This window comes from Pedobacter namyangjuensis (assembly GCF_003313325.1).
Lineage (GTDB): Bacteria > Bacteroidota > Bacteroidia > Sphingobacteriales > Sphingobacteriaceae > Pedobacter > Pedobacter namyangjuensis.
Map to the genome: position 1 here is coordinate 115,343 of NZ_QMHQ01000004.1, position 115,343 is coordinate 230,685.

Consider the following 115,343-nt stretch of genomic DNA (forward strand, 5'->3'; position numbering starts at 1 on the left):
CCGGCCGTTAAGAAACCAAGTGCTACAACCAAAAAAGTTACGCCTGCAGTTAAACCGCCAGCTACCAAAACAAATGTTGCCCCAAAAACAGCAGTTAAAACTGTAGAAACTAAAACTACCAAACCTCTAGACAGCGCAGTGCTTTTAAAACCAGCAATTAAAGCAGATACGGTTAAGAAAACAGTAAGCGGTAATTAAGCTTCTTGCAGAAAAGCGATTAATTTTTGCATCGCGATGGCTCTATGGCTAATGCGGTTTTTCTCGGCACTATCCATCTCGGCGAAAGTTATATCGTAACCGTCCGGTACAAAAATCGGGTCGTAGCCAAAGCCGTTCTGCCCCCTTGGTTCGGTTACTAACTTGCCAAAAATCACTCCTTCGAAAAGGTAGTTTGCACCGTTTTTTATAAGTGAAATTACGGTCTTAAATCTAGCATTTCGGTTGTTTTCACCTTCCATTTTTTGCAAAAGATAATGCATGTTTGCCTCGTCGCCTCTTTGCCCGCTATATCTTGCAGAATAAATGCCGGGTTCGTTATTTAAGGCATCAACCTCTAAACCACTATCGTCTGCAAAACAATCCATTTTAAAATGGCTAACCACGTAAGAACTTTTTAGCGTTGCATTTTCGGCAAATGTATTTCCCGTTTCCGGTATATCAACGTCGCAACCAATATCTTTTAAATTCAGCACCTTATATTTCGGGCTCAAAATAGCGCTAACTTCTTTAGTTTTATGTTCGTTATTTGTGGCAAATACCAATTGATTTTCCATTATTTAAGCTTTTGTAAACTGGTCCACAAGATTTTTTTGGTCTCCTTGTCGGCACTCAAGTCGTGAAGATTTGAAGTAAAAACCATTTTAGCATCAGCCGTTAAACTAAGCTGATTTAACGGATAATCGACGCCCAACTGTTGCGGCGAAACCCCAAACGAAAGCAAAATATCAAACTTAAAAAACGCTTTAAGTTCATCAAGTTTTGCATCGCTGTAATTTGTATAATTTAAAACAGCAAAATCATCATTTTTAAACTGTATTGCATCAACCAAATTACGTAGCAACAAATTGCCTTCGGCAGTGCTTACTTTATTTGCTTTATCATTAACCAAAATCAAAACCCCTTTTAAGTATTTTCCTATGTAGGCAAACTTGCGTGGTTCTGCAATTGGAGCATTGGTTTTCTCCACTAGTGGAATGCTTGATATTGGCTCGGCAACAACACTTGGCGTAGCCACCGATTGGGTGTAAGAAACTGGCGTAACCGGCTTTGCATCTGCATTTTTAGTTTCATCTTTTACCAAATAAACATCATCTGTAAAAAATAAACGCAAAGCTTCGGCGTTACTAGTAAGTTGGTTAGCCATCCCGTTGGATTTTAATGAAATAATTTTCTGTTAAAATTAGTTAAATATCTTATTATAGCGCCTTAATTTGTTACTTTTATCCATTAAAAATTATAGCTGTTGTCTTTTGTGAGAAAAGTCTGTTGCATTTTTATTTCATGTTTTATTGCCCACGTTGCTTTTGCGCAAAATGTTGCCTCCGTTAATGGTAAATCTATTAGTAGCAAAGAGTTTATGTGGGTGTATAAGAAAAACCACGGCGGTTTAACCAATGCAACTTACCAAGAACTGAGCAATTACCTAGACCTTTACATCAATTTTAAATTAAAAGTTATAGACGCCAAAGCGGTAAATTTAGATGCCGATACCGCCTATAAAAAAGAGATTAATGGTTATGAAAGTGCGTTAAAAAAGCAGAAAAAAACTTCTCCGAAAAACGTTGATTATGATTTTATAATGAATGAGTACCGCGAAGGTGTTTTAATGTTTAACATTTCTGAAAGAAAAATCTGGAGCAAATCTCAAGAGAACGAATCGGAATTACATAACCTTTATACCAAAAACAAGAGCCAATACGCTGGCAAAAGTTATGAAGAAGCCAGAGGCGATGTAATTGCATCTTATCAAGATGAGCTGGAAACGGCGTGGATTAAAACTTTAAGAAACAAATACAGCGTAAAGATAAACCAAGATGAGCTTAGAAAGCTAGCCAAGCCATAAGCCTTTGGGATAATAATATTAACTTTGCAAACGAAAATTTAAGTGAACAAGAATACAATGAAGAAATTTTTATGGATGGCAAGCGCATTAATTTGCTTGTTTCTAAATGTAAACGCTCAAAAAGCCAACTTAGATAAAGTGGTTGCCGTAGTTGGAAGTAATATTATTCTACTTTCTGACTTGAATCAGCAATATGCTATTTACTTAAATCAAGGAAATCCGGCAGACGAAAAAGCTAAATGCTATTTTTTACAGCAAATGCTTGTTCAAAAATTGCTTAAGCAACAAGCAGAAATCGATTCGATTATGGTTGAGGAAACCCAAGTTGATGATGCTTTAGATAAACGTATGCGTTACCAAATACAACGTATGGGCGGGCAAGAGCGTTTAGAGCAATTTCTTCAAAAATCTGTATTGCAATATAAAGACGAAATGAGACCAGAAATTAAAGAAGGTCTTATTGCTGAAAAAATGCAACAGAAAATTACCGAAAATACAAACGTTACGCCTTTAGATGTTAAAAAATACTTTGAAACCTACCACAAAGACAGTTTGCCAGATATTGGTACTGAAGTTGAAGTTGGTGAAATTGCATTGTATCCAAAACTTACTAAAGCCGAAAAACAAAAATATTACGATAAACTAGATGCTATACGTTTACGTGTTAAAAGTGGCGAAGACTTTGCTTTCTTAGCTAAAACCTATTCAGAAGATCCGGGTTCTGCATCAGAAGGTGGCGATTACGGTTTTATCGACAGAACAACCATGGTAAAAGAATTTACAGCTTGGGCGTTTAAACTTAAAGCCGGAGAAATGTCGCCAGTATTCGAAACAGATTATGGTTACCACATTGTTCAGGTTTTAGAGCGTAGAGGCGAGCAAGCACACGTTAGGCACATTTTAATTAAACCGCAAACTACACCAGCGAGTTTAGAGCGTGTTAAAATGAAAGCAGATAGTATTTTTAAAGATATTCAAGATAAAAAATTGCCGTTCTTTACTGCCGCATCACTTTATTCGGACAACAAAGAGACACAGTATAATGGTGGTATGATGTTATATTCAGACAATCAGACTTCTAGAACAACATTTATCCCGGTTGAGAAATTAGACCCATCGGTATTTGTGGTAATAGACACCATGAAAGTTGGAACAGTTTCTAAACCTGTTTCTTTCAGCAGTGAAAAAGATGGAAAAGAAGGTTATAAAATTTTCTTATTAAAATCTAAAATTCCACCTCATAAAGGAAACTTAGAACAAGATTATCCTAAATTTAAAGAAATAGCGCAAAGCGAAAAACAAGCTAAAGTAATGAGCGAGTGGTTTCAAAAAAGAAGAGAAACTACGTATATTAGAATCGACGAAGAGTTTGAAACCTGCGATGAGATGAAGCTTTGGGTTAATAAGGATAAAGAGAAAAAATAGTAAATGCAGTTTAACAACGAGGTAGAAGCCGTAGACGCCCTGCACCAATCTTTCAACAAAATACAAGCCGAAATTGGCAAAGTTGTAATTGGCCAGGATGAAATTATTAAATCGGTACTGATTGCTATTTTTAGCAACGGACACTGTTTATTAGTCGGCGTGCCGGGATTGGCAAAAACCTTGTTGGTACAAACCGTAGCTAGTGTATTGGATCTGAATTTCAACCGTATACAGTTTACGCCAGATTTAATGCCTAGCGATATTATAGGTGCAGAAATTTTAGGAGAAGACCGCCATTTTAAATTTATAAAAGGACCAATTTTCTCTAACATTATTTTGGCCGATGAGATTAATCGTACACCGCCGAAAACGCAAGCTGCCTTGTTAGAGGCCATGCAAGAGAAAGCGGTTACTGCGGCAGGTTACACGCATCAACTTCCACAGCCATTTTTTGTGTTGGCTACGCAAAACCCTATCGAGCAAGAGGGAACTTACCCCCTACCAGAAGCGCAACTAGATCGTTTCATGTTCAACATCAAGTTGGATTATCCAACTTTTGCAGATGAACTAACCATTGTAAAAAATACTACGAGCAACCAAAAACCTACGCTCGAGAAAATAATTTCGGCTTCTGAAATACAATATTTTCAGACTTTGGTTAGAAATATTCCGGTTACAGACAATGTATTGGAATACGCCGTAAAACTAGCTGCTAAAACCCGTCCGAATACCGCTTACGCTTCTGAAGCTATCAACAACTACATTTCCTGGGGCGCTGGTCCTAGAGCATCTCAATTTTTGGTTTTAGGTGCAAAATGCCATGCTGCCATTTCCGGTAAGTATTCGCCAGATATTGAAGATGTACAAGCCGTTGCCGAAGCAATTTTACGCCATCGTATTGTGCGTAACTACAGAGCAGAAGCCGAAGGTTTGTCTGTAGAGGATATTATTAGAGGGTTGTTTTAGCGAATATAAATAATTGTAATTAATTATCTGGTCTGGCATTCTCTAAAACTAATACAGTTCGCTTATCAAGAATTATATTTCCAAATGCATCAAAAAGGTCTAATGATAAACTATTCTGAAACTTACATTTATAGTGAACAACCGACGACTTGTCCCAGGTGCGGTACGAGGTCTGAAATTATATTGAACCTTGCTCATACGACTGATAAAACTGACATTCATCTTTGCCCTCAATTAAATTGCAACTATGAATTCGTTATGCAATATGATCGAGATTTTGATAACGGCTCGCTATTATGAAAGCAGGCCAAAAATTATGGACAAGAGACGAATTAATATTGACTGTAAATTTATACTGTAAATTACCGTTTGGTAGATTACACAGCTCAAATCCAGAAGTAATTCATCTGGCAAACCTTATAGGACGAACGCCAAATTCAGTAGCATACAAACTTGTCAATTTTGCAAGTCTTGACCCAAGTTTAAAAGCAAGAGGAATTAAGGGAGCTTCAAATGCAAGTAAATTAGATGCTGAAATTTGGAATGAATTTTTTAACAACTGGGATCTTCTACCTTTTGAAAGCGAGAAATTATTAGCAAATTTTGAACATACTACCATTGAGCAACTAAATCATATTCCTGAATTTGAATTACCAAAAGAAGGTGTAATGAGAGAACAAATTGTAAAAGTTAGAGTTAATCAATCTTTTTTTAGAAGTTCAATATTAGCTTCTTACAATAATACTTGTTGTATTACCGGAATACAGCAACCCGAATTTTTGATTGCAGGACATATTAAACCTTGGAGCATTGATGAAAAGAATAGATTAAATCCTCAAAATGGAATTGCAATTAATGCACTTCATGATAAAGCTTTTGAAACGGGTTTGATGACAATAACAACTGATTTTAAAATTAAAATTTCGCCTGTATTATTCAAGCAAAGTAAATCAAAATCTATTGATGAATATTTTTTAAAGTTGGATAGTCAAGATATTATTTTACCATCAAGATTTCTACCAGATATAGAATTTTTAAAATATCATAACGAATTTCGTTTTAAACACTGATCCTGCATCGAGAATACAAACCAAAAGACCGAGCTTAGTTTAAATTACAAAGCATTTATATCGATTAGCGAACACCTTTAGTTCATAATTGAAATCTTCTACAAAAGACAATAAAACATCAAGTTTAACTATTTTACAGCTTTGATGTTTTTAAAGATTTATGACATCAAATAAGAGGCGAAAATTAAAAGCTTGAATTAGCCAACGAATGAACCAAAACGATATCACCAGACTTTCTCGGTTAAGCGCTATTTTAATTCAACTACAAACAAAGCGATTAATTACCGCTACCGACTTATCGAGTAAATTTAACGTAAGTACAAGGACAATTTATCGAGATATTAAGGCTTTAGAACAAGCTGGCGTACCTGTTTTAACAGAAGAAGGCAAAGGTTATACTTTAATGGAAGGCTACAGAATACCGCCAATCATGTTTTCAGAAAGTGAAGCGAACGCTTTAATTCTGGCAGAGCAATTGGTATTGAAGAACAAAGACGCTTCTTTCGTTAAAAGTTATAGCGAAGCAATTGACAAAATAAAAGCTGTTTTAAGGCAATCTGAAAAAGACAAAGCCAACTTACTAGTAGAAAGAACACGTTTTGAACAAAACATAAATAGGGAGAGAAATAGCAATAACATCAGCCAGATACAACAAGCCATAACAAATCTCAATTTGCTAAACATAAATTATACAAATGAGAGTAGCCAATCGTCGAATAGATTAATTGAACCATTCGCATTAATGAGCACTACCGAAAACTGGCTTCTTATCGCATGGTGTCGTCTACGCGGAGAGTTTAGGTTTTTCCGTTTAGATAGGATTGAGAAAATTGAAATGATGGCTGAAAAATTTAAACAGCACGATATGACTTTGCAAGAATATTTCGATAAATTTCACAAACCCAAAACACCCTTGACATAGGGCTGTCGCAAGTGCATTATACTTTTGTTATTCAACAATTAAACATAAGTAAAATGCAAAAAACATCATTCGACCCTTGGGCTTGGGGAAAGCACACAAATTCGGTGCAAGCTGTAGAAGTAAAAGAGCCAAATGGCACATTGTACTGTTCTGGTCAAGCAGCTATTGATGCTAACGGTAATCCGAGCAATGCTGATATGCGAAGCCAATTAATCCAAACTATTGCAAATTTAGAAGAGTTGATAATGACCTCCAATTATAAGTGTAGTGGCATCGTTCGACTGAATGTTTACACTACTTCAACTCAAGAATTTTTTACAACTTGCATGGATGTATATGTACCTTTCATTCAGAAACATGGAATTGAACAAGCTACTACCCTAATTGAAGTTAAAGGTCTTTTTGCGACCTTGACAGTTGAGCTTGAAGCTACCTTTGTAAAATAAAAAAAATCAGAAACCTTAAGTCTTATAGAATTGGCTTCCCAAACTATAAGACTTAATGCAAAATAAAACCACATGAATAACTTAAAAATAATCGGAATTTCAGTCGAAACAACTAACCAAAACGGTAAAGCCATTGAAGATTTAGGAAAACTTTGGGGACGATTTTATGCCGAAAATGTAATTGAGAAAATCCCGAATAAAATCAATGAAGAAGTTTACGCTGTTTATACCGATTACGAAAATGACTATAGAGGGAAATATACAACGATAATTGGTATGGCAGTTTCTTCGTTAGATAAAATCCCGGATGGTTTAGTGGGAAGAGCATTTAAAGCGCAGAACTTTAAAAAATTTATTGCCAAAGGCGAAATGCCAAACGCTGTAGGCAAAACTTGGAAAGAGATTTGGGACAAAGACGCAGAGCTGAACAGAAGTTATATTTACGATTATGAAGTTTACGGTTCACGATCTCAAAATGGTGCTAATGCAGAAGTTGATATCTATATTGGAATAATAAATTAGGGTAACTTCATGCCAGCCTGAAAAAGCTTACCTATATCGCGAAACAAACGCTTTTAGATTTAGCTGAATTAGCAGGGAATTGGCATAAAAATAGCATATTGACAAACAGATAAATAAATCAGATAGTATGCAAGTTCTTAATAAATATAAATTTATAGCTTTTGCCATCATCGCAATGGTGTTTGTTATTTCGTCTAGCAACAAAATAATGGCTCAAGAAAAAACGCAAATGGTACGTATTGCAAAAATAAAGGTTGATCCTTTGCAGTTAGAAAAATATAATACAGCTTTAAAAGAACAAATGACTACAGCAGTGAAGCTTGAACCTGGCGTTATAACTTATTATGCGGTTAGCGATCAAAAAGATCCTTCCGTAATTACGATTTTAGAAATTTACGCTAGCAAGGAAGCTTACAACACGCACATAGAAACTGCTCATTTTAAAAAATATAAAGAAACCGTTAAAGATATGGTTAAGTCTTTAGAGCTTGTAGATGTTGACCTATTAGGTTTTGCTACCAAGCCAAACTAAGAAATTCTATTACGAAGGGTAATTGTTAATCAATTACCCTTTTTTATCTGCCCCATTAAGTTAGGATAATCTGTGATGATTCCATCAACCCCCAGGCCAATTAGATATTCTAAATCTTTAACAGAATTAACCGTCCACGGAATAATTTTTATGCCTGCTTTATGGCATTTATCAACCAAATTTTTGCCCACCAAAACCGAATAAGGACTATAAATTGTTGGTTTAAAACCTAAGTCTCTAATATTATTCTCAAAATCCTCTTTTTCATCAATTGCTAAAGCGGTTCTAATTTTAGGATATTTCTGATGTAGATATTGCAAACTCCTAATGTCAAACGATTGGATAATAACCCTTTTTTCCAGCTTTTTTTGTTTCACCACATCCATAATCAGTTCCACAAATTCCTCCGGACTAGGCTGAAATTCTCCATCTCCTTTTCTAATCAATTTTGTTTCGATGTTATAATCTGGCTTGTTTAATTTATTGGCTTTAACGTACAGCTCTACAGAATCTATCAACTCGCCCAACAAAGGCTTGTAAGCCTTAAATTTCTGTTGTCCTGGAAAACGAGCATGCACTTTACTACCCACATCGTATTTCCTTACTTCAGTATAATCCATTTTAAAAATGTTGTGCTTTTTCTCGTCTTTTAAAAGAATTGGTTTACCTGCCGGTGTTAAACTAAACTCGTGATTAAAATAAGGTTCTTGAGAAACAACGGCTTGTTTGTCCTTAGAAACAACAATATTCATCTGCAAAGTAGTTGCGCCTAAATCTAACGCCCTAAGCATGGCAGGAATTGTGTTTTCGGGCATAATGCCCCTGGCACCACGATTAGCCTGCACATCGAACTTTTTCTGTGCGAAAATTGGGGAAGTGATTGAAATAAAGGCTATGGCTAAGATAAAAGTGGGGACTGAGATTGAACGTAGATATTTTTTCATATTTTAAATTCTCTAATAATAACGCTTATTTTAAGGCTTTAGCATTACATTTTATCGCTAATTTATGTTTTTCGGCATAAAAAAAGGGATTTCAACTATGTCAAAATCCCTTCCGTTTATATTTGGTTATTGGTTTATCTTTCTGCCAAGGTAAATATTTGGCTCATTATGTTCCAGTTACCGTCTGCCTGGCGTTCCCAAACAAAAATATAATGGAAAGTCTCACGCAAATCTGTTTTATAATCTATAGTAGCTAAACCATATGTGTAAGCAAAATCAGCGCCTAATGCTTTATCAAAAGCTGTAGTTTTAAGGTTAATTTTATCAATCATCCTGTTGTTAAAAGCCGTAATGTTTTCTTTGCCCACAATTGCCTCTGTACCTGGAAAAAGTAAACGAGCATCTTTATTTAGGAAACCAGCAAATGCACTTGGTCCGTAAGATTTTAACGTAGTGTTTAATGTTTTTTCTGTGGTATTGATAATTTCTCTGCTAACTTTAAGGTCTTTTTCGGTAGCAAGTTTTGGTGCATAATGATCTTTTGGTTCCACAAAACTAGTTGCCAATTTCTTTAACGGTTTGTTGGTATCGGCACCTAAATCAAGTATAAACTCCCAATTACCATTTTTGTTTTTACGCCAAACGGTTAAGTAATGTCCATAAGCTTTATTGGTATCATCAACCACAAAAGTTCCGCTTGTAAAACCCAAATCGCCGCTTCTACTTACTCTTGCAAAATCCGCACTCCAATCAATATTTTTCATATCAGGTTGCGATTCGTAGTATTTTCTTGCATTTACAGGATTTGGTCTAAATGCCAAAGCATCTGGTGCTGCAAACTTTGCGAAAGCTTCTTTTGTACCATCTTTAACTGCGCTAGTTGCAAAAGCCTTTTCGGCTGCAAGTAAAGATTTTGTACTTCCATCGGCCTTTTGTGCGTAGGCTCCAACTCCAACTGATGCGATTAGAACTGTAAATAAAATTTTCTTCATGTTTATGATTAAATAGAGTTACGAATATAAGATTTGAAAGGAAATATAGCCCAAAAAGTAATTAACAATTAAACATTAGCTGGCCGGTTGCTCTCTAAAAATAGTTTCAAGCACCGTTTGCCCAACCGCTTTTAATGTATTTCTATCGATATTATTTAGGTTATCTAGTTGCGTATGCCAATTCATGTAAAAACCGCTTGCATCAGAATAATGTATAACATCTATACATGGTATGCCAGCTTGATTTACCCAAAAATGGTCATCAACTAAGTTTCCGGAAGTTACATTTATAAAGTAGGCCGAATAACCTATTTCGTTACCGATATCCCACACTTTTTTTACTACCTGCGGTGCATATTTTCTAGAGATTTCGTCTTGGGTAAATTGGGCGTTACTGCCGCCAACCATATCCAAGTTTATTCCGTAAAGTGGCTTGTAGCCTTTTTTATGAGGATTTTTAGCCCAATATTGCGAGCCTATGCACCAAGTTGTTTCATTCTCAGATTCATCATTTGCCTTGCCATAATCTTCAATATCCCATAAAATGAAATCGACACCTACATTCGGTTGTTTCTTTTGCAACTGACGAGCCATTTCTAACATTACCGCTACCCCACTTGCGCCATCATTTGCTGCATCGAAAGGCTTGTTACGCATACTTTCATCCGGGTCCTGGTCAGAAAACGGACGAGCATCCCAATGGGCAGAAATTAAAACTCTTTGCGTTTTTTCTGGAGAAAAAGCGGCGATAATATTTTTTAAACGATGAGTCTTACCGTCGTAGGTTTTAGCTGGAGCTTCTTGCACAGTAACCTCACCGCCAAATGATTTAAACTTGGCCACCAAATAATTTAAGGTATTGGTATGTGCAACTGTTGATGGAATACGCGGTCCGAAATCTACTTGCGCTTTAGTATAAGCTAATGCGCTATCCGCATCAAATTCTGGCGATAGCAATTTTACAGTCGCATTTTCGTCTGTGTCCGTTTCTTTTTTATCATCAGATTTACATGCTTGTAAAAACAGTAATGTCAGTATAGGAAGTATTAAAAGTTTATTAATTTTCATTTCGAATGATGTTTTTAACTTAGCTTTTACTCCAAGTTGTACCCTCTTTGCTGTCCTTAAGTTGAATGCCAATATTTTGCAAACCGACTCTTATTTTATCAGACGTAGCGTAATCTTTATTTTCCTTAGCTTCTTTCCTTAGGTCGATAACCATATCTAACACTTCGTTTAATTCAGTGTTGCTAGTATCTTCATCTTTTAAACCAAATACCTCAAAAACAAAATCGTTCATTAAGGTTTTCAATTTATCCAACTCTGTTGCAGAAATTTTTAAAGTGCCGTCGTAAACAGTGTTAATAATACGTGAAGCCTCAAACAATTCGGCAATTACCACCGGACTGTTAAAATCATCGTTCATGGCATTTTCGCAGTTTACACGAAGTGGATCAATCTCTACATCGCTCTGCTCGCTTACAGAAAGTTTAGGCAATAGACTCACGGAGTTCATTAGTCTTCTAAAACCTTTTTCAGAGGCATCCAAAGCATCGTTAGAAAAATCTAATGTACTTCTGTAATGCGCTTGCAACATAAAAAACTTAACCGTCATTGGGCTGTAGCCTTTACGCAAAAGCGGATGATTTCCTGTAAAAAGTTCACCCGGTAAAAACCCGTTACCGGCAGACTTTGACATTCTTGTGCCGTTTACGGTAAGCATGTTGGTGTGCATCCAATATTTTGCTGGCTGGTGTTGGCTGCAAGCTTCAGACTGTGCAATTTCGTTAGTATGGTGCGTTGCCGCCAAATCCATTCCTCCGCCGTGTATATCAAACTCCTGACCTAAATATTTGGCACTCATTGCAGAACACTCTATGTGCCAACCCGGAAATCCCATTCCCCAAGGAGATTGCCATTGCATTAACGTTTCTGGTTTGGCTTTTATCCAAAGTGCAAAATCCAATCGGCCTTTTTTATCATCCTGCCCTCCTAATTCCCTAGTATTGGCCAACATATCTTCTAAATTTCTGTTGGTTAAAATGGTGTAGTTATATTTTTTGCTGTATTTATCTACATCAAAATAGATGGTTCCATCAACTTCGTAAGCATAACCATTTTCCATAATTACCTTAACCATTTCAATTTGTTCAATGATATGGCCGGTTGCGGTTGGTTCTATACTCGGCGGCAAGGTGTTAAACATCCTTAATACATCGTGAAAACCTAAGGTGTACTTTTGTACAATTTCCATAGGCTCCAGCTGTTCTAATTTTGCTCTTTTTGCGAATTTATCGTCACCTTCGTCCCTATCTCCCTCCAAGTGGCCAGCATCGGTAATATTTCTAACGTAGCGCACTTTGTAGCCGCTATATTTTAAGTACCTAAAAATTAAATCGAATGAAATAAATGTACGACAGTTACCTAAATGCACATCACTATAAACTGTTGGTCCGCAAACGTACATACCAACATTTGGTGCGTTTAAGGGTTCAAAAAGCTCTTTTTTTCGTGAAATTGTGTTGTACAACTGTATATTTTGTTTCATGATGCAAATGTAAATAAAAGCAATAGTAAACGGTAAGAATATTAGCTTACAAAGGTTTAATTGCCGAAAGATTACGTTTTATGGATTGTTTACAAGCAAGCGTAAATCGCTACGTACTGGAAAATGATCGGATAATTTGGCTTCCACAATGTGATAATTAACCACTTCTATATCTTTTGTGGCTGCAATATAATCGATTTGGAAGTTGGGAAATTTACCGTTATAAGTTCTGCCTAAACCGCTACCCTTTTTCAAAAAGGCGTTGTTAAGCGAATCGGTCATTTTTGTTACCGCGTAGGAAGCTGGCGTATCGTTAAAATCCCCAGCTATAACATAAGGAGTTTTGCAATCTGCCATGTGTTTTTTCATCAAATCAACTTGATCTGCACGTTTTTTAAAAGCGGTGCGTAACATTCGCAAAATTCTCTTCGATGAACTCTTTTCCACATTCATCTCCTTGGTTACCTTTTCGAGGTAGTTATAATCTTCTTTTTCGAAAGAAATAGATTGTAAATGAACGTTGTAAACTCTTAAATCCTGATTATTAATATTTAAATCGACATAAATACTGCCATTACCTGCACTATTCTGAAACATTATTTCGCCTTTGTCTTTTATAGGATATTTGGAAAATATAGCAAACCCCATAGCTTCCGACTGTGTTTTTTGCGTAGGTACAAAATAATAATATTTCGCATCCAACATTTTTTTTAAACTGTCAACCGTGTCATAAGGCCCTTTTGGCTTAGTAAAAAACTCCTGGAAACATACTACATCAGGATTTTGTCCCTTTACAACAGCAAGCATTTTCTCCTTAACTTCTATGGTATTGTCTTCGCCATAGGGTTTAAAATTATGCACGTTATAGGTCATAACCCTTAGCAAACCTTCTTCAGTTTTTTCGTTTTTTCCGGCGGTGCCGATTAAGCCAAACGTGGCAATTAGGCTATGCCAACCAACACAAATGACTAGTGCGGTTAAAGCAGAAAAAATCCATTTTTTACGCAATGCCCAATAAGCTAGCATAACTACATTGCCTAGTAATAAAAATGGATAAGCTAATCCAAAAAAAGCAATAATAACATTTTCCCTAGGATCGCTTTTACCTGCGTAAACGCCAAGCCACAAAAAAATGACCAAAAAAATAGCCACCAGCAACATTAGCTTATCAAAAAAAGTTAGCTTTTTCTTCATTAACTTTTACTCGCCTTAAATAGCGTTTCTTTTTCTTCTTTACTTAATTTATCGTAGCCAGATTGAGATATTTTATCTAAAATGGCATCAATTTCTTTTTGGTTAACGCTAGTATTGCTTGGTTTAAAAGCATCGTTTTTAACCACTTTTAATTTAGGTTTCTGCTTAAAAATGCTACTTAAATCGGTTCCATTTTGCAATAATTTTATATAGATGAAGCCGAAAAGTGCACCGCCTAAATGCGCTAAACTTCCGCCAGCATTTGTGCCTGTAGTTCCTAAAATATCCAACAAAATAAAAGCAAGCACCAAAAACTTAATTTTAACGTTACCTAAAAACATTAACCTGATGGTGTAATTTGGAACAAGCGTTGCACACGCTACCAAAATAGCAGAAACTGCCGCCGATGAACCTATTATAGTTGCATTCTGATTAGCGTAATACGGCACAAAATTATAGATTAACGCAAAGAATACTACACCTATAATGCCACCCAATAGATACACAAAGTGGAATTGGCGAGGTTTTACAAAATCCATAAAAAGCTGTCCCATCCAAAATAGCCAAATCATATTAAATAAGATATGAAATACATCAGCATGGAAAAACTGATAGGTAATTACCGTGTAGATGTGAGACAACCAAAGGTTTGGCGCCGATGGAAAAGCCAAATATTCGCTAACTAAACCTGATATTAGGCCTTTTTGCCCTGCAAAAGTGAAAATAACACCAAGTAATGCAGTCACGATAAACAGTGCCACGTTAATAGCAATGTATAAAAAAACCGGATTGCCGGATTTGAAAACCTTTTGCTTAATATCTTCTAAAACGTTAGTCATAATAGTCGTAATAAGTACTTTTGTTTCGCCATAGTTTTACTAAAATAAAACCAATTAAAGCACCGCCCAAGTGAGCAAAATGGGCAATTGAATCGCCTGGAATACGACTAAGGCCTAGTACCAATTCTAACACAATATATCCTGGAATGAAGTATTTAGCTTTTATTGGCACTGGTATAAACATCAGCATTAATTCTAGGTTTGGATATAAAACTGCAAAAGCTGTCATAATACCAAACACCGCTCCCGAGGCACCTACCATAGGATATAAGTATACAGATGCAACAGTTGATGCTTGAGAGTTGGTAAATTGTTGCGGATTAAATTGCCCTGCAGAAAGTTGTTCTAATGGTAGATTTGAAGCATTGAAAACAGACCCAGTAATTTGATAAATTTCAAATGCTTGCACGCCCCATTGCAAAGCTAAAGCTCCTAAACCCGTTATTAGATAAAAGTTTAAAAACCTCTTTGCTCCCCAATGCGCCTCTAAAATACTTCCGAACATAAAAAGACCAAACATATTAAAAAATATATGCATGATGTTCTGTTGAGAGTGCATAAACATGTAGGTAATCGGTTGCCAAATCTTAAATTTAGGCGAATCGAAATAATAGACTCCCAAAACTTGCGAAAGATCAATCTGTTCTCGTAGCAAAAAAGTGGCTACATAAAATATCACATTAATGATAAGCAGGTTTTTTACTACTGGTGTTATATTATTCATTTGCTATCTAAGCTTATTTATCAAATTTTTGTGCAATTTCTCCCAATGTAATTGTTTGGATTACCGGTTTGCCACTAATACTGAAATTCGGAGTTTTACAGGCAAACAACTCCTCAATTAAAGTATTCATTTCTTGCTGCCCTAAAACCGTACCACCTTTTATGGCGCTATTTTTTGCCATACTTCTCGCTAAGGCATCTCGCTTATCAAGTTTTAATTCCTGCTGCGAGTTTTTAAAACCTTCAATTAAATGCTCAAAAAGCTGGGTTTCATTAATATTCGAACTCCCTAAATCAACCGGAATACCTTCTATTACCAATGTGTTTTTTCCAAACTCACGCACTTCAAAACCTAAACTTTTAATATCCTCCAGCAAACTTTTTGCAAGTTCGTAATCATTTGGACTTAGTGTTACCGTTTGCGGGAACAAACTTTGTTGCGATGCGCCTTTTCTATCATCAAGATGGAGTAAAAAACGTTCGTACAAAATCCTTTCGTGGGCAGTTTGTTGGTCTATAATCATCATTCCAGACTTGATCTGCGAAACAATATAACGATTGTGCAACTGCATAAATTGCTTTTGCAAAGGTTCAAATTCGCGATCCTTGTGCTCGGGTTCAATTTCTAAAGTAGTTTGCTCTGGCACATCTTGGTTGGTAATTTCGTACAACGAGCCCCAATTTTTGCTTTGAGGCATACTTTGCCGAACACTGCCACCGCCACTGTACGATGGCCTTTCTGCATTTTTATCTGACGAGAAAGGATTAAAGTTAGGGTTAAAATTGATACTTGGTGGCACAATATCTTCAGGCGCCATCTGACTAATCATATTACTAAATCCAGTTTCTTGGTCGAAATCTATTGTTGGGCTAATGTTAAACCTACCCAAAGAGCGTTTTACAGCGGAGTGAATAATGGCGTAAATAGATTTCTCATCCAGATACTTAATTTCAGTTTTAGTTGGATGAACGTTTACATCAATATTTGCCGGATCTATCTCGATAAACAATACGTAAAGCGGAAAATTGTCGTCAGGCAACAACTCCTGATAAGCTTTGTTCACCGCATGATTTAGGTAGGCATCTTTAATAAACCTATCGTTAACAAAGAAAAACTGCTCACCTCTGGTTTTTTTAGCAAACTCTGGCTTGCCAATAAATCCCTTTAGGTTAATGATAGTAGTTTCCTCCTCAACCGGAATTAGTCGCTCGTTATAATTATTACCAAAAAGATGCACAATACGCTGTTTCATGCTAGCAGACGGCAATCGGTAAACTTCCACCCCATCATGGTGCAAGCTGAACGCAATATGTGGTTTTGCCAACGCTACACGTTGAAACTCATCTATAATGTGGCGCATTTCGGCCGGGTTGCTTTTTAAAAAGTTTCTACGAGCAGGCGTATTAAAAAATAAATTTTTAATGCAAATACTCGTTCCGTTTGCAGTACCTACAGGTTCTTGTTTAACAAATGTTGCTCCTTCAATTTCTATTAAAGTCCCTACTTCGTCTTCGTAACGTTTGGTTTTTAACTCTACCTGAGCAATAGCAGCAATAGAAGCCATGGCCTCTCCCCTAAATCCCATCGTTCTAATCGAAAATAAATCTTCCGCTTTGCGAACTTTAGACGTGGCATGTCTTTCAAAACACATCCTAGCATCTGTAATACTCATCCCACATCCGTTGTCAATCACTTGTATAAGAGCTTTTCCAGCATCCTTAACAATCAATTGTATTTTATCGGCACCCGCATCTATGGCATTTTCTAGCAGTTCTTTTACCGCTGATGCAGGTCTTTGCACCACCTCTCCAGCCGCAATTTGATTTGCGACACTATCGGGTAAAAGTTGTATAATATCAGACATTTATTCCTTTTTGTAAGGTCGCTAATTTAGTGAAAATAAGCCTATATTACTGTTATAAATTGATGGTTTAATTGTAAAAATGCCTAATCAGTTAGTATCAATTTAGTTAAGTGCCTGATATTATTTTATTGGATTTGAAAAACTGTAAACCGATTTTCTATCTTTAAAAAATGAAACAATTTGTCCTTTTAGTTTTGCTTGCTCTTACTTTTGGCGCCTGCACCAAAAAAAGTGCCGACCTGATTGTATATAACGCAAAAGTTTATACCGTTAATGATAATTTTGACATGGCCGAAGCCATTGCTATTAAAGACGGTAAAATTTTAAGCGTTGGCAATAGTGCTGATTTACGAAAAGAGTATAGTTCCAGTGAAGAATTAGATGCCCAAGGCAAGGCAATTTATCCTGGGTTTATCGACGCACATGCCCACTTTTTCGGCTACGGAGAAAGTTTGCAAAGCGCAAACTTAACAAACACTAAAAGCTGGGATGAAGTAATCGCCAAGGTAAAGGAATTTGCAAAAACACATCCAGATGGTTGGTTAACGGGCAGAGGTTGGGACCAAAATGATTGGCCCGACAAACAGTTTCCGAGCAAAGAGAAATTAGATCAATTGTTTCCTAATAGACCGGTTTTATTAACCCGAATAGACGGACATGCAGCGGTTGCAAATCAAGCTGCCCTAAACCAAGCCGGAATTAGTAAATCTTTTAGTTTAACCGGAGGTGATATTGTTGATGTAGATGGAAAATTAACGGGCTTGTTAATTGATAATGCCGTTGCTCTGGTAGCAAATAAAATTCCGTCAGCCGATGAGAAAAAAGCCAGAAAAATTCTAACTGATGCACAGCGAAATTGTTTCGCCGCTGGCCTAACTACCATAGACGACTGCGGTTTAGACTATGAGGCGATAGATCTTATCGAAAAAATGCATAAAGACAATACTTTAAAAATGCGTTTGTATGTGATGCTTTCTGACGCTGAAAAGAACTTCGAGTATTTATTTAGACGTGGCGCAGTTAAAACAGACAGGTTAAACGTAAGAGCATTTAAAGTTTATGCCGATGGCGCTTTAGGGTCGAGAGGTGCTTGCCTAAAACATCCTTACAGCGATATGCCAAGCAAATCTGGTTTCTTGCTAAGCGATATTAAGCACTTTGAAGAGGTTGCGGATAAGATAAACAAGCATAACTTTCAGATGTGTACGCACGCCATAGGCGACTCCGCAAATCGTAGCATTTTAAAAATCTACAATAAAGTTTTAGGTAGTAAAAACGACAAACGGTGGCGCATAGAGCACGCTCAAGTTGTGTCGCAAAGCGATTTTGATCTTTTTGGAAGCGCAAGTGTAATTCCAACTGTACAACCTACCCATGCAACTTCTGATATGTACTGGGCAACTGAGCGTTTAGGAACCGAAAGAGTTAAAGGTGCATATGCCTACAAACAATTGCTTGCGCAAAATGGTTGGATACCTTTAGGAACTGATTTCCCTGTTGAACAAATTAACCCGATGTTTACTTTTTATGCCGCAACAGCTAGAAAAGACAATAAAAACTATCCGGCAGGCGGTTATCAAATGGAAAACGCTTTAACTAAGCAAGAGGCACTAAGAGGCATGACTATTTGGGCTGCTAAATCCAATTTTGAAGAAAAGGAAAAAGGAAGTTTAGAAGTTGGAAAATTTGCCGACTTCGTAATCTGGGAAAATGATATAATGACAGGTTCTGATGAACAAATTTTAAAAAACAAGGCACTAAAAACCTTTTTGAATGGAGAGAAAGTATATGAAAAAAAATAGCCTGGCGGGCATTTTTACAGTAGGTTTGGCGGTTATTTTTACATTAAGCGCTTGTGCGCAAAGCCATAAACAAGCAGAAGACAGACTGAAAAACATAAATGCAATTATAAATAGTTCGGTTCTTTTGAATAACCAGCAAAACCAAATTCCACTAACCAAACTAGCTAGCCAAAAATTTGCTTCGGTTGATTTAGGCTTTGTTTATCAAAAATCTTTCGACAGCCTTTTAAACAAATATGCGGCGGTAAAAAGCCTGAGCGCTATTAAATACAAAGACTCTACTACGCTAAATGATTTAGAAGACGATTTGAAATTTTACAGCACCGTAATTGTTTCAGTAACAGATCAGCTGGCCAAAGAAGGAAAAATTTTAAATTTCATAAGCAACATTGCTAAACACAAACAAGTTGTTGTGGCTGCCTTCGGCGATGGAAAAAGCTTAAGCTCTTTTGACAATCTTACTAATCCAATTGTTTGGTCGCCAACAGTTTCTGAAGAAGCTGCCATGATTTTACCACAATTTATTTTTGGTGGGATTAGCGCTAACGGTACCCTAAGCAAAAATTATTCAGCCAAGTATACCGCAGCATCTGGCTATAAAACCACTGCAACCCGGTTCAAGTATACCGTACCGGAAGATGCTGGCGTAAATACAGAAGACTTGCTAGAAATAGATAAAATTGCTGCTGAAGCGATTGCGGGAAAAGCCTCCCCTGGAATTGTAGTTTTAGTAGCTAAAGATGGTAAAGTAATTTATAACAAAGCTTATGGTTACCACACCTACGATAATTTAGTGAAGGATCAGGTAACAGATATTTTTGATATGGCTTCGGTTACTAAAACTTCGGCAACTACGCCAACCATTATGCGTTTGGTAGAAGAGAAAAAGCTAAATCTTGATACCAACATTGGATTTTATATACCTAAAGCACGCAACACGCCAATGAACAACATTAAAGTTAGAGAAGTAATGTTGCATCAAGCTGGTTTTATCCCATACATTCCATTCCACAATTTTGTAAAAGAAGGCGATTATAGCAGAGACTCTTCGGCAGCATTCCCCACAAAAGTTGCTGATAATTACTTTATCAAAAAAGGGTTTTTCACGGATTTTATGTGGCCTAAAATGTTAAACTCACCTATCAAAACCCGTGGCAGTTATGTTTACAGTGATATCAGCATGTATGTAATGAAAGATATTGCCGAGCAAATTACTGAAGAACCAATGGCGCAATACATTTTGGATAATTTCTATACTCCATTGGGTATGCAAACTGCAGGTTATTTACCCAGAAATCGCTTTGCGAGAGAAAGAATCGTGCCAACGGAAGATGATAAAGCATTTAGAAAAACGCTATTGGAAGGCTACGTACACGATCAAGGCGCTGCATTAGCTGGTGGAGTTGCCGGACACGCAGGTTTATTTGCTAGCGCAAACGACATTGCCATTTACAACCAACTTTTATTAAATAGAGGTACTTATGGTGGAGAACAATATTTTAAACCAGAAACGGTTGATATGTTTACCAACAAACAATCTAATGTAAGCAGAAGAGGTTTAGGCTTTGACAGGCACGACGCCGATTTGACTAAAAAATATCCTTCGCAATTGGCTTCTTCTTCTACTTATGGGCATACTGGCTATACCGGTATCGGATCTTGGGTAGACCCTGCAAGAGGGTTGGTTTACATTTTTCTATCAAATCGTGTACACCCAAGTGTTAGCGAACAATTAGGCAAACTTAACATCAGACCTCGAATTCAGGATGCAATTAACAGAGCGATAGATAAAGGGAAGAAATAAAATTGAATTTAAACTAAGATAGGCCGGATGAATGTTTCTCATCCGGCTTAATTTTTATACACCAACCTTATAAATAACAGTTTCCAAACTATCACTATCACTGTCCTCGCAAAGCAGAAATTCTAGTTTTTCTTCTACTTGTCTTAGAAACGAAATTCCTTCGAATTTTTGATGAGCAGATATCTTTTTAGTAAAATCTAATTGGAAGTTTTTTAAATCAATTTTACCAAGATAACTTCCTAATATGTCTCCATCATCATAAGTAGAGGTTGTATTTTCCGCAGCTGCGATAAAATAAATCTGATTTTGATGCAAAACCGCATCTGTAAACGATACTAAAACATTGTTAGTTTTAAGCAAAGCGATTGGAATAAATGATATGGAGGAAGCTTTTGCTAAATCATTTCCTTTAATTTTGAAAATGCCATTTTTGTTGGCATCTCCATTACCACGATTAAACAAATACCAATCGCTTTCTGTTGCAACAGCTCCTTCAATATTTAAGTTCTCCTCATCAATGCCCGTTGATTTTCTGATGTTAGCGTATAAAAACGTTAAATCGTGACGTGTTACTTTTTTAGTCTCCAAATTGTAACAGGCCATTAAATTTCTGTTCGGCTTTGAACCAGAACCTAAAATAAAAAGCTGATTTTGATAATGGCAAAGTACTTCAAAGTCGGGCTTTAAATCTTTCGGAATATTTTCTGACGTATTGAAACCTTTTAGTAGTTCGACTTTGTTAAGTTGTTGCTGAGCTATATTATACTCGTACAAATAAGCGCTATTATCGCCAATAATATAAAGTAGATTCTCCTTTAAAAAAATTCCGGATGCTGCGCCAACTCCTTTTATTTTTACGAAAACTTCTAGCTCGTTTTTGTTCATTTTAAGCATGATATAAATAAAGCGCCAAAAAAATTAGCGCTTTATGTAGTTTTTGCGTTAGGGATAGAAGCGGAAATCCTTTTTGTAAATCCTGAGCCTGCGAACGGATACAAAAAAATTGTAGCGAATAGCCCGACCCCTTTTCGGGGTAACGCCCCAATTATTATAACCTTAACCTATCGGCAGGGAATTATCCTACTTTTTCAATCCTATTTCTCTTAGTCGTTCGTCCAGATACTCGCCGGCAGTCATATCGGTATAAACTTTTGGATGAGCTTCGTCGATTGTAGAAGGCAGGCTTGTTAAATCCATATTACTTCTGGGATGTAAGAAAAACGGTACCGAAAAACGAGAAGTTTTCATCAATTCTCTAGGCGGATTTACCACGCGATGTGTAGTAGATTTTAATTTGTTGTTTGTTAAACGTTGCAACATATCGCCAACGTTAACAACTATATCTGTATGCGCCGCTTTAATTGGCAACCACTCGTTACTACGCGTTAAAACTTCTAAACCATCGGCGCTAGCACCAATTAACAAGGTAATTAGGTTAATATCTTCATGTGCACCAGCTCTAACGGCATCACTTGGCAAAGCCTCCGGATTTTCAATTGGGAAATAATGAATTCCTCTTAAAATCGAATTGCCATTATGAACATGCTTATCAAAATAATCTACTGGAAGTTCAAGGTAAGTTGCAATTGCACGTAAAAGATGTTTACCATTTTCTTCAAGCTTTGTGTAGATCTCTCTGGTAACCGGATTAAATTCTGGCAGTTCTTCTAAAACTTCATTATCTGGATATTCGCTTTTTATGGCATCACCATCGGTAACTTCATTGCCAATTTGCCAAAATTCCTTTAAATCGGCTGTTTTTGCCCCTTTAGCAGTTTCTTTGCCTGCACTTGTGTAACCACGTTGACCCGCTAATTCTGGTTTTTCGTACTTACGTTTTACCTCTACCGGCAAAGCGAAAGCGGCTTTAATGTTCTCGTATAATTTATCAATCAATTCTTGACTTAAACCGTGGTTGGTTATGGTTACAAAACCAGAGTCGTTAAAGGCTCTTCCTAAATCATCAGAAAATTGTTTGCGTTGTTCTTCGTTGCCGTTGATGTAGTTCCCTAAATCAAGACATGGAATATAAGGTGTAGACATAGCTTATTTTTTAATGTTAGTTAAATTTAAAAAGATTTGTTAACAATTACGGAAATTGATAATTTAAGTAAAATAATAAACTAAATTCCAAACCTTTAAGTTATTAACAAAAATCCTGTTACGTTGAATTTAAAGATTAAGACTAAAATTTTTTCAACAAAAAAAGGAGCAAATTTGCTCCTTTCAACATAATTTTCGAGGTTACAGCCCTATTTTAATACCAACATTTAAGCCTAAGCCTCCAATGCTAATATAAGATCGCAAATCATCGCTTGGTTTGTTTGGGTCATAACCAGCATGACCAGCAACGTTAGACGATGCCGTAAGTCTTTTCTCATAATTAACTTCTCTAACTGCTGTTGGCAAATCGCTCAATCCTACATTTACCGTACTGCCGTTAGCTAATGTACCAACTGCATTAAAAGCTTTAATTTCTTTACTATCGCTATTTACAGATACGTTTCTATATTCAATTTCGCTAAAGAAACTAATGTTGTTTCCTATTGGATAATTAAAACCTGCAGCGCCTATAAAACCTAATGTTGGTTTGGGTTTTATTCTTTCTGTGCGTGTTGCCTGTACCGCTACAAAGTTTGGATTGATGGTAGAGGCAATAGCACCGGTTCTGTCATCAATCGTAGTATTGATTTCCATAAAACCATAAACCGGCAACACTGCACCCATTTTTAGGTAAGGTCTAAATTTATTCTCTGTTGGCAGATGAAAAACAAGCGTAGGTGTAACATCTAAAGCGGTAACCTGGCCCACAGCCTTTAAGCCTAAAACTTGGTTAGACGCTACGAACCCGGCTTGTTTAGCCATTGTATTTTTTTCGCTTCTGTAAAAATTAACGCCCATTTCAAAAGCAACTACGCTGTTAAATCTAAAACCACCGTTTAAACCGGCTCTCCAACCTTGCCCAAAAGAACCCGTTATTGCTTCTTCAGAAATTGTGGTTCTGGCTCCCGTATTCGGATTAATAGAAAATGAAATATCCCTTGGTTGTAACGGACCTACATTTGGAAATTCTACTGGCGTAACTTTTATAAAGTAACTCCCTGTTGGCTTAAGATAAAACCCTCTTCCCTCTTGTGCAAAAGAAGCAACTGACGTTCCTGCTAAAAGTATAGCAGCTAATAATAGCTTTTTCATAATACTGGTTTTTAATTTTGGCTAAACAACACCTATACTGGCATAGCATATTTTAAAAACACGAAGTAACAAACAAAAGTTTTAATTGTTGAAACATCTATCATTTTTCCGTCACAATCCTTAAAACGTTTTTAAGTAAATTTTTTGAGCATTACTTTTGCTAACACTGTTAACTTTAATAATGGTGTTAGCAAAAATATGGCTATAAGTTTAAGGCGAGAAGCCCAGAAGAAAGCAATTAGAGAAGCAATATTGGATGCTACCAGAAACATTGTAACCAATGAAGGCTGGCAAGCGGTTTCTATAAGAAAAATAGCCGATGCAATTGGCTATAGCCTCCCTGTTGTTTACGATTATTTTAAAAGCAAAGATGCTATTCTAGAGGAATTTGTAAAAAATGGATTTGCGATGCTAACGAAGGAAGTTACACAAGCAAAAAGCAAACTATCTGAACCAACTGCACAATTGGAAGCCATAGGCGATGCCTACTTTAACTTTGCCTTTAAACACAGAGAATATTACCAGATGATGTTTGGCTTAGGCATGCCCACCTGCGATAGAGTTAGAGAAGTGGAGGAGATTGGCAACTTTGGCTCTACCATTATTGGCATTATACAAGGGATGATGACACCACCCGTAATTAAGGAACAAACTATATTAAAATTTCATACTTTTTGGTCTATACTACATGGTTTAACATCAATTAACATGGTAAATATTGCAGCTACTCCAAATCAGTTGCAGCAGCAGGTTTTGCAAGATGCGATACAAGGATTTATAAAAAACATTAATAATTAAAAAAATAAATACAACAATAAAATGAGTTTAATACAAGCACTTAACTGGCGTTATGCCACTAAAAAAATGAATGGTAAAGCCGTTCCGCAAGATAAAGTAGATGCAATTATAGAGGCAGCGAGATTAGCACCAACATCGTCTGGTTTACAACCTTACAAAGTTATTGTAATCACCAACCCAGAATTAAAGCAACAACTATTGCCACACACTTTTAACCAGCAGCAAATTGTTGATGCATCGCATGTTTTGGTTTTTGCAGCTTGGGACAATTATACAGAAGAGAGAATTAACGAGGTGTTTGACAGAAATAATTCTGAACGTGGCCTACCTGCTGACACCGCCGCAGACTACAAAAACATGCTTTTAAGCACTTATCCTCCACGCCCAGCAGAAGTTAATTTTCAGCACACTGCCAGACAAGCCTATATTGGTTTTGGTGTAGCTATTGCAGAAGCGGCTTTACAACAAGTAGATGCTACGCCGATGGAAGGATTTGATAACGCTAAATATGATGAAATTTTAGGCTTAACCGAGAAAGGTCTAAAAAGCGTAACAGTTTTACCTTTAGGCTATCGCGATGAAGCTGGAGATTGGTTAGTAAACCTTAAAAAGGTTCGTCAGGCTACTAGCGATTTTGTAATAGAATTCAAATAAACTCAATCGATAGAACAAAAAGGGGTGCAAAGAAATTTGTATCCCTTTTTTATTTTGGTTCCTTTTGTAAAAATATGTTAAAGATTGGTCAATATGGCGTCGCATCAATGTATAATCAATATATTAGCAACATGAGAATTCTTTTTACCTTAATAACCCTCAGTTTTCTATTTACCTCATCTGCCAACGCACAAGAAGCAGATAGCGTAGTTTTAAATAATATTATTAATAAAACCAAAGCTCTATCAGACAATCAACCAGTTGAAAAAGTATACGTACATTTTGATAAACCCTACTATGCAGTTGCCGATACAATGTGGTTGAAAGCTTACGTAACGATTGAGCAAAACTTGCCATCGCCTTTAAGCAAAATTGTTTATGTAGAGGTATTTACAGATAAGGATTCCCTGGTACAAACACTAAAGCTACCTGTAAAAAATAGCGTCGCATACGGTAATATCCCGCTAGGGATGCAAAACTACAAACAAGGCAATTACTACGTTAGGGCCTATACGCTTTGGATGGTAAATTTTGGTGACGCTTATTTTTTTAAGAAAAACATTACCCTTGGTGAAGCTATAGACAAGCAATTAATTACCAATATAACCTACACCAACGAACCCACTGATAAAGGTGTAAAAACAACTGCCAAAATTCAGTTTAGAGACCTTGGCAAAAAGCCAATTGCTAATAAAGCCGTTAGCTGGAGAGTTTTATCCAACTACGACGAATTTTCTAAAGGCAAGGCAGTAACAGATCAAAATGGTGTAATTAGTATTGTAGTAACAAGCAAAGCTGGCGAACCAATTACCAAAGGTGATATTATTACCGATGTTAATATTGCTGAAAAAGAAACCGCTAGTGCTCGATTTAACTTAAAACAAACAGCAAGTACCATCGATCTACAATTTTTCCCGGAAGGCGGACAATTAATTGCTGGCATACCAAATCAGGTTGGGTTTAAAGCAGTAAAAGTTAATGGATTGGGTGCAGAGGCAAAAGGAAGTATAATTGACGACCAAAATAACGAGATAGCAACTTTCACATCGTCACATGCCGGAATGGGATCTTTCTTTTTAAGCCCAGAATTTGGCAAAACATACAAGGCGAAAGTTACTTTTAAAGACGGCTTATCTAAAACATACGACTTACCTAAATCGGTTGAAAGTGGCATTACGTTACAAGTAATAAACTCTAACGCCGAATTTATCAACCTAAAAATTATTGCAAACGAATCATACTTTAAAGCAAACACAGATAAGACATTTTTTATTGTAGGCCAAAACACTAACGTGATTTATTATGCTGCAAAAGCGAGTTTAAAAAGCCAGGTTATCATTACCAAAATTCCTAAAAAGAACTTTCCTTCGGGGATTGCCCAATTAACCCTATTTAACATGCAGAACGAAGCAATAAGTGAACGTTTAGCTTTTGTTTTACACACTAACGGTTTAAGTCTGGGTTTAAAATCTGATTTGCCAACGTATAAGCCTCGCCAAAAAGTAAAACTTACTTTAGACGCAAAAAGTGCTGGATTGCCTACTTCCGGAGATTTTTCTATCGCCGTTATCGATGAGCAGAAAGTACCCGTAGATGAGACTACAGAAACAACTATACTTTCGTCTCTGCTATTAACATCAGACTTAAAAGGTTACATTGAAAAGCCAAATTACTATTTTACAAAAACCGATGAGAAAAAACTCGCAGATTTAGACAAATTGATGTTAACGCAAGGCTACCGTAGATTTTCTTTTAAGGAGATTTTAGCTGGCCAATATCCAAAACTTTCTTTTTTACCAGAGCAAGGTATAAATATTACTGGTACACTTAGAGACAGAACGGGCATGCCAATTAAAAAAGGTGCAATGCGATTGATGGTTACAGGAAAACCAATATCTTCAGAAACGGTAACCAGCAATATGGGTTTATTTAACTTTCAGAATTTAAATTTCCCCGATTCTTCTGATGTTGTGGTTAGTGCAAAATATAATGCCAACGCTGCCAACCTAATGATTATGCTTGATGGTAGCCCGATGCCTGCAGCGGGAAAAAATATTAATGCCCCAGACGAAGTGGTTAACATAGATACTGTTTTATCATCTTATTTAAGCAACAGTCAGCGCCAATACCGCTATTTAAGAACTTTAAAAACGGTTGAAATTAAAGGTGCACCAATAAAAAAACCTAGCCACGCAGACCATAGTGCTTTATCTGGCTTGAGTATGATCCCTGATCATTTATTAAGTTCTGATAGATTTTCTGCAGGCTGTAACTTTCTTTTGCAGTGTTTACGAACAATGGCAACGGGTTTAACATTCGACGTTGAAGATTTCTATGTTACAAGAAGTTTTAACCAAGGAGATAGGACTAAAGTGCAAGCATTTATAAACGGAATGCCTGTAGACACACGCGATATTAATAATGTAAGCGCTACAGAAGTAGAATCAGTTGAAATATTTTTAACAGACCAGCTAGGTACTGTAGACAGGGTGTATGGCACAAAAGGTGTAATTGTAATTAACACCAAAAAACAACCTGTTGGCCAAAAAATAAGCAAACAGGAGCTTTTGGATATGTTGCCAAAAACCAACATTATCACGTTCAACCCGATGGGTTATAGTAAGGAACGAGAATTTTACAACCCAAAATATTTACCAAATGCACAAGTAACAAGTAACGATTTACGAACAACGATTTATTGGAATCCGAAGGTTGTTACAGATGAAAAAGGTAACGTAAGTTTCGAATTTTTTAATGCCGACGGAAGAGGAAGTTACAGAGCAGTTGTAGAAGGTATTGATAAAAATGGAAATGTTGGTAGAGCCATATATCGTTATACGGTTAAATAAAAAGATAAAGCCTCTCGTTTCTTGCGAGAGGCTTTATTATTCTACTTCAACTGCTCTTTTACCCCTGAGCAAAGCTTAACTAGCTCTTTGTAATTAGTCTCTGAATTTTCTTTTTTCCTGAATTCAATTTCTAGAAAACCTGGTGATGATTTGACGCGAAAGTTCTTGCCATCATTTAAAACAACAGCGCCAGACTTTTCTCCCTCGTCGCTAGCAAAAAAGCTATCGTCATTTAATACCTTTTCTATGTAGTTTACAACCCTTTCCGTTTTTTCTTTAGGATATTTTGCCTCAAAGACATAAGTTCCTTCAGTTACTACAACTTGTATAGATTGGTTTTCATTATTAAAACGACAACTCGTTGCCAGCATAATTGTTATAAAGCCAATAATGACATGTATTTTTTTCATTTTGATTGTTTTTGTGATTTGTAAATTTTTATCATTACAATTTATAAGGACCTGATGTTAACCTCCTGCCCTGCCTTTAATATCATCTGTAGCTGTTTTTCTGTTTCTGGCGGATTTAACATTTTGATTTCCGAAATTATAGCTGATATTTAAAGATGCCCTTCTGCTTGACGATCTATTCTTAATCCGAAGATCTAAATTTTGATAAATAATTTCGCCTTGCCATTGGTTGGTTAAAAAAACATCATCTATGGTAGCTCTTATTTTCATTTTTTTATTCATTAAACTTTTTTGCAAACCTAGATTTAGCGCATGGCGAAAAACAGTTGATCTCTCTTGGCCATTTATACTTGGAGAATTTAACCAATAATTCATTTCAACAGAATAATTATTTGGCAACCGGAATGAGCTAGAAGTGTTAAAATTGTAAGCTACATTAAATACGTCATAAACTCCGCCAGATAAATTTCCATCATCAACTTTGTTGTAATAAACACTTGCATTATTTTGCATATTCCACCATTTCGAAATAGTTAAAGGGAAGTAGATACCGGCGCTATAATTTTGCGATCTACCGATATTTCCCCTACCTACGGTTACAATGCGAGTTACATCATTTTGCTCTGTAATTTGCACGATCAGATTACGTGTATCTGAGTAATTAAGGGATAATGAAAACGCAGTTTTATAACCGTAAGATATTTCGAAATTATCGGTAAACATTGGTTTTAAATAAGGGTTACCTGTATCAAAAGCATACGGATCCATATAAAAAACAAAAGGATTAAGTTGCTGATAACTTGGCCTGTCTACCCTACGACTGTAAGCGTATCTTATGTTATTGTCTTTATTTAACTGCTGACTAACAAACAAAGTGGGGAAAAGCGACAGGTAGTTTCTATCGAATTTTTGGTTATCGGTTACCGAATGCCCATTTGCATTTGTATTTTCTGCTCGCAAACCTGCCTGAACTTCCCACTTATCCCATTTTTTTGAAATGTTTATATAAGCCGCATTAATGTTTTCTTTGTAAATAAACTTGTTCGATTTCCCTAAATCGTTCTCCCAAATATTACCAAGAAATTTTTCCGACAGAAAATCATTTTTTGTTGTTACGAAACTGCTCTTCAAACCTGCTTCAAAACCTATGGTTTTAGAGATGGGCAAGGTATAATCTGTTTTTAAAGCATATACGTCTATTTTAGTGTCGCTACTATTTCTAAGTAAGGTATTTCTAACGAACTGCTGGTTAGCATCCAGGTAATCGGCATCAAAAGTTTCGTCCCTTTCGTTGCTAAATCCCGAGTAATCGGCATCAAAAGTTAAGCTTTCCCCTGCTTTAGAGAAATCGTGTTTAACGTTAAAGTTTGCCGTAATGTTATTTGCTGGCGATTTAGAATCTGCTTGTTGATTAACGGAACTTAAAGTAGCAGAACCATTAAGTACCTCATTAATGTTTGTTTGGCTAAAATTACCAAGTTTTGTGTCTACTGTATTCGCATCTACCATTACCCCAAAAGTTGTTTTTTCGGAAGCGTAATAATCTGCACCAATTTTACCAGAATAGCCGATACCTTTATTAGACCTTCCGAAGTCTTGCAAAAACCTACTGGTTATATTATTAGAAACCGAAGTCCTGTTAACAGTAATCTGATTAAAATTCGATTTTCGGGCAAAACCTGCATTCCCGAAAACGTTCCATTTATCCACTCTGTGATTTAAGTTCAAATTTAAACCAGCTCGATATAAATCTGAGGGAAATCCACTTACAACACCCTGCCCCAGCGTTGAGGAAAGTGTACCATTTGTGCCAAAATTTTTGTTCTTTTTTAGTTTGATATTAATGATACCTGCATTACCGGCTGCATCATATCTAGATGATGGATTCGTAATAATTTCTATCGTGCCAATTTGATCGCTACTCATGTTGCTTAACATCGTGGTCAAATCTGCACCTGAGAGAATGTTTGGTCGGCCGTCAATCATTACAGTAATGCCCGATTTGTTGTTAAGCCTTATTTGGTCGTTTTGTTTGTCTACAATTACACCTGGAGCTTTTTCTAAAACTTCCAAGGCTGTTCCGCCACTGGCAACAATACTGTTTTCTACATTAATTACCGTTTTGTCAACCCGGCGCTCTATAAAAGGCTTCTTGCCTTCAATTGTAACTGCACTTAATTGTTTTGTTAAACTTTCCATCTTAAGAGTTGGCAATACCAAATCAGCATCTTTGATGGTAAAAACTGACGTTTTGATATCTTTAAATCCAACCATTTTAACGCTGATGGTATAATTTCCGCTTTTTACAGATTCGAAACCAAACTTACCATCAAAATCTGCCTTGGTTGTTTTTATTTCAACCGTATCCGGGTAGGCTAACAGTTTTACCAAAGCAAATGGTATAACTTCTTGCTTTTCGTCTACAATTTTACCGGTAATCTTACCTGTTTTTTGGGCAAAGGAAGTCCCCCATGCCAAAAGGCACGTTATTAAGAGTACAATATTTCTCATGATTTATTTTTTAAGATTTATCATTCAGCGCAAAGCGAAGAATGTGTTTGGAAGTTCCACTTTGAGATTTCTGGCCGATAAATCGCTACAATCTTCCTTTTAATAAAAAGTATTATTATGGGTTAATTTCTTCCTTTGGTTTGTCTAATTCCGCTTTGCATTTCAGGCCATCTTCCGTCATTACCCATTCTCTGTAATCACTTTTTTTCTCGTTATGGTCATCGCAAGAGTAATAATAGAAATGCAAATAATCATAAATGTTATCATTCAAAAATAAATGCGTACCTACCGGAACTTTTAGCGTTATAGTTACTTCTTGGTTGCGCCAAATACTCTCCTGCTTTAGTGCCAATCTCGGGCTAAGCGTAATTAACGAGTCTGTTTGTTTGTATTTATAGTTTATATTTTGTGCATTGCGCAAAGCGATGGGAAAGGTTTTGCCTTGAGATTGGTAGTTTTGAACGATGCTGGTTTTACCATTTTCGCTTTTCGAAATCTCTACCCTAACGTTTCTTGGCACTCTAAAAGGATGATTATCGTTATCATCATAAATCACTCTACCATCTAAGTTATTGTTCGCAATTTCAAGTGCTAAACTATCAGCTTTGCTAAAGGCAACACTTTTGTCTACATCTATAACATAAGTAGGATAAGACTTTAGCTCATCTGTTTTTACCATTTCTGCATGTTCCTTAAACTCGGAAGTAATTTTTGCGGTGTAGTAAACACTATAAGCAACGCCAATTAACCAAACTACAAGTAAAGCAAACGAAAGCGATTTATTAATTGCTTTTTTATTAAAAGCTACCCTAATAGCAAACAACACCAAAGCCAAAACCGGAATAAAGGCAGTAACAAAGGCTGCCAAAACGATACCATCTCTTAACTCTTCATTAATAACCGAAAGTGGCCAAGCTTCAAAAGTATTTGCATCTAAAAACCCTAAAAATGCCGCCAAGCAAACAATTAAACATACGAGCGTAGCAAAACCACATACTATAAAAGCGCCCGCAATAAATTTTAAAATTAGCTTTCCGGTAGTGCCTAATAACCTGCCAATTGCCTGTACAACTTCAGTTATAAAATTTCCAGAGCGTCTAGCTATTGGTCCAAACTCGGCATTAGCCGATTTCATTTTTTCTTTAAACATGGCCAACTCGTCTTCAAAGCTTTTATTGTAACCATATAAATTTGTCGCCTCACCTTTCATCTCCATTTTCTCAGATCTGCTTACCGCTCTAGGCATGGTAATCCATAAAATGATATAAGCTAGAATACCAGCTCCACCTAAAAAAATGGTTAACAAAGCCAACAACCTAACCCAACGTGCCTCTACGTTTAAGTAATGTCCTAAACCAGCGCAAACACCTGCAATAACACCATCATCAGTATCACGGTATAACTTCTTAACGCCAGCGTGGTTATAGGCAAAATCACTTTGTGGCATTTCCTCTTCTTCTTCAGAAGCGAAATCTTTTACGCTGCCCATTTGGGCAATTACACTTTGTACATCGGTAATTTCTATTACCTGTTTTTTATCAGCTGCCAAAATCTCGGCAAACATTTCCGCAATGCGATTTTCTATATCGGTTACAATTTCAAAATCATCAGCATTTTTGGCAAAATGTTGTTTAATTTCGTTTAGGTAGGCAGTTAATATTTCGTAGGCGTCTTCTTCAATATGAATAATTGAGTTACCTATATTTATAATCAATGTCTTTTTCATAGTCTTCGTTAATTTTGAGTTTTTTGTGCTGCACCGCTTTGCGATGTAGTAACCGCATAAGCCAATTCGTGCCAAGTACTATCTAATTGCTTTAAAATCTGTCGGCCGTCTTCCGTTAAAACATAATATTTTCTTGGTGGCCCGGAAGTAGACTCAACCCAATTGTAACCCAGCAAGCCATTATTTTTTAAGCGAGTTAAAAGTGGATATAGTGTTCCTTCTACTACAAGAAGTTTTGCCTGTTTAAGTTCTGCGATAATATCCGAGGCATAAATTTCTCCCCTCGAAATAATTAAAAGCACACAATATTCTATTATGCCTTTTCGCATTTGTGTTTGTGTATTCTCTGCTATCATATAACAAAGATATATGTTTTATAATGTACTATGCAATACATAGTACTATAATAATTATAATATATTTTTTAAAATACTGATTATCAGTAAAATAAATATTAATTATTTTTCATTTGAAAATGATTGATAGTGTTTCATGGCAAATTAGCCCCGCTCTTGTTACAAATCCAGCAGAAAAAGCGGGAGCTTTTCACGATGATCGGGTTTAGAATTTAAAGCTTATGCTAATAAATAAAAACTTCTCGATTCGAAAAACCTTTAGGAATTGCAAAACAAAATATCGTACAAGATTTAAATGGAGCATCATTTCAAAATAATATTTTAAGTCTACTATTTTAGTAGCATTAATTTGTATACCTTTGCGCTCTCAAAAAATACGTGATGCTGAAAAAATCTATCGCATTAATAAAACAAGAAGTAGCCGACCACGGCGGTATTTCGCTAAAAAGAACATTGGGCCCTTTTCAATTAATTTTAATTGGAGTAGGCTTAACATTAGGTGCTGGCCTATTTTCTATAACCGGACTGGCTGCCGCAAATTATGCCGGCCCAGCGGTAACCATATCTTTTATCATCGCAGCGGTGGGTTGTGGCTTTGCCGCACTCTGTTATGCAGAATTCGCATCAATGATACCGGTTGCCGGGAGCGCTTATACATATGCCTACGCCACCATGGGCGAATGGTTTGCATGGATTATCGGATGGGATTTAGTGCTAGAATATTCGGTTGGATGTGCTACGGTAGCCATTAGCTGGTCGCAATATTTAACCAAGTTTTTAGGATCTTACGGCTTACACTTGCCCCCACAACTAACCTTATCGCCTTTTGAAACCGCAAAACTTGCAGACGGAACCGTGGTAAACGGATGGATAAATATTCCAGGTGCGCTAATTGTTATTTTAATGACGTTGGTGGTTATCAGAGGAACGAAGGATCGGCAATTGTAAATGCGATAGTTGTATTTTTAAAGGTAGGCGTTGTTTTAGTTTTCATCGCTTTGGGATGGCAATACATCGATCCTGCAAATTATAAACCATATATCCCAACAAACACAGGCGAATTTGGACACTTTGGCTGGAGCGGAATTTTAAGGGCCGCAGCATTGGTATTTTTTGTATTTATAGGTTTTGATGCCGTAGCAGCTTCTGCACAAGAAACCAAAAACCCTAAAAGAGATTTACCTATCGGGATAATTGGTTCGCTATTGGTTTGTACCATTTTATTTGGGCTTTTTGGCCATGTGATGACAGGTTTAGCTAACTACACAGAATTTTCTGACAGCGGTGCGCCTGTTGCTATTGCAATTGAAAAAACACCCTTTGCATGGTTAAGCCAAGCGATAATTTTGGCAATTTTAATTGGCTATACTTCTGTTATTTTAATCGATTTAATGGCGCAATCGAGGATGTTTTATGCCATAAGTAAAGACGGACTTTTGCCAAAAGTATTTTCAGATCTTCATCCGAAATTTAAAACACCATACAAATCTAATGTGCTACTTTGCATTTTTATAGCATTGTTTGCGGCGTTTGTGCCCATTAGAGTAGTTGGCGAAATGACCAGCATCGGCACCTTATTGGCTTTCGTAATTGTTTGTGCAGGAATTTTAATTTTAAGAAAAACAGACCCAAATGCAGAGCGCCCATTTAAAGTTCCGTTAGTTCCGCTAATACCGATTTTGGGTATTTTAGTTTGTTTAGCAATGATGATTTTTATGCCTTGGGAAACTTGGTTACGCTTGTTTGTTTGGCTGGCTATCGGCTTTGCCATTTATTACTTTTACGGTAAAAAGAATAGTGTATTAAGAAAGCGTTTGGAAAAAGAAAAAATCAATGATCAAAAGCATTAACAGCGTCTTCGGTAATCGTATTTAAGTCGAGCAACTTCCTCGGCTTAATATTTTTCCAAGATGTTTTAGGCTTCCCGCCATCTTTAAACGCATTTGTACCACTGGTGTAATTCATTTTCATGGTAGAGAAATTCATTGTTGTAGCGGTTTCATCGCCAGACGAACGGTGTAAACTAGATTTGTTGTAACCTATTAACTCGAATTTCTGGTGCTGAAAACGGAAAATGTAATCGAAGTTATAAATCTCCCAAGCGCCACAGCTATAGAAATTTTGAAAATGTATTTGGAGCAATCCTTTTACAATTTCAATGCCTCCTTCTTGTCCGAATGGGTCGGTTAAACATGGGCTATCTTGTGAGTTTTCTGACGGAATAAACTTGGTGTTTTTTGCAACCAATTCATACAATCCATTTACCTTTTTAAATGCAACCAACAAATATCTAGGGTTTGTATTTAAGGTATCGCCCCCTAATCCACCAGCATTGCTGACAAAATTTTTGCGGTCCGTATTTTCAATTACCATCGCTACATCAACTAAACCATCTTTATTTAAGTCGCCTTTTGCTTCGGTAAGTAATTTCCATCCGGCAGGCACAAAGTCGCTTATTTTAGAAACTGTTTTTTTGAGAGTTGGTACATCGCCTTGCGCAAAAGAAAATTGGGCGCAAATGATTAGAAATATAGTTAAGATGAAATTTTTCATAGAAATAAATTAAAAATAGGTTTTAAAAGCATCATTTATAGTCAGCGTCATTGCGAGGAACGAAGCAATCTTTATACTATAGTTTAATGTCGTTCCTCGCAACGAAAGGCTAAAGCTCACTTTACGTTAAAACAATACTTGATACAAGCCCAAACTTGGAGCGTACAAATACGTTTTACCTTTTAACGTTAACGTCTTCGGCATTATCATGTCATCGCACTTAAATTTCTGCTTATTTAATTCATAATAAGCCAAATAAACCGGATTTGGCAAAAGTCCGTTATTCCAACCCGTTAAAACATCATCATCAAATTTCGAAAGCTCGAACTTTGGTTTAAAAATTTCTGTTTTAAAAAGCTCTGTTTGCCTAACAACTAAAGCTCCATTTCTAATCGTGAAAACATTACAGCTAGCAGTATTTACAATGGTATATTCACAAGGTTTTAAGCCGTAAGGTTTCAATAATTCTACTTCATACTTATCAATCGCTTTTAGCCTTAAACTGTCGTTGAGGTCTTTTAGTTGCTCAGATTTATTGCTCAGGCTATCTGCAAAAACAATGGTCTTAAACTCTTCTTGTTTTTTGTAATCTGGTTGATGAAATTTCTTTCGATTGAAATATAAATTACCTTGTTTATCCACGTAAAACGGAAGCTTCCAATCGTAAATAGACTGAAAAATTACGTTTTTTTCTACATCGATAATCTTAAATGGCAAATTGCTGTTATCTGGTTTAACAAGTATTCTATCATCACTTAAAAAAACAAGTTCGCTTACATCTTTCATGTCGGCAACTTTCCTAAATTTCGAAGTGTCCTTTAGCAGTTCCGATAATAAAGGCACATCAGGATGCGCATCCTTTTTGGGGATTGGATTGCAACCTAAAACAAATAACAAGGCAATAAAAAGGAGGTATTTCATAAACTATTCTTTTGTATAATTTGATTTGCCATTTACATCAACCGTTTCTCCAAGATATTTAGGTTTTCTATTCCTCATTACATCAAAAACAGACTTGGAGATGGATAGTTTCTCCCTAAACGAATAATATTTATAACCTGGATAAACCCCTCGATTTGCACTGTAACCATACGATTTCACGCCCAATTTATCGCCGATATAAACGCACCTGTTCAAATGGTATTTTTGCGAAACCAGAATGGCAGTATCAACCTTAAAAATATGCTTAGCTCGGTACATGGTCGAATAACTATCGAAACCTGCATAATCGATGTATATTTTTGTCGTGTCTACTCCATTTTCGTAGCAATATAATTTCATTACCGTAAGTTCATCGTGTTCATCTCTACCGTTATCTCCCGATAGTAGAATTTTATCAACTTTGTTGTTTTTAAAAAGTGCAATACCAGCGTCTAACCTGTCCTTCAAATACCTGCTTGGTTTATCTCCATTTATACCGGCACCAAAAATAATAGCAACTTTGGTTTTAGGCACATCATTTAAATTGGTATAAATAACACTTTCGGTTTTTGATTTTACGTTGCTATTTGTAACCCAAATAATTACAATAGTTATTAAGCATAAAATGATGGCAGGTATAATGAACTTATTTATCTTTTTCATTGATAGTGGTTAAAGCTAGACCGATGCTGAAATAAATTCAGCATGATGAATTCGGTTAAAAAATAGACTAATCTACAACGATTTATAAAAATCGGTTTCCATTACTTCTTTAGCAAAACTACTTTTGGTTTTAGTAAAAACGCTTAAAAAGAAAACCGTTTTGCCATTAAACATATAAGTGTAAGTACCATCGCCCCTTAAATTGCCTAGCGTTTCAAAAGATGCATCTAATTGCTTTTTCAAAGTTTTTTTATCTATTTTATATTGCTCAATGTAGGTATTTAGTAATGCTGCAGCTGAATTTATGCTGCCATTTCCATTTAACAATGGGATTAAATATCCAATCATTTCATCGGGTTTACCAATTTTTTCGTACACCTTACTTAAATCGTAGCTAATTCGGTTGGCGTCGTTTTGAAACGTTGTTCCTCCTGCAGCAATAAGTCTGTAACTCAACAGCGAACGTATAAAATTATTTTCAGCTAATTTAAAATCTCCGCTACCAAAATAAATATCAGCCAATGCATGTGCAGAAGTATGCTTTAAGTTCAGCACTTCATCGCTTTTGTATTTCCAAAACTTTTCATCAATCGTTAAATCCAAAAAATAATTTAATTCTGCCTTGTAATTTCTAATGTTCGTGCGGTCTAACTTCTTATTCATTCCTTTGGCATACTCCATCAATTTTTTATCGCTTTTGTAAGGTTCTTCGCGGAGCAAATAATATAACGCAGTGCGGATATCATCTATCCTAACATCATGATAAAGCGGAAAAACATCCCTTAATTTGCTTTCCTCTGCCCACTTTACCTTTCTGTTTTTCTCCATTTGGATGAGCAAATAATCGTCGTTTGGGATTACCTTCGTGTCGAATTTGTAAAAGATAAATTCATCGCTGGTTTTATTCATGCCGATGGCATAAATTAAGTTGTTTTTTGTAGTGAAATAAGTCGTGTAATTCTGGTCTTTCAGTAGTAAATCATCACCTATTTCCAATTTGGTTTCGTTAGTAAAAGTGTGATATTTAAATGCTCTAAAATATTCGTCTTTGGCAAGCGTTGAGGGATTTTTGGTGAATGCTGATAAATAGGCTAACTGTTTTGCAGTCAGTTCTGGTTTATCTAAATCTATCACGCCAACTGCAGATAGCCGTGTTTTTATATCGAAAGTATATTTTGCAGGCAGTAGTTTTGTGCTGTTATTTTTTGGATTAATAACGATACCAAAACCCACGTAATCTTTTATTAAATCTAGTTGTGTGATTTGTTCAGTCTCTTTATTCTCGGCGATAAAGCTTTTTATTAAATCGGCATGTTTGCTGGTTTTAGCAACTTTTAAAGCCTGGGCTTCAAATTTTTTAAAATCGATGTTTTGCGCAAAGCTGATTTGCGATGCAAAGAGTAATAGGTAAAGTAGGTTTTTCATTTGGTAGGTTGTTGATTTATTTTATTTAGACCTAATTTTTTCTCTTATGAGATACAATTTATTTCGATCTGAAGTGTAAAAAGCAAAGCTGTTTGGCACCTTATAAATCAGAGGTGTAAAAATGATTGCCGAGGCATTAGGTTCTGAAACAATATAAAATCTATTTTTATTTCCGTCAGATTGTTCATTTTCTACGGCAATATTTGGCTCAAAAAAATGAAAATCCCTATCGTTAACGCTCGTCTTAAAAAAGGCTTTACCTCGCCAATTGGTTACATCAAATCCTGGATTTCCACCCCCAATGTTGTGACTGTAAGATAATTTTTCTAGCCGATGGTGATGTAGGTATGTAATATTCTCTGCTAAATGAGGGTCTGTTTCACCAGTTCGTATCACTTCAACGCTATATCGGCCCGCACTTTCCTCGTCGCGAACGGTTTGAAAACCTTCAACCTTTTGCCATAAAATTTGCCATTGTTTGTTTTGATAATAGTAAAATTTCAGATAGCTGTTTTCGTTGTTGGTTATATATTTACAAAACCAATATTTTGAGTTTGCTTTGGCATTTTCAATATGCTGGTTTACTTTAACAGCGCTCCAATTTAAGTCGGCATTTAAAACTTTAAAATATCGTTTCGTCGTGTCACCGTTCAATGGCCAAGTTGTATAGTAGGCTTCTTCGTAATTCGTAAAAACCATAAAATCATCTATGAGCTCGGCCCAATATCCTTTGTAGGTTAAATACAAGGTATCTGTTATGTTGCCGGCTCCGTTAAGTTTATAGAAGATATAATCGCCCTGGGTTTCATCACTTTTTTCCGCATCAGCTTCTATAATCCACTGCTTGTTTATAGATGGAAAAACACGGATTGGATGAGGGTAACCTTGTGCTTCGCAAATTAATTTCACCTCAAAATGTGTAGAACGATAGTTTTCATTTAGTTCTTGAAAATTGGCGTAAGCTGATGCTAACGGCTCTTCGTTACGCTCCATAATACCATCACCTAAATTACAAGCCGATAAAAATATCGATGTAATAGAGGTAATTAAGAAGAGATATTTTCTAACTAACTTATTCATTCTCTTAATTTTTTTTATCTGGAAATTTCCCTTTATCCGACATCAGCATACTTTGTATTTTCGGATATAACTCCAAGTCGGCGTAAGCACCATTCAGTTTCCACACGCCATTTAATTTTTCGAAATCCAGATTTGCGATACTGTTTGATTTGGTATGCAAGGTCTGCTCTGCAAAAGCATCAGCTTTGCTAAAAATACTTCTAGAATACCAAGAAACCAGCTTGCCATTGTCCCGCATATCGTAGTTTTCTTGTTGCATTAAAAGTGGCCATATTTTAGCAAACTGTTGTTTGTTAACTTTTAAAACAGGCATATCATCGTGCTCGCCATTAATGGTAAATGGAAACTGAACCAAAGAGGCTAGTCGTTCTAGATTTGCATCTTTTGTAGTTAGCCTCAGTTTCTCCCAAAAGTCTAAAAGTCGTTTTTAAACTGATTGTCGTAATAATCGGCACTTTCAAAAGCCGTGATGTATTTGATATTTTCTTTCTCAACATGAGTTAAAAAAGGCGTTATATTTTTAAAATGGTTCCATCGGTAATCTGGTTTTTTATTGAAATGCTGATACCACTTCCCACCTTCCTTAAATGCATAATTGTAACGGGCATAAACAGTGTTTTTCATTTCTGCCAGCTGTTGCTTGTTGTACTTTTTTACATCTACTTGGGTAAAACTGCGGGTTGAAATTTCAGGGTAATCACCCTCCACTTCCCAATAAACTTTACGGTAAAATCTTTCTCTATCTGCATCGTGAATGCCAAACTTGGTTTCTTTATCGCATTTGTAAAATCTATAAAAATGCCTTTTGTCTACTCTGACATAATTTTCTCCAACAAAAAATTCTGAAGCTACAAATTGTTTGTTGATGGCATTTTTCGGTTCAAAAATGTTGTTGCCAACCCAACCGCCATCGTGTACATTCGGCAAGGTTTCGCAATTGGTTACTTGTTTGTTGATCAGCCTTGCCTTACTAAAACTAAGGTGCTGGTAATACACAAAAGTGCCATACGATTTTGGATCTACAATAATTTTTATTTGGTAAACCGTGTCTCGGTCTTCGGCAATGTAAATACCGTTAACGCTATAAGCAAAATTGTTAGCGATGCTTTTTTGGTCGTATCCCTTTTTCAGTTCTGGTGTCCAAGCGCTAATTTCTGTAGAGCTGGTGCAAGGGCAATTTTTAATAGCTGTTTTTTGTTGCGCAAAGCAATTAACGGCGCAACAAAAAATCAAAAACAGAAGCGAGAAATATTGTTTCATAACTATTAATATGTGGATGAATTGCCGTTTTTTTTAATTTTTTGCGGGTGGTGGAACTTTCATTTCTGCCGGTTTCAAATGTCTTTCGGTTAAGTTCTCCAGCTTAATACCCTTCATATCATCGCTTACTTCTTTCAAGCCCCATTTATCGGTAATGTACTTTGTGGTAATGCAGAAAGAACCCGTATAATCGTAGAAATTTTCGGTAACTATCAGCGTGTCATTTAACAGTTTATAACTTCCCTCGAGAATAATTTTTCCGTTTTTTGTGCCGTATTTTACAATCTCCAGGTGACTGAAATTGAATTTATCTCTTGTAATTTTGTACACCTGTAAAGTATCTCCCTTGCTCTGTTGGCGTATTTCACTAGGTTTTTGATAGCCCAGATAAACATTAAACTTTGTTTTTTTTATACTGAAATAGGCCAAACATTTATCAGTTTTCAAAATATCTGAAGTACCAGCAAGTCTTACCGTAGCAGGTGGTGGTCCTTTTTGTGCAAATGCGTTTAAGCTTATCGTGGCGATTATTAATGTGAGTATTTTTTTCATGATTTCTCTTTTTTTTGAAAAACAAGTTTCTGTTTCAATCGGTTCCGAAAGTCCCGCCATTCGCTTTACTTCTCCCGATGAAAAATCGGGATACGTGTTCGCTTCTGTCGGGTTTAAATTTGTAAAGGTAGTACACCTATGTTCGTACTACTTTGCCACTATTAATAGCAGTAAGCCTTATTGCCATAAACGGGATTGCAACGGAAATCCTTTTTGTGCACCACTGAACAATCGGGTTTGCTCAGTTTTATGGTACAAAAAGATTGCAGTGCAAAGCCCGACTACCGTTGAATAGCGCTTCGGAAATTGCTTTTCTAATAAATAATAGCTAACCATAAATTAGGGTTTAACTTTTTAAAGACTTGTTCATCACTTCGTTTTCTTTTGGTAATATTCGAACTTCGCTTAAATCCTTTTCATATTCATCAGGATTTGCAATTGCGGGGTAATCTTCAACTCCTCTCGAAAATTCTCTCGTTACTTTTCCTTGCTCATCATATTCGGTAACTAAATATTGTTGTTTACCTTTTACGCCGATTTCTTTTTTTGTCAATTTTCCATTTGTATAAATAAAATGATCGTCATTAATCCATTCATCTTTATAGTTTACTTTGCCGTCAGTCGCATAGCGTTCAATTAAGCCAGGTTTTTCAAATTCGGTGAGTTGGCCTTTGCTGTTATAATGTTCCAGCACCTTTTTTTCGAAGTCTTTTTTAATTACCGAAATACGAAATCTGGTAGTGGTTTTGGAAACAGGTTTACGATTACGGAAGACTGTAACCACTTCTTTATCGCCATTACTTGGGCTTTTAGTAGTTGTTTTAATGGTAATCAGATAATCATTTCCTTCTTTAACCACAGAGGGCGTAAAGCTTGTTGAGCCCAAAAGTTTACCATCTTTGTAAACAATCTCCGAAGTTAAAACGCCATGGTCGTAAGTTAATTTACTTTCTTTTGAGGGCGATTGGCTGTAATCTTCGGCATAATGATATTCGTAATCTCCGTGGAGCAAACTATCTTGGTCAAGCGTAAAAACTAAACTTTCAACAGCTGGAGCCATACTAGTTGCCCGATATTTTCCGGGCGCCAATTTTTCGTGATTTTTGGTGCGCATGTAGGCTAATCCATCTTTATTGGCAATGCAACTATCCAAATCTCCAATGGCCAAGCTGGTGTAATTCCCTTTTGGTTCTGGTGGTAGCGGTGGAGGTAAATTTGAAACATAGTTTTCGGTAACTGGAACCTGTACTTCAACCTCTTTTTTTCTATCGAGAAAAAGCTTTGCTCCTAATCTTTTCTGAAAATAGGCTACCATCTTATCAATGTTTTGTTCTGCATTTTTTGAGGAAACGCATTTCACAACAATTAGATAATTTTGAACTGTTAAAATTGCACCATAGAACCAACTGTTAAATTTTGGCAGTACCTTTTCTAATTCCGAAACCGACGCAAACTGCGCCACTTCGTACCCACAATCACTATTTTTTATTGTAGGGTCTTTCCAAACTTCTAAGTAAATGGCTTGTACGCCAGGCGTTTTGGCGGTAAAAAGTGCGCCCTTGGCTTTTGCAATATTGGTAACTAAACCTGGGTTTTTGTTAATACCATATTTGGTTTGAATGTCTTTGGGAATTTCGGAAATTGCCATTCCCTTAAAAAGCGAAGAGTTTGAGCGGAAACTTTCCGGAAATTTAAGTTCTTGCGCCTGCACTCTTATCGCCATGATGGCAATAAATAAAAAAGTAAATATCTTGAATAATCGTTTTTTCATGAGGTTTTATGTTAACTCTTCCTTACTGAAATAGCCATCCAGTTTTCGGTGGTTCATTAAAAAAGCAATGGTGGTGCATATAAAAATCGTTACCCAAATGCAAAAAATTCGAGTAAATTCCAGTTTAGTCAAATAAAATAAACAAATTAAAGGAAAGCTTAAGAATAGTACACTGAAACAAATTCCAGCTAAATGGGTGAAGAATAATTTGGCAAAACCATCCATTCGATTACCAATAACACTTAAAATTAAAGCTAAAATTGGCATGCCGAAAATCGCGAAGTAAGGAAAAACCTCACTTTCCACTATGTGGATTTTTATAGGTGCAAATAGAAAATAATTTACGCCAACGTACATTAAAATTAAATAAGGCAGTAGGTCTTTTAAAACTTTAAACGCTTTCCGTGTTTTGTCTTCTACAGCCGGCGTAGCAATTACCTGGGGGTTATCGCCTTGCTCACTTAACTCAAATTCTTGATGAGCATTTTTTATTGCATAACCCAAAACGCTTATCAAATCGCCGTTTTTTAGGGTTCTCTCAGTGTAACGGATATCATCAACTGCGTATTTAACGCTATGTAATGTGTCAGTTTTGGCAGGCAGAAGTGCCAGGTTTAATTTATCAATCATCACCTTTATTCTTCCTGTCGAGTTACTTAAATAAAAATCCTGAAATTCTTCTTTTTCAAGGGTGCTATTTACATGTTCCGAACCCGTATCACTATCGTAGGTAATGTTTCCTTCTTTATAAGTGTAGGCAATACATTGTTGTTTGAAATAGGGCGTTTCAAACGTTTTTGGAGCGCTAATTGTTCCCTCTATTTTAACTACACCTTCCTTTAATTCGTAAATTGCTGTAGCTTTTTTATTAATCAGCGTTCGCTGTGTTTTGGTAACTATAACAACAATAACTGCTAAAATTATAGGCACAGCAGGAACAATAAATCGGCTGGAAAAAACCAATAGTAAAACGGATGACAACGCCAGCATAATTACCCAAATTAATATGTTGGAGAAACAGCTTTTCAATTTATATCGTGTTAGTTAAACAAATCATTTTAAGTATTAGAAAGTGTAATCGTAACCATAGCGCCAAAAAAAACAATAAAGGACAAGATAATGAGGTTTGTTCTTGCCAGCTTATTTTGCTTTACGACAAACAAGCTGATGGCTTCAACGATTAAATATAAAATCCACGTTGCAGAAAAATAGGCGCTGATGTAAAATGAACCTAGCGTACCAGACCTGCCTTCAATGAGGTAAACGATTAAAAATGTAAGCGCAATAAAAGCAATCAACACGCCTAGTCTAATGATGACATGTTTATTGACATCCGCTTTTTGCTTTGCTTTTTTAATTGAATATACCAGCAAAAGGATAAATAAAATGATTGGAATTGGTAGAAGCATATTTTTTTTATTAAACCAATTTATCTATTTACATCTCTATAATACCACCCTGGTAAAATATCGTCTCCGCCTTTGTGATAGATTACCGATTGAAGGTTTTCTGCTGGATATAACCTGTAGAAAGTAGTGGTATAAAAGTGATTTCGGGTTAAATTGCTTACGAGCAAACATGGCTTTTTCACGTCGGTATCGTAAGCGAATTTGTAATTCAGCAACTCATGCATTCTCATCTCTGTTTCATACTCATCTCGCTCTGGCAACAGGTAGGCAATATTAGAATTATATCCATCAGCTATTTCAATTTTTGTGGTGTTAATCTGATAAGCATCTTTAATAACTACATTATAACTGATTTTATATTGTAATAACAGGCTATCGTTAACAAACGATTTTTTCAGTATCAATTGTTTCTGGTCATCATAAACCAAGCTATCGCTAATGATAAATTTTAAATTGTTGATATGTTTATAGCGGATAAACTTAACTTTTTGACCCTTTACATATAATGATTTTTCAAATGGTTCATTTGGTTCGGATGATGAATATCTTAATTGCCAACCATCGAGGTGATTTTTACTAAACGTAGCGGTTTTTTCAATTCGTCCGTGATCATAATCGGTTTCTAAGCCTTCCTGCAAACCATTTTCATACCTACTTCGTCGCCTAATGGAGCCATCTTCATTGTAATAAAGCCATTCGCCTTCACGTAAATTATTTTGGTAAGCACCCTTTTCTGCCAGTTTTTTGTTTCTAAAAACCTTGAATTCGCCGTTTTTTAAACCGTTTAAAAAAGTTTCGTAATTGGTTTGGTAACGATTAAATCTGATGGCATACTTACCATTTAAAGGCTGACCAGTTTTCTTTAAACAGGTTTTGTTGGTTGCATACACGTATGCGGTTTCCTCAAGATCAATATTAATCCAACCTTGTTGCGCAACGCAAAAGTTCGAAACAAAAAATAAAAGAAACGCAGTTAGTGTTTTCATCTGGTTTAGTTTTTCGCTCGCCTGTTCTTTTCTGCAGTTTTATGCTTTTCAACAATATCCTCTAATTGGGTTTGATAAGAAAAATAGCTTTCTTCACTAAATTGTTCCAGATAAATTTTGCTGAATTTCATCTTGGTTTTAATGGTGGGGATTTTAACCAATTCGCCTTTTTCGTTATTTGCCAAATGGTCGAAATAATTCCAATTGCCAATGTAATCGCCGATGAGTAAGTTTGCGCTCGCCTCGCCACTGCCATCGTTAGCGGCGTTGCCAAAAGCGTACTCGGTAATCCCAATCAAGCGGATGCGTTTCTCGCCTTTCTCGTACCTGAACTGGCAGGCATAACCTGCTCGCATCCAATTGTTTCTTAGTTCAAATCCGTTTCTGGTGGATTTGATGTATGTATTGTCGCTTGACATTTCGATTGTCTTGCTTCTTAGTTTTTTGAAGTTCTGGGTCGATAGCCTGCAAACAATTTGTAATGCCTTTTGGTCGATGTATATCGTATCTTTTTTGCCATCAAAGTCGAGGTCTTTTACGAGTTTTTCTTGTCCAAAAACTGAAATATACGCCCCCAGCATGATCATGAGCATGAGTAGTTTTTTCATCTTTTTTAGTATTTAACTTTTTTCAACAGATTTCCTTTGTCATCATAGTATAGCCACTCATTGATGCACTTTCCATTTTTATATTCGCCAACGGCATTCAACCTGCCATTTTTGTAGTAATATTTCCATTCACCGGTTTCAAAATTTTCCTTGTAGATCCCGAGGCTCATTAGTGTGCCGTCTTCGTAAAATCTTTTCCACTCGCCATCTTGTTGCCCGTTGATGAAAAAGCCAAAGGTTTCCAGCGCACCCTGTTCGTAATATTCAACCCATTTGCCAATTTGTTTTCCATCCTTATATCTACCCGTATTTTGCAGTTTCCCGTTTCTGTGGAAACGTTTCAATTTTCCTTCTCGTTTTCCATTCTTATACCGTACAACATCGGTTAGTAAAGCATTTTTATCTTCATAGTAAAATTTCCATTTACCCTTGGCTTTTCCATCTTTGAATTTTCCAGTTTTCCAGAAATTTCCATTGTTGTAAAAAGCAGTCCACCTTCCGTTTTCCTCGCCATTTAAAACATTTCCGTATTCGTATAGCAATCCATTTTCGTGGTAAACGATTACATCGCCCGATAATGTTCCATTTTCAAAACTTCCAATCCGCCATAGTTTACCGTTTTTATGATAGTATTTCCACTGGCCTGTTTCCTTTCCGTTTGCATTAAGTTGTCCAACTTCTTTTACGATACCGTTATCATAAAATAGTTTATGTTCTTTTTGTGCTTTGGTGAAAACATAAGTAAAAAGCATTGCGATGATTAAAACAACTTTCTTCATAAGTTATCCGTTTAAGCCGTCCTTCCAGCGTTCCCAATTTGTTCTTTCAAATTGCCTTTTAAGGGCAACATTTTTATGCGAACGATTATCATTCTATCACTCCAATCTCATAGTGATTTACTTCACGCTTCCACTTTAACTCACTGCTGTAAGTGATGCAATAAATTTGATCTCCAACTTTTAACAATAGCGGTACTTTTTGTTCATCGAAATTAATTTTCGTTTTACCTACTTTTCCACCTACGTTGAACTCATAATAAATCATCGGAACGGCATCATAAGTGTAGTCAATTCCGTTGTTTAAGCCTCCAGTGAAGTTTCCATCAGAACCAATTGTAATGCGGTCTAATTCTTTTACGAATGTGCTATCAAACGGTTTATAGTCTTCCGAGATTAACTTATTACTAAAATTCCAGGTGTAAGCCATCATGCTATCATTTACCAAATCATCATCGGTTTTATCAACTTTTGTAAAAGCTAATCGTGGTGCTTTCACCTCAAAAACCCGACTACCGACTATCAAAGTCTGGCCATCGTTGAAAATTGGCAAATCTTGATCACAGCTCTCTGTCCAAACTAATTTTTCGATTTTCTTGTTCCTCAACCTGGTTAGTATTATAAAATTTTTTGCCGGGAATTCCATCCCAGGTTTTATCGCTTCGCGATAGCCGGTGATTAGGAACAAAGAACTATCCGCAACTGCGTAAAAGAAATAATCTTTTGTGTGAATTACCAAATCATGCCCGTCTACTTTGGCAGATTTATACGCATTAAATGATACTGTGGCAACATCAAGTTTTTTGTAAAGCAATGCATTTTTTGCAAAGGCAGGAAAAGCTGGAATTTGTGGATATTTATCTTTTTCTCGCTGAATGTGATCTCCGCATGATGAAAACGCCGTTAAAAAAAGCAATCCAAAAACCAGACTAGTTTTGGTATTTCCTTTTAACTTATTTTTTGCCCAAAGGGATAAATAACAAATACCAAGCAACGCGATGAAAACCCAACCAATGAAGGATAAAAATTGGCCTAAATTGCTAAATTCCCAGCGCAACTCTTGCCAGTTTTTAGCCAATCGATTTATAAACATGTCGAAACTATAGGCGCCATTTTGGGCTGTTTTTACATAAAACCTAAAATAATGCGAAATAATATCGATTACAAAAACCTTTACAGTTAGAAACGCAAAAAAAGAAACTGTTGTAATAACTAAAGCATTGCCTTTAATTTTATCAAACATTAGCAACGCCGATACCAAAATATAAACTAATAAAATGCTAAAATCTGCGTAGCCATCATAAACAGTAAAATTTGCCAATCGCGTGTTTAAAATCAATTTGTTTACAATTAAGCTGGAAATTAGTGCCACTAAAACATGTACCGCAAAGCAGATGGCAATTACCATTGTAACTTTGATAAGTTTTGTTTTAGTTGAGTTCTTCATTTTTGCTTAAAAATTTACAGGTATAAATACTATTCCGGCAACATCGTAACCCTGAATTTTAGTTTCCCATTTGGGCATTTTGCTTAATTTCTCGCGTAGCTTATTTAATGTTTCAGAGCTTGCCTGTAGGTTTTTCACCTCGCTTAATGTCGCCGAACCGTCTATCGCAATATCAAGTACCATAACAGCATTGCCCTTTGCATCGCTTTTATGCTTTTGCGCTAAAATGGGGTACACATTACTTTCTACCCATTTATAAAGTGCCATACTTTCGCCTGGATAAATTGGATGAATGGGTTTGTTATTCTTGAATTTTGGCGGAAAATCTTTCGGATACGCGTCGAGGTTTTTGCTTTCTTTAATCAGCACCAATCTGCCTTCTTTATTTGGCGCATAAACTTTATGGTTTATTTTATCGCTTTGTAAGTCGAACTGCAAAAAGTGTATTTCCTGTCCATTTTTCCCGTAGATGCCTCGGTATAATTCCTTGTCAGCCTTTAAGTCTTTTATTAAAGCATCATGAAAAATAGTATCGGTTTGGTTAGGAATAACATAAACGGTTTTATCTTCAACAGCGCTCTTTGTCTGCTTCGTATAGATTTTATAGCCGAAACCTGACAGATTAATTTCTTCTCTCCCTTCGAGGTTTTGCGCATAACCGAAACTGGCGCTTGCGGTTACTAATAAAGTAACGATTAAGTTTTTCATTTGATTAGGTTAAGTCATAAACATACCAGCTTAAACCCACATCAAAATCCAGAATTATTATTCGCCGTTTATTTTTTATTATTCGTTAACAGACTGGCGTTTTTAGCAAAAAAATCAATCCTATTTCACCACACGTAGTTGCGAGGCACGAAGCAATCTTGAAGCAAATAACATGTTCATTTTAACGTTGGCGTGGAGGCCTACATAAGAATACTTCTGCGTTGGCGTCCCCGCCGACGCTTAACTTGGTAAATCGGGCTACAGCTTCCCTAATTGGTATTATTTCTTGTAGGTTTTAATAAACGAAGCAAAATCCATTGCCTGGCTTTTATCTTTTAAGCAGAATTTCAACTTTCCGTTTTTATCAAACTCTTCGCTCATGTGGCAGAAGATAAACGGCGTAACTTCTTTGCCTTTTTCGTCTATAATTCCGTACCAATAATTGCTCCCATCGGCAGTTCTAATTCCTGCCATAAAATAATTGTTGACACCATAGAAGGGATTGATAAATTCGTATTTAAACGGCGTTAACAAGTTGAGGTTTTTGTCAACCAGAGCTTTTTTCTTGTTCACATCTTCTGCCTCAAACAGCGTTGGATATTTAATATCAGAAGCGAAAAACTCATCTACCAGATGAATTTTTCGAATGCCTTTATTCGGAATTTTTTTGAAGTTTAAATCGTACAGTTCATCCAAATTGTGGGTTTTGCTGGCAATGATAAATTGCCCGTGTTTTTCAAAACGGTAATATTCAAATGGCAAAATAGTTTTTTCTCTATTCAGCATTACGCCAGATTTATCTTCGCTACCTACAGTTTTTTCAAAAACATCGTAACCTGGTTTTAAAGTCTGCACATAGCTCACAAATTGCGGTAGCGGAACCATCTTTTTGCCAGCTACATTTAGCCAGTACAATTTTTCATCGCCTACAAAATATTCATTTGCTACCTGTCTCAATTCATCAAATTTAGGCTCAATAATGGTTTCGCCATCCCGGTTTGAGATACCGAATTTTCTACCGTTCTCTTTACTGTAAAAAACGATGTTCGGTTTAGCTTCATCAAAATATTTTGGGTCTAAGTAATGGTTGCCATATTTTACCATCGCTTTATTTTGCAACGAAACAGATTTTGTCGCCACAAAAACATCAATGCTTTCAATATCATCCGGAAATTCTACGATAACAAATTGCGTTTGCACTCCAATTACTTTTTTGCCTGCGTTAGCAATTTCGTTGTACAAACCCACATCACCCAGTTCTTTTATTTTCTCCTTATCCTCAAATAGTTTGTTCAGGTAAGCATCAAATTCGGTCATGTTTTCTTTCGCATCAACCTGGTTCTGGCGGATTTTATCTAATTTTTCTTTTCCGTTTTTCTCCTCGTTTTCTTTCAATACTTCAGTGAAAATATCGAGCAGTTCTTTTAAACTTTCGCTTACCTTTTTATCAATACCTAACATGGGTGTAGCGCTTAATGCACTGCTATTCATCCTTAAATTTTGGTTATTATAAGCCTGATACCCGATAACTTCGGCATACAAATACATCGGAATTTTGAGCTGAGCCATATTTTCTTTTAGGCTTTCAACTTCTATTGTAGCATCTTTATAATCTTCCGTTTTGGCCGATTTATCGATAGAAAAACGCTCAAAATCGGTTGGGAATTTTAAACTGATTTCCGCTTGAATACTATCAATACGTTTTAACCCGATATCAGTTTTAGCTATTTTTTTACCTCTAAAAAAGTAAGCTTTTTCGTTTGTTACCACATTATCTTTAAACGGTTTAAACAAACTGTCCTTTTTCTCCAAGATGTGATTGTCATCCGTTAGGCTAAACCTACTTTCGTATGAAAACATATCCTGCCCGTAAAGACTAAAAGTGCTGTCGGCGTAGCCATCATTAAAGTTTTGTTCAAAGAGCAATTTTTTGCAGTAATCATCAAATAGTGCCTTAATTGTTGCTTCGTCATGGTTAATTCCAAATTCCGGAACCGATTTATCAACCTTAGTTTTCTCGCCCGATGAAAAATGTGAGGTTAACTGCAAGGTGAAAGTTGCCGTTTTGATCAATTTGTTCAGCAACGCAGTATCTTTTCTGAGCTGGTTTTTGAGCTCATCGTATTTCATCGCTTTCAAAGAGGCAATGTACATCTTTGCTTCAGGTGACTGAGAAGTTGGCGTTTGACTACAAGCATATAGAAACGTACTCGTGAGCAATAAAATTAAGATCCGTTTAAGTTTCATGTTTAACTTTAAATATTATTTATTTGAAGCGCAATTGAGGTGCTTTTTTTAACGCTACTCCCGCTTTCCGCTCTCATCGCCGATAAAATTCGGCGGATTTCCGCTACAATCGGGGCTAATTAACTTAAGGCAGATTAAAAGAAATCCTCGTAATAAAAATAATTGCTTTACAGCGCACTAAATGGGCAAATTATTATTTGCTGAGCATTATTTATTATTCGTTGGAAGGTGGGAGATTTTACTTATTCCGTTGTATCTAAAAATTCAGCCGGTGTGTAAGTAACCCTTGCGAAGTTTTTCATGATCAGTTCTGTGGCTACAATTTTACCACCTTCAAATTTTAATATTTTATCTCTCCAGATTTCATTTTTTCGGTAAAACTGATGATCTATTTTTAAAAACTGATGCTCTTTTTCGCTCACATGGTAGGCATAGTTAAGTTCGGTATCGATGCGTAATTCGCCTTCCAAACATTTGTCTGTAAACCAAAGGTTAATTTGAAAAGTATGCTCGGTATTATTGGTAAATTGATAATCGAGGTAATTGTAAAAAACGGTAGCGCCACTACCAAATGGCAAAACCCGTCCGTCATCTGGAAATGGATCAAACGAATGATGATATCGTTCTGTAACCGTTAGCGGACTGTGGATAACCAGCCAATGAATAAGGTTAGAAATTTGGCAAATGCCACCGCCAATACCTGCCTTTGCTTCGCCGAATGAAAGTTCCATTCCTAACAAATAGCCTTTCTTTTTGGTAGGCAAACCCACCAATTTGCAAAACGAAAACGTTTCGCCTGGTTTAATGATAATGCCGTTTATGTTTGCCGAAGCGATTTTGAGATTGGTTACTTTGTTAATTTGCAGTTGCTCATTGTTGTCGCCAAGTTTTTTAAGCAGAACCGATTGATGTTTTTTAATCCGGAAATCGAGTTTGTCATTAGCTTTGGTTATAGCATATTTTTTACCATCGAAAATCCATTCCAATTGTCTTTTCATCCGCCTTGCGTTTACTGCTAAAAAATATAAAAAAGGATGCCTTTGGCTGAGTAACTTTCTCTTTTTCACAGGTTAACTTTTCATTTTAAGATACTCCGAAATTTCAAAAATCCAATCGCCACCTTTGGCAAATAAAAACGACACTACGCCTAAAATGATCAGGTAGGAAACCAATCTTTTAAAGAACAGTTGGTAACGATTTTCATCTTTCAAAAGTCGGGCGTTTACGATTAGAAAAATTAACCCAGCAATTATCCCTGTTACGGTACCCATGTAAAGCTTTGCAAAATTCTCGAAGAAAGAAAAAATTGCGATTGTTAGCTCAAAAGCTTTGGAGTTAGATTTAGATAATCCGCTCTCTGGAAGAACGATGAACCAACAAATAATGCTAAAAATGCAACTGCAGAGAAGAAAAAGTAAACCCTTGTAAGTATTCCTACCCATAAAGGCGTACATTAAGATGAGCATAGCAATGCCCAAAGTAAAATAGGTAAATTTTAAATCGCTTACGAAGCTGGCCTTACTATATTCTATCGGAAAGATGACGCATAAACTGATGATTAAAATTACTGCTCCCGCGATTAATATTGGTTTTTTAGGTTTAATTTCTTGTATCATTTTATTTTGCAATTATTTTTTATCTTTTGTCTTTTTGCCAAAAGAATTTAACTCCGCTTCGTATCTCGCTATAATTAAAATCTCGCTTAATTTTAAAAACGTTGTTTGGGTTAGAGAACAGAAATCCATAAAACGACATCGTTAAAATTGCAATACTGTACAGTCCGAATTTTAAATATTTATGAACTATAATCGGTTTTAAATAGCTATCCACCAACCAAATTACAGTTAATAGAAACGTAAAGTAAACTAGGAAATTAAACACAAGTTCTGAAACAAATATTTGAAATGAAAGCGAGGTATGCCAACCTCTGCACATAAAAGCCAAAGGAAAACCATATAGAAATTCGTTTGTACCATCTTCAACACTAACGTATCGCCAGTGCGTAATCATACCCAAAAAAATAATTGTCAACGGCAATACAATTGACAAAACTAGTGCTATTACTCTTTTCGTTGTTTTTAATTTTGGCATCTATTATTCATTCGTTTCTTGCTTATATTTTTCTGTTAATTCCTTATCTAAAACAAACTTTAATCTCCGCCCTGCGTTCGCAGTGTATCAGCATTAATAAAAAAAGTATATGATGGCGAAGCTCCAGTTCTACCAGGCGTGGCGAAATCGTTCCAAGCTCTTTTAACCCGTGTGCCTTTTACTCTTTTAACCTTCATTTTTGTCGGCGATAAAATCTCAAACCAATCTTTAGGTTCATCTTTAAAAAGGTTCATTAAATCTGGTGCTTTGTCGCCACCTCTAAATGGAAAACCTTTATGCTGAATGGTTTTTTGATCCACATCTACTTTGTAGAAACCCCAGTAAATTTCGCTTTTATATTTCTTGTCCCACAATTCGGTAGTATCTCTAACACTATAGATTTTGAGGTTCTGAGCATGGGAAGTTAGTATGAAGATAAGCAACACAGAAAGCAACGGGATTGTATAAAAAATAATAAACTGGCTGAATTTTATCATGATTTCCTTCTGATGAGATAAAATCCCAGACCAAAAATCGCCAACGCAAAACCACCGATCGCATAGTAATTTAAATCCGAACTAGTCTTTTTTTTTATCGACCCTTTTACATCTTTAATTTTATATAATTCTTGCAAAGCTTCGTAATCATCTGCTTTATACTCTGACGGATCAGCAGTTTGTATAATTTGCAGTTGTTTCGTTTTTTCATTTAAATAATACACTGCATTTTTATCTTCAAAAAAATGATGGTACTTCACCTGAACCGGAGGTGTATTCGGCATATCGCCAGCACAAGAATTGATGACATCTACGAAAGAACCTAAAGCGCTTAAGGTTTCGTAATCTGCAATAATGGGGTAACTTTTTTCGCCATCAAATAAAGCGTTATTGAACAAATAAAACATACCCAGTTGTTTAACAACCTTACTGGTTAATTTCTTTTTGTTATCCATGTGGATGTTGAACCGATCGCCTATAAAATGGATGTAATCATCATCTACCAAAGCTTTCGATAAATAGGCTCTGTAGCTGTAAACACCAGGAAAAAATTTGGCATCAGCAGAAATTTTTGTGCTAATGATTTTATAATCGTCATCGGCTTCGAAATAGTAAAAATCATCGCCCTTAAATAATTTTCCTTCTATCGCTTCGAGTTTCGAAACATCAGTTCTTATATCATATGATTGGCTAAAATCGTCGTCCCAAATGGGATAGATTTTGTTTTGGAAACGAACATAACTGCTATTGCCAAACTTTGGTAGCAGAGGTGTAGACGCATAATAGCTAAAATAGACGTCTATGTCTTCGCCGGTTAAGGGGTCTCTGCCCGATACCGAATGACCCTCGCGTTTTTTGAGTACTTTATCGCTCCACCACATTACAGTAGGGTTATCGACCAGTTTTAGCTGATTGAATTTTCGGTTTACCTTTAATGCCCTAAATTGGGGTGTAATATCTTCAAAACTGCCATCATTTCTGATGGAAAAAATGTGCTGTTCATCCGCAATAAAATCTTCATTTTCTCGGGGATTACAAGCATAATAAACTAATTGCGCTGGGTTTAAGTTTGGGATAGTTTTTACAGTTGCCTTTTGGGTGTAGAAATCGATATAAACTGAAAACACCTGTTTATCGCTTTTTACATATAGGCCAGAACTGAAGCATTTAACATTTGTAATATTTTGGGGTAATTCATTCAGCATTATTTTTTTTGTATCCTTTCCCCATGCAATAATGTAGCTCCACTTTCCATCAATTAAAAACAAACGTCCGTTGATATGTTTTTGGTTTGGATTTGCGCCTAAAATCTTCGAATAAATGGCTGAGTGATCTTCATACTGACGTTCTTTTTCTAACTGATAAAAGCCATTTTTATCACTAAACATAAAAGTGCTTTCATCTTCGCCAATGGCTTTATAAGTTGCAAGGTCTATTCCCTTTATCGGTTTATTAATTTGTCGAACATAGCTAAAACCGTTCGGGTCTTTTTCTGTCAGCTGGTAGAATAAGCCACGCTCATTTTTGATAATGGCATGTTGTGTGGAAGTATGATAGTGATAACATTCGCTGGCATTTAGCGATTGACCAATAATTAAAACCAAAAGAAGAAAGATTAATTTTTTCATTTGATATTAAGATACCGCTTATTTAACAATCAAAATCAGCATTCTGTTATTCGTGTTTATATGGCCCATATTTGCGTAGTTAGACTGATTATTTGATTAATTGACATTGTGTTTGTAAAAAAGTTGTCAAACGACTTACGAACAGCCAGCCGAAAAAATATTTATTCTTCTTTTTTTTACCGCTAAAGTTTTAGTCCAGAATTTCATTTAATAATAAACTATTTTCCGTTTGATGATATAAGTTGGGTCAGGGATGTAATTTTTAATATTTGATGTTTTTGTCTCCGTCTTTTCAATCCAATTGCCATTAAAATCATATTTAATGTCATATTTTGTAATCACAATGGTTCCCTCGCTTTCATATTTATTTTCCGTTACATCGCCCTCTTTATTGTATTGATAAGTTACGGTAGATGGAAAGCGTTTTGATTGCGTATCTTTAATGAGCTTATTTTCAGAGTTATAGGTTAAATCGCTCTGCTCATAAATTTCGCCATGCTTGTCTTCCAGTTTTTCTTGGATCAGATTTTTTTTAGCATCGAAAAATTTATGCTGAACGTAAGCTAAAACGAAAGTTTTTTTCTCTTCGTCATATTCGTAAACTTTGCCTGTTTCTTTGTTAGGCTCGTAAGTATATTCAGAATAAAAACTGCCGTTTTTCTTGAGCACTTCTTTACCGTTTTCTATAGTTTTAACATCTTTTCTAAGCAATTTATTTTGTTGGTATTTGCACAAAATTTCTTCGTAAACCTCGCCAGTTCGGTAACCTATTTTTTCTTTTTTGGTCAGGTTTTTACCCTCATAAAAATAGCGTTCGTGTAAGTTGTAAGTGTTTTTGTTCTTCGCTTGATCGAACTCAATTACATATACTTTTTCTATATTTCCATCGGAGTTGTATTCCACCAATTCGTCCATTCCTGCTCCTTCTCGTCGGGTTCGGGTGCCACCTTCGTCTACTTTGTAAAAGATTACTTCTTCGGATTTTATTTTTGGTTGATTAACCGTTTTTTCTTGTGCGCAAGAAACTAATGTTGAAATTAAAATAAGGAATAAGATGTTAAGTTTTTTCATTTATTTTTATCTTTTTTGAAGCGCAGAACCTGTGCTAATTTTAAAGGTTGTTCCCGCCAATGCTACTTCCGATAAATCGGAATTCGCATATGTCGGGGCTATTTTACTTCTTTTTTATGCTTTTGGGTGGGTTTTACCTGCACAAACTCTGTACATAAACCCGATAGCGCCAAATAGCCCGGAGCGAGGCAAAGCCTCTCCCGATTTCTCGGGAAGCGAGGACTATTGGCAATAGCGGGACTGAAAACCGCCATCAACTCCTGCACTTTCATTTTCAAATTAATGCCCAACTTTTCTAAAGGCCTCAATCATAATCGCCCTCGGATCGGCATCTTTAAAAATTGCTTTTGGTATTTTATACTTTTTGGTGGTGGTTTCGCTAGGCATATCTTCTTTCATGGTATTGATGTCGGTTTGCTCGTAAATGCCTTTTAGCAAATCGAATTTTTGCTCGGTTTGGCCACCGGCGCCCATGTTAAAAGTGGTAATGTGAGTGAGCACCATTTCTTCGTTGATGTATTTGTAAATACCTTCTAAACTACCGTTAGGACCAGTTGCCTGCATAGTTGTTACCAGTTTTCCGCTATCGATGCTTACCTCTTCGAAATCATAATTTTTAAAGCCATCTTCACGATATTTTGGGTCGAAAGCGGTATAAGAAATGGCGATAACGCTATAAACCTCTCCTTTTTTGAGCAATACCAACGTTGGGCGAAGCGCTGTGGTGTCGGTAGTTTTTATTAATACGATTACCTTGTCTGCTACGCCATCATTATTCAAATCTCCATCGGCTTCTAAGTCAATTTCGTAATCGTTTGGGATGAAATTTTCGACTTTATATGCCATATTGGGGAATGCAGGCAATGGCGTTTCCAGTTTATTTGTGTTTAAGGTATCGGGTTGATGCACTATCGTATCAGCTGGTTTTGCCTTTGTTTTTTCTTCGTTTCGGCAGGCAGAAAATGAAACTAAAGCCACGCCTAAAATTACAATAACCTTTATTGGTGCTTTCATAGTTTATTAATAATTAAATGATGTTTTTTCTTTGAAAACGTGTATGGTTTCTACAGTGTCTTTCTCAAAAAAATACTTTATGGTAATGCTGGTATCGGTTTCATTAATCAACCTGACGTTTTTAGCATCTCTAATTTCTAACGTTTTTAGCTCTGGAGCTTTGATGATATTTTTCGGATCATTAACGTCCTTAACTTCGATCCAAGTGGTATCGTTTGTAAAAATCTCATCGCCATCTTCCAGTTTGATCTTATCAAACAGCAAACCATCCTTTACTATCTGCAAACGTGGTCTGCCCATTACACCATAACTAACAGTTTGTACGCGAATGTTATTCCCGAGGTTGAAATGATTTAATCTACCGCTACCAGAACCAGACAACAGAATGCCAAAAAAAGGCAATGCCATCGGTAGAATGGTTAAAATTAATCCGGCAATGAGCAACCAGAAATATATTTTAGTTGCTATCTTTTTCCAGAAAAGAAAAACCACAATTGGTGTTGCCAAAAGCCAAAGCCAAAAGATTACTCTATCGCTCCAATAACCGGTGAAACTCATTCTTGCGAAACTGTAAAGGCAAACGTTCAGGATAATTAAGACCGAAATGAAGAGGTAAAATCTGAGGAGGATTAGTTTATTTGCCATATTTAAACTGTTTAATGGTGCCAGAAATCAAGAAATAAATTGTTCCTAAATATAAAATGCCACAAATACTGGTGGCTAAAAAGTTATTGTCGCTCCAGTGTTTTTGGTTGATGAAATTATCATAAATAGCTTCTTCTACTACTAATTCTGCCGGATAACTTGCAGGCATATCTTGCATGCCTAAAGGCGATTTATAGTAAAACTGAAAACTTGGTCTGTATTTTAGAAAAGTACTGTGTTCGCCAAATTCATCATCGGCATAAATACCCGTTAATAGCCAGGTTGCAACGAGGAAAAGTATGCCGATTTTGAGTTTTTTATTCATTGTTTTAATGTTCGTCAATCTTAATGCGTATAGTTTTAAGATTGCCTTGTGCCTCGCAATGAGGTGTTATTTTTTTCAACCTGTAACCCAACCAAATACCTGTAAGCAAGGTTGGCAAACCACCAAATGCAAGAAAAACAAGTATTATCGAAATAACATCTTGCAGATCCACACGATCCCAGTTAGGAAGTAGTAACGTAGCCATTACGCCTATAACTACGGCAATTATTAGCAACACAAAAATGATTGCCACACCATGCCATATTTTAAAATTAAAGCTCTGCGAAAAGGAATTACCAATTAAAATACCAGCAAAACACATTGCTAAAAAACCAGCTAGAATTGGAAACCATAAAACCTCAAAAAACTCAATCGTTTCTGCAAAAGAAAAAAACAAGGCATAAAAAACCGTAGCTAAAAGGAATGCTCCAATACCAACAATTAAAACTGCTTGTGTAATATTTTTGGCTACGATTTTCAATTTAGTTGAGCTACTTCTTATTCAAATATTTTACCTGAAAATAATCATGGTATTCTTTTTTAAAGGTCTGTTTTAAAAGCATAGCAAACTTTTTGGTTTTAACATCATATTTTACAATCCCTTGTTCTGTAGCGTAAATCAAATCTTCGTTTTTATCAATTTCGATGTTTGAGATTGGCGCAAATTGTTTTTCTGTTTTAATGGTAGAAACAATTTTTCCGTCGGTGTTTAACAAATAGATTAACTCGCCATCAGTCGCCGTAATTTTATCGCCTACCAAGCGCCATTCTTCGATACCTTTTAGTTCGGTTTTCCATTTCAATTTTCCGTTACTTTTATCAATTGCAATAATGGCGGGCTGGGTTTTATCTTTTTGATTTACACAGGCCAGAATATAATTGTCGTAGATGTAGGTGTTGCCGTCTTCCTGTATTGAGCTAATACTTGCATCTTCAAATACCCAGTCGAATAGCTTTGGATTTTTAGCAAATGTATTGTTCGGATCTGTTATATCAGAAACTGGAAGACTATTTTTGCTGTCAAAATGCAAGGCATAAAATTTACCATTTTCATCGCCAACGTATAGCTTTTTTCCATCGCTTTGCATTTGCACGTAAATAGGATTTACAAATTGGCTTTTCTCTGCATTTGGTAATTCGTCTGCACCGTCAAAAACACCATAGCTTGTATTTGTGCCTTCATTTTTACTGTACATATTTAGGTAAACCGCCGAATTAACAAATACAAAATCGTTATGTAAAACAGGTTTAAAAAGATTAAAAACCGTAGGTAAATTTTCTACCCACATCTTTTCGCCAGTTTTTTTGTTGAAGTTATACAAAGCTGGCACATCTGAACTTTGCGGTTGATTGGTAGAGGAAATGTAAACACTGTTACCAGCGATTAAGGGCTGGGTCATAAACAATGGTTTCTTTGAATTGACAAAAGCCGTGTCTAGTTGTCCATCGGCTGTTGCTACGGCATCTTCATTACCACCGCCACCACCTAAAATGTGCTCTTGCCATAAAATTTTGCCGGTATTTAGGTTAAAGGCAATCAACTCACCACTTTCAAAAGGCTGTACCAGTAAACTATCACTTAGCGAAAACAGATTTCTATTTCCCTCTGAATTGTATTTACTCTGAAATTGCCATTGGATTTTATTCTGCTCCAGATTAATATTCATCACTTTTCCGTGGGTAGAAACGATTAAAGTTTCATGGTCGGCAATGGTTTTTTCTTCGGCAGATTGATTGCTACAACTAGAAAATAGTAGAGTGCTTGTAACGCCTGCTAGCATTAATTTTGCAATCGACTTTTTAAGATTGGTTTTTAAAATCATATATATTTTGGGATGAATTATTTAGAATAGATTACTTATCTCGGCGGTAATTGATAATTTATCAAACCATATTTTTTAATTAAAGTCCCGGAGCCAGCATCTTGCCCGTTGATTTTTTCATAGCCTCCACCTCTGCACTCACATGAGCCAACAGGACCGAACATCCCGTAATTGTAACCTGCAGTGTAGCTAAATCCGGATAATACGTAATAACGTTTGCCTACATAAACAATCAGTTTATCATTTATGTTGAAATGCTCAAATGGTAAAATCACGGTTTGCAGCTCTACCTGGCTATTAAGTTCGGCGCTAACAACCGTATCTTTTGCTAATAATTTATTTTGCTGAAGGTAAAAGCGAATTTCCTTTAATTCCTTTTTACTGAAACCTCCTAAATAGATTGGCAATTTTCCGTCGACCGTTGTAATCGTATCACACACTTCCTTTTGCATACGAATGGCTTCCTTCTTTGAACTATATTGGTTCCACTCCACACTGCCCCATACAAAAGCAACCAATAATAAAATCACACCAATTATAATGGCGATAAAAATTGCTATGACCTTAAAAATTTTCCTTGCTGTCATTATTCCGTTGTTTTAAAACTTACTGGCATAGTATAATACGACCTCACAAATTTACCGTTTAGCTTTGCGGGTGTCCATTTTGGCATTCTTTTCAACACACGGATTACCTCTTCGTCACAGCCGTATCCTAACTTTTGCACAATTTGAATATTGCTAATAGAACCATCAAGCTCAATGGTAAACTTTACGCGTACTGTTCCGTTAACGCCCTCTTCAACAGCCTCATCGGGATATTGAACATTGTTAGCAATAAATTGTCTTGCTTTGTTTATACCGCCAGGAAACTCAGCCGGTATATCAACCTTTTCAGGATTTTCTGTATTGTCGTAGCGTGGCAATGGCGCAATCGGCGCTGGGTTTAGAGGCGCTACAAATGTAGAAACCGCTGTTTTTACAGACAGTAAGCCTTTATCATTTTGTGTATAAACTCTAAGTATAGTTGCTTTATTCGGCTCTTTTTGATAGAAAAATATCTGATTTTTAATCACTTCGTAACTACCACTTTTAACGGTATCGCCCGTATTTCGATTTACAATATGTTTGATCTCTTTTCCAATTCTTTGGGTTTTACCATATCTGTACAAATTGTAAAAAACAGTGTCATTCTTTGCTTTCGCATTTCCATGGCTCAGGTTTATATAGTAACTGGTATTGTCAACTTTGAAAGCAAAATCAGGCGTTCTACCTTGTGCGTAACTAGTCGCAGTTAAAATTGAAAAAGCGAAAACCATGGCAAGCTTTCGTTTTATAGATGTTTGTACAATAATCATGTTCGTTTTAAATAGGTAATTGAAGATAGAACATTAAAAGTTCATGTCTTAGTAGAACTTGTTATTCGTAGATAACCGTCTATTATTTGTTACAAAAACCTTATTATTCGCAAACGATGACCATTTAACAACCATAGCATCAAACAAACAAAATTCAAATACGATAAGTTTGAAAGATTTAAGTGGATAAAATTAATACCCGTTTTAATGATTTTCGTAAAATATCTATTGCGTTTTCCATTTCATTTCTATCTAAATGCCCGAATCCCAAACGAATTGCCCGAAGGTTTTTGGTTTGATATAATATTGTTTTAGGTAGAAACAAACCTCCTTTTGCGCACTCTTGCTTAAGTTTTATTAAGCTAAAATCATCAAGCCACTCTACCCAAACGGCTAGGCCACGTGCTGGCATTTTAAATTTGATGCTAGTACCCAGTTTTTTGTTCAACAAATCCACAAAGTCATCTCGGCGCTCCCTGTATATTTTTTTGTTTTTTTTCGCAAGGCGATGAACTTCTCCGTCTTCTAACCAATGGGTTAAAACCTGTTCTTTTATCACATCAATTCCGGGTTCTAAAATCCGCTGATGTTTTTCCAACTCAGCAATAAAATCGGCGGGTGCTGTAATAAACCCGTAGCCAAATCCCGATGGCAAAGAACGAGCAAACGAACCAATATAAACTACATTAGCATTCGGATTTACAGCTGATAACGGCAGGATTGGATTATTATCATAATGAAAATCAAAATCGTAATCATCTTCTATTACTACGAAATTATAAACGCCCGCCAAGGCTAAAATTTCCATTCTTCGCTTTGCGCTTAAACAATTTGTGGTTGGGTAATGATAGTTTGAAGTGAGGTATAAGGCTCTTATTGTATTTTCTTCACAAACCTTTCTTAACGCTTTGGTAGCTATGCCCTCTTCATCAACCGGTATCGTTATAATTTGTGCGCCACTGTCAAGCAAAGTCATGTTTGCACCATAATAACTGGGTGATGCCACTACTACTTTATCGCCCTGCGAAATTAATAGCTTGCTTACTAAAAACAAGGCTACTTCATGACTGCTGGTAGTAAGAATATTTGACGAAGCAATTCGTAGACCGCGAGTTACGTTCAAAAAATTAGAAAAGTGATTTTTAAATTCGGTATGTGATTGCGATTGTAACTGTTTCCAACTTATGCCATTTTTCTTTCTTTTTAATCTCGAAACATATAGTCTTGCCAGAATATCGGTTTGCACCAATCGTAAATCTGGTAATCCGTCGTTAAATTGATAAGGCAAATTGCTGGTTTCAACCGGATCTTCCAAAATCAGCGAATGCCTAAAAGAGAAACTTTTACTTACGCTACCAACAGGCTTTGCTTCCTTAATTTGCTTTTGATTGGAAAGAATAAATGTTCCTTTGTTAGGCAATATTTTTATAAAACCTTGCAGTTGCAAATCATCAAAAGCCTTTATTAGTGTATTACGATTTACATTAAGCAAACCACACAACACACGCGTACCCGGAAGTTTTGTTCCCTCGGGTAGCAAACCCATCTGAATAGCCTTTATAAACTCGAAAACAATTTGCAAATAAACTGCAATACCGTCGTATTTTTTAAGCTGAATAAAACTTTGAAAAGGAATTTGAACCGGACTACTCATTTTATACAAACTGGTACACTTTAGTGGTACGGCAAGATACTACTTTTGCAAAAAAACAAACAAATGAAAAAAATTTACTTTAGCATATTTTGTATTGTCCTAACGGGAAATCTTTTTGCCCAAAACCAAAAGGACACTGTTATTACCATGAAAGATGTAGTAATTAACGAGAACCGATTTAATACGCCAATTTCAAAACAAAATAGAAATGTATATGTGATTGATAATGTAACAATTGCGAAATTGCCAGGCAGAACACTTCAAGAAGTTCTACAATATGCTAATGGAATAGACATAAGGCAACGAGGTGCTTTTGGCGGACAAGCAGACATTAGTGTTGATGGTGGAAGTTTTGAGCAAACGGTTTTGCTATTAAACGGCACAAAAATTATCGATATGCAAACTGCCCACAACATGCTTAATTTACCAATTCCGGTTGAGGCAATTGAAAGAATTGAAATTGTTCGTGGCCCAGCTGCACGTATTTACGGTATAAACAGTTTAACTGGCGCCATAAACATTGTTACTAAAAAACCAACTAGCTCTGGCGTTTTGGTCTCTACTTATGCCGGTTCAAATTTCGAAAAAAATACGGATGGAAATGGAAATACCTTTGTGGGAGGTGGCGTACAGGCTGGCGGTGTTTTGAGCAAAAAAAATCATCAACATTCTATTTTTGGCTCCTATGATAAAGGCAACGGTTATCGTTTTAATACGGGCTTCGAAAACAACAAATTACTTTATCAGGGAAACTTCCAACTAGATGAACTAAATACAATTGATGCTTTATTTGGCTATGTTAAGAGTGGTTTTGGCGCCAATGGTTTTTACGCAAGTCCGGGAGATAGAAATTCTGACGAGCATGTACAAACCACACTTGCTTCTATACAATCTAAACATCAAATTTCTAACAAGTGGACATTAATGCCTCGTTTAAGTTACCGCTACAACTTTGATGATTACCGTTATTTTGGGCCGACGAATTTAAATGCCGGCAGAAGCAGACATTACAGCAACTCGTTTTCTGCAGAGCTAAATACCAGCTATAAAATTGCCAAAGGCGAATTTGGGTTTGGAGCAGAGGCCAGAAAAGACGATATAAATTCGACTAGTATTGGCGAACGCGATAGGGATAATTTAGGAATTTATGCGCAGTACAGAACACAATTATTGGAAAAACTAAATGTAAATATTGGTACTTATCTTAACTACAATTCTGACTATAAATGGCAAATTTACCCAGGCTTGGATGCTAGCTACGAGATTGCAAGCGGTGTAAAATTCGTTACCAACATTGGTACAAGTCAGCGTATTCCATCTTTTACTGATTTATATTTAAACCAACGCCCCGGAAATATTGGTAACGAAAACCTTTCTTCAGAAAATGCTTTACAAGCAGAATTAGGTTTAAAGATTGATAAAGGGAACTTCAATTTTAATGCAAACTATTTTTACAGAACCATAGATAAGTTTATTGATTGGACGCGTTCTGTTACTACCGACCCTTGGCAAAGTAATAACATTGGCGATTTGCAGACTAACGGTATTAACTTTAGAGCTAACTATAATTTTGCAGTTGCTGAAAAATCCAAAATCAATATTAATTTAGGTTATTCTTATCTAGATTCTGAGTTTAAAAACATCAACTCGCAACTGGCATTTAAATACTTAATTTCATCATTAAAACATCAAGTTACCAACACAGTTGATTTTCGTTATTCAAATTTTTCTGTGTTGCTTGCAACGCGTTTTAACGAGAGAATGCAAGGCCCATCTTATTGGATAAACGATGTAAGATTATCGCAATCGGTAGATAAATTTACTTTCTTTCTGGATGCGCAAAATATATTTGATACTACCTACAATGAAATTGGCGCTATTCCACTACCATCAAGGTGGATGAGTTTGGGTGTTAAGTTTGTGAGTTTCTAAAAACACCAAAAGCGCTAGCAGAACGTTAGTGCTTTTTTTATAAGCTATTTTAAGCCGAATGTTTAGAGTGTGTTTTAGATTTGCAGAGTTACGTTAGAGCGGAGAAGTTTTATTCACTGTATAAACAAAAATAGCCCCGGTTGTAGCGAGCATCCCGATTTTTCATCGGGATAAAGCGTAAAACGGGACTATCTTTATATAGTTGCAGTGTACCTGCGCTTCAGAAAACGAGATTAACTCTGTTTAATTTCAAAGCTACTTAAGTTTACAAATTGCTGTAAACGCAAAGCGATATCTTCCTGACTTAGCGAAAGTAAACGCTCTGTTCCAAATTTTTCTACACAGAACGACGCTAATGCTGAACCGTAAATTAAAGCGTTTTTCATATTGTTGAAGTTTACGGTGCCAACTTGTGCCAAGTAACCGATAAAACCACCAGCAAAAGTATCTCCAGCGCCAGTCGGATCAAAAACATCTGCTAGAGGAAGGGCTGGAGCAGAGAAAATTTTGTCTTCGTGGAACAACAGTGCGCCGTGTTCTCCTTTTTTGATGATAAGGTACTTAGGGCCCATGGTAAGGATTTTTTTAGCTGCCTTAACCAAAGAGTATTCGCCAGAAAGTTGGCGAGCCTCAGAATCGTTTATGGTTAGAACGTCAACCATTTTAATGGTTTCCAACAAATCGTCCATCATAATGTCCATCCAGAAGTTCATCGTATCTAGAACGATTAATTTAGGGCGATTTTTAAGGCGTTTAATAACGGTTTGCTGTATTTGTGGCGTAAGGTTGCCTAACATCAAATACTCGCAGTCTTGGTAGCTTTCTGGAATAATTGGGTCGAAGTGTTCTAAAACGTTTAGTTCTGTTACTAAAGTATCACGACTATTCATATCGTTGTGGTATTTGCCACTCCAGAAGAAAGATTTTTCTCCAGCTTTAATTTGCAATCCTTCGGTATCTACACCTTTGTCGTTTAAAGTTTGGATGTCTTCTTTTTTGAAATCATCGCCAACTACAGCAACAATTTTTGTTTTATTATAGAAGTAAGATGCTGCCAAACTAGCGTAAGTTGCAGCGCCGCCAACAATTTTATCCGTTTTTCCAAAAGGTGTTTCAATGGCGTCAAAAGCCACAGTACCTATGATTATCAAGCTCATATATATCTTGTTTAATTTTTTTTAAAAATTTTCACTGCAAATATTGCATAAATAATTTAAAAGCCCTAATATTGCATTCCCAAAACGAACAAGGCATTTTGTTAATTGCATTATTCCAAAGGCGTTTTCGGGAAACAACCAGCACTCCTTCTTAGCTCAGCTGGTTAGAGCATCTGACTGTTAATCAGAGGGTCGCTGGTTCGAGCCCAGCAGAGGGAGCAAAAATCCTCACAGTAATGTGGGGATTTTTTATGAAAACATTGCCAAAGGAGTTTGGCAGCATTACAATAACCAGAATAAATATTCCTTCTTAGCTCAGCTGGTTAGAGCATCTGACTGTTAATCAGAGGGTCGCTGGTTCGAGCCCAGCAGAGGGAGCTTGATAGCTCAAGCCAATCCCCACTCCAAAAGAGTGGGGATTTTTTATGCTCCATAATTAATCTCTTCTATCTATATTCAAAAGGTATTGCTATTTTTAAACATGCCTTTTCTAAGCGAGATCAATATCCCGAGTTTCAACATCAACGATTATCCGTTTAACATTCCATCGTTTAAAAACGGTGTAAAGCTAAAATTGCGTAACAACGTTACTTTTTTCGTTGGCGAAAATGGTTCGGGTAAATCAACTTTATTAGAAACTGTTGCCGAAACTATAGGCTTTAGTTTAAGAGGAGGCAATAAAAACCATAACTTAAATATTGGATCAAGCTTTACTGGCTATGAAAGTCAACTTACCGAACAAACCAAATTGGTTTGGACGCCTAAGCGGTTAAATAATGGCTTTTTTATGCGAGCAGAAAGTTTTTTCAATTTCGCAGATTATATAGATGAAATAGCGAAAGAACTAAACCCAGAAAAATTTTATGAAGCTTATGGTGGCAAATCTTTGCACCACCAATCCCACGGAGAATCCTTCCTAGCGCTTTTCGCTAATCAATTTGAAAAAGGCATTTACATCCTCGATGAGCCCGAGGCAGCTTTGTCGCCAGCTAGAATTTTAAGTTTTATGACGATCATTAATCAATTAGAGAAATCTGGCAGAGCACAGTTCTTAATTGCCACGCACTCCCCTATGCTACTGTGCTATCCAGGAGCTGACATTTTCAGTTTTGATGAGGACGGTATTCAATCTGTAGATTACGAAGCAACCGAACATTACACCCTAACTAAGAATTTCTTGAACAACCCAGATGCTTATTTTAGATTTTTATTTAGTAATGAAGACTAACTAGTTTAATGCTCAAAGTTAACTCCCTTATTATCAACTGTATACTTTCAACTCTATAACAACACCCCTACCACTTCAAACTTCTCAAATACAGTTTCGGTATGCGGTGCATCGGCAAGTTCCTTAGTTAAATCCTGACCAGCCCAATGCTCGTAATGTTTACCGTTTTTCCAAAGTCTACTAGCACCAACATCATAAATTAAACCTTTGTAAGCTACCCAAATTTGCGGTTTATCTTGTCCGTTGCGCAAAGCGAGTTGTTGCTTGGTATAACTTAGTAAATCCATCACTTTGTTGCGGGCTTATAGTTAAAACGTTCAAGCAAATAAGTACCTAAAAGCAACATTGCCATCAAACAAAAATGATTTTCCAGGGGAATATTTGCGAATTCTAAAGCAACTGTCTCCCTGCGCTCGTAAGCTACAATTGGAATATTGCACAAAATGCCGTAGGCGATATAGAACAAAACCAAACTCGCCACGAAACCACGGTAAAACCGGTACATAAACCTTAATCGATTAAAATACTCTACAAATAGTAACAGCAGAATTAATATGCCAAATACAATTGTTGGATAGGATTTTGTATGTGCAAAAAACAAAAAAGCTACGCAAATACCAATTAAGGCATTACTAATGGCCAAACTGTATTTCTGTCCTTCGTTATTTGGAAATTTTGAATTTAAGTAACGATACAAGTTTAAGCTTGCAAATACCAAACTAAAGTTAAAAAGTAATTGCTCGACAGGTACTTTCCTAATATTGATACCTAAAGTGTAAGGTGCATTAAATTTAAATACGGCAAAATCGGTTAAAAAAATTGAAACGCCGGCAAATAATAAGGCAACAGCAAAACTAGGCAACACAGTAGTTTTAATAGTGTTATAGTCCAAATTTACTTTATCAAAAGCTAGCAAGAACGGAAATAGAATTAGACAAATATTTATTAAAAGGAATATGTAGTTCATTAGCTTGTGCAAAATTATTTGCCAAAAGTAGTCTTTTTGTTAGTGTTTCAGCAAATACTTTAAACGTAAAAAGGCCACGAACAAAATTCGTGGCCTTTTACATAGATATATGTTGATGTAATTATTTTCTATGCTTCTGCAGCAACAGATAAATCTTTGTTATAAGTTTTTAAATATTTTTTTAGAATACCTCTAGCTACGTGGATTCTGGTTTTTACCGTTCCAATCGGAATTGCTAACTCTTCTGCAATTTCATGATATTTGAATCCTTCAAAATATTTAATAAATGGCACATAATATTCAGGCTGAAGGGTTGCTAGCGCTTTATGTATATCCGTCATTACAAATTTGCTCTCTACAGCATTTCTAGTAGCACTGTAATGCAGGTTTGCAGAAGAAATGTCTTCGCTTTGTGTGATTAAAGTATTTGTTTTAACCATACGACGGTAATTGTTAATAAACGTGTTACGCATAATCGTAAATAACCATCCTTTTAGGTTTGTACCTTCTTTAAACTTACTGTAATAAGTTACGGCTTTAAGCATCGTATCCTGAACCAAATCGTTAGCATCTTCTACGTCTTTTGTAAAATTTAAAGCGAATGAGTGCAACGAGCCAGAATAATCATTCAATTGGTGGTTAAATTGAAGCTGTGTCATAGTTTTTTAGTTTTAAGTTTTAAAAAAGAACCTTTGCTGTTGGTGGTTCCTAGCAAATTCTGTTATATCAAAACTTATACAACTATAATACCAAAAAAATGGAGAATTTAATTTAAACTAAAAAACTGCTTCAACACGCTTTCAAACGCATGTCACAAAATGTTTACTTCTCTTTCTAACATTACGCCGAACTTGGTATGCACAGAATTTATAATCTGTTCTGAAAAACTGTACACCTCTTGTCCACTTGCATTACCATGATTTACCAAAACCAAAGCCTGATTTTTCCAAGTTCCGGTGTTACCAACTACTTTTCCTTTAAAGCCACACTGCTCAATTAACCAGCCAGCTGCTAACTTAACACCGTTTTGCACTGGATAATTTACTACATCTGGAAATTTTTGAATTAGTTCTTGAAACTGTGCTTCTGTTATAACCGGATTTTTGAAGAAGCTACCAGCGTTGCCAATTGTACTAGGATCTGGCAATTTACTCACCCTAATAGCCGCAACAACTGCAGACACGTCGGCAATATTTGGCGTTATTATATTTCTGTTAGTTAGCTCGGCGGTAATGGCGCCATAGTGTGTTTGTAAGTTTGCAATTTTCGTTAAACGAAAACTAACTTGTGTTATAATGTATTTGCCTTTTAAGTCATTTTTGAATACACTGTCTCTATAACCAAACTTACAGTCTTCAAAACTGAACATTTTAGTTTTAAGGGTAGCAATTTCAAAAGCTTCGCATGATAAAAAAACGTCTTTCAGTTCTACACCGTACGCACCTATGTTCTGTATAGGTGATGCGCCAACAGTACCCGGAATTAATGTAAGGTTCTCTAATCCGGCGAAGCCGTTATTTACACAAAAGGTTACCAAATCATTCCAAACTACCCCTGCACCGGCTGTTACAATAATTTCATCGCCTTGCGTAGTGTAATTTATGCCTGGTATGCTTAGTTTAACAACAACGCCATCAAAATCTTCGGTAAAAAGCATATTACTACCGCCGCCCAAAATCAGCAACTTCTTGCCTTCTATTGCAGAATTGGTAAATAGCTTCATTAAATCATCTACCGAGTAGATGTCGGCAAAAAAATTGGCTTTAACATCAATACCAAAAGTGTTGTAAGGTTTTAAAGAAACATTTTGTTTTAGACTAAACATGCGTACGATTTTGTACAAATGTATTTATAAAAAATGATTGAAAACGATAAAAAGCCGCTTTGCTCAGGGTTACTATCTATCATTTTCACCTAGATAAATCCTCTATTCACCGATTTTCTATAGTTAAAAAACCTCGTTGAACCGTACTTTGCTAGCGATTATCATAGAAATAACATAATTAAAGAACAAAAAATATATTTCACAGGAAACTTTGGAATTAAAAAAAGTTTCCATAGTTTTGCCCGCAATTTAGATGAAACGCCATGGATATTAATCAAGCAGAAATTACAATAGCCGAAGAGATTAAAATTTTAATCAGAAAACTTTGGAGTTAATTAATTTCTAAAAAACACAAAGGGAGAAAAAAATTGGAAGTAAAGGAATACATTGTAGAGGAAGCCGATAAACTTTTTTGCCAGTATGGTTTTAAAAGTGTTACGATGGATGATATTGCCAAACATTTGGGCATTTCTAAAAAAACCATCTACCAACATTTTAGCGATAAAAATGAATTGGTGAACATTTTAATTGAGGACAGGCTAAACTGCCAAGAATGCCTTACGCAAGAATCTGCTAAAAATGCAGATAACGCTGTTGAGGAGATTTTTTATTCTTTGGTTAGCATGAACCAGTCTTTGGCAAACATGAATCCAAAAATGTTTTACGATTTACAAAAATACCATCCGCAAGCTTGGATATTTTTTAAGGAGTTTAAAGAAAAAGCTTTAGGAAAATCGATACGTAAAAACCTAGAGCGTGGAATTACCGAAGGCGTATACAGAGAAGATATTAAGATTGATATTTTAACGCAGTTGAGGTTAGACCATGTAGAGATTATTTTTAATAACCACAGCCATTACATTATGGACAAGTACAATATTGCCCAAGTGATGATAGAAATTACAGAACATTTTTTATATGGTATTTGCAACGACAAAGGCCTAAACCTATTAAAAAACTACAAACAACAAACACTAGAAAAAACCAAAAATTAAAAACCTTAAAAACACAATACATATGCTTAAAATAAATATGGTAAAATTATTAGTCATCCTATTAACGGTTGCTGTTTTGCCAAAGGTTGTTGTAGCGCAACAGCCATTAACTTTAAAAGACGCTTTAACTTTCGCTTTGCAACAAAATACTAAAGTGCGCAAATCGAAATTAGACATAGAAGGCGGAAGATATAAAGTACAGGAAGTTAGAGCGCAGGCTTTACCGCAACTTAGCGGCAACGTTGGCTTAACCTATAATGCAATAATCGGCCAGCAGGTAGTAGATTTTGGTGGACAATTGCAAACATTAAAATTTGGCCAGAAATGGAATTCTACAGCTGGCTTACAACTTTCGCAACAGCTTTTTAACCAACAGGTTTTTACTGGTTTACAAGCTGCCAGATCTAGTGAAGAATATTACAACCTCACTTCTCAATTAACAGAAGAACAAATTTTAGAACTGGTTGCCAACAACTACTATCAAGTATTGGTTAACAGAGAGCAATTGAACGTAATTGACAAAAACATAAAAAACGTAAAGGTTATCGAGAAAATCATTAACAATCAATACGAAAACGGACTTGCCAAAAAGATTGATGTTGATCGTATCAAAGTAAACCTAACCAATTTAGAAACCCAACGCGAGCAAACTTTAAATGCAATTACGCAGTTAGAAAACCAATTAAAATTCTCTATGGGTATGCCGGTTAATAATGAAATTATTTTACCTGCTACTGAACTTACCGAAGTTACTCAACTTCCGGTTTTTACAGATTCTATTAGTTTGGCTAACAGAACAGAGATTAAGCTTTTAAACAATCAAGACAAATTACTATCGTTACAAAGAAAAGCTTATGTTGCAGAATACTATCCAAGTTTGGCACTTACAGGAAATTATACCTATTCTAGCCAGAGCAACAGTTTCGACTTTTTGACCACGAATGCCTCGGCAATTGGCTTTGGTTCATCAGCCATTGGCTTAACGCTTAAAGTACCAATCTTTAACGGTTTTTTAACTCGCTCTAAAGTTCGCCAGGCAGATGTAGATATCGCGAAAGCAAAAGAAGATAGAAAAGAAACGACTAACTCTTTAAACCTAGCTTACGAGAATGCCAAAATTCAGTTGCGCAATAGTTTAAATACTATAAAAGCGCAAAAGAAAAATGCTGAATTGGCTGACGAGATTTACAGAAGTACGCAAAACAATTATAACAATGGCTTAGCTACTTTAACCGATTTATTGGATACAGAAAGCTCACTTACCGAAGCGCAAAATAGCTATACACAAGCTTTGCTAAATTATAAAATTGCCGAAATACAACTAATTAAATCAAACGGAAACATCAAATCTCTAATACAATAAAACTGTAGTTGAAGAAATAAATAAACAGAAAATGAAAAGAATAATAATTATAGTAGTCGTAGTAATAGCCGTACTTGGTCTTATTGCTTATGTATTAACCAATAACAAAAAGAAAAGTGAAGAAACTACAGCTTTTATTGCTAAAGGTAGTGGATCTGTTGCCGTTAAAACTGCAGAAGTTGCCCGTAAAGAGATTGATCTTGATTTTACAGCAAACGGAAACTTTGCACCAAACCAGGAATTAAACTTTAGCGCTGAAAATTCAGGTCGCGTTAGCAAGATTTATGTTGAAGAAGGTAGCAGAGTAAGCAAAGGAACTGTTTTAGCAAGAATTGATGCGGAGATTTTAAATACAGATAGAGAAACGGCCGAAGCAACTTACCAAAATGCCGTAAGAGATTTATCTCGTTACGAAAGTTCTTTTAAAACAGGTGGTGTAACCCAACAACAGTTAGATCAAGCTAAACTTACTGCAGAAAACGCAAAACTACGTTTACAGCAACAACAACGTAAGTTAAATGATGCTAACATTCGCTCATCTATTAATGGTATCGTTAACAAAAAAATGATTGAAGTTGGTGCTGTTGTAGCTCCTGGAACGCAATTGTTCGAGTTGGTTGATGTTTCTAAATTGAAATTGAAAGTAAACGTTAACGAAAGTCAGGTTGCTAACTTAAAAATTGGTGATGCTGTTCAAATTCAATCGTCGGTTTTCCCAACTGAAAAATTTTCTGGAAAAGTAACTTTTATTGCAGCAAAAGCTGATGAAACTTTAAACTTCCCGATTGAGGTTGAAGTAACGAACAATGCTAAAACCAGCTTAAAAGCAGGAATGTACGGAACAGCATTGTTTAAATTCCCTAAACAAGCACCAGCAATCTTGGTACCACGTACTGCTTTTGTTGGTAGTGTAAGTAGCAATGAGGTATATGTTTTAAACAAATCTAAAAACACCGCCGAAATACGCAAAGTTGTTTCTGGACGTATTTTGGGAGAAAACGTAGAAGTTCTTGAAGGCTTAAAAGAAGGAGAAACAGTGATTACTAGTGGTCAAATTAACTTGACCGAAGGCACTCCTGTTAGTATTATTAAGTAAAAAACAGATTTGAGATATGAGATTTGAGACCGGTTCTCATCTCTCATATCTAACTTCTAACATCTCAATAAATAGAAAATGAAAATCACTGATATATCCATAAAAAGACCTTCATTGGTAATTGTAGTGTTTACCGCACTTACTTTGCTAGGTTTACTGAGTTATTTCTCGTTAGGATATGAGCTTTTGCCAAAGTTCTCTCCAAACGTAGTATCTATCTCTACTATTTATCCCGGTGCTTCGCCAAATGAGGTTGAAAGTACCGTAACCAAAAAAATCGAGGACGCGGTTTCTTCGATGGAAAACATCAAGAAAATTAACGCAAACTCTTACGAAAGTTTATCGGTTGTTATTATAACCTTAACTGATAAAGCAGAAATAGATATCGCCCTTAACGATGCGCAAAGAAAGGTAAACGCAATTTTAGCCGATTTGCCAGACGATGTTAAACAACCATCGTTAAGTAAGTTCTCGTTAGATGATTTCCCTGTAATCACGATGTCTGCATCGGGTAACATGGACGATATTTCGTTCTACGATTTAATGGACAAACGTATTGCGCCGATCATTTCTCGTGTATCTGGTGTAGCACAAGTAAACCTAATTGGTGGTGCAGAGCGTGAAATTAAAGTAGCCTTAGATGCTAAAAAAATGCAAGGTTATGGCTTATCTGTACCTGCAGTACAACAAGCTATCTTAGCTTCTAACTTAGATTTTCCTACGGGTAGTGTAAAAACTAAAGCACAAGACATTTTGGTGCGTTTATCTGGTAAATATGCCAACGTAGAAGAAATGCGTAGTTTGGTAGTAAGCACAGGTAAAGATGGTGCTCAAATCCGCTTAGGAGATATTGCCGATATTCAGGATACACAAAAAGAAACTGAAAAAATTGCCCGTATCAACAGAGGTAACTCAATTGCGGTACAAATTATTAAACAAAGTGATGCTAACGCAGTAACGGTAAGTGAAGGCACAAAAGAGACCATTGCAAAACTAAAAGAAGATTATAAAAACATAGGTCTGGATATTAAAATTGTAAACGATAGTTCTGTTTATACGTTAGAATCTGCAGATGCTGTAATCCACGATTTAATTATTGCAATTATACTGGTAGCAGTTGTAATGCTTTTCTTCTTACATAGCTTGCGTAATGCGGTTATTGTAATGGTTTCCATTCCGGCCTCGTTAATTGCAACCTTTATCGGTATCAGTTTATTTGGTTACACCTTAAATTTGATGTCTTTACTAGGTTTATCGCTCGTGGTGGGTATCTTGGTTGATGATGCGATTGTGGTTTTGGAGAACATTCAACGCCACATGGAGATGGGTAAAAACAAAGTTCGTGCTGCTATAGATGGTACACGTGAAATCGGTTTTACCGTAGTTTCCATCACTTTCGTAATTGTGGTAGTGTTCTTCCCTATTGCTATTAGTACGGGTATGGTGGCTAACATTTTACGCCAATTCTGTGTGGTGGTAATCATCTCTACCCTATTATCATTGGTAGCTTCATTTACAATCGTTCCGTTAATTTTCTCTCGTTACGGTAAGCTAGAACGTATAGAAGGTAAAAATGCTTTTGGTAAATTCATTTTATGGTTCGAAAAACAACTGCAAAAATTTACGAACTGGATTACTGGATTATTAGAGTGGACACTTAAAAACAAAGCAATTACATTGGTTTCGATGTTTGTGTTGCTTCTTTCTTCTTGCGGATTATTAGCAGGCGGTTATATCGGTTTCGAGTTCTTCCCTAAATCTGATAAAGGTGAGTTCTTACTACAAATTGAGATGCCTAAAGATGTTTCTTTAGAGCAAACCAACCTTTATACCCAAAAAGCGGAGAACTACCTAAGCGAGAAAAAAGAAGTTGTTCAGATGATTACCACCGTTGGTCAATCTAGTGAAGGTATGGGAGGTACAACTGCTACCGCTTATAAATCAGAGATTAACATTAAGTTGGTAGAGAAACCAGAGCGTGACAATAAATCTTCGGATATTATTTCTACAACTTACACCCGTGAGCTAGAGAAAATATTGGTAGGTGCAAAAATCAAAACCGTGCCGATAGGTATTTTAGGCACAGCCGACGACTCTCCTATTCAATTTGTGGTAATGGGCTCTGAGCTAGACAGCGTTATGGCTTTTGCAGAGAAAGCGGCTGGCGTTTTAGCAAAAATCCCTGGAGCTACGCAAACCAAGCTTTCGGTAGAAAAAGGAACACCAGAAATTAACGTAAAAGTAGACCGTGATAAAATGTCGGCATTAGGCTTAAATTTATCAACTGTAGGTTCTACCATGCAAACTGCTTTTGCTGGTAATACCGATGGTAAATTCCGCCAGGGCGAATACGAGTACGACATCAATATTCAATATCAAGATTTCGATCGTAAGGATATTGACGATGTACGAAACCTAATATTCGTAAACCAGGCTGGACAACAAATTAAGCTTTCTCAATTTGCAGATATTAAAGAAGGTTCTGGACCAAGTTTATTAGAGCGTTTAAACAAATCTACTTCGGTAACCGTTAAAGCGCAAACTGTGGGCAGACCAACAGGTTCTGTTGTAACAGATTTCCAAACAGCTTTAGATAAAATGAAAAAACCTGCCGGCATTAGCTTCTACTGGGCCGGTGATCAAGAGAACCAAAGCGAAGGTTTTGGTACTTTAGGTATCGCCTTATTAGCTGCTATTGTTTTGGTTTACCTAATTATGGTTGCTCTTTACGATAGTTTTGTTTATCCGTTTGTGGTAATGTTCTCGCTACCGCTGGCGTTAATTGGTGCCTTGCTAGCATTGGCTTTAACCAACAACGCTTTGGGTATCTTCACCATCCTCGGTTTTATTATGCTAATGGGTTTGGTAGCTAAAAACGCTATTATCTTGGTCGATTTTACCAACCAAATGAAAGCGCAAGGAAAATCTACACATGAAGCCTTAATTTTGGCCAACCACGCTCGTTTACGTCCAATTTTAATGACCACCATTGCCATGGTTATCGGTATGTTGCCTATTGCATTAGCAAGTGGTGCTGGTGCCGATTGGAAAAACGGTTTGGCCTGGGTAATTATTGGAGGTTTAACAAGTTCGCTCTTCTTAACCTTGGTAGTTGTACCAGTAATGTATCAAATTTTCGATAACCTGTTAGAGAGATTTGGTTTCAATAAAAAAGGTCAGACTATTGAAGAAGCGATAGCTGAACCTTACGAGCACAAAGAAGTAAATGAGTGGGAACAACACCACTAAAAGATAATTTTTCCCAAAAAATGCTTAAGCGGCCGTTTATTAATTTAAACGGTCGCTTTTGTTTTAGAGCATGTTTTTTATTCGAAAAGCAAATTTCGTGGTCAGTCTGTTATTTAAGCCGGGCTATCCACTTCAATCCCCGAAGAAAAATCGGGGTATTTCCGTTGCTATCCCGTTTAGTTAACTTAAACCTGCTCTACTTAAAAAAATTCTATTAGATGTAAGTTTTTCTAATAACCTGCTACTAATGTTAAAAACAACATCAGTTCAAATTAAAGCAGAGACCATGAAAATCAAACTTCTTATCGCCATCATCATAACCTTGTTTATCAGTTGCGAAAAAACATCTTCGCCAGATGGAAGGGCTCAATTAAGAGATGCAGAACTTTCTCAAAGAATAAACAGATTAGAGAAAAAACAAATCATTATTTTAGATAGCTTACAAATTCTAAAAAAGAAAATCGAATCCTTAAATTAAAAAGATAATTTAATCGATGAGTGAAACCCAATTTCTTCAATTGCTTTCCCAAAACCAAGGAATTATAGGTAAGGTTTGCAGCATTTATTGCAATCACAGGGAAGATTATGAAGATTTATTTCAAGAAATTACCTACCAAGCTTGGAAGGGTTTTGCTTCTTTTAGAGGCGATGCCAAATTTAGCACTTGGTTATATCGTATTGCTTTAAATACAGCAATCAGCTCGTTTAGAAAACGCAAACCCAACATCGACTTTTTATCAGAAATTCCAGATACCGTTACAGAAACCTCCACTTTCGAAGAAGATGAAAAACAACATTTACTAGCCGCTATTAAACAGTTAAATGAAGCTGATAGAGCCATAATTGCACTGTATTTGGAAGAAATGAGTTATCAGGAAATTGCAGCCATTATCGGTATTACTGAAAACAACGTTGGCGTAAAAATTACCCGAATTAAAAACAAACTACACCAAATTTTAACAAATGGAAAAAGATAAGCTAAAATCGATTTGGAAAACAATACCAATTCAACACAAAAGTGATATTGAATTAACGAAAATGCTCAAAGAGCAAAATCATCCTGTTTTAAATGCTATTAAAAAACAGGCATTTTTTGAGTTATTTGCTTTTGCCAGTTTTTTAGTCTGCTACTATACTATGTTTGATGGAGCAAAAAAAAGCTCTTTAGCAAATTTAGCATTGGTTTTTGCCATTTCAATAAATATGCTGCATCACCTTAAAGGATATAGATTACAACAGATATTTAGGGCTAGTGAAAACGTTTTGGAAGATTTAAAACGTTTTGCCGTTAAATTAAAATCGTATCAATTAGAAACGCTTATTGCCAAAATCGTTTTTATTGCTGGTATGGGTATTTTTTTTACCAATGGCATTCAACTCACAGCAAATAAATGGTGGGCAATTGGATTGATAGTGATCATTTTTACAATGCAACTTATCTTTTTAAATAGCGTTTGGGTAAATAGAATAAGAAAAATTAAAACAACACTTATGGAATTTGAGAACGCCTAATTTTATAAAAAATAGTATAATTTACCACCACCTTTGTTATATAAACCCGGTTAAAGTGAAAAACTTTTGATTATTGGCAGTCTGAGCTTGTCGAAGACCAATAAGCAAAATTTGCAACGGAAAACGGGACAGAAATTGCCAAACGCAAATTCCAATCGTTTACAAAAAATTAAACTATTTAATAGCGCTAATTTTAGCAACTAAAAACGTAATAAGCAGGCCAAAACAACCAATTACCGCATAAGAGTAACGCAAGCTAGAAAGCGCAGAGATATAACCGATTAACGGAGGCCCCATTAAAAAGCCGAAATAGCTAACCCCAGAAACCATGGCTAAGGCAATACCCGGAGAAACTTTGGTGTTGCTGCCTGCTATGCTGTAAACCATAGGCACTATACCCGAAACGCCAATACCCACCAACATAAAGCCAATGGTTGCCGGTACAATTTGCGGGTAAATTACCGAAAGAAACATACCGAAAGAAATGATTACTCCACTTACTTGTAGCGAGCGTTTTCTACCGTACTTACCTATTATTTTATCGCCTATAAAACGGCCCGTTGCCATCATCACCATAAAAGATGCGTAACCTAATATTACCAGTTGCGTAGGCGCTTTTACAATTTCCTTAAAGTAAACACCACTCCAGTCGAACATGGCTCCTTCGGTTGCCATGCTACAAAAACCAATTATACCTAGTTGCACTAAAACGCCCTGTGGCTTTGTAAAAAAACTCGTCTTTTTAGCTTCGGTTGATTTTTCGCCTGGAACTAAAAATCTGTAATTTATAAAGATGTGCAGCCAAACAATAGCCGCAATAATTACAAAATGTACAAGGGGCGTAAAACCTAAGTTAACCATAAGCAGGCCGATTAAAGCCCCAGAAAAACCGCCGATGCTCCAAGCACCGTGAAAAGATGTCATAATGGGCTTGCCGTAATATCGCTCTGCAGCAACACCTTGTGTATTTAACGCAATGTTGCAAATGTTGCCCGCAATACCGAACAAAAACAAGAAAATACCCAAATGCCAACCTGCCGTAGCGAAAGCTAAAATACTAAGCGCCAAAGCATACAACGGACCGCCAATAGTTAACATTCTTCTGCTACCAAATATGGCAGTTAGCCTACCAGATATAGGCATTGTTAATAGCTGACCAAGTGGTAAAGCAAGCAGTATGCTGCCTAATGCTGCATCAGACAAATTCATTGCTGCTTTTAAATCGGGGATTCTACTTGCCCAAGAAGCAAAACAAACGCCTTGCCCAAAGTAAAATAACGAAACCGCTAACCTAACTCTTTTAGGACTATATTTTATTTCAGAAGCATATTCTAATTCGGTAAGCGAAGCTGACATAGATTTTAATATTTTACAAGAGCGAGGCAAATCTCGGTAAATTAGCACATAAAGCGAGCAATCGTTTTGTAAAATATGTTACTTTATAGATCTGCCAACTTCTTGCACGAAACCGTGGAAATTGATTTTTTTCTGGCGACCTCCAAGCCGAACGATAATTACGTTATTTTGTGGATTTACGTAGACCGACTGATTGAACATCCCTTGCGCTTTATAGTCGTAAACTTTTTGGGCGTAGAAATATCTGCCGTCAGGATTTTTCTCTATTCGATAATCCATTTGGTCTTTTTCTAACTGATTTGCAGCGCCAACAGAATCCTTAAAATACCTAAAATCTCGACATGCCCAAAATTGGTTTTTATAACGTTTGCTGGTTAAAGAATCTGGGTGTGTAGTAGCATCAACCCATTTTTTAGAAACGATTTGTTTTCCTTCCCAATTTCCACCTTTAAGGTATAATCTGCCCAATTTTGCAAAATCTAATGCAGTAGCATTTATGCAGCAAAAAGCTTTTACGTTATCTTTATTATCTAAACTCCAAAGCGCATCGCTTTCTGTGCCTAAAGGTTGCCATAAGTTCTCTTGAAATAAGGTCTGTAGTTTTTTACCCGTTGCCTTTTCTAAAACCATAGCTAATACCTGCGTATTTATACTTTGATACTCGAAAGTTTTGCCAGGTTCGGTTTTCATTTTCATCTTACGCACCATTTTTTCTAAATCGGCTCCATAATAGCTACGTACAATTTTAGAAAATGGGTTAAAGGCTCGTTCGGTAAATCTAAATCCGCTTCTCATATCCAGCACATGCTGAATGGTAAGTCGATTGAAACGCTCATCGTTTTTAGCCAATTCGGGCAGGTAGTTAATCACCAATTCGTCAGTAGATTTTATTTGACCGCGATCTACCGCAATACCAACTAAAGTGCCCACAAAAGATTTGGCCATGGAAAAACTAGGTTGCTTTGCATCTATGGTATTCCCATCAGAAAGGTATTGATAGATAATGCTATCATTTTTAATAACCAAAAAAACACTTGTTTTGGTGGCAATTATCGAACTATCAATTCGCTTTTTTAAAGCGCTATAATTTGTATTTGGATATGCATTTTTAAAACGAAACGGCGTAGCCGATTTTTGAATGGTTAGGTTATTAAATTTAGCGCTATCGCTAGCATCGGGAACTAAATACCTAACAGATCTAAGTGGAACGCAGGCGGTAAGAAAAAGTAGAAAAATGACTAAGAAAAAAGTTGCTCTCATTATTGCTAAAATACGTATCGAGATTAGAAAACGTTAAGAATTACAAATTGTTACAAAAATTTAATATTGGCTTAATTGCAAAAATAAAAAGGCCAGCAAAATGCTGGCCTTTTTATTTCTAATACGCTAGACTTCGAACTTTAGACTCTAGACTATTAAATATGTATCGCCCTATTTTCAGTTGCAGCCATCGCAGCTTCTTTTAAAGCTTCGGTGTAAGTTGGGTGTGCATGGCAAATTCTTGCAATATCTTCTGCTGAAGCACGGAATTCCATTGAAACAACAGCTTCTGCAATCATATCCGCAGCACGAGGGCCAATCATGTGTACACCTAAAATTTCATCCGTTTTCTCGTCGGCCAAAACTTTAACAAAACCATCAGTATCCATACTTGCTTTAGCTCTGCCACTTGCTTTGAAAGGGAAAGATCCAGCTTTATACTTCATACCTTTTTCCTTCAACTGTTCTTCGGTGTAACCAACAGAAGCAACCTCTGGCCAAGTGTAAACCACACCCGGAATTAAGTTATAATTAATGTGCGGTTTTTGTCCGGCAATGGTTTCTGCCACATAAATACCTTCATCCTCTGCTTTGTGTGCTAGCATAGCACCGGTAATTACATCGCCTATGGCATAAACACCTTTAACAGCAGTTTCTAAATGTGCATTAACCGGAATTTTCTTCCCTCTTTCCTCTACAGTAATTCCAATTTTATCTAAGCCTAAGCCTTCGCTATAAGCAGTTCTACCAACGGCAACAATGCAGTAATCAGCATCAAAATTAACCGCTTCGCCTTTTGCATTTTCTGCGGTTACGGTAACGGTTTTACCTTTTGTAGTTGCGCCGGTAACTTTATGGCCCATAAAAAACTCCATGCCTAAAGATTTCTTTAAAACACGCTGCAATTCTTTACCTAAACCACCATCCATAGTAGCAATAATAGATGGCATATATTCTATTACCGAAACTTTAGTACCTAAACGAGCGTAAACAGAACCTAATTCTAAGCCTATTACACCTCCACCAATAACAATCATTGATTTAGGAACTTCTTTAATATTTAATGCCTCTGTAGAAGTAATGATACGTTTCTTGTCGATTGGCAAAAATGGCAATGCAGTAGGTTTAGAACCTGTAGCAATAATTACATTTTTAGCCGTTAATTTCTCGGTAGATCCATCAGCTTTAGTAACAACAATGGTATTTTTATCTTCGAAAGAACCAACACCTTCGTAAGCATCAATTTTATTTTTCTTGAACAAATAAGTAATACCAGCCGTATTTTGCGAAACAACATCGTCTTTACGAGCAATCATCTGTTTCATATCAACCTTTAAATCTTTTAGGTTAATACCATGTGTAGTAAAGCTGTGCGCTGCATTGTGAAAATGCTCAGAAGAATCTAGCAAAGCCTTAGACGGAATACAGCCAACATTTAAGCAGGTACCGCCATAAGTTTTATATTTTTCTACTACTGCTGTTTTCAAGCCTAATTGTGCACAACGAATGGCACCTACATAACCGCCCGGACCCGAGCCAATAACAACTACGTCATATTGCATATCGAAAGATTTTTTTGTTAAAGCAAATGTATTAATAATTTACGATTTTGGATTGACGAATTATGACTGTAGATTGTAAAATCTTGCTAATTTCCGCTCCAATTAACATCCATTTTGCTAAAAACAGAGATGCAACTAAGGGTTTGAAAAGCAAAGGCTGTATTTCATCGGTGCCGAAAGTCGGGCTTTATACTTCAATCTTTTTGTGAGAGTTATTGCAACACCCCATGGGTTTCCATCTGCGCTAGGCTAAAAAACCGATGGGGTTGATGGCGCATCGAAACAAAAAGTATTTCCGTTTCAATCCCGTTTATTTAACAAAGTTTGTGCAATAAAAACTACATGCTTATATTTGAATATGATAAGTTTAAGAAATATTCCGTTTTTTGCAGTGGGCGTAGCTGCATTACTATTTGGAGCATTGGTTTTTAATGATATTTATGCCATTGCTTGGTACGTTATCGCCTTAATTTATTTTATTTTCGGATTTATATTCCGCAAACCTGTTAACACGTCAGACGGCGGTCACTAAAAATTTAAGAAAGCTTCTCAGACGGGAAGCTTTTCTTTTTTTAAATCAACCCTAACCCCGAATATATATTCATACAACCAAACAATTAACCAAATGAAACGTATTTTACTCGCCTTTCTTTTTGTTTCGCTCTTTTTAACAGAAAGTACTTTCGCTCAAGAAACAGATTCCGCCTATGTGCGTAGTCATTACACCAAAATAGAACGACAGATTACCATGAGAGATGGTATAAAACTATTTACATCAATTTATCTCCCAAAAGATCAAAGTAAAAAATATCCATTTTTGATTAGTCGCACGCCCTACACCGTTGCACCTTATGGCGAAGACAAATACAAGTTAAGCCTGGGAACTTTTCCCGCCCTAATGCGTGAAGGTTTTATTTTCGTTTACCAAGATGTACGTGGCCGATGGATGAGCGAAGGCGAGTTTGACGACATTAGGCCGCAAACCACCAAAAAAGGTAAAAAAGATATCGATGAAAGCACCGACACTTATGATACGATTGATTGGTTAGTAAAAAACATTAAAAATAATAACGGCAAAGCCGGAATTTCTGGCATCTCGTACCCAGGTTTTTATTCTACAACCTCCTTACCAAATGCGCACCCTGCTTTAAAAGCAGTTTCGCCACAGGCACCGGTTACAGATTGGTTTATCGGTGATGATTTTCATCATAATGGCGTGCTATTTTTGAATGATGCCTTCAGCTTCATGAGTAGTTTTGGTGTTCCTCGCCCTAAACCAATTACACCAGATCAAGGTCCAAAACCTTTTAAATTCCCTATAAAAGACAGCTACAGATTTTATCTGGAAGCAGGTTCGGTTAAAAACCTAAAAGAAAAATATTTTGGCGACAGCATCCGTTTTTGGAACAATCTTTTCAAACATCCAAACTTAGATACTTTTTGGAAAGCTAGGTTAATTACGCCACACTTAACCAATGTAAAACCTGCCGTTATGGTAGTTGGTGGTTTCTTTGATGCGGAAGATGCTTACGGAACATTTGCAACCTATAAGGCCATCGAAAAACAGAATCCAAACACCAAAAATATTTTAGTAGCTGGTCCTTGGTTTCATGGTGGTTGGGTACGCGGCGATGGTTCTTATTTTGGCGACATCAAATTTGGGCAGCCAACTAGTACCTATTACCAACAAGAATTAGAATTACCATTCTTTAAATTTTACCTAAAGGGCGAAGGAAAATTCGATGCTGCCGAAGCAAATATCTTTATTACGGGAAGCAATCAATGGAAAAAATTCGACAAATGGCCACCTGCAACTACAGAAAGCAGAAACTTGTATCTACAGCCTAACGGCAAATTATCTTTCGAAAAAGTTGGCAGAACCGATAGCTGGACCGAATATATAAGCGATCCGAACAATCCGGTTCCCTACCAAGCCGGTGTACAAGAAAGAAGAACGCGAGAATACATGATAGATGATCAGCGTTTTGCGGCTAGAAGACCAGATGTAAAAACTTATCAAACCGATGCACTAACGGAAGATATTACCCTAACTGGAACCTTGTTAGCCAATTTAGTAGTTTCAACTACCGGAACAGACGCCGACTATGTAGTAAAACTGATTGATGTTTATCCCGAAGACGAACCAAATCCGGTTCCAAATCCTAAAAATATTATAATGGGTGGCTACCAAATGTTGGTACGTGGAGAAATTATGAGAGGTAAATATCGCAATAGCTTCGAAAAACCTGAAGCCTTTATACCAAATGCTATTACCAAAGTAAATTATGCCTTACCAGATGTAGCGCATACTTTTAAAAAGGGGCACAAAATAATGATCCAAATTCAAAACACGTGGTTCCCATTAGCAGATAGAAATCCTCAAAAATTTATGGATATTTACCAGGCAAATCCAGAAGATTTTCAGAAAGCCACACACAGAATCTATCATGACGTAAACAACAGTTCTTATTTAACTGTAGAAGTTTTAAAACCATAACATAAAATGAAAAAAATATGCTTTTTGCTTTTGATGGCCGCTTGCAGTTTAACTGCAAACGCTCAATTGCTTACTAACAAAAAAGCTTACTCGAGAGCAGATAGCTTAAGGGGAATGTTAACGCCTTTACGTACCTGTTACGACATTAACTATTACCATTTAGATGTTAAAATTAACATTGAAGAAAAATCGGTAAGTGGCAGTAACGAATTTGCTTTTACTGCTACACAGGATTTTACCAACCTACAATTCGATCTTTTCGAAAATCTGCAAATAGAAAAAGTAGTTTACAAAGGTGCTTCGATTCCTTTCACAAGAGAATTTAATGCGGTTTTTTTAACTTTTCCTAAGGCAATAAAAAAAGGAGCGAAAGATAAATTCACCGTTTTTTACGGCGGAAATCCAGTAGTTGCTAAAAACCCACCTTGGGATGGCGGTTTCATCTTTAAAAAGGATAAAGGTGGCAATCCATTTGTTTCGGTGGCTTGCCAAGGCTTAGGTGCAAGTGTTTGGTGGCCTACAAAAGATCACCAGAGCGATGAAGTGGACAGCATGCTAATTAGCATCTCGGTTCCAAAAGATTTAAACGAAGTCTCTAACGGTCGCTTAAGAAACATTGTTGACAAACCAGATGGTTATAGACAGCACAATTGGTTTGTTTCTAATCCGATAAACAATTACAACGTTACTTTTTATATTGGCAAATACGCTCATTGGACAGACAATTTTGCCGGAGAAGACGGCAATCTTACTATCGATTATTGGTCGCTAAAGGAAGATAGCGCCAAAGCACGTCCGCATTGGGATGCCGACGTAAAACCGATGTTAAAGGCTTTTGAACATTGGTTCGGGCCCTACCCTTGGTATAAAGATGGCTTTAAGTTAGTGCAAGCGCCACATTTAGGTATGGAGCATCAAAGTGCTGTTGCTTACGGCAATCAGTTTAAAAAAGGGTATTTAGGTGGCGATATGTCTGGCACCGGGCACGGGTTAAAATGGGATTACATTACCGTACACGAAGCAGGCCACGAATGGTTTGCGAATAACGTAACTACAAAAGACATTGCCGACATGTGGGTGCACGAAGGTTTTACCACTTATTCTGAAGCTTTATTTACTGAGTATACTCAAGGTAAAAAAGCGGGCGAAGAATATGTTATTGGCTTGCGTAGAGGAATTGGAAACCGAACGCCCATGATTGGCCCATACAATGTTAATGTAGAAGGTAGTGGCGATATGTATCCGAAAGGTGCAAATCTAATTCACACTATCCGCCAGCTAGTAAACAACGATGAGAAATTTAGGCAGATTTTGCGTGGTATCAACAAAACTTTTTATCATACAACCACTACAAGCGAAGCGGTAGAAAAATACATAATCAAACAAAGTGGATTAAAACTCGACAAGGTTTTTGATCAGTACCTGCGCTATTCAAAAATTCCGGTTTTGGAGTACAAAATCAACAATGGCGAATTGTCTTACCGTTGGATTACCGATGTAAAGGATTTTGATATGCCAGTTAAAGTCTCGCTAAAAGCGGATGAGTATACACTCATTTCGCCTACAAACGACTGGAAAACTACAAAAATAGATGCTTCTGTGAATATGGATAGCTTTAAAACTGAGCCAAATTTTTACGTAAAAGTTAAAAAGGGAGAGTAATAGGATTAGCTAATTAGCAGATTCTCCAATCAGCTAATTATTTTCCCGGTCGTGCAACTTTTCGTAAACAAACAACGTCTTATAAGAAAATAATAAAATCATGAAGAAAATATTCCTATCATTTGGCTTAATTATAGCATTTACTTGCCTAGGCATACAACCACTTTTAGCAAACGACCCGATAAACATTAGCGTGTCTAAAAATAAAAAAGAAGACAGGGATGTTAGAGATTTTAACGGAGTTGCTGCAGGTGGACCAATAACGGTTATTGTTACATTAGGTAATACAGAAGGCTTAAGATTTGAAGGCGATGCCGATGCGATCTCTACCTTGATTACCGAAGTGAGAAAAAACATTTTGATCATCAGACCGCAAAACAGCTGGACCAGTTGGGCAAAAAAATATGAGAATAAAAAAATTACGGCTTATGTTTCGGCAAAAACGCTTAGAAGCTTAACCATGAGTGGTGATGGAAAAATGAATGTAACCAACAAAATTGCTACCGAGAGTTTGAATGTAAATTTAAGCGGTTCGGGAAGCATAACCGCTAATATTAATGTAGAAGGTTTTGTGGCTAACGTAAGTGGTTCTGGTAATTTAAATATATCAGGCGGTGCAGATAACGCTAGCGTAAATATCAGCGGATCTGGCTCACTGACTAAAAAAGGATTTAACGTTGGCAACTTATCATCTGTAGTTAGCGGTTCTGGTTCGGTTTATGCAAATGTTGAAGATAGTATTAGTGCTACGATTAGTGGTTCTGGCACCATAAATTATAGCGGAGATCCAAAAGTTAAACAAACTGTAATAGGTTCTGGAAGCGTAAGAAAAATATAATCGCTTTTAAAAGCCAACACTAACAAAAAAGCTTCCTGATCATTCGGGAAGCTTTTTTTGTTATGCCAACTTTTATAAATATGGGAAACCGTAACCTTATTTAAATACTTCTGCTGTAAAGCGTAGTGTCAATACTATTTCCAAAGTATTTCTTGCTTCCTTTTAGCTTCGTAAACTCAATATGATTTGAAATTTCGCTTATAACTTGAGCTAAAATTTCTGGGTTATTTTGGGGGTGAATAAAACCTAATACGTTATTTTGCTGATCCATAATATCTAACTTATTTAAATTACTCATGTTAAGTTGCAATGCAAAAATTTCATTATAAAAAATCACTTTCTGGTTGTTCTTATCGCTTATAGTTAGATTATTTGAACCTAATTCTACCGTAACCTTTGGCATAATTAATTTTAAAATAATGATAAATGGCGTAAGTACGGCAAGCGCAACCGCAATACCAGCCAGTTTTGCACTTCCAAAATTATCTAGGGCATTTGCCATTCCAAATAAGCCACCAAATATTGAGTAACAGGCCACAATTAACAATACAAAATAGCCAATAGCAAAAGGCACTCCACGCTTTAGGTCGTTCTGTCTAAATTCAAATGTTTTCATTTAAATAGTTGTTGCTTTTTTTAAGAAAATTAAATCAATGTAATCCCCAAACCAGTTAAATAAGCCTTAGGCAAGAAAATTTCTCCGGTTTTTCGATCGAAATAAAATCGGCTGTCTTCTTTCCCCGCAATTTTAATATTTATGTAATTATCAGATTTATAAAACTTTACTGTAGATGTTGGCTTAGCTTCAAAAATTCTTTTACTAATCTCTTCCGTTTCTTGCAAGGCAAAAATTGTATTGCCATTTTCTATTTTTTTGGTGAAGAAGTAAGGCTTAAATGGCCTTTTCTCTTCTGGTTCTGCCGTCGGATTTTTACTTTTTCCCATACTTGGCCCCACCATCATTGGTGGCGCACTTACCGTTCCACCAACGCTATTTTCAGAAGTGGTACTCAGGTTTTGTTTTAACGTTTTCTCGCAAAAATCTAACAGCATATCTTCATCGGCTTTTGCCAAAACAAAAGCTTTAACCAAAACCATTTTATCATTGTATAATTTATGGTTGTTGCCTTGGCTTAGTATGATATAATCAAAATTAGGTTTCTTATTAAAGTCTTCAAGCTTAACTGTAACCATTCTTACAATTCCTTTATCTTCCTCATCCTCATCAACTTTATAAAGCGGCAAATATTTATTAAAACCTTTATCTACAATTGTTTTTAAACTTAAATCATTCGCCAATACCACATAATGTTTTTTCATTCCTCTAATTTTTGGAGGCAATGGAATTCCATTTTTATCCTTTCCACCAGAAACATAAGGATCTTGAGCATCATAATCAGCGATGATAACCTGTCCAATTGTTTTGAAATCATCATAATCTCTTGTAATTGGAATGGTTTTTTCATTTTCCTCGCTTAAAAGGTATTTTTTACCTTTATTGGTAATTACAGAGTAACCAACATCTTTTATCTGAACTTGATTGTTTAAAATACGTTCGTAGAGCTGCTTTGCGCCAGTTTTGTTATTAAAAATGATATCGGGCCTATCACTAAAATCTTGAAGATAAATCTGACCTTTGGCCGGAATTTCCGTGGCGAAAGCATAAGTAGGTTTCATAACTTCATTACCCAGATTATCGGTAATTCCGTGTTTACCGTTAATGCTAAAAGGATAATACTTTTGTTGTGCAAACGCTACGTTGGCTGTTGCAAAAAGTAAAAGGGTTAAAAATATCTTTTTCATAATTACAGGTTGATGTTTCTTATTGTTTAGTCCACTTTATTTTGTACTGTTTTCCTCTTATATAATGGTTTCCGTCATGCAAAAAAATAAAATCGAGAAGATTCCATTTTCATCAATAAAGCAAAAAATTATCTTTTGCTGGTTGCGATAACGGCAATTACAAAAAGGACAAATAAGCCAATCAAAATCAAACCAAATCTGTAGCCCCATGGCGTTTTAACTTTTGCTTTTTCTTCGTTATAAACAGCTTTTAATCCATCGGGCATTTGGTTGGCATAAAGCGCCTGCTTACAATGACCGCATTGGCTAATACCGGTTTTGCTTAGCGGAAACATTGGTATCCAAAAAATATGGAAATAATTTAAAGCGAAACTTAGTCTTACTGTTTGTGTAGAACCGCAATGGTTGCAATTAGCGGTGGCGGTACTGCCGTTTAAGAATTTTGTACGTGTTCCAAAAATAATCATAAATGTAGTTTTAAATAGGTAATCTAAAACTATAAAAATTACTGTCTTAAATACACCTTGTTTTATTATTCGTGAATGCTTTAAAGAAATACGTTGTGTTTTATTTATTATTTGTTTGAGTGAATATTTAATAACCTGTAACCAATAAATTTCTAGATGCTTTTAAACTGCATTTCTGAAATTTTGTATAGGCCATTGCCCCTTTCGTTCTAATTTGCTCCGCTGTTCCGCCAGCAATGTAACTGCTCAAAGCATCGTGCAATGTATATGCTTCGGGAGCCATTAACCCGGTTGTCCACAACAATGGATTTGCCTTTGCCTGTGCCAAATGTGGCGCAAAATATTTCTTACTAATACAGGCTAAAATAATCGCATCACGCTGTTTACCATCAGCATTGCTAAAATTTTCATTTAGTTGAAAATCCATTAAACCATCATGCCCTATGTAAGCCACCATTTTGGCATTGCCATTTTTACCAATAGTTGTTTTGTTTATCTTAACGGTGTCCTTTAATTTTCCGGCGGCGCTGTAAAGAAAATCAGTAGTTGTTTTTTTTATATACTGTCCATCGTATGCATCTGCAACTAAGTAGTAATTTTTGCTAATGTGTTTAAAAACCAATCGTTCCATCCGTATTTTATCTAGCTTCTGGGTTTTTAACAACTTCCATTCCTTGCTTTTTTTAAAATATCCTTTAATACCATAAGCACATCCCCAGTATAAATTATTTGCCGGATCTTGACCGTTGCCAATAGCCTTTGGAACGGGCACAATACCTTGATATTTATTGTCGCAAAGCGCTACAAACACGTGAATTGTTTTGGTCGATGCATCAAAATTTGACACATTTTTCATCTGGTTTTGAACCGTTTTTACTGGATTCGGTTTTGCATTGCAACTGGTAAATAGCAGAGCGAACAAAATGCACAACACTGAATAGTTTTTCATAATTTTTACTCTATTTTTTTATCGCCTTTAACCTCATCATTGCCGATGTGCAACATTCCTGTAATTGCCAACAACACAATGGCCAATGGCAAATAAACCGCTATAGCGAAATTAAAGAAGTAATTGATGTACTCTTTAAAATCATACTGTTGAAAAGCCTCAATACATGGTTCATCACCTGTGTTTACAGCAATCCAAATGATTAAAAAAATCACTAAACAAGGAACCGAAAACCTGAAGATGAAATGAGGTGCCAACAGCCTTGTATTATCGAGAAATTTAATGATATAACAATAAGCGATTATACCTATTAAAACAGCTGGACTAATGCTTAAAAAAAACAGCCCGGCATAACCCCTATTTAATTCTGGATTATTAAAAACATAAATCAAAAAACCTACGGTAATGATTAATGCAATGATGAAGGCTTTTAAAAATGGCAATTTTATTTTCATTACTATTTTCTAGTTTTAATAATATAATAAACATAATCCTGAGCGAATATCACATAAGGCAAGCCTTCAGGTTTATAATAAGCCATGTTGTATGTAGGGTATTTTTCCTGTGTGTTTTTCGGCTTTTCATTTTGAGCCATTTTAGTTTTTATTTTGATGGTGTCCGTTTTATAAAATAGATTGATATAAGCAAAACCTAACCATTCGTTCTTTTTAACACGATTTATTTTTTGAAAATCGGCAACGTATGCTATTGGATTTGGTTTATCGAGACTGTTGTTGCTAAACATCAGATTTGGCAATGCGTTATCTGGGAGATCATCTAAATTTACATATAGGTTTTTTCCGTAAAGTGCATGCCATTTACCATCAATTAAAAAAACTGCTTTGTCTATTTTACTTTCCTTTCGGGGGTCGTTATAATCCCACAACCGCTCATATTTGAAATAAAAAACATCTTTTGCTTTTTGCTTTAAACGATCAAATTCAGCTTCAACCTTTAGCTCAGTCCAATCGGCATCGGCATTAAATTCTACGTAAGTTTTCCTAGTGGTATCGCCGTCAACTATCCAACTAGAAAATGCGGTATTTTGTAAAATATACTCTCCAAAAATAGTCGTACTATGATCCTTACTGAACCTAATACTATCAACTAAATTCCCTAGGCTATCTATTTTATAAAATGAATGCTCGCTTTTATCGCCGTGATTACCAATAAAAATTACGTTTTTTCTTTCATGGAAATAGTAAGGTGCTGAAAGAGTTATGCCGTAAACATTTTTAAAAAGCGGAGAAACGCTATACTTATCAGATTTAATTCCTTCAGACAGCATTTTATATTCAACGTCTTTTGCGGTAAAACTAGGCTGATTTATGAAATTTCGAAAACAGTATCCATAGGCAATACTTATTACAAAGCCAATAATCAATGACAAAACTATTAAGCCGTTTTTCTGATAGATATTCATTGGGATATTTTAAGTAGTGTCATCGGTTTTACTTACTAAATAAACTGACGTTGTTAGGTTTTTTTTTGTGAGAACATTAAGCTTAAGACAATAGAAAGCATAGTATTCCATAAAAGATAGAAAAAATAAATACTCCCTTTTTCAACTGTACCATCTAGTCCAAGTAAATAAGGTATTGGTATCAAAATCGTTAATAACACAAAGTGGATAAACTTGATTTTAACTTTAAATAAAGCCCAAATAGTAAGTAGAACGATGTAAGAACTCCAAACACCAACAAACATCCATCCAAAATCACCTCTGGGTAGTGTTGTTTCCACATCAAAACACTGAAGAATAAAAAATCCGCCACCAGCAGTAAAAAATATTGTCACAAATATAAAAGGCAAAAAATAAACAAGAAATTTTATACGTTGCTTCTCTTCGTAAAACTGATAAACGATAAATGAGCCAAAAACAAGAGGAATTAAAAATGGACCGCCGCCGTCAATCAATGCCAAAAAGGAACTGGAAAAAACAATAATCATCAACTTTTTTAAAGTCGAAAAAAATTGATTTCTGTTTATGTCCTTAAAAAATACATTTACCAACTTAATCATAGTTCAAAGGTTAATGTTGGCGACTAAACATTTCATTTTCGCCCATAAATTGCATGAAATTAAATAATTTACAACTTCTTAACACCTTTAGCTGGAACAAGCTTGTCGTGCTCATAGTATTCTTCTTTTAAAAGTTTACCATTAGCATCAAACGATTTTGCAACACCATTTTTTTCGCCATTTTTGTAAACCGTTGTAGATTTTATCTGCCCATTTTCATGATAAAATGTAGATAAACCATCTTCGTTATCATCTATATAATATTCCAGCTGGCTTATCTGTCCGTTTTCAAAATAAGATACGTCCTTACCTTGTCGCCTACTATTCGAATCGAGAAATCTCTTTAATCTCAATTTTCCATTTGGATGATAAACAGTTAAACTGTCAACCATTACACCCATTTTAAAATTCGATTTTGTACGCAACTGACTATTATCGTAATACGTAAGCCTATTGCCATTTAACTTTCCATCTTTAAAATTTTCATCCATCCAAAGCTTTCCATTCTTATGATAAATTTTATGGTTCCCATCCTTTTTATCTGATTGAGATTTTCCATTTTTACAGGCTGAAATCACAAAAAAAACGAATAGAAAAAATAATGACAAACGTCTTTTTGCTCTGATTTGATTACTACTTAATCCAAATTTCTGTTCCATTAAATTTTTTAGTTTTAATATTTTTCTGTGGTATTAAAAACGATTTAAACTCTTTTAATTGTTCCATATTTTCAGAAGATTTTATCGGAATTAGAATGATTCTTTTTATGAAAAAAATGTCGGTTTTAGTTCGACAAAAAACAACGTTTGCTAGACCAAAAGACTAAGTTTATCGTTTTCATCTCTCCCTCGTTAGCTTCATTTGAAATAAATCAACTTCTGAGATATTGTAATTACCAGAAAGCTGTTTAATATTACCCGCATCCAAAATCATTTTGCTGTTGCTTAAAACCCGATAACTTCCTTTTGCTATTGTGGTATCTGGTGGTCGGTTTGGCCCATCAAATGTGCTACGATATTCACAAACCATTTTTATTTTCAACGGAGATTTTTCGGCATCAAACTTCACATCTACTATTCGTCTAATCATTCCCTCTGGTAAATTTTTACTTCCGGAGTAGTAATTATCAGTTAGTGCCTGATACTCGCTATAAAAAGGACTGCATCTGTCGGTTTTGCACCACTCTCGAAAGCCATTTTTAACTAAATAAATAGTATCTGCATTTTTGTTAAAGCCTAATTTCCAATCGCTACTTTTTAGCAAAGCTGATACATCAAAAGTTTGATTAACCTTCTTCAAAAAAATGGTATCGATCTTATACTTTGCACCCTTCCTTCGTCCACCGCCCCTTGAATTATGTATTGAAATGAAGTCTTTTTCGAATCCTTTTTTTTCTATCATCTCTGTCACCATTAATGGCGGTGCTTCCATGGCAAACATTTCAGTTAAAAAAAATGCATTATAGCTTTCTTCAACTAATTTAAATCTTCCATCTTTATCCGTTAATACTTCACCGACCTTGCAGTTTAGGATCGGGTTTTTATCATAGTCTACAATCACGCCAGTAATTTCTGGCCGCCTAAGTCGCGAAACGCAAGAACTTAATATTAGAACGCTCATAAAAGCTAAAGCAATGAAAAGGCACCTGCTTGCGAAAAATCGATTTTTTACCATTTTATTTTCCTTAAAAATTAAAATTGATAAATAAAGATATTCATCCAATCTTGCTTTAAAACACAGAGTTATTATTGAGGTAATTTTCGCTACGATTCGTCGGCTTTCTTTTATTATTCGTACAACTTAGCGAATAATTTAAGGACAGTAATTATAATAGCAGGAGTAAGATTACGTAGCTTTAACAAGTATAAATACCCAATAAATTTCATTTTTGTAAACGAAAAACACAAGTTATCAACATTTTAACAAAATGATTATCGCTTGGCGCAGAGTTTGTTTTATATGAGGCGTACCAAAAAATCATCTACCTATGATTATAAAACTACAAGCAACTTCTACTACTTATGCAAGGCATAAAGAAGAAAAAATCGTAAAACCGTTAACTAAAGCAGATAGAATTAAAGGCGATCGTTTGGTAATGCTTTTTCTGTTTCTTATTACTATTATCGGATCGGTAGTATTTGCATAACCTGACTACAATAATAATGCATCTATCCGGTGCGCTTGCACCATATTTAAGGTTGGCGACCAGCTAAAAACGGTAAAGTGCCCATCTTGTGATGCTACTAAAGCTTGTGCATCTCGCTGGTCAAAAATAAACTGTGCGGCCGATAAGTGTCTGGTTCCGCCAATTTTTGCCGGATGTAAAACTTTTGCCTCACCATCACTCACTGGTTCGGCATACGAGAGTTGTTGTATATGCCCATTGCTGTTTGCCCTACCTGTTTTTGCACCAAAAGCCAAAAGTTCGTACTTATCGTTAATAATGGTTGCCCCATCTATAGCGGTTAAACCGGCCAAGTGATCTACTTCACGCTTTAAGGAACTTTGCCAAAAAATTTCGCTAGCATCTTTCCCTTCTTTACTAACTAACTGTGCTAAACCTTTATATGGCGGTGTTAAAGAATACCCTATCGGATGTATTACAGATTGCTCCCATTCTGTTGTATCTTTTGGAACCATTAAAACGGCTCCGCCTCTACCGTGGGCACGCATAGAAACCGCCAGTTGGATAAGAATATTTGCCGAATCATTCCAATAAGAATGCGCAGTAAGATCTAATAACGACAATAAAATAGGTGGACTGTCAGAGCCAACCGCTCCTTTTTCGTCGACTATTTTTATCTGGTCGCCTTTTAAAACCGCAACGTTGGTGTATTTGCCAAAACCATAAATACGTCTGTGCTTAACTACCAATAATCCGGGTTCAGAAACATCTACTACGAAACAATAGTTGGGAATACTTAATGTGCTTCCCCAAACGTGTAAATTATATCCATCGTGCCAAACTCCAATATGTATCCCACCACGCTCTACGCCAGGCGCCATTTTTGTAAGCACATTGGGGTTTAAGGGTAAAACTTGCTTAAGTAATAGAGGGTTTCCAGCTTGCTCTGGTGGTATAAATGCTATAGAAATCTTTGGCGAATGCCCTTCCTCCTTCCTTAAACTCGACCAAAAAGCCGCGTCTAAAATTGCTTCAATTACCCTTGCCGGTGGCTGAGGCGCCAAATCCAATTCGCCTTTTGCATTTGCCTCTGCTAAATGTTGCGCAAAGTGTGCTTCTATTGTTGGCGCTACAATTTTTGCAGCTTGATATTTGGCTCGGTTTATCATTGCAATAAAGATAAGTTTTTTACACCGCTAAAAAAGTTGGCGAAAAGTAAAATATAGTTAGTAGGCTGGTTTTTTAGTTGGTTGATTATTGGTTGTTTACACCTTGGACTGAGAACTCGAGACTCCAGACTAAAAACTGAGAACTAGTAACTGGCAACTATACTAACACTTCTTATCCTACATCAATGCACAGGCTTATGGGCAGGCTTATCTTTGTATCAATAAAAAACAAAACTTATGGCACAAACAGTATTGCACAAAGCTAACACCCGAGGGGTGGCAGATCATGGCTGGTTAAAAAGTTATCAAAGTTTCAGCTTCGCTGGATATTACAACCCAGAACGTATAAATTTTGGTGCATTAAGGGTTTTAAATGATGATATAGTTACGGGCGGAATGGGCTTTGGAGAACATCCGCATGATAACATGGAAATTATCTCTATTCCATTAGAAGGCAATTTACAGCATAAGGATAGCATGGGAAATACCGCAACCATAAAAGCTGGAGAAATTCAGGTAATGAGTGCAGGAACAGGCATTTACCATTCTGAGTACAATGCAGACCCTGAAAATCCTGCTAAGTTTTTACAAATTTGGCTCTTCCCTAACAAACGAAATGTAACGCCTAGATACGATCAGATTTTATTGAACGGGAACGATGTTAAAGATGAGTTTGTTCAAATCTTATCACCTAACGAAGATGACGCCGGCGTATGGATTTACCAAGACGCTTGGTTTAATATGGCCAAATTTAATGCTGGCATAAATAAAACTTACACCTTAAACAAAGAGGGAAACGGTGTTTACATTTTTGTATTAAAAGGCGAAGTTGAAGTTAATGGCGAAAAATTGGAAACCCGAGATGGGCTTGGAATTTGGGAAACAGCTAGCTTCGAAGTTAAAGCCGATACCGATGCAGAATTTTTGTTGATGGAAGTTCCGATGAAGTTTTAAGATGAAAAAGGTAGAGATACTTGTTGTGGGAACGAACAAACCAATAATGCAAACTATTGCCAGATTGGTTAATGAAAACGAAAGATGGCTTGCCGTTATTGCAAATAATTATGCAGAGGCCTGCTCGCTTTGCGACGACAGAGAATTGAGCTTAGTACTGATTGGTGCGGGTCTTGATGAAAGGGAGGAGATGGAATTAAAACGACATGTATCGGCAACAAGACCTCGACTACCAATTGTGAAGCATTACGGAGGTGGAAGCGGTTTGTTATTCGCGGAGATATATCAGGCAATCGGTTAATTTTTAAACAAAAAAATGCCTGTGACCTAAAAATCACAGGCATTTTTTATCAATCAATTTTACTTATACGTTTCTGCCAATTTCAATGCATTATAGGTATTAACAATACCTCCAGTTACACTTAAACTTGCAAAAGGAACTGTTACTGGTGCTCCATCTTTCATATTCTTAACATCGCGATTTACTTTTACAACAGATTTAAGAATAATATCCTTAACCTGTGGCGCAGTTAATTTTGGGTAGTAAGAACGTATTAATGCAGCTAAACCACTTACCACTGGTGCGGCCATGCTTGTTCCATTTTCTTCTTTGTAGATATTGTTATCTGGCACAGTTGAATTAATCTTTACACCTGGCGCAAAGACGTCGACCGCGGTTTTACCAAAATTAGAGAAACCAGCTTTTAAAGTTTCGTCATCTTTTTCATCTGATGCACCAACTACAATCCATGAACCAGCAATGGTACCGTCCAAAAATTTTCTAGAAGGATAATTTGGCTCTACATCTATATCCGCATTGTCGTTACCCGCAGCCTGAACTAATAAAACATCTTTACTAATTGCATATTTTACAGCTTCATCTACTACCGCTTTATCCCAAGAATACGATTTACCGAAACTCATATTCAGAACTTTCGCTCCATTATCTGCCGCGTAACGAATTGCATTAGCTACATCTTTATCACGTTCGTCGCCGTTTGGAGTATTGCGTACGCCCATTATTAAAACATTATCTGCAACACCTTTTATACCCAAACTATTTGTTCTGTCTGCTGCAATGATACCTGCAACGTGCGATCCATGCGATGCATCAGGTCCCTTAACATCTTTATTGCCGTAGAAGCGCTCTTTACTATCGTTAGGATTATCTCCTACTACAGTTCTCGGATTGTAATCTAAATTTAAATTATAGTTAACCATCTCATAGGCTTGTTTGTAACCGCCAGAAATGTCATTATCATAAAATTTCTTAAAATCAACCTCATCTAAAATCTCTAACATAGTTGCTCTTAAACGTTCTTCTTGACCAGTTTGCGCTTTGAAATTAGAAAAGTCTTCTTTAGTAGGATTTTCCTTGCCAATTTTTTTAACAACTTGATCTAAAACTGTTTTAAAACCACCTATTCCTTGCAGATCACTTTTTGCGGTGGCAAGTCGTTTTTCAAAATCTTCTCTGTTTTTAAGAAACTGATCATATTCTTTTTTATCCGTTTCCAGCATATCGTTGGTAGTAGGCGTAACATCTCTAAAGCGTATTGCGTCTCTACGAACTAAGCGAGTAAGCTCTAAAGTTTCAAACTCTACAGAACCGTCTTTTCCACCAATAAAATTCCAACCATGTACATCGTCTATGTAGCCATTTTTATCATCGTCTACGCCATTACCTGCAATTTCCTTTTTGTTGGTCCAGATTACACGTTTTAAATCTTCGTGATTAATATCCACACCGCCGTCTAAAACGGCAACAATTACTGGTGTAGATTTTTTGCCTTTTAATAATTCCTTGTAAGCTTTTTCGGTGCTTATGCCAAAAACTGAATCGGTTTTTAGATCTAAATTTTGCCAGTTGGCCTTACGTTCTTGAGCTGTTGCAAAAAAAGGCATTGTTGCAATAAATGCTACTGCAAGTGCTCTTTTAAAAAAGATTTTATTCATACGTGTGTTAAAATTTAAAAACGATTTACGTTTCTAGGTTATTGTGTTATGCTGTTTTTCATTCAACAATGATGCCGTAATTAGCTAATAAGCCTGGCAAACCTTGTACAGAAAATTTCGCTTTGCGGATTTGATTTCTTTCAGGATCAATGGTGTAATTATATGAAGTTGCAAAGTTTACACCCGTTAAAATGGTTTGCATGAAAACTGCAGTATTTAAATCGCATTTGTTAAAAACCGAAGAGCTTAAATCTGCCTCCGAGAAATCAGCGCCTTTTAATGAGCAAGAAACAAACTTTGCTTTTTTGTTTTTCCTTTTCATAAAAGCTATATAATCTAAAATGCAATTGTCAAAATCTACACCAAAAAGAAAATCTTTAGCGTTGGAAAAATCGGCACCAACCATTTTGCTGTTAGAGAATTGAACTTTATCAAACCCATTGTTAACGAATTTAACCATGCTCAAATTGCAGTTATCGAAAGTACAGTTTATAAAGTTGCAACCATAAAAATCGGCATCAGTAAAGTCGTTGTTTTTAAAGGTGCAATTATCGAAATGCGTTTCTCTGCTACCGAGCTCAGGTAGTCCGGTTTTCTCGTAAACTTGATCGGTGTAATACAAATTAGCTGCGCTGCTCATAAAAAATGTTAGGCGAGCAAATTAGGAAATTTTATCTTTTTGATTTGTAAAATTTATGGCAAACGGCTAATATTTGCTTAGCCACAACCGCAACTTTTATAGTTTTAGTTTGCTAAAAATACTGCTTACTTATTTAACAATCATCCTCTTAAAGCCGGAAGTTAGCGTATCAGTAATTTTCCCATCCTTATTTTTATAGATGATATAGGCCTCTAGGTTTTTCTTCTTTGCAAGAAACTTCATAGCTTCTTTTAATCCCATGCCCATTAAGGCGTTATCATAACCATCGGCATCGATAGCCCTTTTAGCAAACACTGTTACACTTATCATTTCGTTTTGAAACGGATAACCGGTTTTAGGATTGATAAGGTGAGAGATTTTTTTATCGCCTTTGCTTATAAACTTGCGATAATTGCCCGATGTAGTTACGGCACCTTCCTTAAATTCGATGATATGTTTTATGGCAGGTTCTGTAAAATCGTTTTCGCTGGGACCTTCAATACCAATCCGCATTAGCTTACCATCTGGCTTCGGACCTTTAGCTCTGATCTCACCGCCAACTTCAACCACGTAAGATTTAATTTTACCTTTTTCGAAAAAATCGGCAATAACATCAACAGTATAACCTTGCGCAATACCGTTTAAATCTATCGTAACCTTAGGATTTGATTTTTGGAGAAGATTTCCTGATAACTGGACTTTATCCATGCCCACTTGAGCTAGTATTTCGTTTACTGGTTGCTCTTGTTGTTTGTTGGTAACCGGCTTTGGTCCAAAACCCCAATATTGTACTAGAGGAGCAATTGTTACATCGAAAATTCCATTTGTTTCTCGATTTATTATTTGCGATTTTTTGAAAACATTAACAAAATGCTGATCAATCAAAATGCCTTTTTCAGCATTATTAAAGCTAATTATTGTAGAATTCGGTTTGTATAAAGACATAGACAAATCGATAACATTTAAAATGCTATCGATTTGTGATTTTGTAACCACGCTATCTGTGGCAAAGTAGCTTATATTATAACTTGTACCTTGCGCATAACCGCTAATTTTATAGTTTCGCATAGGCGGATTTAAGCCTATCAGAATCCAAAAACCAGTTATTAAGAATAGATACTTAGGCAATGCCATTAGCTATATTAATACCTTAGTTTTACCAGGCGTTGGTATTGGATAAAGTCCATCGGCATCTGGCAATAGTTTCGGTTTAGCATCCCAAGCTAAAACATCAGGCATTAAATTATTTTCTGCTTTTAATGCATCATCCCATTTTATTATTTCTCCAGAGTAGGTTGCGTAACGACCAATTATTGCCGTAAAACAGCTTTTAGCAGCACGTTCTGCATCCCAGAATTTGTATTCGCTTTTTGATATTGCTTCAAAAAGCTCATCATGCTCTACTTGGTAAGGATTTGCATTCCCTTTTCTGTTATGGTTATAAAGTTCTTTCCCTTGGTGATCCCATAATATTCCAGAGTTATTTGCCGATAAATACACTTTTCCTTTTGTACCTTGGAAAGTTTCATCAACTCTGTTATGCGTACCTTCAAAGTGTCGACATTGGCTATAAATTACAGATCCATCAGCATATTTAAGCTCAACTGCATGGTTATCGTAAATCTCTCCATACCTTTTTCCTGTTCTCCAAGCTCTACTTCCAGTACCTTGAACAGATACCGGATAGGCATTTTTAGCCCAGTTAGCAATGTCTATATTGTGTACGTGCTGTTCTACAATATGATCTCCACATAACCAGTTAAAATAATACCAATTACGCATTTGATATTCCATCTCGGTTTGGTTAGGCTGACGGTCTTTTACCCAAACGCCTCCGCTATTCCAATAAACCTGCCCAGAAACTACATCGCCTATGGCACCATCTTCTATTCTTTTTAAAACTTCTCTATAATTAGCTTGGTATCTGCGTTGCAAACCAACCACTACGTTTAGTTTTTTCTGTTTTGCTAGTTCAGCAGCAGCCAAAACTTTTCTTATCCCTGGAGAATCTACCGCAACCGGTTTCTCCATAAAAACGTGTTTATTTTGTTTAACAGCTTCTTCAAAATGGGTTGGCCTAAAACCTGGAGGAGTTACCAAAAGAACCACGTCTGCCAAAGCAATAGCTTTTTTGTAAGCATCAAAACCTACAAACTGACGCTCTTTAGGAACATCGACCTTGGCGCCAAAGCGTTCTGAAACTGCTTTGTAGCTGCTATCCAATCTGTCTTGAAAAGCATCGGCCATAGCTACCAACTTTATATTAAATTTGGTACTTAATGCCTGAAATGCGGCGCCCGTACCTCTATCTCCGCAACCTACCAAAGCAATTTTAATGGTATCATCTACAGAAGACGTTGGCACACCTGCCCACGAGTAACCACTCATCATTACACCTCCGGCAACCAATGCGCTTGCCTTTAAAAATTCTCTTCGCTCGTTCTGCGATTTTTTTTCATTGTTCATTTTAGGTTTTTGGTTAGGTTTTAATAATCTTTTATAACTGGCTTATTGTAATAAGCGTCAATTTCTTGTTTTGATGGTGCTACAACTGGTCGAACTAAGCGAATACCTATAAATGGCGCATCTGGAAACCACCAATTACTTTTAGGTATTTGCGGATCTATTTGTTTCCACGATGGATCTGACGCCAATCTTGCTGCCGAACGAAGATCTTTTGCAACATCTTCGTAAGAACCTCCGCGTACTACTAGCGGATAAAGTTTATCAGCCGTTGCTACAGGATTTTTAACTTCTGCCTTAGCCTCGGCGTAAAAATCTGGTTTATATTCGTCGTAAGTCCATTCGGCAACATTGCCATGCATATCGTACAAACCCCAGGCATTTGGCTTTTTCATTGCAACCTGGTGCGTTTTCTTTTCGCTGTTTTCTCCAAACCAAGCGTAGTCGGTGAGCTTGCTTTCATCATCTCCAAAATGATATTCGCTTGTGCTGCCAGCACGACAAGCATATTCCCATTCTGCCTCAGTTGGCAAACGGTAGAAAATACCGGTACGCTCGTATAGCCATTTACAAAACTGGATGGCATTATACTGGGTCATGGCAAGTGCAGGCTGGTTTTGCTTGCCCATACCAAAGGTCATATCTAAATAGGGTTTTGTAGGACGTGTTACAGCATCTACATTAGCAGGAATTTCGCCAACACTATTAGATTTCTCGTAATCTTTATATAAAAAAGGTTCGAATAAATCCCAGGTAACTTCAACTTTGCTCATCCAAAACGCATCAAGATTAACCTTATGCACCGGTTGCTCATCTGCATTGCCTTTAGTGCTTCCCATTGCGAAAGTTCCGGCGGGAATAGCCTGCATTTCGAAGGATAATTTAGTTCCGTTAATCTGTTGCGTATAATTAGTTGCTTTTTTTTGCGCTTGTAATTGCAAAGCGATGAAAACAAAACAAAAGCTTGATAGAAAAGTCTTTAACATGGCACTAAAAATAGCAAGATTTTTCTAAAAGAAAAGGTGAAGATTAACCAAAACGAAAACTTAAAGGTTTTTAAAACGCTTGAGAGCGCTAGTGGGAATATTACAACGTAATTGTTACCGATTAGGAGTGCTATTTATTAGCCATGAAAATATCGACAGGAAATTTATAAAGATTTTAAGCACAAAAAAAGCCTTAGACTTCTCTAAGGCTTTGGTGGGAAATGAGGGGTTCGAACCCCCGACCCTCCCGACTGAAAATGTCGGGATGCTAGGAACCACCTGCGCTAATTAGTTTTTCTATCCATTCATCGGTATCTGATGTTTAGCCAAAATAAAAAAATATAGAATTTAGATATTGAACGAAAATCCAAGAATTTTAAGCACAAAAAAAGCCTTAGATTTCTCTAAGGCTTTGGTGGGAAATGAGGGGTTCGAACCCCCGACCCCCTCGGTGTAAACGAGGTGCTCTGAACCAGCTGAGCTAATTTCCCTTTTGGTGTTTTCCCTTAACGTTCGTTTTTTGAAGTGTTTCGTTCGTTTTGGGAATGCAAATATAGTGACATATTCTCATTCTGCAAATATATTTTCACTTTTTTTAAGAAAGTATATCCTCTAAAACCTGATGAGATTTAACTTGCCCAAAAGACGCCGTATGCAACGTATAGTAAATCAATATTTTATCTAATAGAAACCTTCTTGTAGCGTTATCAATTTTTATTTCAAATATTTTTTCAAACGAGGTAGAAAAAAGCAACAAAAAGAAATCTGCTTCTGTTTTTTCTATAAAATATGGATGGATCGGCATCAACGAAGTAAACTCTCCTTCTTGCAAATCGAAATATTTTTGGTCTTTTCTAGTTTGCTCGTGCGGAGCGAAACCTAAAAATCGCGATAGCTTCAGCAGAAATGCTAAATGAAAGTTTGCACTAGGCTTCTCTGTTTCATCAAACCAACTAATAGCGTTGTAAATAAAACTAAACAATGCATCCTCGGCCCCCTGTTGCCTAATGCTTTTATACAAAACCTCGTTCAAAAACTGTACGATGGTATTTTTAATTACATCATAAGGAATAGATTTAAAAACCGGCGATGGCCTAGCTTCAGAAACACGTTGTAGCTGTGTATTCACTTTGTGGTAAACCACCATATCCAAAAGATGTAGTGGTTGCAACACATTCATCGGAATTTTAGCTTTTGGTTTTTTCACCCCGTTGATCAAATAAGACTGAATACCAAATTTCTCTGTAAAAACTTGCACTATAACACTGCTCTCGCTGTACAACGTTGTTTTTAGCACAATCCCTCGTGTTTTATGCAACATGCTAAAAGAATTTAGGAAAGAAAATTAATAATCCAATTACCACCGCACCCATTGCTGCTACTAAAACCGCAGCAGCGGCTAAATCTTTTATAGCGCCCGCCTTTGGGTGTATTTGCGGAGAAACTAGATCTACCAGAACTTCTAAGGCCGTATTTATTAACTCGGCAGAAAGAACCATTACCACAGCAACTGCAATCCAAAGCCATTCCCCTTTATCGAGTTTAAAGAATAAGCCAAGACCTATTACCAAAATCAAGGCAATACAATGCACCCTAAAATTTAGCTGTGTTTTAAATGCATATGCTAAACCTTTAAATGCGAAACCAAAACTTGATAAAAATCTTTTCATGCAACCGCTAAAATAAATAAAATACCCGCTTAGAAATAAGTTATTTATACAAAAACAATAAGCTTTACGTTTCTGTTTAGAAACAGTAATATGCATAGCGATTTTGCATTAACGCATATTTATAGTTTCTTTACCTTTTTTAAACAACGCCGTTGAATATGTGGGTTAAACTCTCTAAAGCTATACTTCAAAACCGTATCGTTCTTATTATTTTCTTTTTGGTTGCCACGATTTTTATGGCTTACCATGCTAAAAACCTAAAGCTTTCTTACGCTGGAAGTAAAATTTTACCACTTACGGATTCTGTTTTCGTAAAATACAATGCTTTTAAAAAGACGTTTGGCGAAGACGGAAGCATTATGGTTTTAGGTATTACCTCCCCAGATATTTACAAAAAAGACACCTATAACAAATGGGCGTTATTGTCTGAAGATATTCAAAAAATTAAAGGTATTAAAGGCGTTCTTTCTATCGGAAAATTATTCGAATTGAGAAAAGATACCATTAATCAAAAGTTTATGGTTAGTCCTATCCCTGGAGGAGTGATTAAGAACAATGTAGCAATGGATTCGCTTAAAAACCTACTTCAAGCTCAGCCATTTTACGACGGACTATTAATAAACAAAAAAACAAATGCCACTTTAATGGCAATTACCTTCGACCAAAAAATATTAAATACGGCCGAAAGAAATCCAATATTAAAAGAAATTGAAGCAAAAGCCACAGCATTTGGCGAGCAAACAAACTTGCAGGTACACATGTCTGGCCTACCCTACATACGTACCGCTACAAGCAAACTAGTGTCAAACGAGTTCGTACTATTTTTGGGTCTATCTATTTTAGTATCTGCACTTATCCTAGTCATTTTTTTTAGAAGTTTTTACGCTGTCTTCTTCCCTATTTTAGTTGTTATAATGGGCGTAATCTGGAGTATAGGAACTTTAGTTTTACTTGGCTACGAAATCACCATACTTACAGGTTTAATTCCACCCCTTATTGTAATTATTGGTATACCCAACAGTATTTTATTACTAAACAAATACCATAACGAGCTTAAAAAGCATGGCGACAAACACAAAGCCTTAAGCGTAACTATAGAAAGAATTGCTGTTACTACCCTGATTGCAAATGTTACCGCCGCCATTGGTTTTGGCGTACTTTACTTTACGGGAAGCGAACTATTGATGCAGTTTGGCCTAGTAGCTGCTTTAAACGTTATGTTTACTTGGCTAATGTGCCTATGCTTGGTGCCAATTATTTTCAGTTATTTACCTATCCCTAAAGGAAAAACAAATACCACACACGACCCAAATTTTCTTGATAAATTATTAGCTAAAACAGATGTTTTGGTGCAACAAAAAAGCACTGCAATTTATGTAGCAACGGCTATTTTAACCATTGTTTCTATCGTCGGCATCTATAAAATAAACATTAATGGATATGTAGTTGACGACCTGCCAAAAAGCTCTCGGATTTTAACAGACCTTAAGTTTTTCGAGAAAAATTTCGAGGGGATTTTACCGCTTGAAATTAGCGTAGATACCAAGCGCAAAAATGGAGTTTTAAGCATTTCTACCCTGAACAAAATTGATAAAATGGAGCAGATGATTGCTGAATATCCGGAATTTTCTCGTTCTATCTCTTTAAACACAGGCTTAAAATATGCGTCGCAGGCATTTTACAATGGCGATTCTGCCTTTTACAGACTTCCGACAGATATTGAGAAAAACTTTATCTTGATATATGCTGCAAATTCTGGCAAAGGCAATGGAAACATGTTAACCAACTTTGTAGACAAGGATAAGCAGACAGCAAGAATTAGCTTCCAGATGGCCGATGTTGGCTCGAAAAGACTTGACCAACTACTTTTAGAACTAAAACCGAGAATAGATTCTATTTTGAGTCCGAAAAGATTTAATGTTGAACTTACCGGATCAAGCATAATTTTTAGCAAAGGAACCGATTATTTATTAGAGCACCTTTTTGAAAGCATCGCTTTAGCAATTGTATTGATTTCGCTACTTCGCCTTGCGCAATTTAAGAGCTTAGGAATTATGTTTGTATCGCTATTACCAAACATTGTTCCGCTAATAATTACTGCCGGATTAATGGGCTTTTTCAATATCCCGCTAAAACCATCAACTATTTTAATTTTTACCATTGCATTCGGATTAGCATCAGATCAAACGATCTATTTCTTAACCAGATATCAACAGGAATTGAGCCTTACTAATTATAGCGTAAGTCAGGTGGTTTCAGATACGATTAGAGAAACTGGCGTTAGTATGACCCACATAGCCCTGATCTTATTTTTCGGCTTCGGAATATTCACTGCCTCAACTTTTGGCGGTACGGTTGTGCTCGGCTTGCTACTGTCGATTACTTTGATTGTGGCTCTAGTATTTAACCTTACTTTACTACCTGCTTTAATGCTTTGGTTAGACAAAAAGAAAACACGCAAACTAATTTCGGCGGAGGAAGTTGCAAGAAACGCCGACAAAATAGACCATTAATTTTTGATGATTGATTTTGGAAATATCCGCTATCTAAAAAATGGAAACGAAAGGCAAAAACGTGTATACGACGTTTTAATTAAACATCAAATTTTTGATATTTTAGTTGAATTTGACCCCATCCTAACCGGAACCTTTCCGATTGAGATAGACATACCCGGTAGCGATTTGGATATTTGTTGTTATTTTAGAGACGCTGATGATTTTGCAGAGCTGATAAAAAAATCATTCTGTAAACACACCGATTTTCTGCTAAGCGAAACCTATTTTAACCATCAAAAAACAATTATTGCAAACTTTAATGTAGAGGATTTTGAAATTGAGATTTTTGCACAAAACATTCCAACTAGAAACCAGAATGCATTTAGGCACATGCTAATTGAACATCAGATTTTGTTACAGAGGGGCGAAGAATTTAGGCGAGCCATAATTGATTTAAAACTCAAAGGCGAAAAAACCGAGCCGGCTTTTGCCAAGTTATTAGACTTAAAAGGAAATCCCTACCAAGCGATTTTGGATTACAACATCCATTAAAGAACTTTTCGCTTTTAAATTGATATTAGGAGCTTTTAAGAACTTTTTTTCTTCTTAAAAAGACTAAGCGCTACAAAAAACAATCCCACAAGTTCCAAAAGCATTGTAAGTAAAAGCAGACTAAACATCAGTATTTCGCTTAGGTTTCTTGCTAATACAGCTACCGGCATCAAAACTACCGCCGCAACCATAAAATAAACTCCTAATTTCAGTCTTTTTTCCATAAAACAATTTCCCCACAAAACTACCATAATTCGTTCAAAAACCTTAGCTTTGCATCCTTTAATTTTGGAGATACTTGATTGATGTATAGGGAATTTAAAACTTTAGAACTAGCAAAAATAGGCAAAGAGATATTAGAATTTTGGAAAGCGGAAAACATCTTTGAAAAAAGCATTTCAACGCGTTCAAAAGCTAAGCCATTTACTTTTTACGAAGGACCGCCATCGGCAAACGGAATGCCTGGCATACACCACGTAATGGCTCGTGCTATTAAAGATATTTTTTGCCGTTACAAAACCCTAAAAGGATATCAAGTTAAGCGTAAAGGTGGTTGGGATACCCACGGCCTACCGATAGAACTTGCCGTTGAAAAAAAATTAGGCATAACCAAAGAAGATATTGGAAAGAAAATTTCTGTAGATGCCTATAACGCAGCCTGTAAAGAAGAGGTAATGCGTTATACAGATGTTTGGAACGATCTTACCGAAAAAATGGGCTATTGGGTTGATTTGCAAAACCCTTATGTAACCTATCATAACGAATATATAGAAACCCTTTGGTGGATTTTAAAATCCTTTTACGAAAAAGGTTTATTGTACAAAGGCTATACCGTACAACCATATTCGCCTGCAGCAGGTACAGGTTTAAGCTCGCACGAGTTAAACCAGCCTGGAACCTATCGCGATGTGAGCGATACGACAATTGTGGCACAATTTAAAGCCATACAAGATACTTTACCAGAGGCACTAAAGGCATTTGGCACTATCCACTTTTTAGCTTGGACAACCACGCCATGGACTTTACCAAGTAACACGGCTTTAACCGTTGGGCCAAAAATCGACTATGTTTTAGTAAGAACATTTAATCAGTATACTTTTGAGCCAGCGCAAGTTGTTTTGGCTAAAGCATTGGTTGGCAAACAGTTTTCTGGCAAATATTTTTTAGCAGAAAATGATGATGATTTAACTAATTACAAAGCTGAAGACAAAAAAATTCCTTACCAAATATTAGCCGAATATAAAGGCGAGGATTTAGTAGGGATAAAATACGAACAATTGTTACCCTATGCGCTTCCTTACCAAAACCCAGAGAATGCTTTTAGAGTAATTGCTGGTGATTTTGTAACTACAGAAGATGGTACAGGTATAGTACACACCGCTCCTACTTTTGGTGCAGACGATGCTAGGGTTGCCAAGTTAGCTACGCCAGAAATCCCGCCAATGTTGGTGTTGGATGATAAAGGTAACGCCGTTCCTTTGGTAGATTTGCAAGGAAAATTTATTGCTTCTTTGGGTGGCAACTACGGCGGAAAATATGTTAAAAACGAGTACTACGCAGATGGATTAGCTCCAGAGAAATCTGTTGATGTTGAAATTGCTATTCAGTTAAAAGAAGAAAATAAAGCTTTTAAAGTAGAAAAATACGTCCACACCTACCCTCATTGCTGGCGTACAGACAAACCAGTTTTATATTATCCGTTGGACAGCTGGTTTATCAAAACTACCTCGGTTAAAGAAAAAATGGTTGAGCTTAACAAAACCATTAACTGGAAACCAGAAGCAACCGGAACCGGTCGTTTTGGCAATTGGTTAGAGAACTTGGTTGATTGGAACTTATCTCGCTCTCGTTACTGGGGTACGCCATTACCAATCTGGCGCACAGCGGATGGTTTAGAAGAAAAATGCATTGGTTCTATAGCAGAGCTGAACGAAGAAATACAAAAAGCAGTTGATGCTGGATTTATGCCTGCGGGTTTCGAGCTAAAAGACATGCACCGCCCTTATGTTGATGATGTAATTTTAGTGTCGGCCAAAGGCGAAAAAATGACCCGCGAAGCAGACCTTATAGATGTTTGGTTTGATAGTGGCGCTATGCCTTATGCTCAATGGCACTTCCCTTTTGAAAATAAGGAAGAGTTCGAGAATGCTTATCCGGCAGATTTTATAGCCGAAGGTGTGGATCAAACTCGAGGTTGGTTCTTTACCTTACATGCTATAGCTGTAATGTTAAGCGAAAGTAGCGAAGAGATTAAAGCTATTAACAAACACGTAAATAACTTAGGCGTTGCTTATAAAAATGTGGTGTCTAATGGATTAGTGTTAGATAAAAACGGCAACAAAATGTCTAAACGTTTGGGCAATGCGGTTGATCCTTTTAGCACGATTGACACCTACAGTGCCGATGCTACGCGTTGGTACATGATATCGAACGCATCACCTTGGGACAATTTAAAGTTTAGCTTAGACGGGTTGGATGAAGTACGCCGTAAATTCTTCGGAACGCTTTACAACACCTACTCTTTCTTCGCATTATATGCCAACATAGATAAGTTTGAAATTGATTTAGATAATCAAACGCCTATTGCCAATCGTAGCGAATTAGACCGTTGGATTTTATCTTTATTGCAAACATTAATTAAAGAAGTTGACGAAAGTTACGAAGCTTACGAACCTACCAAAGCCGCTAGAGCAATACAAACTTTTGTTGACGAACATTTAAGTAATTGGTACATCCGCTTATCTCGTCGCCGTTTTTGGAAGGGCGAAATGACGGAAGATAAAAAAGCTGCCTACGAAACGTTATTTACTTGCTTAACCAGCATTGCACAATTAATGAGCCCGGTAGCGCCATTTTTTGCCGATTGGTTATATCAAAATTTAGTTGATGCAAACCCGAAAGTGCATAGTGCAAAATCGGTGCATTTAACTATTTGGAACGAAGTTGACGAAACGTTAATCGACTACGATTTGAACGAACGTATGGAATTGGCTCAAAATATTTCTTCTATGGTATTATCATTAAGAAAGAAAATGAGCATAAATGTTCGCCAGCCATTAGCAAAGGTTCTTATCCCGGTATTGGATGATAATTTCCAAGTTAAAGTTGAGTTGGTGAAAGATTTAATTTTATCGGAAACTAATATCAAGGATATAGATTTTATCAAGGATACGGCTGGATTTATCAAAAAGAAAATCAAACCAAACTTTAAAGCCTTAGGCACAAAAGTTGGAAAGGATATGAAATTGGTAACAGAAGCAATTAATAAAATTACGCAAGAAGAACTAACTCAGTTTGAGAAAGAAGGCTCTTTCGCTATACGCGATACCCAATATGAAATCTCGTTAACTGATGTAGAAATTATTGCTGAGGATATTCCGGGGTGGCAAGTAACCAATTTGGGGAGTTTAACTGTTGCGCTAGACGTAACTATAACTAACGAATTGAAACAAGAAGGCTTATCGCGTGAGCTGATTAATCGCATTCAGAACTTAAGAAAGGAATTGAATTTCGAAGTAACAGATCGCATTACCATAAGTTTACAAGAAGATAACCTAATTGCTCCGGCAGTGCTGGCTAACAAAGCCTACATTTGCGCCGAAGTTTTAGCAGATGACATAAAATTCGAACAAAATATTAATAACGCAAACCAAATCGTAATTGAAGATGTTGAACTACAGATTTTAATTGCCAAACACTAAATTATTATGGAAAAAACTGAGAAAACCCGCTATTCTGATAGCGAATTACAAGAGTTTAAAGAGCTAATCCAAGGAAAACTAAAAAGTTCAAGAGAAGAGTTTTTATCACTTACTTCATCATTAAGTAGCCCAAATTCCCATGGCACGGAAGATACTTCTGGTGCATATAAAACATTAGAAGATGGTTCTGCAACACTAGAGAAAGAACAAATTAACCAGTTGGCTGCCCGTCAGAAAAAATTTATCGACAACCTAGAGGCAGCTCTAGTGCGAATTGAAAATAAAACTTACGGCATTTGCAGAGAAACAGGGAAATTGATCCAAAAAGAACGCTTAATGGCTGTGCCACATGCAACATTAAGTATGGAAGCAAAACTTAAACAAGGTTAATGAAAGGCTATACAAAACCCTTACTACTTATATTCTTTGTACTACTTGCCGATCAAGTTTCTAAAACTTGGGTAAAAACCAATATGTACTTAGGCCAAGAATTTAAAATAATTGGCGATTGGTTTATTATCCATTTTACAGAAAACAATGGAATGGCCTTTGGTTTGGAGTTTGGTGGCGAATTCGGGAAACTTGCACTTTCGCTTTTTAGGGTAATTGCAGTGGCTGGTATCGCCTACGGCTTACACTACCTTATTAAACGCCATTATCATCGCGGTTTAATATTAAACGTTGCATTAATATTTGCTGGGGCTTTAGGCAACATTATAGATTCTGTTTTTTATGGCGTAATCTATAAATACGAAACTTTGTTTCATGGCAGGGTGGTAGATATGCTTTATTTTCCAATTATTAAAGGCACTTTCCCAACTTGGTTCCCATTTTGGGCAAACGAACCTTTTGAGTTTTTTAGGCCCGTTTTTAATTTGGCCGACGCTGCAATTTCAGTTGGCGTTATAGCTATATTAATCTTCCAAAAAACTTATTTTAAAGAAGAGGTTAACGACGAAATTGGAATTAACAACGAAACTGTTGAAGATTAACAATAAACATAAATTCATTTAAAAAAAGCCTGCGAATAAACTCGCAGGCTTTTTTTATATTTGAATAAAGCCCTATATAAATTACATGAAAAAAATCTCCTTACTCACAACCTTAATTTTTCTTTTTTTCGTTACGGTAACCATGGCGCAAAAAAGCCTTTTTGATGGTAAAACGCTTAAAGGTTGGCACAGCGATGTTCCTGCAAAAGATAAAGACGCAAAAACTCCTGATGCTTTTATTGTGCGCAATGGATTACTGGTTAGTTTAGGCGAACCTAGAGGCCATCTTATTACCGATGCGATTTACGAGAATTATAGATTAGAGGTGGCATATCGCTTTGCGGGAAAACCTGGAAACTGTGGTGTTTTGGTACATGCTTCCAAACCTAGAGCGCTGTATGAGATGTTTCCGAAATCTTTAGAAGTACAAATGCAACATAAGGATGCAGGAGATTTCTGGTGTATTGACGAAGACATTGCTGTGCCAGATATGGAAACAAGGCGTGGACCAAAAGAAACTTGGGGAACTGTTGCAGGTAAATCTCGTAGAATAAAAAACTTAACAGACGACAGTGAAAAGCCACTTGGCGAATGGAATACAATGATTATAGAATGCTATAAAAATTCAGTTAAAGTATGGGTTAATGGCATCTTAGTAAACGAAGGTACTAATTGCACTGCTGATAAGGGACAGATAGCTTTACAAGCAGAAGGTGCTGAGGTTGAGTTTAAAAAACTAATGCTGAAAAAAATTAAAAAGTTGAGCTAAAAACACCGAAATGAAATTTGATATACAGCCTACACTTGAAAATGAAACAGTAAAACTCGTTCCTTTAGCTAAAGATGATTTTGAGCTTTTATTCAACGTGGCATCAGATCCGCTGATTTGGGAACAACATCCAAATAAAAATCGTTACCAAAGAGAAGTATTTAAGAATTTCTTTGAGGGAGCACTTGAATCTAAGGGTGCTTTTATTATTTACGAGCAAACCACAAATAAAGTTGTAGGAAGTTCTCGTTATTATGATTACGACCCAATAACCAACTCGATATTTGTTGGCTATACCTTTATTGCGAGAGAATTTTGGGGAACACAAGTTAATGCCGCGATAAAAAAGCTGATGTTCGATTATGCTTTTGAGCATGTAGAAAAAGTTTTGCTTCATATTGGCGCAACAAATTTCAGATCGCAAAAAGCAATAGAAAAAATGGGTGCCAAAAAAGTTGATGAACAAGAAGTTGCTTACTACGGAGAGCCAAATCGGTTAAACTTCGTCTATCAGGTAACTAACGATGAATGGTATAAAAGAGCAACCGCAACTCAATAAATTCAACACAAATTAATCTATTGATAAACTGCTCTTTAGCCATGTGTTTAGTACAAATAAAAAATAGGCTATGGAATTGGTACGATTTTTACATCTGATTTGTAAACACACACAAATAAAATTAATAGAAATGAAAAAGTTATTAGCCCTTGCTTTCGTAGCAATATTAAGTTTAAACTCATTTGCTCAGACTGCAGATTTAAGAAAAAAAATTCACGTAAGCGGTAGTGCGGAAACAGAAGTAACTCCAGATATTATCTATATCGGTATTTCTTTAAAAGAATATTTTAAAGACAATAACTCGAAGAAAAAAGTAGACATTACCACTCTTGAGACTCAATTGTATAATGCTGTTCTAAAAGCTGGCATAGCTAAAGAAGATTTAATGGTAAACAATGTATCTAGCTATAACTACGCCACAGAGAAAAAGAAAAATCCTGATTTTTTAGCTAGCAAACAATACCGTTTAAAAGTTGCCGACCTAAACAAGTTTAACGCAATTTTAGAAAGTTTAGATGCGAAAGGCGTAGCAAACACAAATGTAGAAAGTTATGACTACAGCAAAATTGAAAGCCTTAAAAAAGACTTAAAGATTAAAGCTCTTTTAGCTGCTAAAGAAAAAGCTACCTATATGGTTACCGCTTTGGGAGAAAAAATTGGTGGTGTAATTGAAATACAAGATGGTGGCGACAATATGATACAGCCTATGTATAGAAACTATGCAATGAAAGCTGAAATGGCTGATGCGAGCGCTGCACCCGAGCTGGATTTTAAAAAAATAAAATTGAATTTTACAGTAAACGTGGTATTTGAGATCAAATAACCTGAAAACCTCTAAATTTTAGCATTTTTAAAACCTACCATAAGTTTTTTGGTAGGTTTTTTGTTTGTAAGTTAAAATATCAG

At 36.2% G+C, this 115,343-nt stretch carries 114 protein-coding genes and 3 tRNA genes (1 of these 117 cut by a window edge); 42 read left to right on the forward strand and 75 right to left on the reverse strand.

Annotation, left to right across the window (positions count from 1 at the left end):
- Nucleotides 1-198 carry the end of an OstA-like protein gene (locus DUT69_RS16145; protein WP_113654576.1) on the forward strand. Its footprint begins 1,983 nt before the window's first position, so 198 of the gene's 2,181 nt are visible here — the last part of the coding sequence; the start codon falls outside the window, past its left edge; its stop codon occupies nt 196-198.
- Here DUT69_RS16145 and DUT69_RS16150 read toward each other — a convergent pair.
- Nucleotides 195-773, reverse strand: a complete 579-nt coding sequence (locus DUT69_RS16150) for a non-canonical purine NTP diphosphatase (RefSeq protein WP_113654298.1) — start codon at nt 771-773, stop codon at nt 195-197. The two genes, DUT69_RS16145 and DUT69_RS16150, sit on opposite strands and share 4 nt — an antisense overlap.
- A complete protein-coding gene (locus DUT69_RS16155; protein ID WP_113654299.1) occupies nt 773-1,363 on the reverse strand; it encodes a hypothetical protein in 591 nt (196 codons plus the stop codon). Before DUT69_RS16155 ends, DUT69_RS16150 begins: the two co-directional genes overlap by 1 nt.
- A gap of 108 nt (nt 1,364-1,471) precedes the next feature.
- On the opposite strand from DUT69_RS16155, the gene DUT69_RS16160 reads away from it, so the two are divergent.
- From DUT69_RS16160 to DUT69_RS16195, 8 genes are all read left to right on the forward strand, one after another.
- Nucleotides 1,472-2,062, forward strand: coding sequence for a hypothetical protein (locus DUT69_RS16160; RefSeq protein WP_113654577.1), 591 nt, complete (start codon nt 1,472-1,474; stop codon nt 2,060-2,062).
- A gap of 57 nt (nt 2,063-2,119) precedes the next feature.
- Entirely contained in the window at nt 2,120-3,487 is a 1,368-nt protein-coding gene (locus DUT69_RS16165; protein WP_113654300.1) for a peptidylprolyl isomerase, read from the forward strand.
- A 3-nt stretch (nt 3,488-3,490) separates the two neighbouring features.
- Nucleotides 3,491-4,453 carry an AAA family ATPase gene (locus tag DUT69_RS16170; RefSeq protein WP_113654301.1) on the forward strand — a complete coding sequence of 321 codons (963 nt, stop codon included), beginning with the start codon at nt 3,491-3,493 and terminating at the stop codon, nt 4,451-4,453.
- 296 nt (nt 4,454-4,749) lie between these two features.
- The gene (locus DUT69_RS16175; protein ID WP_113654302.1) at nt 4,750-5,523 is read left to right on the forward strand and encodes an HNH endonuclease; all 774 of its coding nucleotides are present in this window, start codon (nt 4,750-4,752) and stop codon (nt 5,521-5,523) included.
- A 208-nt stretch (nt 5,524-5,731) separates the two neighbouring features.
- Entirely contained in the window at nt 5,732-6,445 is a 714-nt protein-coding gene (locus tag DUT69_RS16180; RefSeq protein WP_113654303.1) for a helix-turn-helix transcriptional regulator, read from the forward strand.
- Between the two features lie 53 nt (nt 6,446-6,498).
- Nucleotides 6,499-6,891 (forward strand): RidA family protein, encoded by a 393-nt coding sequence (locus DUT69_RS16185; RefSeq protein ID WP_113654304.1) that lies wholly within the window; start codon nt 6,499-6,501, stop codon nt 6,889-6,891.
- A 72-nt stretch (nt 6,892-6,963) separates the two neighbouring features.
- Complete coding sequence (locus DUT69_RS16190) at nt 6,964-7,413, forward strand: GyrI-like domain-containing protein (RefSeq protein ID WP_113654305.1); 450 nt, start codon at nt 6,964-6,966, stop codon at nt 7,411-7,413.
- 127 nt (nt 7,414-7,540) lie between these two features.
- Entirely contained in the window at nt 7,541-7,945 is a 405-nt protein-coding gene (locus DUT69_RS16195) for a putative quinol monooxygenase (RefSeq protein ID WP_205314293.1), read from the forward strand.
- Between the two features lie 29 nt (nt 7,946-7,974).
- Here the strand turns inward: DUT69_RS16195 and DUT69_RS16200 are convergent, their stop codons facing one another.
- The 8 genes from DUT69_RS16200 to mutL form a co-directional block, all read right to left on the reverse strand.
- A complete protein-coding gene (locus DUT69_RS16200) occupies nt 7,975-8,889 on the reverse strand; it encodes a glycerophosphodiester phosphodiesterase family protein (protein WP_113654306.1) in 915 nt (304 codons plus the stop codon).
- A gap of 134 nt (nt 8,890-9,023) precedes the next feature.
- On the reverse strand, nt 9,024-9,881 hold the full coding sequence (locus DUT69_RS16205; RefSeq protein ID WP_113654307.1) for a nuclear transport factor 2 family protein: 858 nt from the start codon (nt 9,879-9,881) through the stop codon (nt 9,024-9,026).
- 75 nt (nt 9,882-9,956) lie between these two features.
- Complete coding sequence (locus tag DUT69_RS16210; protein ID WP_113654579.1) at nt 9,957-10,949, reverse strand: M28 family peptidase; 993 nt, start codon at nt 10,947-10,949, stop codon at nt 9,957-9,959.
- Between the two features lie 19 nt (nt 10,950-10,968).
- On the reverse strand, nt 10,969-12,429 hold the full coding sequence (gene cysS / locus DUT69_RS16215) for a cysteine--tRNA ligase (protein WP_113654308.1): 1,461 nt from the start codon (nt 12,427-12,429) through the stop codon (nt 10,969-10,971).
- Between the two features lie 78 nt (nt 12,430-12,507).
- Nucleotides 12,508-13,623, reverse strand: a complete 1,116-nt coding sequence (locus tag DUT69_RS16220; protein ID WP_113654309.1) for an endonuclease/exonuclease/phosphatase family protein — start codon at nt 13,621-13,623, stop codon at nt 12,508-12,510.
- Complete coding sequence (locus DUT69_RS16225; RefSeq protein WP_113654310.1) at nt 13,623-14,462, reverse strand: rhomboid family intramembrane serine protease; 840 nt, start codon at nt 14,460-14,462, stop codon at nt 13,623-13,625. The genes DUT69_RS16220 and DUT69_RS16225 overlap by 1 nt, the downstream gene beginning before the upstream one ends.
- The gene (locus DUT69_RS16230; RefSeq protein ID WP_113654311.1) at nt 14,455-15,186 is read right to left on the reverse strand and encodes a rhomboid family intramembrane serine protease; all 732 of its coding nucleotides are present in this window, start codon (nt 15,184-15,186) and stop codon (nt 14,455-14,457) included. Before DUT69_RS16230 ends, DUT69_RS16225 begins: the two co-directional genes overlap by 8 nt.
- Before the next feature lie 13 nt (nt 15,187-15,199).
- On the reverse strand, nt 15,200-17,050 hold the full coding sequence (mutL, locus tag DUT69_RS16235; protein ID WP_113654312.1) for a DNA mismatch repair endonuclease MutL: 1,851 nt from the start codon (nt 17,048-17,050) through the stop codon (nt 15,200-15,202).
- A 170-nt stretch (nt 17,051-17,220) separates the two neighbouring features.
- Here mutL and DUT69_RS16240 point away from each other — a divergent pair, with 170 nt between their 5' ends.
- On the forward strand, nt 17,221-18,852 hold the full coding sequence (locus tag DUT69_RS16240; protein WP_113654313.1) for an amidohydrolase: 1,632 nt from the start codon (nt 17,221-17,223) through the stop codon (nt 18,850-18,852).
- Nucleotides 18,824-20,656, forward strand: coding sequence for a serine hydrolase domain-containing protein (locus tag DUT69_RS16245; protein WP_240186741.1), 1,833 nt, complete (start codon nt 18,824-18,826; stop codon nt 20,654-20,656). The genes DUT69_RS16240 and DUT69_RS16245 overlap by 29 nt, the downstream gene beginning before the upstream one ends.
- Before the next feature lie 54 nt (nt 20,657-20,710).
- On the opposite strand, the gene DUT69_RS16250 is transcribed toward DUT69_RS16245, so the two are convergent.
- The 3 genes from DUT69_RS16250 to DUT69_RS16260 form a co-directional block, all read right to left on the reverse strand.
- Nucleotides 20,711-21,541: a DUF6929 family protein gene (locus tag DUT69_RS16250; protein ID WP_113654315.1), complete on the reverse strand. Its 831-nt coding sequence runs from the start codon at nt 21,539-21,541 to the stop codon at nt 20,711-20,713.
- Nucleotides 21,542-21,736: 195 nt separating this feature from the next.
- Nucleotides 21,737-22,699: an isopenicillin N synthase family dioxygenase gene (locus DUT69_RS16255; RefSeq protein ID WP_113654316.1), complete on the reverse strand. Its 963-nt coding sequence runs from the start codon at nt 22,697-22,699 to the stop codon at nt 21,737-21,739.
- Between the two features lie 201 nt (nt 22,700-22,900).
- The gene (locus tag DUT69_RS16260) at nt 22,901-23,851 is read right to left on the reverse strand and encodes an outer membrane beta-barrel protein (protein ID WP_113654317.1); all 951 of its coding nucleotides are present in this window, start codon (nt 23,849-23,851) and stop codon (nt 22,901-22,903) included.
- Between the two features lie 144 nt (nt 23,852-23,995).
- Between DUT69_RS16260 and DUT69_RS16265 the strand changes: the two genes are divergently transcribed.
- From DUT69_RS16265 to DUT69_RS16275, 3 genes are all read left to right on the forward strand, one after another.
- On the forward strand, nt 23,996-24,649 hold the full coding sequence (locus tag DUT69_RS16265; protein ID WP_113654318.1) for a TetR/AcrR family transcriptional regulator: 654 nt from the start codon (nt 23,996-23,998) through the stop codon (nt 24,647-24,649).
- Between the two features lie 21 nt (nt 24,650-24,670).
- Nucleotides 24,671-25,303 carry an NAD(P)H-dependent oxidoreductase gene (locus DUT69_RS16270; RefSeq protein WP_113654319.1) on the forward strand — a complete coding sequence of 211 codons (633 nt, stop codon included), beginning with the start codon at nt 24,671-24,673 and terminating at the stop codon, nt 25,301-25,303.
- A 74-nt stretch (nt 25,304-25,377) separates the two neighbouring features.
- Nucleotides 25,378-28,152, forward strand: a complete 2,775-nt coding sequence (locus tag DUT69_RS16275) for an alpha-2-macroglobulin family protein (protein WP_240186742.1) — start codon at nt 25,378-25,380, stop codon at nt 28,150-28,152.
- 41 nt (nt 28,153-28,193) lie between these two features.
- On the opposite strand, the gene DUT69_RS16280 is transcribed toward DUT69_RS16275, so the two are convergent.
- The 4 genes from DUT69_RS16280 to DUT69_RS16295 form a co-directional block, all read right to left on the reverse strand.
- Complete coding sequence (locus tag DUT69_RS16280) at nt 28,194-28,562, reverse strand: hypothetical protein (RefSeq protein ID WP_113654320.1); 369 nt, start codon at nt 28,560-28,562, stop codon at nt 28,194-28,196.
- A gap of 57 nt (nt 28,563-28,619) precedes the next feature.
- Nucleotides 28,620-31,073, reverse strand: a complete 2,454-nt coding sequence (locus DUT69_RS16285) for an outer membrane beta-barrel protein (RefSeq protein WP_113654321.1) — start codon at nt 31,071-31,073, stop codon at nt 28,620-28,622.
- A gap of 115 nt (nt 31,074-31,188) precedes the next feature.
- On the reverse strand, nt 31,189-32,799 hold the full coding sequence (locus tag DUT69_RS16290; protein ID WP_113654322.1) for a PspC domain-containing protein: 1,611 nt from the start codon (nt 32,797-32,799) through the stop codon (nt 31,189-31,191).
- Nucleotides 32,800-32,807: 8 nt separating this feature from the next.
- Nucleotides 32,808-33,155 carry a PadR family transcriptional regulator gene (locus DUT69_RS16295; protein ID WP_113654323.1) on the reverse strand — a complete coding sequence of 116 codons (348 nt, stop codon included), beginning with the start codon at nt 33,153-33,155 and terminating at the stop codon, nt 32,808-32,810.
- A gap of 381 nt (nt 33,156-33,536) precedes the next feature.
- Between DUT69_RS16295 and DUT69_RS19590 the strand changes: the two genes are divergently transcribed.
- Together DUT69_RS19590 and DUT69_RS19595 are read left to right on the forward strand one after the other, a co-directional pair.
- The gene (locus DUT69_RS19590; protein ID WP_394341261.1) at nt 33,537-34,103 is read left to right on the forward strand and encodes an amino acid permease; all 567 of its coding nucleotides are present in this window, start codon (nt 33,537-33,539) and stop codon (nt 34,101-34,103) included.
- Nucleotides 34,022-35,005 carry an APC family permease gene (locus DUT69_RS19595; protein ID WP_394341262.1) on the forward strand — a complete coding sequence of 328 codons (984 nt, stop codon included), beginning with the start codon at nt 34,022-34,024 and terminating at the stop codon, nt 35,003-35,005. Before DUT69_RS19590 ends, DUT69_RS19595 begins: the two co-directional genes overlap by 82 nt.
- Here the strand turns inward: DUT69_RS19595 and DUT69_RS16305 are convergent.
- From DUT69_RS16305 to DUT69_RS16460, 31 genes are all read right to left on the reverse strand, one after another.
- Entirely contained in the window at nt 34,986-35,708 is a 723-nt protein-coding gene (locus DUT69_RS16305; protein ID WP_113654324.1) for a hypothetical protein, read from the reverse strand. The genes DUT69_RS19595 and DUT69_RS16305 overlap by 20 nt on opposite strands.
- Before the next feature lie 126 nt (nt 35,709-35,834).
- Nucleotides 35,835-36,629, reverse strand: coding sequence for a hypothetical protein (locus tag DUT69_RS16310; protein ID WP_113654325.1), 795 nt, complete (start codon nt 36,627-36,629; stop codon nt 35,835-35,837).
- Between the two features lie 3 nt (nt 36,630-36,632).
- A complete protein-coding gene (locus tag DUT69_RS16315) occupies nt 36,633-37,292 on the reverse strand; it encodes a SanA/YdcF family protein (RefSeq protein WP_113654326.1) in 660 nt (219 codons plus the stop codon).
- Between the two features lie 72 nt (nt 37,293-37,364).
- Nucleotides 37,365-38,717: a hypothetical protein gene (locus DUT69_RS16320; protein ID WP_113654327.1), complete on the reverse strand. Its 1,353-nt coding sequence runs from the start codon at nt 38,715-38,717 to the stop codon at nt 37,365-37,367.
- A gap of 21 nt (nt 38,718-38,738) precedes the next feature.
- Nucleotides 38,739-39,797: a hypothetical protein gene (locus DUT69_RS16325; RefSeq protein WP_162796335.1), complete on the reverse strand. Its 1,059-nt coding sequence runs from the start codon at nt 39,795-39,797 to the stop codon at nt 38,739-38,741.
- 4 nt (nt 39,798-39,801) lie between these two features.
- Complete coding sequence (locus DUT69_RS16330) at nt 39,802-40,152, reverse strand: hypothetical protein (RefSeq protein ID WP_113654329.1); 351 nt, start codon at nt 40,150-40,152, stop codon at nt 39,802-39,804.
- A 59-nt stretch (nt 40,153-40,211) separates the two neighbouring features.
- Nucleotides 40,212-41,057 carry a YARHG domain-containing protein gene (locus DUT69_RS16335; protein ID WP_113654330.1) on the reverse strand — a complete coding sequence of 282 codons (846 nt, stop codon included), beginning with the start codon at nt 41,055-41,057 and terminating at the stop codon, nt 40,212-40,214.
- Nucleotides 41,058-41,090: 33 nt separating this feature from the next.
- Nucleotides 41,091-41,609 carry a hypothetical protein gene (locus DUT69_RS16340; RefSeq protein WP_162796336.1) on the reverse strand — a complete coding sequence of 173 codons (519 nt, stop codon included), beginning with the start codon at nt 41,607-41,609 and terminating at the stop codon, nt 41,091-41,093.
- Between the two features lie 346 nt (nt 41,610-41,955).
- Entirely contained in the window at nt 41,956-43,380 is a 1,425-nt protein-coding gene (locus DUT69_RS16345) for a hypothetical protein (RefSeq protein ID WP_162796337.1), read from the reverse strand.
- A 6-nt stretch (nt 43,381-43,386) separates the two neighbouring features.
- The gene (locus DUT69_RS16350) at nt 43,387-44,310 is read right to left on the reverse strand and encodes a hypothetical protein (RefSeq protein ID WP_162796338.1); all 924 of its coding nucleotides are present in this window, start codon (nt 44,308-44,310) and stop codon (nt 43,387-43,389) included.
- 128 nt (nt 44,311-44,438) lie between these two features.
- Nucleotides 44,439-44,789 (reverse strand): hypothetical protein, encoded by a 351-nt coding sequence (locus tag DUT69_RS16355; protein ID WP_113654334.1) that lies wholly within the window; start codon nt 44,787-44,789, stop codon nt 44,439-44,441.
- A gap of 20 nt (nt 44,790-44,809) precedes the next feature.
- Entirely contained in the window at nt 44,810-45,775 is a 966-nt protein-coding gene (locus DUT69_RS16360) for a toxin-antitoxin system YwqK family antitoxin (RefSeq protein WP_113654335.1), read from the reverse strand.
- A gap of 5 nt (nt 45,776-45,780) precedes the next feature.
- Nucleotides 45,781-46,383, reverse strand: coding sequence for a hypothetical protein (locus tag DUT69_RS16365; RefSeq protein ID WP_162796339.1), 603 nt, complete (start codon nt 46,381-46,383; stop codon nt 45,781-45,783).
- Nucleotides 46,384-46,388: 5 nt separating this feature from the next.
- Nucleotides 46,389-47,162 carry a toxin-antitoxin system YwqK family antitoxin gene (locus tag DUT69_RS16370; protein WP_113654337.1) on the reverse strand — a complete coding sequence of 258 codons (774 nt, stop codon included), beginning with the start codon at nt 47,160-47,162 and terminating at the stop codon, nt 46,389-46,391.
- 88 nt (nt 47,163-47,250) lie between these two features.
- A complete protein-coding gene (locus tag DUT69_RS16375; protein WP_113654338.1) occupies nt 47,251-48,606 on the reverse strand; it encodes a hypothetical protein in 1,356 nt (451 codons plus the stop codon).
- Nucleotides 48,607-48,612: 6 nt separating this feature from the next.
- The gene (locus DUT69_RS16380; protein ID WP_113654339.1) at nt 48,613-49,314 is read right to left on the reverse strand and encodes a hypothetical protein; all 702 of its coding nucleotides are present in this window, start codon (nt 49,312-49,314) and stop codon (nt 48,613-48,615) included.
- A 279-nt stretch (nt 49,315-49,593) separates the two neighbouring features.
- The gene (locus tag DUT69_RS16385) at nt 49,594-51,561 is read right to left on the reverse strand and encodes a WG repeat-containing protein (RefSeq protein WP_113654340.1); all 1,968 of its coding nucleotides are present in this window, start codon (nt 51,559-51,561) and stop codon (nt 49,594-49,596) included.
- A gap of 242 nt (nt 51,562-51,803) precedes the next feature.
- Entirely contained in the window at nt 51,804-52,559 is a 756-nt protein-coding gene (locus DUT69_RS16390; protein ID WP_240186743.1) for a VanW family protein, read from the reverse strand.
- A 72-nt stretch (nt 52,560-52,631) separates the two neighbouring features.
- On the reverse strand, nt 52,632-53,177 hold the full coding sequence (locus tag DUT69_RS16395) for a hypothetical protein (RefSeq protein ID WP_113654341.1): 546 nt from the start codon (nt 53,175-53,177) through the stop codon (nt 52,632-52,634).
- Nucleotides 53,178-53,196: 19 nt separating this feature from the next.
- The gene (locus DUT69_RS16400) at nt 53,197-53,592 is read right to left on the reverse strand and encodes a hypothetical protein (protein WP_162796340.1); all 396 of its coding nucleotides are present in this window, start codon (nt 53,590-53,592) and stop codon (nt 53,197-53,199) included.
- 119 nt (nt 53,593-53,711) lie between these two features.
- The gene (locus DUT69_RS16405; protein WP_113654343.1) at nt 53,712-54,149 is read right to left on the reverse strand and encodes a hypothetical protein; all 438 of its coding nucleotides are present in this window, start codon (nt 54,147-54,149) and stop codon (nt 53,712-53,714) included.
- A complete protein-coding gene (locus tag DUT69_RS16410; protein ID WP_113654344.1) occupies nt 54,146-55,777 on the reverse strand; it encodes a hypothetical protein in 1,632 nt (543 codons plus the stop codon). The genes DUT69_RS16405 and DUT69_RS16410 overlap by 4 nt, the downstream gene beginning before the upstream one ends.
- Nucleotides 55,778-55,984: 207 nt before the next feature.
- Entirely contained in the window at nt 55,985-56,848 is an 864-nt protein-coding gene (locus tag DUT69_RS16415; RefSeq protein WP_113654345.1) for a hypothetical protein, read from the reverse strand.
- Nucleotides 56,849-57,127: 279 nt separating this feature from the next.
- Nucleotides 57,128-57,862, reverse strand: a complete 735-nt coding sequence (locus DUT69_RS16425) for a hypothetical protein (protein WP_113654347.1) — start codon at nt 57,860-57,862, stop codon at nt 57,128-57,130.
- Nucleotides 57,863-57,868: 6 nt separating this feature from the next.
- Nucleotides 57,869-58,507: a hypothetical protein gene (locus DUT69_RS16430; RefSeq protein ID WP_162796341.1), complete on the reverse strand. Its 639-nt coding sequence runs from the start codon at nt 58,505-58,507 to the stop codon at nt 57,869-57,871.
- Nucleotides 58,497-58,832: a hypothetical protein gene (locus DUT69_RS16435; RefSeq protein WP_113654349.1), complete on the reverse strand. Its 336-nt coding sequence runs from the start codon at nt 58,830-58,832 to the stop codon at nt 58,497-58,499. Before DUT69_RS16435 ends, DUT69_RS16430 begins: the two co-directional genes overlap by 11 nt.
- A 4-nt stretch (nt 58,833-58,836) precedes the next feature.
- Nucleotides 58,837-59,313 carry a hypothetical protein gene (locus DUT69_RS16440; RefSeq protein ID WP_113654350.1) on the reverse strand — a complete coding sequence of 159 codons (477 nt, stop codon included), beginning with the start codon at nt 59,311-59,313 and terminating at the stop codon, nt 58,837-58,839.
- A gap of 10 nt (nt 59,314-59,323) precedes the next feature.
- Nucleotides 59,324-60,655 carry an outer membrane protein assembly factor BamB family protein gene (locus DUT69_RS16445; protein ID WP_113654351.1) on the reverse strand — a complete coding sequence of 444 codons (1,332 nt, stop codon included), beginning with the start codon at nt 60,653-60,655 and terminating at the stop codon, nt 59,324-59,326.
- Between the two features lie 35 nt (nt 60,656-60,690).
- Nucleotides 60,691-61,242 (reverse strand): hypothetical protein, encoded by a 552-nt coding sequence (locus DUT69_RS16450; RefSeq protein ID WP_113654352.1) that lies wholly within the window; start codon nt 61,240-61,242, stop codon nt 60,691-60,693.
- Nucleotides 61,242-62,012: an energy transducer TonB gene (locus DUT69_RS16455; RefSeq protein WP_113654353.1), complete on the reverse strand. Its 771-nt coding sequence runs from the start codon at nt 62,010-62,012 to the stop codon at nt 61,242-61,244. Before DUT69_RS16455 ends, DUT69_RS16450 begins: the two co-directional genes overlap by 1 nt.
- 178 nt (nt 62,013-62,190) lie before the next feature.
- Nucleotides 62,191-63,666, reverse strand: coding sequence for an aminotransferase-like domain-containing protein (locus DUT69_RS16460; RefSeq protein ID WP_113654354.1), 1,476 nt, complete (start codon nt 63,664-63,666; stop codon nt 62,191-62,193).
- Between the two features lie 63 nt (nt 63,667-63,729).
- On the opposite strand from DUT69_RS16460, the gene DUT69_RS16465 reads away from it, so the two are divergent.
- Nucleotides 63,730-65,598 carry a TonB-dependent receptor plug domain-containing protein gene (locus DUT69_RS16465; RefSeq protein WP_113654355.1) on the forward strand — a complete coding sequence of 623 codons (1,869 nt, stop codon included), beginning with the start codon at nt 63,730-63,732 and terminating at the stop codon, nt 65,596-65,598.
- 233 nt (nt 65,599-65,831) lie between these two features.
- Here the strand turns inward: DUT69_RS16465 and DUT69_RS16470 are convergent, their stop codons facing one another.
- On the reverse strand, nt 65,832-66,755 hold the full coding sequence (locus tag DUT69_RS16470; RefSeq protein WP_113654356.1) for a PfkB family carbohydrate kinase: 924 nt from the start codon (nt 66,753-66,755) through the stop codon (nt 65,832-65,834).
- 145 nt (nt 66,756-66,900) lie between these two features.
- Here DUT69_RS16470 and DUT69_RS16475 point away from each other — a divergent pair.
- The 3 genes from DUT69_RS16475 (at nt 66,901) to DUT69_RS16485 (ending at nt 67,983) form a co-directional block, all read left to right on the forward strand.
- A tRNA-Asn gene (locus tag DUT69_RS16475) sits at nt 66,901-66,974 on the forward strand.
- 85 nt (nt 66,975-67,059) lie between these two features.
- A tRNA-Asn gene (locus tag DUT69_RS16480) sits at nt 67,060-67,133 on the forward strand.
- 103 nt (nt 67,134-67,236) lie between these two features.
- Nucleotides 67,237-67,983 carry an AAA family ATPase gene (locus DUT69_RS16485; RefSeq protein WP_113654357.1) on the forward strand — a complete coding sequence of 249 codons (747 nt, stop codon included), beginning with the start codon at nt 67,237-67,239 and terminating at the stop codon, nt 67,981-67,983.
- A 53-nt stretch (nt 67,984-68,036) separates the two neighbouring features.
- On the opposite strand, the gene DUT69_RS16490 is transcribed toward DUT69_RS16485, so the two are convergent.
- From DUT69_RS16490 to murB, 4 genes are all read right to left on the reverse strand, one after another.
- A complete protein-coding gene (locus DUT69_RS16490) occupies nt 68,037-68,270 on the reverse strand; it encodes a cytochrome b5 domain-containing protein (protein ID WP_113654358.1) in 234 nt (77 codons plus the stop codon).
- A complete protein-coding gene (locus DUT69_RS16495) occupies nt 68,270-68,950 on the reverse strand; it encodes a lycopene cyclase domain-containing protein (protein WP_162796342.1) in 681 nt (226 codons plus the stop codon). The genes DUT69_RS16490 and DUT69_RS16495 overlap by 1 nt, the downstream gene beginning before the upstream one ends.
- Nucleotides 68,951-69,078: 128 nt before the next feature.
- Nucleotides 69,079-69,609: an RNA polymerase sigma factor gene (locus DUT69_RS16500; protein WP_113654360.1), complete on the reverse strand. Its 531-nt coding sequence runs from the start codon at nt 69,607-69,609 to the stop codon at nt 69,079-69,081.
- A 152-nt stretch (nt 69,610-69,761) separates the two neighbouring features.
- Nucleotides 69,762-70,775: a UDP-N-acetylmuramate dehydrogenase gene (gene murB, locus DUT69_RS16505; RefSeq protein ID WP_113654361.1), complete on the reverse strand. Its 1,014-nt coding sequence runs from the start codon at nt 70,773-70,775 to the stop codon at nt 69,762-69,764.
- Nucleotides 70,776-71,143: 368 nt separating this feature from the next.
- Here murB and DUT69_RS16510 point away from each other — a divergent pair, with 368 nt between their 5' ends.
- The 7 genes from DUT69_RS16510 (at nt 71,144) to DUT69_RS16540 (ending at nt 78,990) form a co-directional block, all read left to right on the forward strand.
- The gene (locus DUT69_RS16510) at nt 71,144-71,770 is read left to right on the forward strand and encodes a TetR/AcrR family transcriptional regulator (protein ID WP_162796343.1); all 627 of its coding nucleotides are present in this window, start codon (nt 71,144-71,146) and stop codon (nt 71,768-71,770) included.
- A gap of 37 nt (nt 71,771-71,807) precedes the next feature.
- On the forward strand, nt 71,808-73,133 hold the full coding sequence (locus DUT69_RS16515) for a TolC family protein (RefSeq protein ID WP_240186744.1): 1,326 nt from the start codon (nt 71,808-71,810) through the stop codon (nt 73,131-73,133).
- Nucleotides 73,134-73,164: 31 nt separating this feature from the next.
- Nucleotides 73,165-74,229 (forward strand): efflux RND transporter periplasmic adaptor subunit, encoded by a 1,065-nt coding sequence (locus DUT69_RS16520; RefSeq protein ID WP_113654364.1) that lies wholly within the window; start codon nt 73,165-73,167, stop codon nt 74,227-74,229.
- A 78-nt stretch (nt 74,230-74,307) separates the two neighbouring features.
- On the forward strand, nt 74,308-77,478 hold the full coding sequence (locus DUT69_RS16525; RefSeq protein WP_113654365.1) for an efflux RND transporter permease subunit: 3,171 nt from the start codon (nt 74,308-74,310) through the stop codon (nt 77,476-77,478).
- Between the two features lie 286 nt (nt 77,479-77,764).
- Entirely contained in the window at nt 77,765-77,956 is a 192-nt protein-coding gene (locus DUT69_RS16530; protein WP_162796344.1) for a hypothetical protein, read from the forward strand.
- A 16-nt stretch (nt 77,957-77,972) separates the two neighbouring features.
- Nucleotides 77,973-78,455: an RNA polymerase sigma factor gene (locus tag DUT69_RS16535; RefSeq protein ID WP_113654367.1), complete on the forward strand. Its 483-nt coding sequence runs from the start codon at nt 77,973-77,975 to the stop codon at nt 78,453-78,455.
- The gene (locus DUT69_RS16540; RefSeq protein WP_113654368.1) at nt 78,442-78,990 is read left to right on the forward strand and encodes a hypothetical protein; all 549 of its coding nucleotides are present in this window, start codon (nt 78,442-78,444) and stop codon (nt 78,988-78,990) included. The genes DUT69_RS16535 and DUT69_RS16540 overlap by 14 nt, the downstream gene beginning before the upstream one ends.
- A 174-nt stretch (nt 78,991-79,164) precedes the next feature.
- Here DUT69_RS16540 and DUT69_RS16545 read toward each other — a convergent pair whose 3' ends face one another.
- From DUT69_RS16545 to lpdA, 3 genes are all read right to left on the reverse strand, one after another.
- The gene (locus DUT69_RS16545; RefSeq protein ID WP_113654369.1) at nt 79,165-80,346 is read right to left on the reverse strand and encodes an MFS transporter; all 1,182 of its coding nucleotides are present in this window, start codon (nt 80,344-80,346) and stop codon (nt 79,165-79,167) included.
- A 78-nt stretch (nt 80,347-80,424) separates the two neighbouring features.
- The gene (locus DUT69_RS16550; protein WP_113654370.1) at nt 80,425-81,606 is read right to left on the reverse strand and encodes a serine hydrolase domain-containing protein; all 1,182 of its coding nucleotides are present in this window, start codon (nt 81,604-81,606) and stop codon (nt 80,425-80,427) included.
- Between the two features lie 155 nt (nt 81,607-81,761).
- The gene (lpdA, locus tag DUT69_RS16555; RefSeq protein ID WP_113654371.1) at nt 81,762-83,168 is read right to left on the reverse strand and encodes a dihydrolipoyl dehydrogenase; all 1,407 of its coding nucleotides are present in this window, start codon (nt 83,166-83,168) and stop codon (nt 81,762-81,764) included.
- A gap of 358 nt (nt 83,169-83,526) precedes the next feature.
- Here lpdA and DUT69_RS19310 point away from each other — a divergent pair, with 358 nt between their 5' ends.
- From DUT69_RS19310 to DUT69_RS16570, 4 genes are all read left to right on the forward strand, one after another.
- Nucleotides 83,527-83,700 carry a hypothetical protein gene (locus DUT69_RS19310; RefSeq protein WP_162796345.1) on the forward strand — a complete coding sequence of 58 codons (174 nt, stop codon included), beginning with the start codon at nt 83,527-83,529 and terminating at the stop codon, nt 83,698-83,700.
- 93 nt (nt 83,701-83,793) lie between these two features.
- Nucleotides 83,794-85,665 carry a CocE/NonD family hydrolase gene (locus DUT69_RS16560; protein ID WP_113654372.1) on the forward strand — a complete coding sequence of 624 codons (1,872 nt, stop codon included), beginning with the start codon at nt 83,794-83,796 and terminating at the stop codon, nt 85,663-85,665.
- Between the two features lie 6 nt (nt 85,666-85,671).
- Nucleotides 85,672-87,327, forward strand: a complete 1,656-nt coding sequence (locus tag DUT69_RS16565; protein WP_113654373.1) for a M1 family metallopeptidase — start codon at nt 85,672-85,674, stop codon at nt 87,325-87,327.
- 100 nt (nt 87,328-87,427) lie between these two features.
- Nucleotides 87,428-88,165, forward strand: a complete 738-nt coding sequence (locus DUT69_RS16570; RefSeq protein WP_113654374.1) for a head GIN domain-containing protein — start codon at nt 87,428-87,430, stop codon at nt 88,163-88,165.
- Between the two features lie 100 nt (nt 88,166-88,265).
- Here the strand turns inward: DUT69_RS16570 and DUT69_RS16575 are convergent, their stop codons facing one another.
- The 9 genes from DUT69_RS16575 to DUT69_RS16615 all read right to left on the reverse strand — a co-directional run bounded on the left by DUT69_RS16575 (nt 88,266) and on the right by DUT69_RS16615 (nt 95,026).
- On the reverse strand, nt 88,266-88,781 hold the full coding sequence (locus tag DUT69_RS16575) for a hypothetical protein (RefSeq protein ID WP_113654375.1): 516 nt from the start codon (nt 88,779-88,781) through the stop codon (nt 88,266-88,268).
- A 29-nt stretch (nt 88,782-88,810) separates the two neighbouring features.
- Nucleotides 88,811-89,968: a hypothetical protein gene (locus tag DUT69_RS16580; protein ID WP_113654376.1), complete on the reverse strand. Its 1,158-nt coding sequence runs from the start codon at nt 89,966-89,968 to the stop codon at nt 88,811-88,813.
- Nucleotides 89,969-90,096: 128 nt separating this feature from the next.
- Nucleotides 90,097-90,435, reverse strand: a complete 339-nt coding sequence (locus tag DUT69_RS16585; protein WP_113654377.1) for a zinc-ribbon domain-containing protein — start codon at nt 90,433-90,435, stop codon at nt 90,097-90,099.
- Nucleotides 90,436-90,562: 127 nt separating this feature from the next.
- On the reverse strand, nt 90,563-91,384 hold the full coding sequence (locus tag DUT69_RS16590; RefSeq protein WP_205314294.1) for a hypothetical protein: 822 nt from the start codon (nt 91,382-91,384) through the stop codon (nt 90,563-90,565).
- 5 nt (nt 91,385-91,389) lie between these two features.
- Nucleotides 91,390-91,839, reverse strand: a complete 450-nt coding sequence (locus tag DUT69_RS16595; protein ID WP_113654378.1) for a hypothetical protein — start codon at nt 91,837-91,839, stop codon at nt 91,390-91,392.
- A gap of 2 nt (nt 91,840-91,841) precedes the next feature.
- Nucleotides 91,842-92,807 carry a hypothetical protein gene (locus tag DUT69_RS16600; protein WP_113654379.1) on the reverse strand — a complete coding sequence of 322 codons (966 nt, stop codon included), beginning with the start codon at nt 92,805-92,807 and terminating at the stop codon, nt 91,842-91,844.
- Between the two features lie 53 nt (nt 92,808-92,860).
- Nucleotides 92,861-93,406 carry a hypothetical protein gene (locus DUT69_RS16605; protein ID WP_113654380.1) on the reverse strand — a complete coding sequence of 182 codons (546 nt, stop codon included), beginning with the start codon at nt 93,404-93,406 and terminating at the stop codon, nt 92,861-92,863.
- A 68-nt stretch (nt 93,407-93,474) separates the two neighbouring features.
- A complete protein-coding gene (locus tag DUT69_RS16610; RefSeq protein WP_113654381.1) occupies nt 93,475-94,065 on the reverse strand; it encodes a toxin-antitoxin system YwqK family antitoxin in 591 nt (196 codons plus the stop codon).
- Nucleotides 94,066-94,243: 178 nt separating this feature from the next.
- On the reverse strand, nt 94,244-95,026 hold the full coding sequence (locus DUT69_RS16615; protein ID WP_162796346.1) for a hypothetical protein: 783 nt from the start codon (nt 95,024-95,026) through the stop codon (nt 94,244-94,246).
- A gap of 367 nt (nt 95,027-95,393) precedes the next feature.
- On the opposite strand from DUT69_RS16615, the gene DUT69_RS19315 reads away from it, so the two are divergent.
- Complete coding sequence (locus DUT69_RS19315) at nt 95,394-95,552, forward strand: hypothetical protein (RefSeq protein ID WP_162796347.1); 159 nt, start codon at nt 95,394-95,396, stop codon at nt 95,550-95,552.
- Between the two features lie 5 nt (nt 95,553-95,557).
- Here DUT69_RS19315 and DUT69_RS16620 read toward each other — a convergent pair whose 3' ends face one another.
- Entirely contained in the window at nt 95,558-96,700 is a 1,143-nt protein-coding gene (locus DUT69_RS16620; RefSeq protein WP_113654383.1) for a putative sensor domain DACNV-containing protein, read from the reverse strand.
- Between the two features lie 237 nt (nt 96,701-96,937).
- Between DUT69_RS16620 and DUT69_RS16625 the strand changes: the two genes are divergently transcribed.
- Together DUT69_RS16625 and DUT69_RS16630 are read left to right on the forward strand one after the other, a co-directional pair.
- Nucleotides 96,938-97,654, forward strand: a complete 717-nt coding sequence (locus DUT69_RS16625) for a pirin family protein (RefSeq protein ID WP_113654384.1) — start codon at nt 96,938-96,940, stop codon at nt 97,652-97,654.
- Between the two features lies 1 nt (nt 97,655).
- Nucleotides 97,656-97,955, forward strand: a complete 300-nt coding sequence (locus DUT69_RS16630) for a hypothetical protein (protein ID WP_113654385.1) — start codon at nt 97,656-97,658, stop codon at nt 97,953-97,955.
- A gap of 59 nt (nt 97,956-98,014) precedes the next feature.
- On the opposite strand, the gene DUT69_RS16635 is transcribed toward DUT69_RS16630, so the two are convergent.
- The 8 genes from DUT69_RS16635 to DUT69_RS16670 all read right to left on the reverse strand — a co-directional run bounded on the left by DUT69_RS16635 (nt 98,015) and on the right by DUT69_RS16670 (nt 105,369).
- Nucleotides 98,015-99,610 carry a S8 family peptidase gene (locus tag DUT69_RS16635; RefSeq protein ID WP_113654386.1) on the reverse strand — a complete coding sequence of 532 codons (1,596 nt, stop codon included), beginning with the start codon at nt 99,608-99,610 and terminating at the stop codon, nt 98,015-98,017.
- 58 nt (nt 99,611-99,668) lie between these two features.
- Nucleotides 99,669-100,250: a pentapeptide repeat-containing protein gene (locus tag DUT69_RS16640; RefSeq protein WP_113654387.1), complete on the reverse strand. Its 582-nt coding sequence runs from the start codon at nt 100,248-100,250 to the stop codon at nt 99,669-99,671.
- Between the two features lie 129 nt (nt 100,251-100,379).
- Nucleotides 100,380-101,318, reverse strand: coding sequence for an FAD:protein FMN transferase (locus DUT69_RS16645; RefSeq protein WP_240186745.1), 939 nt, complete (start codon nt 101,316-101,318; stop codon nt 100,380-100,382).
- A 69-nt stretch (nt 101,319-101,387) separates the two neighbouring features.
- Entirely contained in the window at nt 101,388-102,716 is a 1,329-nt protein-coding gene (locus tag DUT69_RS16650) for a Gfo/Idh/MocA family protein (RefSeq protein ID WP_113654389.1), read from the reverse strand.
- 20 nt (nt 102,717-102,736) lie between these two features.
- The gene (locus tag DUT69_RS16655; RefSeq protein ID WP_113654390.1) at nt 102,737-103,699 is read right to left on the reverse strand and encodes a formylglycine-generating enzyme family protein; all 963 of its coding nucleotides are present in this window, start codon (nt 103,697-103,699) and stop codon (nt 102,737-102,739) included.
- Between the two features lie 413 nt (nt 103,700-104,112).
- Nucleotides 104,113-104,190, reverse strand: a tRNA-Val gene (locus tag DUT69_RS16660).
- A 104-nt stretch (nt 104,191-104,294) separates the two neighbouring features.
- The gene (gene recO / locus DUT69_RS16665; RefSeq protein WP_113654391.1) at nt 104,295-105,020 is read right to left on the reverse strand and encodes a DNA repair protein RecO; all 726 of its coding nucleotides are present in this window, start codon (nt 105,018-105,020) and stop codon (nt 104,295-104,297) included.
- 1 nt (nt 105,021) lies between these two features.
- Nucleotides 105,022-105,369 (reverse strand): diacylglycerol kinase family protein, encoded by a 348-nt coding sequence (locus tag DUT69_RS16670; protein WP_113654392.1) that lies wholly within the window; start codon nt 105,367-105,369, stop codon nt 105,022-105,024.
- A gap of 158 nt (nt 105,370-105,527) precedes the next feature.
- Between DUT69_RS16670 and DUT69_RS16675 the strand changes: the two genes are divergently transcribed.
- Nucleotides 105,528-107,882 carry an efflux RND transporter permease subunit gene (locus tag DUT69_RS16675; RefSeq protein ID WP_240186746.1) on the forward strand — a complete coding sequence of 785 codons (2,355 nt, stop codon included), beginning with the start codon at nt 105,528-105,530 and terminating at the stop codon, nt 107,880-107,882.
- Nucleotides 107,883-107,888: 6 nt separating this feature from the next.
- The gene (locus DUT69_RS16680) at nt 107,889-108,416 is read left to right on the forward strand and encodes a DUF4269 domain-containing protein (protein ID WP_113654393.1); all 528 of its coding nucleotides are present in this window, start codon (nt 107,889-107,891) and stop codon (nt 108,414-108,416) included.
- Between the two features lie 35 nt (nt 108,417-108,451).
- Here DUT69_RS16680 and DUT69_RS16685 read toward each other — a convergent pair whose 3' ends face one another.
- On the reverse strand, nt 108,452-108,640 hold the full coding sequence (locus DUT69_RS16685; protein WP_113654394.1) for a hypothetical protein: 189 nt from the start codon (nt 108,638-108,640) through the stop codon (nt 108,452-108,454).
- Between the two features lie 81 nt (nt 108,641-108,721).
- Between DUT69_RS16685 and ileS the strand changes: the two genes are divergently transcribed.
- From ileS to DUT69_RS16715, 6 genes are all read left to right on the forward strand, one after another.
- Nucleotides 108,722-112,117 (forward strand): isoleucine--tRNA ligase, encoded by a 3,396-nt coding sequence (gene ileS / locus DUT69_RS16690; protein ID WP_113654395.1) that lies wholly within the window; start codon nt 108,722-108,724, stop codon nt 112,115-112,117.
- A 6-nt stretch (nt 112,118-112,123) separates the two neighbouring features.
- A complete protein-coding gene (locus tag DUT69_RS16695) occupies nt 112,124-112,507 on the forward strand; it encodes a TraR/DksA family transcriptional regulator (protein WP_205314295.1) in 384 nt (127 codons plus the stop codon).
- The gene (locus DUT69_RS16700) at nt 112,507-113,109 is read left to right on the forward strand and encodes a lipoprotein signal peptidase (RefSeq protein WP_113654397.1); all 603 of its coding nucleotides are present in this window, start codon (nt 112,507-112,509) and stop codon (nt 113,107-113,109) included. Before DUT69_RS16695 ends, DUT69_RS16700 begins: the two co-directional genes overlap by 1 nt.
- Before the next feature lie 85 nt (nt 113,110-113,194).
- Complete coding sequence (locus DUT69_RS16705) at nt 113,195-113,878, forward strand: 3-keto-disaccharide hydrolase (protein WP_113654398.1); 684 nt, start codon at nt 113,195-113,197, stop codon at nt 113,876-113,878.
- Between the two features lie 10 nt (nt 113,879-113,888).
- Nucleotides 113,889-114,437, forward strand: a complete 549-nt coding sequence (locus DUT69_RS16710; RefSeq protein ID WP_113654399.1) for a GNAT family N-acetyltransferase — start codon at nt 113,889-113,891, stop codon at nt 114,435-114,437.
- Between the two features lie 130 nt (nt 114,438-114,567).
- Entirely contained in the window at nt 114,568-115,260 is a 693-nt protein-coding gene (locus DUT69_RS16715) for an SIMPL domain-containing protein (RefSeq protein ID WP_113654400.1), read from the forward strand.
- The last annotated feature ends 83 nt before the right edge of the window (nt 115,261-115,343 follow it).

Excerpts from the sequence above, each read along its gene's own strand:
- DUT69_RS16150 (WP_113654298.1), bottom strand. The coding sequence starts at position 773 with ATGGAAAATCAATTGGTATTTGCCACAAATAACGAACATAAAACTAAA.
- DUT69_RS16155 (WP_113654299.1), bottom strand. The coding sequence starts at position 1,363 with ATGGCTAACCAACTTACTAGTAACGCCGAAGCTTTGCGTTTATTTTTT.
- DUT69_RS16165 (WP_113654300.1), top strand. The coding sequence starts at position 2,120 with ATGAAGAAATTTTTATGGATGGCAAGCGCATTAATTTGCTTGTTTCTA.
- DUT69_RS16170 (WP_113654301.1), top strand. The coding sequence starts at position 3,491 with ATGCAGTTTAACAACGAGGTAGAAGCCGTAGACGCCCTGCACCAATCT.
- DUT69_RS16175 (WP_113654302.1), top strand. The coding sequence starts at position 4,750 with ATGAAAGCAGGCCAAAAATTATGGACAAGAGACGAATTAATATTGACT.
- DUT69_RS16180 (WP_113654303.1), top strand. The coding sequence starts at position 5,732 with ATGAACCAAAACGATATCACCAGACTTTCTCGGTTAAGCGCTATTTTA.
- DUT69_RS16185 (WP_113654304.1), top strand. The coding sequence starts at position 6,499 with ATGCAAAAAACATCATTCGACCCTTGGGCTTGGGGAAAGCACACAAAT.
- DUT69_RS16190 (WP_113654305.1), top strand. The coding sequence starts at position 6,964 with ATGAATAACTTAAAAATAATCGGAATTTCAGTCGAAACAACTAACCAA.
- DUT69_RS16195 (WP_205314293.1), top strand. The coding sequence starts at position 7,541 with ATGCAAGTTCTTAATAAATATAAATTTATAGCTTTTGCCATCATCGCA.
- DUT69_RS16200 (WP_113654306.1), bottom strand. The coding sequence starts at position 8,889 with ATGAAAAAATATCTACGTTCAATCTCAGTCCCCACTTTTATCTTAGCC.
- DUT69_RS16205 (WP_113654307.1), bottom strand. The coding sequence starts at position 9,881 with ATGAAGAAAATTTTATTTACAGTTCTAATCGCATCAGTTGGAGTTGGA.
- DUT69_RS16210 (WP_113654579.1), bottom strand. The coding sequence starts at position 10,949 with ATGAAAATTAATAAACTTTTAATACTTCCTATACTGACATTACTGTTT.
- cysS (WP_113654308.1), bottom strand. The coding sequence starts at position 12,429 with ATGAAACAAAATATACAGTTGTACAACACAATTTCACGAAAAAAAGAG.
- DUT69_RS16220 (WP_113654309.1), bottom strand. The coding sequence starts at position 13,623 with ATGAAGAAAAAGCTAACTTTTTTTGATAAGCTAATGTTGCTGGTGGCT.
- DUT69_RS16225 (WP_113654310.1), bottom strand. The coding sequence starts at position 14,462 with ATGACTAACGTTTTAGAAGATATTAAGCAAAAGGTTTTCAAATCCGGC.
- DUT69_RS16230 (WP_113654311.1), bottom strand. The coding sequence starts at position 15,186 with ATGAATAATATAACACCAGTAGTAAAAAACCTGCTTATCATTAATGTG.
- mutL (WP_113654312.1), bottom strand. The coding sequence starts at position 17,050 with ATGTCTGATATTATACAACTTTTACCCGATAGTGTCGCAAATCAAATT.
- DUT69_RS16240 (WP_113654313.1), top strand. The coding sequence starts at position 17,221 with ATGAAACAATTTGTCCTTTTAGTTTTGCTTGCTCTTACTTTTGGCGCC.
- DUT69_RS16245 (WP_240186741.1), top strand. The coding sequence starts at position 18,824 with ATGGAGAGAAAGTATATGAAAAAAAATAGCCTGGCGGGCATTTTTACA.
- DUT69_RS16250 (WP_113654315.1), bottom strand. The coding sequence starts at position 21,541 with ATGAACAAAAACGAGCTAGAAGTTTTCGTAAAAATAAAAGGAGTTGGC.
- DUT69_RS16255 (WP_113654316.1), bottom strand. The coding sequence starts at position 22,699 with ATGTCTACACCTTATATTCCATGTCTTGATTTAGGGAACTACATCAAC.
- DUT69_RS16260 (WP_113654317.1), bottom strand. The coding sequence starts at position 23,851 with ATGAAAAAGCTATTATTAGCTGCTATACTTTTAGCAGGAACGTCAGTT.
- DUT69_RS16270 (WP_113654319.1), top strand. The coding sequence starts at position 24,671 with ATGAGTTTAATACAAGCACTTAACTGGCGTTATGCCACTAAAAAAATG.
- DUT69_RS16275 (WP_240186742.1), top strand. The coding sequence starts at position 25,378 with ATGTTAAAGATTGGTCAATATGGCGTCGCATCAATGTATAATCAATAT.
- DUT69_RS16280 (WP_113654320.1), bottom strand. The coding sequence starts at position 28,562 with ATGAAAAAAATACATGTCATTATTGGCTTTATAACAATTATGCTGGCA.
- DUT69_RS16285 (WP_113654321.1), bottom strand. The coding sequence starts at position 31,073 with ATGAGAAATATTGTACTCTTAATAACGTGCCTTTTGGCATGGGGGACT.
- DUT69_RS16290 (WP_113654322.1), bottom strand. The coding sequence starts at position 32,799 with ATGAAAAAGACATTGATTATAAATATAGGTAACTCAATTATTCATATT.
- DUT69_RS16295 (WP_113654323.1), bottom strand. The coding sequence starts at position 33,155 with ATGATAGCAGAGAATACACAAACACAAATGCGAAAAGGCATAATAGAA.
- DUT69_RS19590 (WP_394341261.1), top strand. The coding sequence starts at position 33,537 with ATGCTGAAAAAATCTATCGCATTAATAAAACAAGAAGTAGCCGACCAC.
- DUT69_RS19595 (WP_394341262.1), top strand. The coding sequence starts at position 34,022 with ATGGATAAATATTCCAGGTGCGCTAATTGTTATTTTAATGACGTTGGT.
- DUT69_RS16305 (WP_113654324.1), bottom strand. The coding sequence starts at position 35,708 with ATGAAAAATTTCATCTTAACTATATTTCTAATCATTTGCGCCCAATTT.
- DUT69_RS16310 (WP_113654325.1), bottom strand. The coding sequence starts at position 36,629 with ATGAAATACCTCCTTTTTATTGCCTTGTTATTTGTTTTAGGTTGCAAT.
- DUT69_RS16315 (WP_113654326.1), bottom strand. The coding sequence starts at position 37,292 with ATGAAAAAGATAAATAAGTTCATTATACCTGCCATCATTTTATGCTTA.
- DUT69_RS16320 (WP_113654327.1), bottom strand. The coding sequence starts at position 38,717 with ATGAAAAACCTACTTTACCTATTACTCTTTGCATCGCAAATCAGCTTT.
- DUT69_RS16325 (WP_162796335.1), bottom strand. The coding sequence starts at position 39,797 with ATGAATAAGTTAGTTAGAAAATATCTCTTCTTAATTACCTCTATTACA.
- DUT69_RS16335 (WP_113654330.1), bottom strand. The coding sequence starts at position 41,057 with ATGAAACAATATTTCTCGCTTCTGTTTTTGATTTTTTGTTGCGCCGTT.
- DUT69_RS16340 (WP_162796336.1), bottom strand. The coding sequence starts at position 41,609 with ATGAAAAAAATACTCACATTAATAATCGCCACGATAAGCTTAAACGCA.
- DUT69_RS16345 (WP_162796337.1), bottom strand. The coding sequence starts at position 43,380 with ATGAAAAAACGATTATTCAAGATATTTACTTTTTTATTTATTGCCATC.
- DUT69_RS16355 (WP_113654334.1), bottom strand. The coding sequence starts at position 44,789 with ATGCTTCTACCAATTCCAATCATTTTATTTATCCTTTTGCTGGTATAT.
- DUT69_RS16360 (WP_113654335.1), bottom strand. The coding sequence starts at position 45,775 with ATGAAAACACTAACTGCGTTTCTTTTATTTTTTGTTTCGAACTTTTGC.
- DUT69_RS16365 (WP_162796339.1), bottom strand. The coding sequence starts at position 46,383 with ATGAAAAAACTACTCATGCTCATGATCATGCTGGGGGCGTATATTTCA.
- DUT69_RS16370 (WP_113654337.1), bottom strand. The coding sequence starts at position 47,162 with ATGAAGAAAGTTGTTTTAATCATCGCAATGCTTTTTACTTATGTTTTC.
- DUT69_RS16375 (WP_113654338.1), bottom strand. The coding sequence starts at position 48,606 with ATGAAGAACTCAACTAAAACAAAACTTATCAAAGTTACAATGGTAATT.
- DUT69_RS16380 (WP_113654339.1), bottom strand. The coding sequence starts at position 49,314 with ATGAAAAACTTAATCGTTACTTTATTAGTAACCGCAAGCGCCAGTTTC.
- DUT69_RS16385 (WP_113654340.1), bottom strand. The coding sequence starts at position 51,561 with ATGAAACTTAAACGGATCTTAATTTTATTGCTCACGAGTACGTTTCTA.
- DUT69_RS16390 (WP_240186743.1), bottom strand. The coding sequence starts at position 52,559 with ATGAAAAGACAATTGGAATGGATTTTCGATGGTAAAAAATATGCTATA.
- DUT69_RS16395 (WP_113654341.1), bottom strand. The coding sequence starts at position 53,177 with ATGATACAAGAAATTAAACCTAAAAAACCAATATTAATCGCGGGAGCA.
- DUT69_RS16405 (WP_113654343.1), bottom strand. The coding sequence starts at position 54,149 with ATGATAAAATTCAGCCAGTTTATTATTTTTTATACAATCCCGTTGCTT.
- DUT69_RS16410 (WP_113654344.1), bottom strand. The coding sequence starts at position 55,777 with ATGAAAAAATTAATCTTTCTTCTTTTGGTTTTAATTATTGGTCAATCG.
- DUT69_RS16415 (WP_113654345.1), bottom strand. The coding sequence starts at position 56,848 with ATGAAAAAACTTAACATCTTATTCCTTATTTTAATTTCAACATTAGTT.
- DUT69_RS16425 (WP_113654347.1), bottom strand. The coding sequence starts at position 57,862 with ATGAAAGCACCAATAAAGGTTATTGTAATTTTAGGCGTGGCTTTAGTT.
- DUT69_RS16430 (WP_162796341.1), bottom strand. The coding sequence starts at position 58,507 with ATGGCAAATAAACTAATCCTCCTCAGATTTTACCTCTTCATTTCGGTC.
- DUT69_RS16435 (WP_113654349.1), bottom strand. The coding sequence starts at position 58,832 with ATGAATAAAAAACTCAAAATCGGCATACTTTTCCTCGTTGCAACCTGG.
- DUT69_RS16445 (WP_113654351.1), bottom strand. The coding sequence starts at position 60,655 with ATGATTTTAAAAACCAATCTTAAAAAGTCGATTGCAAAATTAATGCTA.
- DUT69_RS16450 (WP_113654352.1), bottom strand. The coding sequence starts at position 61,242 with ATGACAGCAAGGAAAATTTTTAAGGTCATAGCAATTTTTATCGCCATT.
- DUT69_RS16455 (WP_113654353.1), bottom strand. The coding sequence starts at position 62,012 with ATGATTATTGTACAAACATCTATAAAACGAAAGCTTGCCATGGTTTTC.
- DUT69_RS16460 (WP_113654354.1), bottom strand. The coding sequence starts at position 63,666 with ATGAGTAGTCCGGTTCAAATTCCTTTTCAAAGTTTTATTCAGCTTAAA.
- DUT69_RS16465 (WP_113654355.1), top strand. The coding sequence starts at position 63,730 with ATGAAAAAAATTTACTTTAGCATATTTTGTATTGTCCTAACGGGAAAT.
- DUT69_RS16470 (WP_113654356.1), bottom strand. The coding sequence starts at position 66,755 with ATGAGCTTGATAATCATAGGTACTGTGGCTTTTGACGCCATTGAAACA.
- DUT69_RS16485 (WP_113654357.1), top strand. The coding sequence starts at position 67,237 with ATGCCTTTTCTAAGCGAGATCAATATCCCGAGTTTCAACATCAACGAT.
- DUT69_RS16490 (WP_113654358.1), bottom strand. The coding sequence starts at position 68,270 with ATGGATTTACTAAGTTATACCAAGCAACAACTCGCTTTGCGCAACGGA.
- DUT69_RS16495 (WP_162796342.1), bottom strand. The coding sequence starts at position 68,950 with ATGAACTACATATTCCTTTTAATAAATATTTGTCTAATTCTATTTCCG.
- DUT69_RS16500 (WP_113654360.1), bottom strand. The coding sequence starts at position 69,609 with ATGACACAGCTTCAATTTAACCACCAATTGAATGATTATTCTGGCTCG.
- murB (WP_113654361.1), bottom strand. The coding sequence starts at position 70,775 with ATGTTTAGTCTAAAACAAAATGTTTCTTTAAAACCTTACAACACTTTT.
- DUT69_RS16515 (WP_240186744.1), top strand. The coding sequence starts at position 71,808 with ATGGTAAAATTATTAGTCATCCTATTAACGGTTGCTGTTTTGCCAAAG.
- DUT69_RS16520 (WP_113654364.1), top strand. The coding sequence starts at position 73,165 with ATGAAAAGAATAATAATTATAGTAGTCGTAGTAATAGCCGTACTTGGT.
- DUT69_RS16525 (WP_113654365.1), top strand. The coding sequence starts at position 74,308 with ATGAAAATCACTGATATATCCATAAAAAGACCTTCATTGGTAATTGTA.
- DUT69_RS16530 (WP_162796344.1), top strand. The coding sequence starts at position 77,765 with ATGAAAATCAAACTTCTTATCGCCATCATCATAACCTTGTTTATCAGT.
- DUT69_RS16535 (WP_113654367.1), top strand. The coding sequence starts at position 77,973 with ATGAGTGAAACCCAATTTCTTCAATTGCTTTCCCAAAACCAAGGAATT.
- DUT69_RS16540 (WP_113654368.1), top strand. The coding sequence starts at position 78,442 with ATGGAAAAAGATAAGCTAAAATCGATTTGGAAAACAATACCAATTCAA.
- DUT69_RS16545 (WP_113654369.1), bottom strand. The coding sequence starts at position 80,346 with ATGTCAGCTTCGCTTACCGAATTAGAATATGCTTCTGAAATAAAATAT.
- DUT69_RS16550 (WP_113654370.1), bottom strand. The coding sequence starts at position 81,606 with ATGAGAGCAACTTTTTTCTTAGTCATTTTTCTACTTTTTCTTACCGCC.
- lpdA (WP_113654371.1), bottom strand. The coding sequence starts at position 83,168 with ATGCAATATGACGTAGTTGTTATTGGCTCGGGTCCGGGCGGTTATGTA.
- DUT69_RS19310 (WP_162796345.1), top strand. The coding sequence starts at position 83,527 with ATGATAAGTTTAAGAAATATTCCGTTTTTTGCAGTGGGCGTAGCTGCA.
- DUT69_RS16560 (WP_113654372.1), top strand. The coding sequence starts at position 83,794 with ATGAAACGTATTTTACTCGCCTTTCTTTTTGTTTCGCTCTTTTTAACA.
- DUT69_RS16565 (WP_113654373.1), top strand. The coding sequence starts at position 85,672 with ATGAAAAAAATATGCTTTTTGCTTTTGATGGCCGCTTGCAGTTTAACT.
- DUT69_RS16570 (WP_113654374.1), top strand. The coding sequence starts at position 87,428 with ATGAAGAAAATATTCCTATCATTTGGCTTAATTATAGCATTTACTTGC.
- DUT69_RS16575 (WP_113654375.1), bottom strand. The coding sequence starts at position 88,781 with ATGAAAACATTTGAATTTAGACAGAACGACCTAAAGCGTGGAGTGCCT.
- DUT69_RS16580 (WP_113654376.1), bottom strand. The coding sequence starts at position 89,968 with ATGAAAAAGATATTTTTAACCCTTTTACTTTTTGCAACAGCCAACGTA.
- DUT69_RS16585 (WP_113654377.1), bottom strand. The coding sequence starts at position 90,435 with ATGATTATTTTTGGAACACGTACAAAATTCTTAAACGGCAGTACCGCC.
- DUT69_RS16590 (WP_205314294.1), bottom strand. The coding sequence starts at position 91,384 with ATGAAAAACTATTCAGTGTTGTGCATTTTGTTCGCTCTGCTATTTACC.
- DUT69_RS16595 (WP_113654378.1), bottom strand. The coding sequence starts at position 91,839 with ATGAAAATAAAATTGCCATTTTTAAAAGCCTTCATCATTGCATTAATC.
- DUT69_RS16600 (WP_113654379.1), bottom strand. The coding sequence starts at position 92,807 with ATGAATATCTATCAGAAAAACGGCTTAATAGTTTTGTCATTGATTATT.
- DUT69_RS16605 (WP_113654380.1), bottom strand. The coding sequence starts at position 93,406 with ATGATTAAGTTGGTAAATGTATTTTTTAAGGACATAAACAGAAATCAA.
- DUT69_RS16610 (WP_113654381.1), bottom strand. The coding sequence starts at position 94,065 with ATGGAACAGAAATTTGGATTAAGTAGTAATCAAATCAGAGCAAAAAGA.
- DUT69_RS16615 (WP_162796346.1), bottom strand. The coding sequence starts at position 95,026 with ATGAGCGTTCTAATATTAAGTTCTTGCGTTTCGCGACTTAGGCGGCCA.
- DUT69_RS19315 (WP_162796347.1), top strand. The coding sequence starts at position 95,394 with ATGATTATAAAACTACAAGCAACTTCTACTACTTATGCAAGGCATAAA.
- DUT69_RS16620 (WP_113654383.1), bottom strand. The coding sequence starts at position 96,700 with ATGATAAACCGAGCCAAATATCAAGCTGCAAAAATTGTAGCGCCAACA.
- DUT69_RS16625 (WP_113654384.1), top strand. The coding sequence starts at position 96,938 with ATGGCACAAACAGTATTGCACAAAGCTAACACCCGAGGGGTGGCAGAT.
- DUT69_RS16630 (WP_113654385.1), top strand. The coding sequence starts at position 97,656 with ATGAAAAAGGTAGAGATACTTGTTGTGGGAACGAACAAACCAATAATG.
- DUT69_RS16635 (WP_113654386.1), bottom strand. The coding sequence starts at position 99,610 with ATGAATAAAATCTTTTTTAAAAGAGCACTTGCAGTAGCATTTATTGCA.
- DUT69_RS16640 (WP_113654387.1), bottom strand. The coding sequence starts at position 100,250 with ATGAGCAGCGCAGCTAATTTGTATTACACCGATCAAGTTTACGAGAAA.
- DUT69_RS16645 (WP_240186745.1), bottom strand. The coding sequence starts at position 101,318 with ATGCGAAACTATAAAATTAGCGGTTATGCGCAAGGTACAAGTTATAAT.
- DUT69_RS16650 (WP_113654389.1), bottom strand. The coding sequence starts at position 102,716 with ATGAACAATGAAAAAAAATCGCAGAACGAGCGAAGAGAATTTTTAAAG.
- DUT69_RS16655 (WP_113654390.1), bottom strand. The coding sequence starts at position 103,699 with ATGTTAAAGACTTTTCTATCAAGCTTTTGTTTTGTTTTCATCGCTTTG.
- recO (WP_113654391.1), bottom strand. The coding sequence starts at position 105,020 with ATGTTGCATAAAACACGAGGGATTGTGCTAAAAACAACGTTGTACAGC.
- DUT69_RS16670 (WP_113654392.1), bottom strand. The coding sequence starts at position 105,369 with ATGAAAAGATTTTTATCAAGTTTTGGTTTCGCATTTAAAGGTTTAGCA.
- DUT69_RS16675 (WP_240186746.1), top strand. The coding sequence starts at position 105,528 with ATGTGGGTTAAACTCTCTAAAGCTATACTTCAAAACCGTATCGTTCTT.
- DUT69_RS16680 (WP_113654393.1), top strand. The coding sequence starts at position 107,889 with ATGATTGATTTTGGAAATATCCGCTATCTAAAAAATGGAAACGAAAGG.
- DUT69_RS16685 (WP_113654394.1), bottom strand. The coding sequence starts at position 108,640 with ATGGAAAAAAGACTGAAATTAGGAGTTTATTTTATGGTTGCGGCGGTA.
- ileS (WP_113654395.1), top strand. The coding sequence starts at position 108,722 with ATGTATAGGGAATTTAAAACTTTAGAACTAGCAAAAATAGGCAAAGAG.
- DUT69_RS16695 (WP_205314295.1), top strand. The coding sequence starts at position 112,124 with ATGGAAAAAACTGAGAAAACCCGCTATTCTGATAGCGAATTACAAGAG.
- DUT69_RS16700 (WP_113654397.1), top strand. The coding sequence starts at position 112,507 with ATGAAAGGCTATACAAAACCCTTACTACTTATATTCTTTGTACTACTT.
- DUT69_RS16705 (WP_113654398.1), top strand. The coding sequence starts at position 113,195 with ATGAAAAAAATCTCCTTACTCACAACCTTAATTTTTCTTTTTTTCGTT.
- DUT69_RS16710 (WP_113654399.1), top strand. The coding sequence starts at position 113,889 with ATGAAATTTGATATACAGCCTACACTTGAAAATGAAACAGTAAAACTC.
- DUT69_RS16715 (WP_113654400.1), top strand. The coding sequence starts at position 114,568 with ATGAAAAAGTTATTAGCCCTTGCTTTCGTAGCAATATTAAGTTTAAAC.